Raw genomic sequence first — 113,946 nt, 5'->3', positions numbered from 1 at the left:
ATCCGGTACGATGGATCCCAAAACAACATCAGGAGATAGGGAACCAGTCGGGGAAAACCGTGAATTTATGTTATGGAGGGGCAAAACCCGTTGTGGACATATAAAATTGCGTTGTGGAGGGGGGATTTCCCATTGTGAGACTGAAAATTTCCGCTGTGGCGGGTCATTTTTCGTTGTGGACACAAAAAATCGGATTGTGGCGGGTGAAAATTCGTTGGGAAGGGTAAAAAGCCCCCGTGGAGGGTCAATTTCTACAGGGTGTTTAAAATCAATGATTTACAAATTGCTAAGCATAGTATCTTTTCAATTTACTTTCGTCTTTCCAGAACACATACTGCCCATATTCGCGAATAATCCGGGCTTTTTCGGCCAGCAGGGTATAAGCCTTGTCGCGCAATACTTTAACTTCGTTGCCTTCGCCGGCAGCACCGTTTGACGCAGCCAGTAATTCCGACATACTGTGCGATAGAGCACGTGATTGGGTAAGTTTTTCCAAATCGAAATTTATGGCTGTAAGCGGTTCGGGGTATTTCTCGCCCAAAACAGCCAGTTCAATCAGGTCCTGTACCATGTCAGCATTACTTCTGCCTTCGCGGATGCGCATTACTTTCTTTTTTACATCGCCGAGATTGCGGTAAGCAAAAGAAAAAGCATGCAGGAGTTCATCACGGAATTCAAAGGCCTCGGGCGATTGCTCTTTCCATTGGTTTTGAGCTTCCTCACGAGCCCGGAAAATACTCATCCAGTTGGCCTGGCAATAACGCAGTGCACCACTCAGTGGCGTTAATTCGTCAATCAGTGTTACATCCAGGCCGGCAGCAGTCAAGGCATCGCGGTCTTCGTTGGCATCAACAGCCAGGGTTTCGGTACTTGCCACAAAATCATCGATGGGGAGATTTGGCAGCTTAACATCTTTTGCCGGAATGTTTTCAATGGTCTCTTCCCATTGTTCAAAATCGTCAGAGTAAGACATAATTTTGTAATTTTACGTTGTTAGTAATGTGCCCTTTAAAGGGCGTTGTTTATCACTGCCGGCAGGCTCCGTTAAAGCTTGCCGGTTTTTTTAATTCTTCAGGGATAACTGCAATTTTTTTTGACAGCTATTTTTGTTGTTCAGGGTAACTTCCATTATTCGGGGGTAGCCAGCCCAAATCAATTAATATTCAAGTTAGTAATTGTTCTTTAAAAGAAAAAATGACATGAATATCTGTTTTTTTTCTTTTTGGTGATTTTGAATGCTGGAAATTAATTTGCCGACATCAACTAAAAAGTGAGCTGATTGACTTGTTCTGCCCTTTTGGGCTTGGGCTTCAGTAAATTTGGGCGGGTGCAGTGGGCTGTAAAATGATTTTATGTCTATGCGTTGTATTGCAGGTTCTACCTGAAAGAATCCTGGGAAAACAGATTTGTCAGCGTGCACAGCACCCGACAGCGTCCAACTATAAAAGCACAATCATTTTTTATTAACGAGCTGGTTGTTAAGAATGGTATTAAAGACTTGGTCTCTGAAGTTTTTTTAAAGTATAGATATTATATGTTTCCTCGGGAGCATCTTGCAGTGTCACAATGTATTCACCGGGGCATCCTTACTGTTGAAAAAATGCCAAAGGTTCCTTTTCAAAATACCTTGACGGGCGGAACTGTTTTCTTGATGAACGGTAGCTTTTGCAAAGCGGGTTTGAAATTTTTGAGACACTTTCCTCTGCCAGAAAACGATCAGTCTCTTCCCGACGATTCCCGAACAATCAGTTCGGTGGGCATTACTATGGTTTGGCTGCTGGTGTGCTGCTCTTTTTGTTTGATGTGATTAATGAGTAGCTCCGCTGCTTTTTTTCCCATTTCAAACCCGGGTTGCCGGATGGTGCTGATGGACGGCGTCACCAATTCCGAAAAGGGCTCGTTGCTAAAACCAACGATTGAAATGTTGTCGGGCACTTTAATGCCGTGTTCCCGCAGGTAAATAATTACGCTGAGTGCTGTGGTGTCGTTGGCACAGAAAATGGCGTCGGGTTTTTCTTCGTTTAGTAAGAGCTTTTTTATGGCATTGGTGCCGTCTTCGCGTGTAAGACTGTTGTGAATGAGCATGTTTTCGTCAATCGGAAGCCCTGCTTTATTCATTGCATCTTTATATCCGGAAAGACGATCTTTGTAGATTTTAACATTTAGCGGGCCGCCAATGTGGGCAATTTTTGTAGCCCCGTGTTCTATCAGGTGCTCGGTGGCAATAAACCCGCCCCGGTAATCGTCAACAACAATTTTGTCGGCATCAATTTCCTCTACCACACGGTCGAAAAAAACCAGAGGAATTTTTTTATCTGAAAAAAGTTTGAGATGATTGAATGTCTGTGTTTGCATACCGATGGATACGATTAGCCCGTCTACCCGGTTCGAGAAAAGGGTTTGTATAATTTTTTCTTCCTTCTCAAAATTGTCGTTTGTTTGCGAAATAGTAACCGCAAAACCGCTGCTGTATGCCACTTCCTCAATCCCGCTGATAACTGATGAGAAAAAGTGCCGGTTAATGAGTGGCAAAACCACCCCGATCATGTTCGTTCTTTTGGTTCTGAAACTGGCTGCAAGCGTATTGGGGCGATAGCCCATTTCCTTTGCTGTTTTTTCAATCAGTTTGCGTGTTGGTTCACTTATTATCGGGTTGTTGTTCAGTGCCCGCGAAACCGTCGATGCTGCAATGTTTAGCTTCCGTGCAATATCGTGAATCGTCGTCTCGCCCTGTTTCTTCATCTGCGTTAAAATTTCCGTAAAACTAATAAAAATATTTATATTTGCAATCGATTGCATTTTAATTTTATTAAACGTACATTTGTGGAAAAATTAAAAATAAACAACATGAAACTTCACAATTTGTTATTTGTTTTAATTGCCTTATTCGCAACTTCATGTGCGGGAGAAAAAGGTAAGAAAGCTGAGTTCCCCCAAATAAAACAAGAGTTGAGTGATCAGTTGAAAGTATTGGTTAAGGCAATACCAGATGACAAAGTTCCACGTTCCTACCCGGACAAGGATGGCGGCTATTGGTGGGCCACCATAAAGGACTGGACATGTGGTTTCCCGGCCGGCTCGTTTTGGTATATGTACGAGATGACCGGCGATGAGTACTGGAAAGGGGTTGCCCTTGACAATACGTTGAAGCTCGATGGTGTTCAATTTCGCACAACAACTCACGATCTTGGGTTCATGGTTTTTTGCAGTTACGGAAATGCTTACCGTTTAACAGGAAATGAAGCATACAAAGACGTAATTATACAAGGTTCGGAGTCATTACTGACCCGGTTTAATCCGACCATCGGTTGCATCCGTTCGTGGGATCACGGTAAATGGGAATTCCCGGTTATTGTAGATAACATGATGAACCTGGAAATGCTTTTCTGGGCGTCGAAAGTAACCGGCGATCCAAAGTACAAAGATGTAGCTGTTTCTCATGCCGATGTAACGTTGAAAAATCATTTTCGGGATGACTGGAGTTCATACCACGTTGTAAGTTACGATACGATTACCGGACAGCCGGTTGAAAAACATACGCACCAGGGATTGAATCACGAATCGGCCTGGGGGCGCGGACAAGCCTGGGGATTTTACGGCTACACCATGTGTTATCGCGAAACAGGTGACGAAAAATACCTGGAAGCTGCAGAAAACATTGGCGCTTTTATTCTGAAGAATTTGCCCGAAGACAAGGTTTCTTATTGGGATTATAACGACCCTGCCATTCCCAATGCTTACCGCGATGCTTCTGCTGCTGCAATCATAGCGTCTGCGTTGTTTGAGCTGAGTCAATACTCTTCAAAAGGCGAAATGTATTTGGATGTAGCCAATAAAATTGTGGAAACCCTCAGCTCTAAAGAGTACCGGGCCAACGACGGGTCAAACGGAGGATTTATATTGAAACACAGCGTTGGCCACAAACCTAAAGAAAGCGAGGTTGACGTGGCTATTAATTATGCTGATTATTATTATCTGGAGTCTTTAAAAAGGCAACAGGAGTTGATAAAATAAAATAGATATGGCAACAATTTATGAAGAAAGGTATGCGTACCATCCTGATGATTTCAAATCGTACGATACCACAAGAATCAGAAAAGAGTTTTTAATTGAGAAAGTAATGGAGCCGGGCAATGTCCGGTTGGTTTACTCGGCAATTGAGCGTTTTATTACAGGTGGCGCAGTGCCGGTAGATAAACCGCTGAAACTGGAAACTATCGATCCGCTTAAAGCAGAATATTTCTGCTATCGCCGCGAGGTTGGAGTAATTAACGTTGGCGGAGCCGGTGCAATTGTAGTAGACGGAACAGAATACAAAATGAATTGTAAAGATGCTCTCTATATCGGAAAGGGCAGCAAAGAGGTGGTATTCAGTTCTGAAGACCCTGAAAAACCGGCACATTTTTACATCAATTCAGCGCCGGCTCACAAAGAGTTTCCCGTAAAACATGTTACGCTGGCCGATGCCAACGTGCTGCACATGGGTTCGCTGGAGTCTTCTAACGAAAGAAACATCAATCAGTTGTTGATTAACACGGTTGTGGAAACTTGTCAGTTGCAAATGGGTATGACCGAATTGATGCCCGGAAGTGTATGGAACACCATGCCGCCGCACCAGCACAACCGCAGAAATGAAGTGTATTTCTATTTTAATCTGCCCGAAGATCAGGCAGTGTGCCACATTATGGGTCAGCCCGACGAAACCCGTCACATTTGGATGCACAACGAACAAGCGGTTATTTCGCCCAACTGGTCAATCCACTCGGCTGCCGGAACCAGCAACTACATTTTTATCTGGGGAATGGCAGGTGAAAACCTCGACTATACCGACATGGACCATATTAAAACAACCGATTTACGTTAATTTAAAAAAGTTATGATACAGGATTTATTTGATTTAACCGGAAAAGTAGCTCTTATTACCGGTGGAACACACGGTATTGGAATGGCTATCGGGAAAGTACTCGGACAAGCCGGTGCCAAAATTTGTGTGAACGACATTTCTCAGGAAAAACTGGAAAGTTGTAAAAAAGAATATGCAGATGCAGGAGTTGATGTTTATACATTAACGTTTAATGTTACCGATGAAGCTGATGTAGATCGCGGAATCAGCCAGATTGAAAAGGAAGTTGGAACAATTGATATTCTGGTGAATAATGCCGGAATTATCAAACGTATTCCGATTCTCGATATGGCAGTGTCCGACTACAAACAGGTAATTGATGTGGATTTGGTAGCGCCTCTTATCGTTTCAAAACGCGTTGCGCCAAAAATGATTGAAAAACGCTCGGGTAAAATCATTAACATGTGTTCAATGATGAGTGTTTACGGCCGTAACTCGGTTTCTGCCTATGCCTCTGCAAAAGGCGGTTTGAAACTGCTTACCGCAAACATGACCTGCGAATGGGCAAAATACAATATCCAGATAAACGGAATTGGCCCCGGTTATATCGCAACGGCACAAACTGCACCTATCCGCGAAGGCGGGCACCCGTTCAACGATTTGGTAATGACCCGCACGCCGGCAGGCCGTTGGGGCGAACCAAAAGATGTTGGTAACGCAGCGCTCTTTTTGGCATCCAAAGCCAGTGACTTTGTAAACGGCCATGTGCTTTATGTGGATGGCGGTATTTTAGCGAACTTTGGTTATGTAAAAGGAGAAAACGATTTACCTGAATAATTATGAAAGCCAGGCTTTTTATCGCTTTTATTCTGGTTGGCCTGCTGTCCTCTTGTGGAAAGCAGGCTGGCCTGTCGTTTCAGAATCCGCAGAATGTGGAACGGCCCGACGAAGTTGTGGTGTTAACAAAAGCCGAACTGGTGCAGAAAACCGGTTTAGCCGAAGGACAATTTCCGTTGTTTAAAAATGCCGACAACTCGCTGGTGCCATTTCAACTGGACGATATGAACAACGACGGCAACTGGGATGAAGTGGCTTTGTTGCTGGATTTTGCCCCGGGTGAAACAAAAAAGATTACGGTTGAGTTTTCCGACGGAACCGATTACCCGCCTGTGTTTGAAAAACGCACAAACCTGCGCCTCGGCATCAAACAGGAAGACGGTTCTTACAAAGAGGTGGACAGTTACCGTGCGCTGCCTTGTTCCGATGGGTTTAAGGTGATTGCACAGGGCGAAAGTGTAAACTGGGAGAACGACAAAATCGGCTTCCGTAACTACTTCGATTGCCGCAATGTGAAAGACCTTTTTGGAAAGCGAATGCCCAAAATGATAATCGATAAAATTCACACCCCGGAAATGGGCAGCTACCACGATTTGGCCGACTGGGGAATGGATGTGTTGCACTGCGGTAGCTCGCTCGGCTCGGGAGGAATTGCGCTGCTGAAAAACGATTCGTTGTACAGATTGGGTTCAACCGATGTTTACGAGTACCAGAAACTTACAGAAGGCCCGGTGCGATCGGTTTTTGAGCTGCGTTACAAAGGCTGGGAAGTAGATGGCGATATGCTGGAAGCAGTGGAAAAGATTTCTATCTATCCCGGAAAATATTGGTTTGAGTCGGATGTAACCGTAACCGGTTGCCCGGCAGGCTCGCAAATTGTAACCGGAATTGTAACCAGCCATCTAAAAAGGGAACCGTTTGATTTTCAAACAGGCAGTTTCCAGTGTGTCGGTACTCACGATGTTCAGTCGCTTAACAACGACGAACTGGGCATGGCTGTGATTGTTCCGCTTGCCGAAGCCGGAAAAATAGGCCGGACCACCGACATCAACTTTTTCAAGCTGGGCTACGAAACCGTTCCTGAAAAAGGATTCAGCAACATTATTTCCGAGACCTGTTACATTGGACAGAAATGTGCCAGCGGGCAACCCGCAAAACACTATTTCTTTTCGGTTTGGGGACTCGACAAAGACCAGTGGAAAACCGAAGAAGGGTTTAAAAAATATATAGCTGAAGAAGCTGAAAAGTTATCAGATAGCATTTCATTTTTGTAGTAGAGGTTTAAAGAATTGTGCAATAATTGGTATCTTGGGTGGAATAAACCGAAACCCATGAATCCAGTTATTGCCTTTTTTTTATTGCTGTTTGCCATCTCTTCCTGCACCCCAAATCAAAACTCCCGCACATTCGAAAGTAACGACAAAATTGACCGTTTTGCGTTGGTCTCAAGGCATCATGTCAAAGTAACTGATTTCGATTCGCTGGCCTCGCTGTCGGTTGGTAACGGCGGTTTTGCATTTACCGTAGATGTCACCGGATTACAAACTTTTCCCGAAGTTTACGAAAACGGAATTTGCCTCGGCACCATGTCAGACTGGGGCTGGCACAGTTTTCCAAACGAAGAAAATTTCCGTTTAGACGAAATTTTTCAGTATTTTGAAGTGGAAGGACGGAAAGTTCCTTATGCAGTGCAGTGGAACAAGCCGGGCAGGAGTCGCGATGCGGCGAACTATTTCAGGCAAAACCCGCATCGGTTGCATTTGGGAAACATTGGTTTCGAATTGTTAACAGAAGACGGACATCTGCTCAGACCCGAAGACATTTCGGGAATTGAACAAAGCCTCAATCTTTGGGAGGGCACTGTTTACAGCTTTTTTGAGACGGAAAATGGGAGCACGAAAGTTCAGACCGTTTGCCATCCGTCGCGCGATTTAATCGGGGCAGAGATTCATTCTCAGTTAATTGAAAAAGGGTTGCTGGGAATTGCTCTTCGTTTTCCGTATCCGACAGGCAATCACACCGACGGCGCTGCTGACTGGCGAAATATTCAAAAGCACCAATCAAAAATTATTTCAAAAAATGAGAATAGTGCAGTTTTTCAACACACTATTGATACTACAACCTATTTTGTGCAGTGGTGTTGGGAGGGGAACGCAACGGTTGTTCAAAAAGAGCCGCACTATTTTGTTCTTCAACCGGGCGGAAGTTCAGAGCATTTTTCGTTTGTGGCTGAATTTCTTCCGAATGACGAATTGGGTAACCCGATGGACTTTTTGCAGGTAAAAAAGAGTTCTGCCGCTCATTGGAAAACATTCTGGGAGTCGGGCGGTGCGGTTGATTTTTCTGAAACAGCCGATCCGCGTGCAAAGGAACTGGAACGTCGTGTGGTGCTTTCACAATATCTTACCCGTATTCAGTGCGCCGGCCAACTGCCTCCCCAGGAAACCGGGTTGACGTTTAACAGTTGGTATGGTAAATTCCATCTCGAAATGCATTGGTGGCACGGTGTTCACTGGGCGTTGTGGAACCGGCCGGAGTTGCTGGAGAAAAGCCTTGGGTATTATTCTGATATTTTTGAAAAGGCGAAAACCAAAGCCGGCACTCAGGGGTACAAAGGCGTCCGGTGGCCAAAAATGACCGACCCTGATGGAAATGACAGCCCTTCTGGTGTGGGTGAATTTCTGATTTGGCAGCAGCCGCACATCATCTATTTTGCTGAATTGGTGTGCCGTGAAAAAGTAAACCATGAGACGCTTGAGAAATACGCACCGCTGGTTTTTGAAACGGCCGAATTTATGGCTGATTTTGCCCGCTGGGACGCTGCGAATAACCGGTATATTTTGGGGCCGCCATTAATTCCTGCGCAGGAAAGCCTTGAAAAGGAGAAAACGTTCAACCCTCCGTTTGAGATTGCTTATTGGCACTGGGGGTTATCGGTTGCACAAAAATGGCGGCAGCGGATGGGACTGGAAAAAGATGAAAAGTGGCAAAAGGTAATTGATGACTTGCCATCGTTTGCTCAAAAAAACGGGTTGTACCTTGCCGCAGAAAGCGCTCCCGATTCATACGAAAATGAGCATTACTATTCCGACCATCCCATGGTTCTTGGGGCGTTTGGACTGCTTCCTGAAACCATGCCGGCAGACAGGCAGGTTATGGAGAATACGTTCGATTATATTGCTGAAAACTGGAACTGGCCCCGCACCTGGGGTTGGGATTACCCGATGGCCGCAATTTGTGCAACCCGGCTGGGAAAACCGGAACAGGCTGTTGAACTGTTGTTGAAAGATGTTCAGAAAAATACGTATTTGGCCAACGGACATAATTTCCAGGACGACCGGTTGCGTATTTATCTTCCCGGAAACGGAGGTCTGTTGTGGGCTGTGGCGGCAATGTGTACCGGATTTGAAGGAAACGAAAGCAATAACCCGGGTTTCCCGGAAAACTGGAAGGTGAAATGGGAAAATATTTCTCCTCCGTTTTAGCGAAAAAAAGTAGAACCGCAGGCTTGTTAGTTTTGTTCCTTTCGGATGTCAAACGCCATGAGCGTGTTCCCGTGGCGCTGGTACAAAATGCCGTTTTTAATAACCGGATGCGAAAAATGTTCCTTGGTTCCCTTAGTAATTTTGAATGAACTTTGTTGCCGCAGCTTGCCGTTGTTACAGCTGATTAGTGACAACTCGCCGCGCCAGTTGTAGTAATACAACATATTTTCAGCAGCAATAACAGCTCCCGTTCCCGTTTTTAGCGAATCAATTGCTTCGCCGGTTTGCGCATCAAAACTTTTCAGATCTTTTTTGCGTGTTCCGCAACCGTAAATAAAGTTGTCCAGTTTCACAAAACCGCTCATGTAGGTATCCAAATCGGGGGCGCGCCAAATCTCGGTTATTTGTGTCCCGTCTTCCGAAAGTTGAAGTTTTACCCCTCGGTTGCCGTCGCCAACCGCGTAATATACAAACCCATTTTCGAAAATGACATTGTTGCTGTGCGTGTCGCCAGTGCCGGGTTCCCTTTTTTCTTCGGGCGTGTTGTCTTGCAGGTGAGTCCAGAGCAGTTCGCCTGTTTCGGTATCTATTCCCATCAGATGATAGGCCGAAAATGTTACAAAAAGTTTTCGTGTTGGCAGTTCAACGAGGTTCCCCGGATTGTATGCCATTCGTTCGCCTAAACCTTTGCACGACCAAATCAGCTCTCCGTTAAAACGGTTCAACGCAACCACGTTGTGTTCCGTTCCGCCCGGCGTACAGAATATTTTGTCGCCCGAAACTACCGGCGCTTCGGAGAACCCATGCATGGGGAGAACTCCGCCAAAGTCATTTATATAATCTCTTGTCCATACTATTTCTCCGGTTTTTCGTTTTATGCAGGCCAAAATTCCCATGCCGGTTCCGGCGTAAATTAAATCGTCAACCACTGTTGGAGCCGAGCGCGAACCCGGATAATGCTTTGCCCATTCTGCGCCGTATTGTTTTGTCCATAGCAGGTTCCCTTTCAGATTAAAGCAATACATCCAGGCCATGCTGTCTTTCTCTCCGGTAATAAATAGTTCCGATTCTGTTACTGTGGGCGAGCCGTATCCGTTACCGATGCTGTCAGCAACCCATATTTCTTTCGGACCGGATTCCGGCCATTTTGAAAGCAGGTTGTTTTCGTTGAATACTCCGGTGCGGTTTTCTCCCCGCCACTGATATGTTTTCGGTTCAGGTTTGTTGCACGAAACGATTACCAGAATGGCAAAAAAATAAAAAAGCTGTTTCATACTTCTTTCAGGTTTATTTTTTAATAAGGCTGAAAGGAGGCGGAATTATTACAGCAAGTACAAAAAAAGAAGGGTAACGTTATTCGTTTAGCGCGAAATAGCTATAAACATCGGCGTAGCTTTTTACCTCCATCAGGTCGGCTCTCATTTTTGCCGCTCCCGGAAAGCTGTTCAGGTAGATTTTATAAAAACGTTTCAAGATGTTGAAGTTTTTTATTCCTCCCCAGGTTTGTTCAAACAAACGGGTGTGCTGCAAAAGCTTCTGGATGCGTTCTTCCTGTGTTATTTCCAATTTGTCGGGACTGAAAAACCAGGGATTCTGAAAAATGCCACGGCCAATCATCACCCCGTCAACGCCGGTTTGTTCCACCTTTTTTAATCCGTCGGCATAAGAAAAAACGTCTCCGTTTCCGTGAATCGGAATGTCCGGATTAGCGTGGTCTCTTACTTTCACTGCATTTGCAATTTCGTCCCAGTTGGCACTGCCGTCCGACTGCATTTTTTGGGTGCGTCCGTGCAGAATGATTGCTGCAGGTTCTGCCTCCAGTAATTGGGAAATCCAGTCTTCGGTTTGATGCTGTTTTATCCCGGTGCGTGTCTTTACGCTCACCGGCAGTTGGGTGGCTTCCTTTGTGGCCAGAATGATCTCTTTGGCCAGCTCCGGTTCGCCAATCAATGCACTGCACGAACCTGTTTTAACTACCTTTTTTACCGGGCATCCCATGTTGATGTCCAGTCCGTCAAAATCGTATTCTTCTGAAATGTGTCGTGCAATATTGCTATAAATCTCCGGGTTTCGTCCCCAGATTTGTGCAACCAGTTTTATCCCTTTTTCTTTGAGGAGCGCCCGCTCGGAGTCATTTACAATAAGCCGTTCCGAAACCCGTTGCCGTCCCCGGGGATGGTTCATCCCTTCCACTGAAGTAAATTCGGTGAAAACCACGTGGAGTTTGCCCGGTGCTGACATTCCCGTAACAATTTCGCGAAATACCGTGTCGGTAACATCTTCCATGGGAGCCAGCGAAAAGCCGGGTTGTTTTATATGTTTCCAGAAGTTTTCCATAAATCGTGTTAAAGCAATTTTCAAACAGCAAATAAACCCAATTTAAATCTTTTACGCCCCGCTGTTTCTATTTTAGATAAGAATTGCAGTGAAATATTTATTTGGGTTCTCAGGGTTGGTGGGGCAGTGTATTCTGCTGAAGTTGCTCTTCGCGCACCAAAGCCAGGCTTTTTCGGTATTTTCGGCTGTTTCCGAAAATGTGCCGGTGCTCTGCAGTCGCCGTTCCGGCTTTTTCGTGGGCACATTCGGGAGTGCAGCATCCGTCGTATTTGGCTTTGCACTCTTCGCACTGGATAAACAGTAAATGACAACTGTTGTTGGCGCAGTTGGTGTGCGTATCGCAGGGTTTGCCGCATTGGTGGCAGTGCGAAATAATTTGCCCGTTTACACTTTCGCCCAGGCGGTCGTCAAACACGAAATTTTTTCCGATAAACTTCGAATCGAGCTTGGCCGATTTTATCTGCCTGGCATATTCCAGAACCCCGCCATGCAACTGATTAACGTCGTTAAATCCATGGTGTTTTAAATAAGCGCTGGCTTTTTCGCAACGAATGCCGCCGGTACAATAAAGCAGAATTTTTTTATTTTTTTCATTCTGAAGCAGATCGGTTACAATCTCCAGTTCTTCGCGAAACGTGTCGGCCTGCGGGCAAACAGCGCCTTCAAAATGGCCAATTTCACTTTCGTAGAAGTTGCGCATATCCACAACAACCGTGTTCTCTTTTCCTACGTGGTTATGAAATTCCTCTCCCGATAAATGTCTTCCCACATTTGTGACATCGTAGGCGCCGTCGTCCAGCCCGTCGGCGACCAACTTGGGACGCACTTTTATGGTGAGTTTGTAAAACGATTTTCCATCGTCTTCAATGGCGTATTTGATGGGAATTTCTTTTAGTATTTGGTAGTTATCCAGAGTTTTTAGAAACGATTCAAAAAGATGCTCGGGAACACTCATTTGTGCATTGATGCCTTCGCGTGCAACGTAAATCCGCCCGAAACAGTTTAGGGCAAACCAGTCGCGGTAAATGCTATCTCTAAATTCCTGAGGGTTGTCCAGGTAATGGTATTTGTAAAAAGAGATGGTTTTTCTGCGAAAGGTCTCTTCCGCTAATTTCTGTTTCAGTTCTTCCCTGTTTATTTTGTTGTGTAATTGCATTGATGTATTTCATGAAAATTGCGCCGCAAAAATAGGTAAACTGAAAATAAAGACAAAATAGTATTTTGTGTTTGCATAAAAAAAGCACAGCGTTATGCACTGTGCTTTTGTGATGAGAATATTTTTCTAAAGATTCAGCATGACTTCATTGGAACAACCCGATTCGTCGGTTTCGCAAATAGCAAAAGAGACTGCTCCGCGTGATTTCCCGAAACTTATTGTTTCTGAACCGTCGTTTGCAACAACAGAATAGGTTGCTCCATCTACCTTAATAGTGATTTCGCTTCCTTCTGCTCCGTTCCAGGAGAGGTCAACAAATTTTTCTCCCTTTACTTTTCTTAGCGTTGCAGACAGCGTAATGCTTCCTCCCGGACTTTCGGCAACCGTAACTGTTTGTTGTTTTGTATTTGTTGTGTTGTCGTCGTCGGTAACCGTAAGTGCAACCTGGTAGCTGCCCGGCAGGGAATAGGTGTGTGTCGGATTTTTATCAGTTGAATAATTTCCGTCTCCAAAATTCCAGCTCCAGGAGCTTATTGTACCGTCCGAATCACTACTTGCATCGGTAAATGTTACCGTCAGGTTATTGGCTTGGAAAGTAAAGTTTGCCGTTGGCGCTTTATTTTCCGGAGGCGTGACTGTTCCGCTGTAAACTAATATCGGGTCGGCACTTCCATCAGGATCTCCGTTGACGTAACCGTCGGTTTTTGTTTGGCCAAGCAACAGTAACCCTGCCATGTGTGGGGCTGCCATTGATGTGCCGCTCATGGTTGTGTATCCGCCCCTTCTGTAACACGAATAAATGCTGACTCCCGGTTGGCAGTAATCTACCGGAGGATTACTGTAGTTGGAAAAATAGGCAAAGTTGTCGTTGCTATCCATTGCCGAAATCGTGTAAATATTCTGGTGGTTTGCGCTTGCCGGAGATTTTGTATTGGCATCAGTTCCCTCATTGCCTGCTGCCAGCGAAAACTTGATCCCTGCTTGCGCTGCTGCTATTACCGCATCATTAAGCGCTTTATCGTAACTGCCGCCCAGGCTCATGTTGGCAACATCTCCCGCAGAGCCGTTTGCCGCCACATAGTCAATTCCTCCAATAATCCACGAGTAGTATCCGTCTCCACGCCGGTCGAGAACTTTTACCGCTACTACCGTTGCGCCGGCAGCTACTCCAATTACACCAATATCGTTGTTTTTTGCTGCAATTGTTCCCGCAACGTGTGAGCCGTGGCCATTGTCATCGTCTGCCGAAGATGTTTTTGATACGAACGTTTTGCTTCGCTCTGTGTCAACATTTAAATCCGGGTGATCCAGATCGATTCCCGTGTCAATTACCCATGCAGTTTTTCCGGTTCCGTCTGCGCCGCCGTTAACCCTGGTTATTCCCCACGGAATGGATTGAGTTGCACTTATCGAAACATCGGCATCTCCGGGTTTTGCCATCGGATGAACCAACGTTACTATTTTGTCTTCTTTAATGGCAAGAACAGAAGGATCTTTTTCCAGCTTCTTGAGTTGTCCCGGAGGAATTTTTGCTGCAAATCCTTTTACAGCCGTGCCGTAAACCAACTCAATTTCCCCGTCGGTTACTCCTGCGCGTTTCATTACTTTTTCGGCTGCTTTTTGAGCTGCCTGCTGCCGCTTTTCATATCCTTTCAGAGAAGAAAGCTCCATGTTCAGTTCAGCGTCATTCAGAAACACAACATAACTTGTTTTGGCATTTTGAGCCGATTTAAGCGTAACTTCTTCCGCGATTTGTTCTTCTACCAGAGCTTCATCGCAGGCATAGAAAAGAAAGGGAATTAATGCAAGTGTGAAGAGTTTTAGAAATGTTTTCATCCTGTAAAATTTTGATTTGATTACCTTTAGCAATGTAATTTCCGAATATTTTTAAGGAAAACAAAATGTGTTTAGCCTTTTCTGATACTTTACTCTGAAATGTTAATGTTCAATTTATGAGCTCAATACAAAATAAATTCTACTCGTCTGTATCGAAGTATTACTCCGAAATTTTTCCTTTTAATCCGCTTCAACTTCAATTTGTGAAGTCGGCGGTTGGAGAGCTGGCAGAAAAACGAATTCTTGATATCGGCTGCGCAACCGGCGAACTGGCTTCGCAATTGGCAACAGCAGGAGCAAATGTAACCGGTATTGATCTGAATGAAGATTTGCTTAGGCAGGCTGTTCTGAATAAGAAGTATTCGGGAGCAAAATTTCAAAAGGGAAATATGATAAACCTGAAGGATGATTTTGAGAACTGTGTTTTTGATGCAGTGCTTTGTTTTGGGAATACACTGGTTCACCTCCCGTCAGAAGAGGCTGTGCTTAAAATGCTGAGGGGAGTTTGTGCTGTTTTGAGGCCGGGAGGAAAGTTTCTGTTGCAGATTCTGAACTACGATTATATTCTTGCCGGGCAGGTTTCAGAATTGCCTGTAGTTGAGTCTGAAAAGATCAGGTTTTTGCGCAGGTACGTTTTTGACGGGAGCAGTTCACTGGTTCGCTTTCAGACTGAGCTTCAGCTAAAAAAGGAGAAACAGTTAATTTCTAATGAAGTGCCGCTTTATGCGTTAAAAAGCGCCGAGTTATTCAACCTGATGAAAGACGCCGGGTTTGGCGAAATTCAGTTGTTCTCCAATTTTCAAGAGGAAGCATTTGGAGGAAAGCATTTGCCATTGGTTGCAAAAGCTGTGAAAAACACTATCCCCTGAAATCGCTCGGACTTTTCCCCGTTTTTTGTTTAAAAACCCGGCTAAAATAGTGGATGGATTCAAACCCCAATTCGTAACTGATTTCTTTTACCGAAAGGTCGGTGCTCAGCAACAACTCTTTTGCCCGTATGATTTTTAGCTGAAGGCAATATTGCCGCGGCGACAGGCCTGTGTAGTTTTTAAACATCCGGCGAAACCACGAGTATCCGACGTTGTTTTCTGCGGCAAACTTTTCGATGTCGAAGTTTCTGCCCACTTCACTGCGCATTCTGAAGCGGGCTTCTTCAATAATTCGGGCAATAGGTTTTCCCGAGAATTCTTTTTGCTTGTCAAACGCCACGAGATACCCCAGCAGTTTTATAATTAGCCCGGAAGCAATGTGTTGAAACCCGGGTTGTTCAGCTTCAATCAGATCGAAGATTTTTAGAAAAGTATCCAGTATTTCTTCGCGCTCACCTAGCTGTATTACGGGATGCTCCGGAGAAAACAGCCGGTGCTTCATAAAATTTTCAATCGCTTTTCCTTTAAAACCTATATAGTTTTCGGTCCAGCCCGACTGGAAATTTGGCTTGTAACGGTGCCACATTCCCGGTGAAATAACCATAAGGCTCCCCGCTTTTACCGGAAAAGTTCCGGTTTTGTTTTCGAATATTCCTTCCCCTTCGGTAATGTAGTTGAGTTGGTACTCCTGCAATTTTCGTCCCTGTTCCCATGTGAAATAGTAGCCCGACGGATGCTCAATGGGTGGATACTCCTCCTGGGGCGGGATGTTTAACGAGCCTGCTGTTTTTAAATAAATGCCCCAGTTTATATCTTCAGCAGCCGTGGTCAGGTATCTGAAAAACTTTTTCATTGGTTTGTGTCAAAAAATGCAAATAGCAGAGCATTTTGTGTATTGGAGAATTCTCCTAACTGCTATAATTTTACCTCAAAGATATAAATTAATATTACTGCTCTAAATCAAATCTAAAGGAACAAAAAATGCAAGTTATTTTAGGGATTCTTTACCATTCTATCGGGGGCTTTGCGTCCGGGAGTTTTTATATGCCCTACAATTGGGTGAAAAAGTGGCGATGGGAGATTTACTGGATTACCGGCGGAATTTTCTCGTGGCTGATTGTACCATACCTGGCTGTTCGGTTAACTATTCCCGGTTACCAGGAAATTTTGTCGGTTTCCACAGGCAGTGTTTTAAGAACAACTTATATAATGGGATTGCTTTGGGGTGTGGGAGGCCTTACTTACGGGCTGGCAATTCGGTACCTCGGAATGTCGCTTGGCAACTCTGTTTTGCTTGGTATTACATCGGTAGTTGGTTCGCTGGGGTTGCCTATTATTCGTAATATACCCGGGGTCAACCAGTACATTCCGGAAGGAATTTCTTTTACAGACCTGCTTGGCAGCACCGGAGGATTGCTGGTGTTGTTTGGCGTGCTGATTTGTGTAGTCGGAATTATTTTGTGCGGCCGAGCCGGCTTGCAAAAGGATAAAGATTTAGGTGGGGCGAAAGACGGCGTTAATACTGAGTTCAGCTTGTCGAAAGGATTGATTATTGCGATTGTGTCTGGCGTGTTAAGTGCATTCTTTAGCTTTGGTATTGATGCAGGTAAACCAATGGCCGAAATTGCCAATAACAATTGGCTGGCGATGAATCCCGGTGGCTCGGGCAATTACATCTTTCAGAACAATATTACCTTTTTTGTTATCCTTTGGGGAGGTTTAACAACCAATGTGCTGTGGACCGGGTATCTGATTTTGAAAAATCGTACTTATGGCGATTTTACAGATAAATCTACGCCGTTAACCCGCAATTACCTGTTCTGCATTTTGGCCGGAACAATGTGGTTTATGCAATTTTTCTTTTACGGCATGGGCGAAACCAAAATTGGCAATGGTGCAAGCTCGTGGATTTTGCACATGTCAACTATAATCCTGACTTCTAATTTATGGGGATTTTACCGCAGAGAATGGAAAGGCGTTTCCAAAAAAACGTATTTCACTATTCTGATGGGGATTTTTGCTATTCTGCTGGCAGTTATCGTTGTTGGGGCTGCCAAATGGTTGTATCCTGAACTTAATGCACTTGGATAATGGAACGCGTAGCTTTTAAAATGCACCTGAATCAGGGGCAAAAAGAAGAGTATAAAAAACGGCACGACCAAATATGGCCAGAGCTGAAGAAACTTTTAAAAGAGTCCGGAGTAAGCGAGTACTCCATTTTTCTGGACGAAGAGACAAACACCCTTTTCGCTTTTCAGAAAGTGAGCGGGGAAGGAGGATCGCAGGATTTGGGGCAGACCGAAATTGTTAAAAAATGGTGGAAGTTTATGTCGGATATTATGAAAACGAACCCCGACAATTCACCGGTGACGATTCCTTTGGAAGAATTGTTTTTTATGGAGTAGTGAAGCATTTTAAACTAAAACAATAAAAATATGAAACGGATAGTTCAATGGACGAAGCTTTTGGCTGCGGTATTTATTATGAGCAGCATGGGTGTTTCCGCCGCAGAAATTACCCGGGTAACAGAACTGGTTTGTGAATACCATACCAATCCGATTGGTATTGATGTACAAAAACCGCGACTGAGTTGGAAAATACTTTCCGAAAACGAAAATGTGTCGCAGGCTGCATACGAAATCAGGGTGGCTGATTCGCCATCTAATTTGAACAGAAAAAATAAATTGATTTGGAGTTCAGGAAAAGTGAACAGCAGCCAGTCGGTCAATGTGGAATATGAGGGGCCTGAACAGGGGGCAATGCAACGTGTATATTGGCAGGTGCGCATTTGGGACAACCAGAATAAAGCCACAAAATGGAGCGAACCTGCCTACTGGGAAACGGGAATGCTTTCCCCGGAACAATGGTCGGCCTCGTGGATTATGATGGCAGAAGAGAAACAGGCAGAGGGCTCAAAGCCATGCCAGTATTTGCGAAAAGAATTTTCGGCAGCAAAAAAAGTGAAATCAGCGAGAATTTACGCTTCTGCATTGGGATTGTACGAATTGTACCTGAACGGAGAAAAGGTTGGCGATGAGTTATTCACTCCGGGCTGGACCAGTTATGGAAAGCGGATTCAGTATCAAACTTACGACGTTACGTCCATGTTAAAATCCCAAAACTCTTTGGGCGCTATTTTAGGCGACGGCTGGTACCGGGGAAATATTGGGTTCCGGAATCAGCACAGTTATTACGGCAATGATGTGGCTCTGATTGCACAGCTTCATATAACTTATTCTGACGGAACCGCAGAGACAATTGGTACAGATGAAAGTTGGAAGGCGACAACCGGGGCGCTGGTTTTTTCTGATATATACAATGGCGAAACTTACGATGCCCGACTGGAAATGCCGGGGTGGGCAACCACAGCATTTGATGATTCCGGCTGGGGAAAAGTTGAAACACTAAATCATCCGAAAAATACGCTAATTGCCCCGCAGGGTGTCCCGGTAAAAGCAGTTGAAGAAATCTCACCCGTCGAAATAATCACCACACCCAAAGGCGAAGTTGTTTTTGATATGGGCCAGAATATGGTTGGCTGGGTACGAATGAAAGTAAAAGGGGAAAGAGGAAAGGCTGTTACGCTTAAATTCGCCGAGGTGCTCGATAAGGACGGCAATTTTTACATCGAAAACCTTCGCGCCGCCAAAGCAACAGACGTTTATATTTTGAAAGGAGATGGTGAGGAAATTTATGAGCCTCGGTTTACTTTTCATGGTTTCAGATACCTAAAAGTTGAAAACTTCCCGGGTACGCCTGAGTTGGATGATATTACCGGAGTTGTTATTTATTCAGACATGGAGCCAACCGGAACATTTGTCTGCTCCGAGCCGCTCATTAATCAGCTTCAGCATAATATTCAGTGGGGACAAAAAGGCAACTTTTTAGATGTGCCAACCGATTGCCCGCAGCGCGATGAACGGCTTGGCTGGACAGGCGACGCTCAGGTGTTTTGTGCGACTGCAGCTTTCAACTTTGATGTTGCTGCGTTTTACACAAAGTGGATGAAAGATGTTGCCGCCGATCAGGGGGCTGACGGAAAGGTTCCGCATGTTATTCCGGATGTATTGAATGGCGCCGGTGGGTCAACGGCCTGGGCTGATGCCGCAGTAATTGTGCCGTGGCAAACTTACCTGGCATACGGAGACGAGCGGATTTTGCAAGTGCAGTATCCGAGTATGAAAGCCTGGGTGGAGTATATGAAAAGCAGGGCAGGGGATGATTACCTTTGGATTGGTGACACGCATTACGGCGACTGGCTTGCTTTTGCAACTACCCGTTCTGATTATCCGGGTGCAACTACCGAAAAAGATCTTATTGCAACCGCATATTATGCATATTCCAGTAGGCTTCTTTCTGAAATTGCCCTGGTTTTGGGGAAAACTGAAGATGCTGAAAAATATGCAACCCTTTCAGATTTGGTAAAGAAAGCTTTTGTCAACGAATTTGTGGCTCCTTCCGGGCGATTGGTTTCGCATACGCAAACAGCCTATTCGCTTGCTTTGGCGTTTGAACTTCTTCCTGAAAAATTAGTCCCCAAAGCGGCAGAATACCTTGCCGGAGATGTCCGTAAATTCAAACACCTAACTACCGGTTTTGTGGGAACTCCGCTGCTGTGCAAAACGCTTTCGGATAATGGTTACGAAGATTTGGCGTTTATGCTGCTGAACCGCAAAGAATATCCATCGTGGTTGTACCCGGTTACGCAAGGGGCAACCACCATTTGGGAACGCTGGGACGGGCAGAAACCCGACGGGTCATTTCAAAATGCCGGGATGAACAGTTTTAACCACTATGCTTACGGCGCAATTGGCGAGTGGCTGTATAATTATGTAGCCGGAATTCAGATTGACGAAAAAGAACCGGGGTACAAACATTTCTTCCTCGCTCCGCATCCCGGGGGCGGGCTGACCAATGCTAAAGCAACTTATAAATCGATGTACGGTGAAATTGAATCGGGCTGGAAAATTGAAGGGGAACAGATGATTTATGATGTGAGGATTCCTGCAAATACAACTGCAACTGTTAAACTCCCTTCAGCTTCAATGAGTAAAGTTGTGTTGAATTCTGCGCCGTTAAAAAGTGATTCTGATAATAACGCAAAACAAAATGAAGAGGGCGTGACGTTGAAACTGGGTTCAGGAAAATACCGGTTTAGTTACCCGCTATAACACAAATTGAAACAAGAATATTATGGATAGAACACAAATTGAAAAAGCGTATCAACTGGCGAAAGAGCAGTATGCTGCAATTGGAGTGGAAGCAGAGAAAGCCATTGATAAAATGAAAGAAGTTGTAATTAGTTTGCATTGCTGGCAAACCGATGATGTGGGAGGTTTTGAAAAACCGGATGCAGCATTGTCCGGCGGAGGGATTCAGACAACCGGTAATTATCCCGGTAAAGCCAAAACCATTGGGCAAATGCGTGCCGACCTTGAAAAGGTGATGCACTTGTTGCCGGGGAAACAACGCCTGAATCTGCATGCTATTTACGGCGAATTTGGCGGAAAACTGGTTGATCGCGACGAAATTGGAGTTGAGCATTTTCAGGGATGGATTGACTGGGCTAAAAATCTGGGAATCGGCCTTGATTTTAACGGAACCTATTTTTCGCACCCGAAAGCTGACAGTGGTTTTACGCTTTCTTCAAAAGACGAAGGAATCAGAAAATTTTGGGTGGAACACATGAAACGTTGCCGGGAAATTGGTGCAGAAATGGGAAAACAGTTGGGAACTCCATGTGTGCACAATACCTGGATTCCGGACGGTTCTAAAGATGTGCCGGTTGACAGAAACGGTTACCGCGCACTTTTGAAAAAGTCGCTCGACGAGGGATACGAAAATGAGTTTTCAAAAGAGTATTTGAAAGATGCCGTGGAGAGCAAGCTTTTTGGAATCGGAGCCGAGTCGATGACCGTGGGTTCGCACGATTTTTACCTGGGGTACGCCATCAAAAATAATAAGCTGATTTGTTTGGATAACGGGCATTTTCATCCCACAGAGCAGGTGGGCGATAAGATTTCGTCGTGCCTTCAGTTTACAGATGAAGTTCTACTTCATGTTACGCGTCCGGTACGTTGGGACTCTGACCACGTGGTTACCCTCAACGAAGAAGTGCAGCTTATTGCATCCGAGATTGTCCGTAACAATTTTTTTGGCCGTGTAAATACCGGGCTCGATTTTTTCGATGCTTCAATTAACCGGATAGGTGCTTACGTAGTTGGTACACGTGCTGCACAAAAAGCTTTTCTTATTGCTCTGCTGGAGCCGACTGCTCAGTTGGTTAAAATGGAGGAAGAAGGACGTTATTTCGAACGGCTGGCTATGCTCGAAGAATTGAAAACCAAACCGTTTGGTGCTATTTGGGATTATTACTGCCTGTTAAACGATGTTCCGGCAGGCGAAGATTACATTTCAGAAATACTGACTTACGAAAAAGATGTGTTGAGTAAAAGATAGAATGAAGCTAAATTTAAGTGTAAGTTACTAATAGATAGTATTTGTGTGAAGACGGATGGCCTTTGGGCTGTCCGTTTTTTTTTATATCGGAACAATTTTTTTTCCGTGGAGTTCTTTCGCTCCGGTCAGTTGCTTTATTTCTTCCAGGTTTTTGTGGGTGACTTTCCCTGCCACCAAAATAATCAGATCTTCTCCGGCCACCTCCATCATTTTTCGAATAACAGCCGCACCTTCTCTGGCAGTAGCTTTTCCTCCCGATGTGAGAATCCGTTTAATTCCTTTTATGCTTTTTAATGATCGGACTCCTTCCGGGGGATTTTTCAATACGTCGATGGCTTTGTGAAAAGTGACCGGAAGTGGGCGGGCATATTCGGCCAGTAACTGCGTGTTGGGAATGTCTATTTCATTGTTGGCAGTTAGCAGTCCGAAAACAACTCCGGCAGCGCCCGATTTTTTGGCCAGATCAATATCGTTTTTCATTTGATCAATTTCATTTTCCGAATAAATAAAGTTACCCGGACGGGGACGAACCATCGCCATTACGGGGATTTTCAGAACTGAACAGGCTTGCTTCAAAAGTTCTGCCGGTGGCGTCAGTCCCCCGGTTGACAAGTCTGCACAGAGCTCAATTCGGCCGGCTCCGTTTTTTTCGGCCAGCAATGCTTCCTGTAGCGTTTCAACACAAGCTTCTTTTATCATGGCTGTTTCGTTATTTGAAAATTCTTTTTCATGCAAAAAAACAAATCGTAGTTAACCGGCGCAGCATCGTTTATTTATCGTGTTCGTAATTGATTCCGGCTTTCGTACAATACGACTCAAACTGATGGAGAATCTCTTCCCATTGTTTTTGTTTGAACATACAAACCACCTTGCGCTCTTTATCATACACTAAAGTATATTTAAAACCAAGTTGATTTATGGTTTTAATCTGCACTCCCGAAATATACGTTACAATTTTGTCTTCGTGTTTATATTTTTCGGTGAACTGAATAATTTCGGTCAAGAAGTTGAATGTCTCGGTTGCACTTCCTTTGAAGTATTCGGTTTCGTATGCTCCGTTAACCCAGTCGTCAAAGTAAAGTTGGTAACCCCACAACGAAAAATATTGGGAGCCAGTTTCGAAGTCAGCATCCAAAGGCTTCCAATACGATAAATATGTTTCCGTTCGTTTATCGGAGAATACCGTTTCAAGCTTGAAAGTCTGCGAGAACAGGTTTAACGAGAGCGTGGAAATAACTGCAATTAAAAGGAACTTTTTCATTTGTTTTGAGTTTATTGTCGACAGCGGGTAATGGTTTTTATCATAAGAAATTTTATAAAAATATTCAGGCGCAATCTTTATGCCAGAACACGAAAGTAACATTTCGTTTGAGGGCAAAATTAGTTTATTAATCAGTGGTTGCTTAAACGGTTGGTAAATGTTGTCGGGGCGGATTTTGGAGAGCGTCACTGTCAACCGTTACGTTTTATTTTGATAAAAGCCTAAACGTTAAAAACCCTATGAAATCTACAAAATGTTAAAGCTAGGTATTGTTTTTTTTTAATAATTCAAGCCAAACGCCCAAAGTGGAATCACATTGAGATAACCATATTCTATATCGTCTTTTACAACAAATGATTTACCGTCTCTGTCAATTTGGTTCTGTTGCTTATTTTTTCCTCCAATTTCAAACGTATAATCATCAATTACAAAATCTGCTTTTTTTGAAGATATTACTTCATTCTTTACTCGCATTTGATTGAAAAAGAATGTTTCTCTCAAATTCCCAATATCTGATTTCTCTCCAACCAAGTTGTAATTGATATTTGTATTGTCTAAATACACCTTGTCAACTTTTCCCAATCCTCTAATTCCGCTGGTCTCATTCCGTAACTGTCCAATTAGGCCTGCTTTTTCCATATATGAAAAATAATCATCTAAGGAATTTCTACTTACATTAATTACTCCTGATATTTTTGAAAAATTGGGTTTGAAAGGTACGCTTTCTGCAATTATTGCAAGCAATCGTTTAAGTTTTCGACTTGTCCCCACATTTAGATTTGCATATTGCGGAATATCTGATTCTAATGTTTGAACGATAATTTGTCCTAAACGTAGATCCATTTCATTTTCGATTCCAAATGGATAATATCCACGTTTCAAATATTCATTAAACAGAGGTAATGGATGACGGATATCGTTAAGTTTTACATCGTTATTTATGATTTGTTCTAAAGAGTAAATTTCCGTATCGTAATTATGAAATAATTTTAAATATTCGCGAAAAGATAGTCCTTGTAATTTGTATATGATTGCTCGTCGGCTTAGGTCTGCAGAGCCTTTTAGAATGTCAAGTACAGAAGAACCCGTAAATACAGTTTTTAATGTAGGAAATGAGTCGTAAATGTTTTTTAGTTCTCGTGACCAGTTAGTGTATTTGTGAATTTCATCAATAAATAAATATTCTCCGGCATTTTTGTAGAATTCATCCGCTAAATCAATCAATTTTTTTTCTCCAAAATACATATCATCAGCAGATACATATAAGGCTTTTTTGCTATCTAATTTCTCTTTTATATGCTGAAGAATCATTGTGGTTTTTCCAACTCCACGTGCACCTATAATACCAATCATCCGGCTTTCCCACGAAACGTTGTCATATAAATATCGCTTAAAATTTGTTGTCGTATTTTGTAAAAGAGTTTCAAATTTCTGATATAATATTCTCATAATTTTCTAAACTATTTTTCACAAAGATACAAAATGCACAACGTATTTAGCAATTATTACTTAAAGATGCTCATTGAAAAGTGCAATATGCGTTTGTCGCTTGGCGTAAACAGAGGAGTATCGAAGTTAAAACCTCGAGATGTTTGACCTTCGTTAAAAGGTATTTTTAGGTTTGGGGCATTACAATTATTTTTAATTCATAGTTTTGTATTCAAATAAATACATGAATTTAGAAAAGTCAAAATATAACCTGGTTACAATTTTGGGGCCCACCGCTACCGGAAAGACCGGACTGGCAGCACATTTGGCCGCAGAAATAGAAGGCGAAGTTATTTCTGCAGATTCGCGTCAGGTTTACCGGGGAATGGACATTGGTACCGGAAAAGATTATGTCGACTATTTTGTGGATGGCGTTGAAATACCGTCTTATCTGGTCGATATTGAGGATCCGGGAAATCATTATAATGTGTATCGGTTTCAGGAAGATTTTATCGAGGTTTTTAACACGATTCGTTCTAAAGGAAAATTCCCGGTGCTGTGCGGAGGAAGCGGCTTGTATCTTGAAGCCGTACTTAAAGATTATAAACTTATTCATGTTCCGCCCAATAAAGAATTGCGGAAAAAGCTGGAAGGGAAAACACTGCAGGAGCTTACCGAAATTCTTCAGCAAATGAAACCGAATTTGCATAATAAAACAGACGTTGAAACCGACCGTCGTGCCATTCGTGCCATCGAAATAGAAATGTATTCCCGCGAAAATCCGGATTTGGAAACGTCAATGCCCAAAATAAACAGCCTGAATATCGGGGTGAAGTTTGACCGGGAAACCCGTCGTAGCCGGATTACGAAAAGGCTGAAACAGAGGCTTGAACAAGGGATGCTGGATGAGGTGCAAAAACTGCTGGATTTGGGATTAACGCCAGAACAATTGATTTATTATGGGCTGGAGTACAAGTATCTTACACTTCATTTAATTGGCGAACTTTCCTACGAGGAGATGTTCAGACAGCTGGAAATTGCCATCCACCAATTTGCCAAACGGCAGATGACCTGGTTTCGGGGCATGGAAAAACGCGGAACAAAAATTTACTGGGTTGACGGGCATCTGCCCATGCCACAAAAAATCGAAAAAATTCAACAGTTGCTCTCCGAGTAATTCAGAATGCGCGAAAAATCACTTTTGTTTTTTTTCTTTTGAATTGGGGCAAATAGCGTCTTTTTTTGAAAAAACAGTGAAAAGTTTTCGCCCAGGGATAACATAAATTTAAATTCGAAAGATGAATTTTCATAAATTGTATTCATGAAGTTAAAATGTGTTTATTTCGCACGGCAAAAATGGATGGTTTATGGAAAACTCCGGATTGAATTCTGGGAAAGAGTTAGGTAAAATACTGTTGGAAGTAGGAGCATTGTTAATGACTTCTGGTGCTAATTCAATGCGAATACGCGTTACAGTATTGCGTATTGCCAATGCATACGGTTACACTGCCGACCTGCTGATTACCCACCGCGCTTTAATGTTGTCGCTTTCTGCCGAAGGAAATGATTATTTCCACAGCAGCTTAAAACGTACCTTGGCGCACGGGTCTAATTTTAGGATGGTTAGCGGCATTAGCCGAATGAGCTGGCGGATTGTGGAAGAAGACTGGAGCTACCAGCAAATTTGGGATGAAATAGAACGGTTGAAAGCACTGCCACATTATCCGCGGATAGTGGTGCTCTCTACTGTTGCGCTTGCCGGGGCCTCTTTTTGCAGGCTTGCCGGAGGTGGTGCCGTTGAAATGCTGGTGGTTTTTGTTGCCACGTTTATTGGCCTTTTTGTTAAGCAGGAGGCAGCCAAACGAAAATTTAACGGTTACTTGTGTGTTTTCGTGGCGTCGTTTGTTGCATGTCTCATCGCCGGTGCATTTGTGAAATACCACGTTGGGAGCAACCCCGAATTTGCACTTGCTACATGTGTTTTGTATCTGATTCCGGGAATTCCGTTGATTAATTCTTTGTCTGATTTGCTAAACGGCAACATAATGAATGGTATTGTGCGGGGAACAAATGGCTTAATTATATCTTTTGCCATTGCATTTGGAATGTTGTGTTCAATTTTAATTTATAACATTTAATGGATTATTCGGTATTTTTTGAAAACTGGATTTGGCTGGGGTTTGCATCTGTTGGTTTTGCAATACTTTTTAATGTGCCGGTTCGCACGGTGTGGGTCATATTTTTGCTTGGCGCGCTTGGCGGAACATTAAAACTGATTACCATGCAACTGGGCGGCGGAATAATAATAGGTTCATTTTTTGGCGCAATGCTCGTTGGTTTTTTGAGTATTTATGCAGCACATTTTCGTCATGCTCCACCATTTGTATTTGCAATACCTTCAGTAATTCCGATGGTTCCAGGTGCTTTTGCGTACCGAATGATGCTCGGCCTTATTCGGCTTACGAATGATTCCACGCCAACAGTTTATACGCAATTACTCGACGATACAGTCAGAAACGGGTTAAAAGCGTTTTTCGTGTTAATGGTTCTGGCTCTCGGTGTGTCGGCTCCAATGTTGTTAACCAGGCGCGAATCGGCAAAACAAATAAGGGTGCCGAAAAAAGTAGGACGACTGGTGAAAAAAGTTGCACTGAAAACTCACTCGGCAAAGAACTGATTCGTCAGGCCGGGCGTTTTTCTCGAAAATAATCACTTTCTTTTCTTCCAAACTAACCGAACACGGATGAGGTCTGCTCCGTCGCTTTCGCGCACAACGCTGCACATGTAGTGGTTTTCATCAAGCACTTGTTTTTTTACCGCCAGCCTGTCTGCGGGCATGCCTTCTTTTAAAAAGTTCACCTCAAATTCAATCAGCTCATTTGCCTGATGAAAATCAAAGCTGAAACTGTCGATAATTCGTTCGATGTAACGGCCGCTGTTAAAGTGCTGGTTAATGTCAATCTCGTTGAAACGCACCGGGGTAAATTCCAGCTTATCGTTGCTTTTCGGAGTAGAAACTTTCCCGGCGTTGTTTCCGAACACACTTTCTTCGTATTTGGGAAAGTTTGTAAAATCATTCAATCTTACAATTCTTTTGGATTTGGCATCCAGTACCAGCCAGCTGCTGGTGGCCTGTATAATATTGGCACCCTGCTTGTCAACGAAATTGAAATCGCGGTAGCCAAAAAATCCGTCGGTGCCGCGCGACCATGTTTCCAAGGCAAAATCTTCGCCCCAAACCGGCCGGCGATCTATTTTTACAAGTAACTTAGAAAGCACCCAAAACTGCTCGTCCTGTTTCAGGTTGTCATATCCAAATCCCAGTTTTGCCGCGTGTTCCCATGCAATATCCTGCATCTGGTAAAACATAAACGATGTGGAAAGTTTTCCAAAACGGTTAATGAAATAGGAACGCGTTGATAAATGATTGATGTGTTTCATTTTTTATTTGAACAAAGGTTAAAGAACAGAATGGCGAACCGGTAAATAAAGTCATAATTCCCGGGGCTTTAAACTTCTTCTTAAACTTTTTTGCAAAAGTATTGTTCGGTTTTGAAAAACCAGTGAATTTGACCAATTTTGCACAAAAATATAGAATATGGGTGGTATAATTATTAAGAACCCGGAACAGATAGAGGGGATTAGGAAGAGCTCCAAACTGGCAGCTCAGACGCTCGATTACGCAGCGCAATTTGTTAAAGAAGGTGTTAATACAGAGTTTATTGATGATAAAATAGAGGAATTCATTCGTGAACACAATGCTATTCCGGCAACCAAAGGTTACAATGGCTACCCGAAATCAAGTTGTATTTCGCTCAATGAAGTGGTTTGTCATGGCATTCCGTCAGCAAATACTATATTGAAAAATGGCGATATTCTGAATATCGATATTACTACTATTCTCGATGGATATTATGGCGACACATCGCGCATGTTTACTGTTGGTGAAATTACCCCGGACGCAGGTGAGCTAATTGAAGTAACCCGTCATTGTTTAGATTTGGGTATTCAGCAGGTAAAACCGGGAAATTACTTTGGAAATATTGGTTTTGTGATTAGTCGTTATGCGAAAGCAAAAGGTTTTGGCGTGGTTTGGGAATTTTGTGGACACGGCGTGGGACTGGAGTTTCACGAAGAACCGCAGGTTGACCATACATCGCGCAGGAACAGAGGTCCGAAAATGAAGCCCGGTATGATTTTTACCATCGAACCGATGATTAACGAAGGCAGGTCATCCACTTCAATTGATAAAAAAGATGGCTGGACTGCACGCACCATCGATAATAAATTGTCGGCACAGTTTGAACACACTATTTTGGTTACCCCAACCGGGTACGAAGTTCTGACTGATATTCATAACGAGTATTAAGCAACCTGAAAAAGTTTTCTGAGACAGGAAAACGGACTTGATGTTCGATATTGTATTGGGATTTTTGAAGATGATTGCAGTAAAAAACAACACAAAATAAGTTCGTATAAAAAAGAAAAAGCCGGCAGTTAACCGGCTTTTTTGTTTCTGTTTTCCTTTGTTTTCGTGGCTGTTATTTTATGTTCCAGCGGCGGTAATCTAACATCCAGTATTCTACTTTCAGTTTAGGGTCATTGTCTGTCATTAGAATCATGGTTCTTCTGCCAAACGGAGTTCTCTGACCGGAAACTTCCGTGGTGGTTGCTTTTGTTGCATTGGATTCGAACAAATTTTCGTTCAGCATCCAGCTTTCCAGATTCAGCGCTTCTTCTGCTTCTGTTTCGAGGTACGCGAAGTTCCCGAAATAGTTCAAATCTTTCATCCAGGCTTCGAGCCCAAGCGGAGCATCTGTTGATTCAGCCAGATGGTAGTCCATAAAGAAATTGTCGACATTCAGCATCCATGTTTCGGTGTTCAGTTCAGCCTCTTTTTCTTCGGTCAGGTAGTTTGCAAATGCAGCTATTTCAGCATCCGACGTTGTATAAGCAGCTTCATTTAATTTGTTGTTGCCGGCATTTGCCCGGTAAACATCGAGAGTTAAAAATGTTACAACCAATGCTGCAATAATTGTCAGTGTACCCATTCCTGTTTTTTGTAATTTGTTGTTCATTGTTTTCATGACTTAGTCTCCTTTTTTTATTAATTTTTTTAATTGTTTCTGTCTTTGTTTTTCAATTTTCACTTTTAAGACGCCTGAGTTTTTATTTCGTTACAAAATTTATAGAACTTTTTTTTGTCATGTACTTTTCAAAACCCTGTTGTTTGTTATGCAAATATATAAATAAAAAATAATACCATGCAATACATAGTACTAAATATTTTCTATTATTTTTTGAAGAATTGATTTAATCAGTTGATTTATAGTGTGTTGTTGATTTGATTTTTTTTGTGAAAAAAATGGGTTGTTTAACGGAGAAGAGTATTATTTGGCATTTTGAGGCGTATTTGAGAAAAATATCACGAAGTAAAATGAGGAAAAAAATGTTTTTTCGAATGTGTTGTGTACGATTTTTACCGGACGAAGTACTCCGGTTCAGAAAAAAATCACGGTTAAAGCTGAGGATGTTTAATTTCTGTTTAGGCTGAATATTGTTCCATCTCTTCTTGTAACACGTCTCGAATTTGCAAAAAGTTTTCTTCCAGGCGGCTCATATTCTCAATGAAGAAATTGAATATATCGGGCCATTGCTTTTGCCTGTACATATTTACGTGTGGTAAAATATTGTATATCCGGCAAACCTGCTGTCCGCTGTCTTCCCGTTCATGAAAAAACTCCCAAAGCAGGCCGTCTGAAAAGCCGTCTTCGAGAATTACTTTGCAGTTCTGTAAAACTTCGAAGGCTTTCAGACGCTTGTCTTCGCTACGCTGACTCAATTCCAGAATAACTTTTGCATCATTACGGTCGGCCTCAAAACGCAGTGCAACTCCCTGTATTTTGGTGCGGTGGAGCATCCACTTTTTCTGACGCTGCCTGAGCAAAGGGTGTATTTCGCAGCGTTTGCCAAATTGTGTCCAAAACTGCAATCTTATTTTTTTCGCTTCTTCTTTTGAATACATTTTCCGGTTTTTCCCACCATGCAGGATTAAAAAGCAATATTAATTTTTACTTTTGAAAATACGAAGAAAACTAAATGGTATGAAAACAGCAAAGTATTGGATCGAAAAACTTGGGTTGGAAAAGCATCCGGAGGGTGGATGGTATCATGAGATTTATTTGTCGGACGATGTTGTTCCGCAAACGGGCTTGCCAGCTAATTTTCGTGGAGAACGGAGCTTTGCCACGTCCATTTATTACCTGCTCGAAGGCGATTGTTTTTCAGCATTTCACCGGATAAAATCTGATGAAATTTGGCATTATTACGCAGGTAATTCTGCAATAGAAATTATTTCGCTTGAACGCGGAAAATTGAAAAAGTATCTGGTTGGAAATGACCCGGAAAGCGGGCAGACATTTCAGGTAATTGTTCCAAAAAATACATGGTTCGCTGCCCGCCTGCTTAACCCGGGCGGTTATGCCCTTGCGGGGTGCACTGTTTCTCCCGGTTTTCATTTCGAAGATTTTGAACTGGCAGATGGCCGGTTGCTGAAAGAATTTCCCGATTTTGCTGAAGAAATAATACCATTAATCAGATAATTGCGTTTTATTCGAGACAGAATGTTGTTGATGCTACAACAGAATAAAAAAGACTAAAGACCAAACAATTGTGTAACCATGAACAGACTCTTTTTTTTTATTGCGTTTTTCTTTCTGTTTTTTGAAACCTACGCCCAGTTAGTTGAAGTACAAGCCAATTATAACGGGGTTGGCGATGTGGATTTTGTTGCCTACAATAATACGCCGGCACCGCTTTTTTTGAATATCGATTTTGCCGATTTGGAGAATACCACATTTAACGAACCGCTGCCATACATTAAGCTGCTGGAACCAGGTTTCAACAGCCTGTTTACTTTGCAGCGTTACCCTGATGCTGAGGCGCCCAGGTTTAATTACCAGATAAAAACATTCAAATCAAACCCCATGTCGCTGGCTGATCTCGACTTCCCTTATTTGATCCCTTTTGCTCGGGGAAGCGAAGTGGCTATTTTTGATGTGAAAAATCTGACCGGCTTTTGGGGATCGGGGTTGCCTGAGTCGTGGAACGCCACCGGCTTTTATGCAAAACCAGGCGATCCGGTTTTTGCCAGTCGCACCGGCACTGTTGTTGAAGTGGTGGGAGCAAAGCGTTCGGGCGATCCGCAAACATGGTATCATACCTGGAAAAATGCCGTAACACTTTTGCAGCCGGACGGCACTCTGATTTGCTATCATAACGTGGTTGATAACGACAAAAAGCTAAAGGTTGGCGAGAAAGTTTTTGCCGGGCAACAGTTGGGAGCAGTGGCTGCAGGGAGCACAGAACTAGTCGTTTTAATTTTTCAGCACAGCCTGAATTCTGCCGATATTCGGTTTATTATTCCCCAATTTTTAACAGGAGAAAAGGATGCCGGGCTCTTGCTCGCCTCCCAAAAATACAAAGTGTTTCATCCTGATGAAGTAAGAGGATTGGAAATGAGCAACCGCGAAAAACGCCGATACCTGAAGTAGTTTCGTTGGAAAACAAATCTGTAATTTTTTGCAAAAAAAGACATCGTCCGGTTTGTTAGCAAACGAACGATGTCTAAAAAAAGTCGTTGTTTAAATTTTCAAACAGGAAGTTCTGTCAAAGTTCTTCTCCGTAACTCCAACCATTCCGCACCGGTTCCTTAATGTAGCGGTCTAAATCTTCTCTATTTGTTACTTTCATGTTTTTTGCATCGTATTCAATGCGCGTATTGAAACGTTGCGCCAGCACCCCGATGAGTGACATTTCGGTGAGTTCGGTGGCATAATCGAAGTTGGAGCCTGGCAGCGGGCCGTTTCCTTTTACTGCATCCAGAAATTCTTGTTGCGGGCCGCCTTCAATGCGCGGAATGGTAGCCTCGGGCATTTCATTGGCAACCCAGTTTTCCCATTCGGCTTTCGGCATCATAAGCTGGGCGTTGTTTGGCCTTCCGCCGGTAATAATATTTTGCTTTTCGCCAACCATTATCATTCCGGAGCCCGGCAGTTCGTCCAGCTTCCATTCGGGCCTGTTTTTCGGCTTTAACCCGCCTTCGTGCCAGGTGAGGGTAACCGGAGGCCTGTTTCCTCTTTTCGGGAATTCAAATTGAATAATTGACTGGTCGGGAAGAAAGCCTTCGGGCGCTCCCGAGCTAAACAGTGTTTCCGTGGCCAGTGGCATTCCCAGCTCCAAAGACCAGAACGGAGCATCGAGCGTGTGGCATGCCCAGTCGCCCAGTTCTGCGTTGCCAAAGTCGTAAAACCCGCGCCACGATTTGGGATGATAAACATGATTGTACGAGCGTTCGGCTGCAGGGCCCAGCCATAAATTCCAGTCAAACCCTTCGGGGATTGGTTCTTCTGCCGGGGGGAACTGCGCCGGTTTGGTAAAGTATTTTCCTTCGCCAAACTCCGGGCCGTTAAACCATGCAATTACCTCTTTTACTTCCCCGATAATTCCTGCGTCAACCCACTCTTTTACGCGGCGGATGCCGTCGGTGGCATGTCCCTGGTTGCCCATTTGTGTGATTACATTGTAATGGTGTGCTGCTTTTTTGAGGGTGCGCAACTGCCATACATTGTGTGCCAGCGGTTTTTCCACATACACGTGTTTGCCCAGTTGCATTGCGGCCATGGTGGCGGCAAAATGGGTGTGGTCGGGCGTGGAAACAAGCACTGCATCAATTTGTCCGGCCATTTCATCAAACATTTTGCGGAAGTCTTTGAACCGACGCGCATTGGGAAAGGTGTTAAAACCTTTGGCTGCGCGGTTTTCGTCCACGTCGCACAAAGCCACAATGTTTTCTTCGGGGCAGGCACCCCAATTGGTTTCTCCCCGCCCGCCAACGCCAATTACAGCAATGTTGAGCTTTTTTGACGGAGAACAACTAATGAGGTTGGGAATAAACGCAGCACCAGCAGTAATCGCAGATGCCGTCTTCAGAAAATTTCTTCTTGAAAATGGAATCATTACTTAAAATTTAGTTGGTATTAGAATTCTACAAAAATAAAATTCTAATCATAAAATGAATTCTGTTTCTGATTTAATTTTCTGTTTTCCAGGCAGAAATTCCCTTGAATGCGTTCCCGTTTCGGTCGAACAGACTGCGTCCCAAATAGGGGATTCCGGAGCCGGGTATTTCCAGCCCGTCGGGTTTCCAGTAATAAACAGAGGTTACTTTTGGATAGTTCTGAAGACGCGTATTTAAAGCTTTCAGAAAATCGTACTGTCCTTGTTCGGTTGGCGGGAAGGGTTGCACATCGAGAACATCTTTTGATGGCTCGGGATACCAGCCGTTGGCAAAATAGGCTGTTTCTACTATTGATATTTCCTGCGTGTATTTGTTGGAAAGAAATTGGAGGTTTTTCTCCAGGTCTTCAAACGTACCGTGCCACCACGGGTAGTAGCTCAACCCGATGACATCAAAATTTACTCCGCGCTGTAGCATATTGCTGTAGAAATTGTCGGACTCAACCAGGTTGCCACCTGTTGCAGCATGAATAACTATTGGAATGTCAGCTCCGCCGTGTACATCCTTCACTCCCCTGATGCCGGCTTTCAACAAAGTGGTTAATTCGTCCCAGCGGGCATTCCCGCTGTTGTCCCAAAGTTTTCCGTGCGGCCACAGCATCCCGTTGTTAATTTCGTTTCCAATTTGCACCATTTCCGGGAAAACCCCGGCTGATTTCATGGCGGTCATCACATTTTTAGTGTATTGATAAACACTGTCGGTGAGCACTGCAAAATCCAAATTCTTCCACGCAGCCGGAGTAAATTGTTTCCCGGGGTCGGTCCAGGTGTCGGAATAGTGAAAATCCAGAAATATTTTGAATCCGTACTGACTGGCTTTTTGTGCCAGCGAAATGGTGTATTTCAGGTTGTTGCAAACCGGCCCTTCCATGTCGGGTGTATGAAAAATGCGTAGCCGGCACCACGAGTATCCATTGTCTTTAAACAGCCGAAACCCTTCAATTGCCTTTCCGTTCGATTTGTATTGCCCTCCCAAATCTTCATTTTTTTTCATGATGGAGAAATCGCCACCGTAAACAAGCTGGTCTTCAGTAGGAAGGTCGTTGCTGTTTTCCTGCGCTTTGTTGCAGGAAATGGCGCTAAGCAAAACTGCAATGGTCAGAAGTATTAGTTTCATCTTTCAATAATTATATGATTTTAAATGCGGTTCAGATATTTTCAATTGTTGTTAAAATATTTCTGCGTCCATGGGCACTGCACTACACATTGAAAGCAGGTGGTACAGGAAAAAACGTCGATTATTTTTTCTCGCGCAATTCCATATTCCCAAAGGTTGCCTTTTATAGCGCCTGTTTTGCAAACTTTCCGGCAAATGGTGCAATCCCCGCAGCGCGAATCCATGGGTTCTTCTCGTTTCGATTTGAGTGGAGCATTTGTTAAAACTGAACACATACTGATTGCGCTTCCGTATTTTGGGGTTACCAAAAGGTTGTGTTTCCCAATCCATCCTATCCCGGCATGCATTGCAATTGTTTTGTGCGGTAGCGGAGTTTTTCGATGTTCTTTGTTGAAATACCCGGTTTTTATAATGTTGTTTTCCGATTGCGAATAAGCTTCAAATTTATTTTCAACAAGGAATTCTTCAATGCGATTTGCAATTCCGTCTGTCTTCATTTCAGTCAGGTAAAACTCATCGTTTTCTATCGTTTTACTGCTTTTCATTTGTTCTACATAGTCGGGCGTTCCGGCAACTTTCCGGAGGTATGTTTTTGAAAGAGCAATCCCAAACAGAATCGCTGTCGGATATCCTTTGTTTTGTTCGCCGGACAAATGCGATATATCTACAAAATGTATGAAGTCAGCACCTTGGTTTTTTATTTCAACCAGCAGCTCTTCCTGAAAATGGGTTGTTGTCATATCGGTTGTTTTTTTACAATACGCAATATGCATCGTCTGCAACAGGGAAGATAGCTATTTTTTATAAATTATTCTGTCACCCTCGACTGCTGCAAACTGGGCTGTTTTTATTTTTTTATCGATAGCGGCTCTTCAGTACATAGTATGTACGGCAGTGTTTTAATCACATTCCGTTTTTCTTGGCTAATTAGCATGGTTCGCTTTAATGTAGCAGCTTTGAAGCATGAGGTTGTGCTTTCGAAACTGGCATAAATTCAATTAAAGTTGTAATTTCGAAGCTAAAATATCTTGCAGAATAGTGGGATTTTGCGATGAACACGTAGATATGATATTAACAATAAATTGAATAAATAGTCAAAATTATGAAGATCAGATTTGCTTTTTTAGTTTTATTAATTGCCGGTTTTTGCCTTCAAAGCAATAGCCAGCCTCGAAAAGAACTGGTTCAGGTTATTGTCACCCCCAATCACGCCGACTGGACCTACGAAAAAGGCGAAAGGGCAGAATTTCAGATTACAGTGCTTCGAAATAATGTTCCGTTAGAAGGCATTGATGTGAAATACACCATCAACCCTGAAAAAATGGATGCATGGGAAGAAGGAACGGTAACATTGAAAAAAGGAGTCGCCTCGGTAAAAGCCAAACGGTTTAAAGACGCCGGGTTCCTGAGATGTCACGCTTCGGTTGAGGTGGATGGGAAAAGTTATTACTCATACGCCACTGCCGGTTTTTCACCCGACGATATTCAGCCCTCCACAACTCTTCCTTCCGATTTTGAAACCTTTTGGGAAAATGCCAAAGCTGATTTGGCAAAAGTACCGGTTAAACCGGTTTTAACATTGATGCCCGAACGCTGCACCGACAAAGTGGATGTTTATCACGTGAGCATCAATAATATAAAAGGGAAAATTTACGGAATTTTGTGCAAGCCAAAAGCCGAAGGAAAATACCCGGCAATATTGCATGTTCCGGGAGCCGGAATCAGGCCGTATTTTGGCGATACATGGAATGCCGAAAAAGGAGTTATTACTTTCCAGATTGGTATTCACGGGATTCCCGTAAATCTAGACAAAGGCGTGTACGACGATTTGCGTTGGGGGGCGCTGGACGGTTACTGGGTTACCAACATGGATGATAAAGATAATTACTACTTTAAACGTGTTTACCTCGGATGTGTGCGCGCCGTAGATTTTATAGAAACACTCGATTGTTTCAACGGTGAAGATATTGCAGTTACCGGAGGCAGCCAGGGAGGAGCGCTTTCTATTATTACTGCCGGGCTCGATGATCGTATTGATTACCTGGGCGCTTTGTATCCTGCGCTTTCCGATTTAACCGGGTATTTGCATGGCCGCGCAGGCGGTTGGCCACACATGTTTCGCGATGCATTTACCAACAAACCTGAAAAGGTGGAAACTTCGAAATATTACGATGTAGTCAATTTTGCCCGCTTTGTGAAAGTTCCGGGATGGTACAGTTGGGGATACAACGACAATGTTTGTCCGCCTACCTCGATGCACGCGGCCTACAACGTAATTACGGCACCCAAAGAGTTGCATGTTTTTCAGGAAACTCAGCACTGGGCTTTTCCCGAGCAGCATGAGCAGAAAGATAAGTGGCTGGTAGAACAATTACTTAAATAAGACATAAATATCAATGAAACATCAAACCGCGGCAGGCCTTTTTCTGATTCTGTTTTCCTTTGGACTAAACGCACAGGTAACCATGAAAAAAGAGGAGGGGGGCTTTCTTTTCCTTGAAAAAGGAGAGAAAATTCTTTTCTATCAGACGGCAATGAAAGATTATCAGGGGGACTATCAGCGTTGCAATTACATTCATCCGCTGTGGGGAGTTGACGGCGCTGTTTTAACCGAAGATTTTCCGGTTGACCACCTGCACCACCGTGGCATTTTCTGGGCGTGGCACCAGGTGTGGATCGACGGGCAAAGAATTGGCGATCCCTGGGAGATTAAGGATTTTGAACAGAAAGTGTCTGACGTGGAATTCAGGATGCAAAAAGATGGCATCGGTGTGTTTAAAGCCGAGGTTGACTGGCTGTCAGATAAATGGGTGAAAGATGAGCGGAAGGTGCCTTATGTTACTGAAAGCACAACGGTTACAATTCATCCGAAAAAAGACAATTACCGTCGGATTGATTTTCAAATCAGCTTGTTGGCAAGGGAGAAAAAGCTTTCTATTGGAGGCTCTGAAGACGCAAAAGGATACAGCGGCTTTTCGGTGCGGATGGTGTTGCCGGAAGATGTTCAATTTACAGGCGAAAAAGGAAAGGTTGAGCCGAAGACTAATGCTGTTGAGTCGCCCGGTTACGTTAATGTTTCGGGAAGCATGGGGAAGAACGGCAAGCGTTCGGGAATTGTGATGGTCGATAATCCTTCTAATCCCGGATATCCGCAGCCCTGGATTTTGCGGCCGAAAAACAGCATGCAAAATGCGGCGTTTCCCGGTAACGGAACCGTCCCTGTTTTAACTTCGGTACCGCTGGTGCTAAACTATTCGCTGCTGGTTTATTCCGGAAAAATGAACGACCGGAAAATTAAAAAAGCAATGGAAAAATAGAAGTCTGAAGATATTTTATCGGGCTAAAAAAAGGCTTCAGCATTTTTTTGTTGAAGCCTTTTTTCTGTTATTGCGGAGGCAATGCTTGTTTGCCGGTTCCCCATTTTTTGTTGGGTTTCGGACCCATTTCAAATTCGAGTACTCCGCCGTTTACAATTTCTTCGTGCGATATCCAGGTTCGGTCAAACGGCTGTCCGTTCAAACTTGCTTTCTGAATGTAAATATTGTCGTCTGAATTGTTCCGCGCAATTACTGTAAACGTGGAGCCTTTCTGCGTTTTTAGCGTCGTCTTCTCAAACAAAGGGCTGCCAATCATATAAACCGGATTTCCGGGAGTTACCGGGTAAATACCCATGGCACTCAGTACATACCACGATGAGAGTGAGCCCATATCTTCGTTTCCGCAAAGGCCGCCCGGGCCGGGCCGGTACAGTTGGGTTGTAACCTGCCTTGCACGGTATTGCGTTTTCCATGGCTGCCCGGCGTAATTGTAAAGGTAAGCAACATGGTGCGACGGCTGGTTGCCATGAACGTATTGTCCGATGGTTCCTACTACTCCTACATATTTTGGTGACGAAATCAGCGGGCTCATTTCAAAAAAAGTGTCCAGCTTTTCGGTGAATTTTTTCGAGCCTCCAAATAAATTTATCAATCCGGGAATATCGTGTTGAACAGACCAGACATATTGCCATGCATTTGATTCGGTGTAGTGGCGGTTGGGGCGCCGGCCAACCAGCAGCGGGTCAAAATATTTGTAATACGAATGGTCTCCTTCTTTTACAATTTCCTGCTCCCGGCCGTTCAGCGCTTCCAGCCACGAGCCGTCTGCCATTCTTGGCCGCATAAACAAAGTTCCTTTATCCCAAACATTCGCGTAGTTATTTGCCCTTTGCATGAGGAGGTTGTAATCATTTTTTTTGCTCAAATCTTTTGCCATTTGAGCAATGCACCAATCATCGTACGAAAATTCCAGCGTTTTGGGCACTGATTCCGCAACCCGGTCTGCCGGAATGTAGCCCAGTTCGTTAGTGTATTTTAAGCCTGAACGGGCAGCATCAATCGAAACCGGAGGCTTTGGAAACTCAAGCGCTTTGGCTCGCATTACATTGTAAATGTAGTCCACATCATAATCGCGAAACCCTTTTTGGTACGCATCTGTAATAACCGGAACGAGGTGGTCGCCAACCATTCCTTCGCCAAAAACATTTTGAAAATGCTGCCCTGGGAGCCAACCGTATTGCCGGGTTTTGGCCACAATTGATTTGATGAAATCGTTCACGTGTTCAGGAGCAATCAGCGTTAGCAACGGGTGTTGCGAGCGGTAAGTGTCCCAGCACGAAAAGGAACCATAAAAATCAAACCCTTTCGCAACTTGTATCTTTCCGTCGGCGCCAAAATATTTTCCGTCTACGTCCTGCGAAATGTACTGGGCAAGCAACGAGCGGTAAACAGAGGTGTAAAAGATTTCTTTCTTTTCTTCAGGCGCGCCTTCAACCTGTATTTTCGACAACTCTTTTTCCCAGATTTTCTGAGCATCGGTTTTTACCTGCTCAAAGTTCCAGTGATTCAATTCAGCTTCCATGTTTTTCCGGGCGCCTTCGATACTGACGTACGAAATGGCAACTTTTACCAGAACCTGTTCCTGCTCAGCAGTGTGGTAGGTTACAAACGCACCTATGTTTTTCCCGGCTTCCGCGTTTTTATATGCGAAAACTGCGGCGCCCGATTCGGGTGTGGAATAGTCTGTGTCAAATGTGCCGTAATATAAAAAAGGCTTGCTGAACTCTGCCACAAAAAATATTGTCCCGGGGCCATCGATTTTTTCACCTTCAATTCGGTGGTTGTTGATAATTCGTACTTCGGCCTTGTCGTTTGTATCTTTTTCCCCAATTTGGTGCCCCAAATCCAAAATGATTTTTGCATTTTTAGCTTCGGGAAATGTGTAGCGGTGAAAAGCGACGCGCGGTGTTGTTGTAAGTTCTGCTTCAATATTGTAATCTTCCAGAAAAACAGAGTAGTACCCCGGCGAAGCAGACTCGCGGGAATGGCTGAACCGTGACCGGTAACCTTCGTCCGGATTTTTGTCGGAGCCCGGTATCACCTGCAGTTTATTTCCAACAACCGGCATGAGCAAAATATCTCCGCCGTCCACCATCCCAACGCCGCTCCAGTGGGTGTGGCTGAAACCAATTATGGAATTTGCCTGCCAGATGTAGCCTGCACAGTGTGTCCATCCTTCGGTTCCTGTGTCCGGACTCACATGAACCATTGAGTATGGAAGTGAAGCACCCGGGTAGGTGTGTCCGAAAAAGTCTGTTCCTAAAAATGGATTTACATAGTCCACAGGATTTAGGGACTGGGCCGTCAAAAAGGTTGTAAAACCTTTGAAGACCATTAAGAGCATGAAAAAAGAGAATGGCCTTAGTTGTTTCATTGTTTTATAGATTAACCGGTTTGAATATTAAGAATATTAACCTCAAAGATAAAAATAGAACTGAAAAAATAATCGAAAGGTCAATTTACCATTTGTATTGAATAAAAAACTAGAAGTTTTTTTGTGGGTGAACCTCTTTTTTTGTTTAGTAAAGAAGTTGAATGTTAAAATTTAATCACGCCAACTATGAACGGGTCAGAAAAAGAAGAAAGATATGCTGTAGGCATTGACTTGGAGGGATTGCTTGTGAGGTTTGCCCTGGTATCGGAAAAGGGCAATGTGCTATACAGCGGCAAGTTGTCGCTTGGAAGAAATGTCCCGCGTGAAGTTACCCTGAGTGTTTTACACACTGCCATTCATACAACATTAAAAAGAGCAAAAGAGCTGGGTAAAACGGTTTTGGGAATTGGAATTGGTACTCCCGGAATTGTTTACAACGGAGTTGTTTTGGGAGGAGCAGATAATATTAACGGATGGAAAAATATTTTTCTTCACAGCATTTTTTCCAAAGCATTCAATCTACCTGTTTTTGTTGATAACGATGCCAATGTGATGGGGTTTGGAGAAGTGGCTTATGGTGCAGCCCGCGGAAACAGCGACGTGGTTTTTCTTTTGGTTGGTACGGGCATTGGCGGGGCTGTGGTAATAGATGGGAAATTATTTAGCGGTTTCAGAAACCGGGGTGCCGAGCTTGGGCACATCACCATTAATTACAAAGGAGTTGATTGTAATTGTGGCGGCCGTGGTTGCCTGGAAGCTTATGCTTCTACGGAGGCACTTATTCGCCAGTATATACAAAAAACCGGGAGAAAAGATGCCGGAATAGACGGACATTACATCGTTCAGAAATATCACGAAAGAGAGACAGCCGCTGTTCAGTGTATACACGAGCATACACGTTACTTGGGGCACGGAGTGGCTTCAATGATAAATATTTTTGCCCCGGAGAAAGTGGTAATAGGTGGCGGAATTTCAGATGCCGGCAGTTTCTATATCGATTTAATAGAACAGGCAGCGTTTGAATATGCCATGCCCGATTGTACTCCTAACACAGAAGTAGTAGCCGCCGGGTTAGGCAACCAGGCCGGATGTCTGGGAGCAGCCTCGCTGGTTTTTAAAGGATAAAAAAAACGAGTTCCATCGAAGTGAGCTTGCGAATTCTATCGAATACCTTTGAGATAGACGATAGAATGAGATAAATACATTTGAAAACGTACAATTTTAATGAGATGAAAAAGGTTGGTTTTGTTTTCTTGTTTTTAATTATTGGCTTTTTATGGAGTTGCCGGCCTTTTCAAACGGCAGAAAATGAGAGTGCTGATTTTGAGTTGTTGAAATACAATAATCCCGGATTGGTGGTTGATTTGGGAGTAGGGTTGTGGGGATGGCCGCTACCCATGGACTACGACAACGACGGCGACATGGATCTGGTAGTTTCTTGTCCGGACACTCCGTTTAACGGTACTTACTTCTTCGAAAATACTTTGGGAAAAGGGGAGAAAATGCCCGTGTTTGCGCCGCCAATAAAAATTGAAAAAGGCGATAAAAATATTCAGGTTTCCTATGTTAACGGCGCGCCGATAGTTACCGGGCGTGGCGTGGAATACAAGGATTTTCTGAAGAAAGGGTTGAGTGAGCCTGTAGAGTTATTTCCCATAAAACAAATTGAAAGTGAATTCAAAAAGATACGTTTCAGTCAGTGGAAGTATGTGGATTATGATGGCGACGGCGATCAGGATTTGATTGCAGGCATAAGCGACTGGGGCGATTACGGCTGGGACAACGCCTTTGATGAGCAGGGAAACTGGACCAACGGGCCGTTGCACGGTTATGTTTTTTTTATTGAAAACGTTGATGGAGAATATGTAAGTAAAGGCAAAATTGAGGCTGGAGGTAAGCCCATTGATGTCTATGGAGCTCCATCTCCAAACTTGATGGATTTTGACAACGACGGTGATTTGGATATCATATGCGGGGAGTTTATTGATAAGCTGACCTGGTTTGAGAATATTGGAAGCAGAGAGGAGCCTGTTTACGCCGAAGGAAGATTTTTGGAAAACGAAGACGGAATTATAAAGATGGATCTTCAGATGATTGTGCCCACTGCAGTCGATTGGGATGGCGACGGAGACTTTGATTTGATAGTAGGAGATGAAGACGGAAGAGTTGCGTTTATTGAAAACACCGGAGAAGTGAAAAACAGTATGCCGGTATTCGCATCGCCTCGTTACTTTCAGCAACAGGCTGATTTGGTAAAGTTTGGTGCATTGGCTACTCCTTTTGCTGTGGACTGGGATAACGATGGCGATCTGGATTTGATAACCGGGAACTCGGCCGGATATATTGGGTTTATCGAAAATCTGGATGGCGGTAATCCTCCTAAATGGAACAAGCCTGTTTATCTGAAAGCGGGAGGGGAACCCATTCGAATTCTGGCCGGAGAAAATGGCTCCATTCAGGGGCCGGCAGAAGCCAAATGGGGATACACTACTTTGTCGGTTGCCGACTGGGATGGCGACGGGCTGCAAGATATTATTGCCAACTCCATATTTGGGAAAATTGTATGGTACAAAAATGTTGGAACCAAAACAGAACCGGTGCTGGAAAATGCCCGGTTTGTAACGGCAGAGTTGGGCGAAAATCCGCCAAAGCCTGCATGGAACTGGTGGAATCCCGAACCAAATCAGTTGGTTACTCAATGGCGGACTACACCGTATGCCATCGACTGGAACAATGATGGGCTCACCGATTTGATTATGCTTGATACCGAAGGTTACCTGAGCTTTTATGAACGATATATGGAAAACGGCATCCGAAAGTTAATGCCGGGGAAACGAATTTTTTACGGAGAAAACGGGTCGGTATTCGATGGCGGAAATAATGTTAAAGATGAATCATCCGGGCTACTGAGGCTAAATAACAGGGAAGCAGGCGGAAGTGGCCGCCGGAAACTGTGCTTTACTGATTGGGATGGTGACGGCGATTTCGATTTGATTGTTAACAGCAGGAATGCCTCGCTTTTTGAAAATGTAAAAACCGAAAACGGGAAAGTGCATTTCAATCATCGGGGAACTTTGTCTGACAAGAAAATTGCAGGGCACACCACTTCACCAACCATTGTTGACTGGGGAAACAGCAAGTTGCCCGAACTACTGATTGGCGCAGAAGACGGAAATTTCTACTACTTATCGCAAGATTAAAATATGCGCCGGACGGAGAGTGTTTGTCCGGCTTTCCCATAACCGATAGCCAGATTTTCTAATTTAACCTTAAAAATATGACTAAAAGTAATGAGATTTCGCGATGGATGTTTGTGCTTTTGCCTGCGCTGGCCATGATGTTGGGGTGGGGGTTGCGCGGCCACATTGGCGGTGGTCCGTTTGGCGCCATGATTCCCGGCGCTATGGTAGCCCTGTGTATTTGTTTGCTGTTGAAACTTCCGGCAGCAATTACCTCAATAATTGTGGTTTTTGGCGTTTTTGGAATTGGAATTGGCGGAGAAATGACCTACGGACAAACGCTCGGCTTTTTACGACATGCTGACACTGTCTGGTGGGGAACCGCCGGCACAACGCTAAAAGGGGCAGTGTGGGGACTGCTTGGTGGCGCTGTGTTTTCTTTGGGATTTTTGTATCGGCGTGTTCCAAAAAAGACCATAATTTACGGGCTGCTGCTTATGCTGGTGGGTTTTGTCCTCGGGTTTAAGCTGATAAACGATCCGAAAATCCTGTATTTCTCCGGTCCGGAGAAACCGCGAGCCGAATCGTGGGCGGCGTTGTTGTTTGGCGCAATTGCCCTCATCGTTTATTTAAAGTATAAAATTAAATCGGCTGATTTTAAACTGGTTTCCCGTTTTGCATTTTATGGAATGATTGGCGGTGGGCTTGGGTTTGGCCTTGGCGGTTTCTGGATGGTTTTGGGAAGTAATTTGCCTGATACGATTTACAAAGATTGGTGGAAAGCCATGGAGTTTACTTTCGGATTATTGTTGGGCGCTTCGCTGGGGCTGGCGGCCTGGAAGAGCAGAAAAGCTATTCATGCTAATTTAAAAAATGAAGACGTGCAAGAAACTGCTCCTTTATCTGTGGTTACAGAGTTGGGACTTTTGTTTTTTGTGGCTCTATTGGTTTTCTGGCTTATTCCAAACTTACTGGAGCCTTTTGTTGACGGGGCAGTAGGCAACGACGGGTTTCTGCTCTCCCTGCTGCGAACAATTGCGCGAATTGCTGTAAACTACGCTTTTTACGGAATTTTGTTTGTTCTTGTAATAATGCGCTACCCGAAGGTTGCCTGGCAGATTGGTATAACACTTACTTTTTGTCATGCTGCCATCGACCTGGTTCGCGATTTTTATCCCGGACTAAATCCGTGGGATCCGTTTACAATGCATTTCTTTTGGGTGTTTCTGATGACCTCTATTGTGGCGTTGCTCACAGTCTATTTTAGCCGAAAGCAGAACAGTATAAGAAATCTCTTTTTGCTGCTGATTTGGTCGTGTATCGGCATTTCGCTGTTGCGTTTGGCGCTTCTTTCCGGAAGTTTGTCGATTTCCGGAATGAATTTTTGCGAGGTCATCTGCCGCAGGTTTTTTGTTGATCTGTTTTTTATTGTTAATGCAGTTGTGGTTACTTCAATAATTCTGAAAAAAGAAATTAAATGATGAGTTGTCTTCGTTGCTTTTTATTGTTCTCTTTTTTTTTGTTGCAGGCCGGTTTAGTTCTGGCACAGGTAAATGCTCCGTCTCCAGTCCCCGATAGGGTTATTCTGAATCTTACAGAAGAGCCGTCAACATCTGCTGCGGTAACATGGCGAACTGATACAACAGTGAACTCGGCTATTGTTGAATTGCAGAAAGCGGGGCCGATTGTTGACAATAAAGCCAGCGTGGTTTTTCCGGCAGAAACCGTTACCCGAAATTATTCGTGGTATGGAGAGGCTGAGGTTGTTTCCAATCATCACTCTTGTAGGTTAACCGGGCTGGAACCGGGACAAAAATATATTTACCGGGTTGGTACAGACAAGAGTTGGAGTGAGTGGTTTCAGTTTCAAACGCCTTCTGAAGATGCGTCCCGGTTTTCGTTTCTTTATTTTGGCGACCCGCAAACTGATTTGAAATCACGGTGGGCGAGGGTAATCAGGCAGGCTTTTATGCATAGTCCCGATTGTGCATTTATGTTGTATGCAGGAGACCTTATAAATCGTGCAGGAAGAGATTCTGAATGGCACGAATGGTTTTTGGCCGGTTCGTTCATCTACGGAACGGTGCCTCAGTTGATGACTCCTGGAAATCACGATTACAACGACCTTATTCTCGATCCTCACTGGAACGCACAGTTTACATTGCCGACAAACGGGCCGAAGGGATTGGAGGGGACATGCTATGCGGCCAACTATAAAAATTTGAAGATCATCTCTTTTGATTCTGCAGCAGATTCGGAACTGGAAAATGAAGACGGGTACGCGCTGCAGGCGCAGAAAGCATGGCTCGATTCCGTATTGCAGACCAACACAAAAGAGTGGGTAATTGTAACCACGCATCTGCCGTTTTATTCCCCAAAGGAGAGCCGAGATAACAAATTACTTCGCAAGCATTTTCAACCTATTCTTGAAAAACATAAAGTGGATTTGGTGCTAACCGGGCACGATCATTCTTATGGCAGAGGAAGAACTACCGATAGTCCGGGTAACGGACACGAAGTGATGTACGTGGTATCAGTAAGCGGCCCGAAAATGTACGAAGCCGGAGACAAAGCGTGGATGGAGTATTCCGGCGCATTTAAACAATTGTACCAGGTAATAACTATCGACGGAAACGAGCTCGGTTTTCAGTCGTTTACTGCCGACGGTGACCTTTTTGATGAATTTAAATTGAAAAAAAATGAATAGATCGCAATGGATCGGTGTTTTAATAGTAGGCATGTCTCTCGGTACTGCCTGGGCAGTAAGAGGTCAGTTTGGACATGAACAGGGCGCTGCGTGGGCAGGCGGTATTGGTGCGTTGGCATTGGTGTTGATGTCGCAGCGTACCGACTGGTACCGGAAATTGTTTCCCATAGCGATGGTGTCTGCCATTGGATGGGGCGTTACCGGAATGATAAGTTACGGCCGTGTTGTGGGTTTTGGGCGAAGTAACGATTTTCCAAATGTGTTTTACGGATTGCTCATGTTGTTTGTAATTGGCGGTTTATTTGGATTGTTGGGAGGCGGGCTTACCGGTTTGTGCCTGGAATCGTCGGAAAAGAAGAAAGTGAAGTGGGCAAGCCTGATGGCCGAAGTTGTTGCAGGAGGTTTGATTTCCTACGGATTTCTGGTTCAGCAAATAGGCGTTTTAATGACACCGCCCCGTTCCGAAGCCTGGGCTTTTTGCCTCGGCGGAGGTTTGGCCATGTTGTGGTACATGGCTCGCAACGGGTTCAACTCGTCGTTACGGGTAGCACTGTTTACTGCTTTCGGCGCTGGTTTTGGGTTCGCCTTCGGCAACTTTTTGCAAACAGTTGGAACGGTGTTGCAGATACAGTTTAACATGTGGAATGTGATGGAATACAGTATCGGATTTTTTGGCGGAACAGCCATGGCTTATACTGTTCTTACTTCGGAGTGGCCCAAAACAGAGCAGCCTCCAAAGCGCTGGGAAAACCAATCTGCATTATTTTTTCTTGTGGCATTTATCCCGTTAATTGTTTTCCGGGAATCAATACAATATTCCCATTTGGTGAATCGCTTTGGAGATATTCAGAATGTTGAACATCTGGCAAATCTTTCCAGTTGGATTGCTGCTTTTGTGTTGGTTGTTGGCATTTTTTCTGCCTGGTTTTTTTTCGTTCGCAAAGCATATTCAGGTGAAAAAAATCGGGCTAAATATTTATTCGCAGGGTATCTCGCAGTTTATATTTTCATGAGTTATGTGGTGACCGGAGTTTCTGCAGGTCAGTTTCATTTGAACCATCACTTATATGTGGTTAATTTTATTGTAATTTTTCTGTTACTAAGCAAAGTTGATATGTCTGTTGCAGAAATTAAGGTGCATGCAATGCATTATGGAAAATACAGACTATTGTTTTTGTCAATTTTGCTTTTTATTGCTCTGCTGGCTTTGGTATCCATTTCTATTCACGACGAGCTGGCCGGCGCGCAGCAACGGTTTCCTGTCTGAATTTTATGAGAAAACGGGGATTTTTCTTTTGTCTGCTAACTTTATCTGTTGAACTGCCAAAAAAGAATTAATAATGAAAAGCTTGTTGCCGGTAAGTTTGTTTTTGCTTTTTTGTTTATCCGGGTTTTCGCAGACCCCGGGCAATACAGATTTTTATGAGGGCGTTACTCGTATTCTCGAAAATATCTCGGAGCCTGTTTTTGAAGAGCGCATTTTTGAAGTAAAAGAAGCAGATTTGAACGAAGGAAACTGGAATGATTTCATCAACAAGAAAATAAAAACCTGCTCTGAAAAAGGCGGTGGAAAGGTGGTGCTAAACAGCGGAATATACTTTTGCGAAGGCCCGGTGGTTTTACTTAGTAATGTGAATTTGCATCTGAAAGACGGAGCTCGTTTGCTTTTTAGTCAAAATTCCAAAGATTACTTACCGGTGGTGTTGGTGCGGTGGGAAGGAACCGAAGCCTGGAATTATTCTCCGTTTATTTATGCGAAAGATGCTAAGAATATTGCTATTACGGGCAATGGAGTGATTGACGGTAATGGACTTGCTGAAAACAGTTTCAGAAGTTGGCGGAGCCGGCAGAAACCCGCTCAGAATAAATTGCGGGAAATGGGCCGCAACGGGGCGCCGGTAAATGAGCGGATTTTTGGTGCAGGGAGTTTCTTGCGTCCGCAGCTCATCCATTTCATCAATTGTAAAAATATTTTGCTGGAGGGAGTTACCGTAACAAACGGTTCTTTCTGGCTTATTCAGCCCACGTATTGCAGCAATGTAACCATTCGTGGTGTTCGGGTGGAAAGCAAGTTCATTAATAACGATGGGGTGGACATTGATTCTTCTACGGATGTTTTAATTGAAGATTGCCATTTCAACACCGGAGATGATTTTGTGGCTGTTAAGTCGGGTCGCGATCAGGACGGCTGGCGGGTTAACAGCCCAAGCAAAAATATTGTGGTTCGCAACAGCTCTTCCGACGGCTGCCTCCATGGTATCTCTTTTGGCAGTGAAATTTCAGGCGGAATTGAGAATGTGTACGCCTCGAATCTCTCGTTTAAAAAGGTGCGCAAATATGCCCTTCAATTTAAATCGAATAAAGACCGGGGCGGATACATAAAAAGTGTTTTTGTTAACGGAATTCAGATAGACAGCACCCAAACCGGAATCAGTTTTACCAATCAGTATCACAGTTACAGCGGAGGCAATTATCCGTCGTCGTTTGAAAATATTCGCATCGAAAATCTGATTTGCAACGTTGCTGCCGAAAAAGCAGTTAGCCTAGTTGGCCTGCCCGAAAAGCCCATCCGAAAAGTGGTCTTCGAAAATATTAAAATTAAAACAGCGGGGGAAAAATCCTTGGTTACAAATGTTGTTGATTTGGAGTGGAATAATATTGAAATAGGAGGTGATAATTCATCCGAAAAAACGAACTGAAAAATTAAAACAGAAACCCGATAACTCATGATTAAAAATCCAATCAGAAATGCACTGCTTCTGGCCTTTTTTGTGTCCAGCTTTTGTGCATTGGGCCAAAATAAAAATGCACTGAAATTTGACAGCTCCGGCGAATTTAAAATTGCCCAGTTTACAGACACTCACATAAACATGGACAAAAACTCCAACTTGGATGTCTATGAAATTGTTCGGGGGGTGTTGAAAAAAGAACAACCCGATTTCGTTATTCTTACCGGTGATATTGTTACCCAGGCAAACCCTGTGAAAGGTTACGATCTTTTTGCTGAGCTATTTAGTGAGTTTGAAATTCCGTGGGCAGTGGTTTTTGGGAATCATGACTCCCAGCATGATTTTTCGCGTGAAAGTCTTGCCGGTTATTTGAAAGAACTCCCTTTCTGTTTGAATGACGATGTGGGCGGAATTGCCGGAAATTCAAACTTTATTTTGCCGGTTTACGGCCAAAGCAGTCAGGTATCAGCGCTGCTGTATTGTTTTGATTCTCATTCGCGAAGCACGTTGCAGCCTGTGGTTGACGGATATGGCTGGTTCGACTATTCGCAGATTATGTGGTACCGCGATAAAAGTGCGGAATATTCCCGGGTTAATAATGGGAAACCGGTTCCTGCGCTTGCGTTTTTTCATATTCCTCTGCCCGAATACACTGCGGCATGGAACAATAAATCGGTTGCGCCTGTGGGAGTAAAAAACGAAGACGAATGCAGTCCGGATATTAATACCGGCATGTTTGCCGCCATGCTCGAATGTGGCGATGTTATGGGCACTTTTGTCGGGCACGATCATATAAATGATTATATCGGAGTTCATTACAATATTGCTTTGGCGTATGGCCGGGTTAGCAAAGTAATGAAAGGAGCAGACGATCCGCTGGCCGGAGGGCGCATTATCGTTTTAAAAGAAGGCCGGCGCGAATTTGATACCTGGATTCGAAACATGAAAGGAACAACGGAGCTTCAGTGCAACTGGCCAGAGACGTTTTTCCCGAAAGAACAATAATTTTAATCCAATAATAAACCATTTACAATGAAACGAGCATGTAATTATGTTTCACAAACATGTATAATCAAGACCATGCGAGTTCCATCGAATACATTTGAAAATTTATAAATTTAGTGAGATGAAACAAAAAACCAACTGGAACAAACTACTTCCCGTACTCCTGTCATTTGTTGTGATGGGGTTTGTAGATATAATCGGGGTTGCAACCGGCTATATTAAACAAGATTTTGAACTGACCAATTTTGCAGCACAGTTTTTACCGATGATGGTTCTGCTTTGGTTCTTCGTCCTCTCGGTTCCTGCCGGAATACTGCAGGATAAACTGGGTAAACGAAATATGCTGAACGCAGGGATGATTATTCAGGCGGTTGGGCTTGGATTGCCGTTTGTTCACTATTCATTTGCAATGATGTTTGCTTCGTTTTTGTTATTGGGAGTTGGCAATACGCTCATTCAGGTTTCTTCCAATCCGTTACTTCAGGATGTTTCGCCCGAAGAAAAACTGCCCAGCTTTTTGAGTGCCGGCCAGTTTATAAAAGCAATAATTTCGTTTGCCGGCCCGCTACTTGCTACTTTTTTAGCCATTCGTTTCGATAATTGGAAACTGGTACTGGCGGTTTACGGAGTGATATCTGTGTTGGCTGCAGCATGGCTTGCTGCCACACCTATTGCTGAATCAAAATCTACGCAATCGCGGGCTTCTTTTAAATCGTGTTTCGGGCTTTTAAAAAATCGTTTTGTGGCGATAATGGCCTTGTCAATTTTTATGATAGTAGGGGCTGAAGTCGCCATAAACACCAATATTGCTGATATTCTGATTGCCAGATTCGATTTGACCCTTGAAAAAGCAGCCATCGGAATTAGCGTGTTTTTTGCAGGAGAAACTGTTGCCCGTCTAACCGGAGCTATAGTTCTGAATTGGATAAAGCCCCGTCCTTTCCTTTTGTTGATTGCACTGGTTGCGCTTGTAGGAATTGCCGGTGTGTTGCTGGCTCCCGCCTACCTGGTTGCGTTTGTTTTTATTTTTGTTGCCGGACTTGGTGCAGGGAGCATGTTCCCGGTTATTTTTTCTCTTGCGCTGGAGAAAATGTCTGAGCGCTCTAACGAAATATCCGGATTGCTGATTATGGCCGTTTCAGGCGGAGCCGTGATCCCTCCGATTGTAGGGCTGGTTAGTACATTTGTTTCACCGGTTGCCAGTGTGTTTGTAATCGGCTTTTGCATGCTTTATATCCTTTGGGTTTCGCTGTATGTAAAAAGGAAATAGAAAACTGTTTTGTTGGTTCGTCGACACTGTTATGTCTGAAAATGTTGACAGGTTTGATTTGTGTGCAGACGTAGTTGCTGGCAACTCTAAATATGATGGTTTTTGCTACTTCTCAAGAGTAAAACTGATTTCGTTGAAATGAGGTTCGCCAGGATTGTGATAAAAAGAAAAGGGCAGCTCAACAGCTGCCCTTTATTAATGTTAACCCCCAAACACACAAGCAATACAGGACGTATTGCATCACAAATATAATATTAAAATATTTTTTAGCAAATTTTTGAACGAAAATTGGAAAAAATATTTTCGGTTTTTTTTCGACGGGGAAATGATTGATTGAAATGAAGTTAAGAAATTACGTACTTACTTATTTGTTTTATAATCTTCGACCAATCCCTCGAAAAGCCAGTTTGCAAGGGCCTGCCGGTTGCTTGGTATAATAAACCGTTGTTGATCCCGGCGATGGTTAATATTTCCCAGTTCGATATAAACTGCAACGGGATAGGTGTTTTTTACAACATACAAATTTCTTGTTGAAACGGTGCCGCTATATCCTCTGCCCGGTTGGTGCTGATCATATTTTTGCTGAAAGGTATTTTTTAGAATGTGCGCAGCTTTTTCTCCTGTTTTACTTCGTTTATCGTGGTAAAAGAAAACATCAATATTCTCTCCGTGGCTTCGTGAATCGACATGGATGGCAACCATTCGCTGAAAGCTTCCGCGATGTTTTTTGTACAGGTCGTTAACCGCATCGGTTCGCTGTCGTAGTCTGCGGATTTGGTTCAACGGAATTTTTTGGTTGGGGTAGCAAACTTCATCTTTGTCCGGTCTCAGGTAACTTTCGTCGCGAATCCCGTCGTTTTTGTCACGTGTAATCATATAAACAGTTGCGCCGTGCTGAATTAAATTTCGGGCCAGTCTGAGCGTAACATCGTAGGCATATTCATCTTCGCAAAGCTGCCAGTCTCCATATTTTGCAACTGCTCCCGGGTCTGGGCCGCCGTGCCCGGCAACCAGATGGAAAACAGCACCTTTTAACTGCTCGTCAATAATTTCAACTTCAGCATATTTCTTTCCGAAAATTTCGATATTGCGGGTTGGACCCTTGGGTTTAGTTAAAGGCTTTGACGCTTTTAGCGTGCCTTCTGCCTTCCTTCCCGGAAGTTTGTATTTCCTTCCGGCAAAGAGCGAGTTGTCCGGGCCCAGCCGTTCTTTGTTCAGCTCAATAAATGCCTCCATGTATTCCGTTGCAGGCAGCCCGTTGCGGGTAAGTAACCGATAAATTCCATCCCCTTTTTGGGCAACAACTTCTGTAGGCTGTGCCAGTAGAGAAAATGAATTGACAGTGCCTGCCAAAAAAAATGTTAAAAAAATGACGGTATATTTTTTTATATGTAGATTTGGCTCGAACATATTTGTTCTTTTTACCTGTTTCATCTGATGAATAACAAACTTTAGGCTAAAATAACAGTTACTTTTAAATATATGTTTTTCTAATGCAACGATCTTTCAGCTACATAGTGTTAATAACTTGGTTTCTTCTGGCTTGGAGTTGTAAAACACAGTACGTTACAACTTCGTTAAAAAAAAGTAACCATGAAGTTGTAAATGCGGCTGTTCCGCTCGATAGTCAGCTTGTTTCGATTTATCTCCCGTATAAAAGCGTGCTGGAAAAGGACATGTCGCGGGTTATTTCCGTTTCAGAACAAGAAATGGTGAAAGACAGGCCGGAAAGCAGTCTTACCAATTTCCTGGCAGATATGATGTTGAAGGAAGGAGCGGAAATTGCTGCCGGTTTGAATAAAGACATCCGTCCTGATATTTCCTTTCTCAACTATGGTGGAATCAGAACTTTTTTGCCCCGGGGAGAAATTACTGTTCACAATATATTTGAGCTGATGCCTTTCGAAAATGAAGTTGTTTTTATTCAGCTTTCGGGAGAGCAGGTGCAGGAGTTTTTGAATTATGTTGCTGAAAACGGAGGAAACAGTGTGGGTGGAATTCGGTTTAAAATTTCTGAAAACAAAGCTGCCAATGTTGAAATTGGAGGAAAGCCGCTAAGCGAAAAAGAACTTTACTGGTTAGTAACGAACGACTACGTTGCTGCTGGTGGCGACGGGTTTGACGTTTTTACGCGCCGAAAAGAGTTTGTTGCTGGGAACGTGAAAATTCGCGATGTGATTATTGCCCATTTGGAGAAAGAGCTTGATAATGGCCGGCAGATTTCTGCAAAACCAGACGGGAGGATTGTTTATGAATAGAAGACTTTTTTTGAAAAATATAGGCGCAGGAACAGCAGGTTTCGCTCTCGGGGCAACGCCTCTTTACTCTTTTGCAAAAGACGATTTTGTTACCATCACCATTTTGCATACCAACGACCTGCATTCGCACATCGAACCTTTTGAGGGAACGAATCCTCGTTACGTAGGAAAAGGTGGAATAGCCCGTATTTCCGGAATGGCCAAAAAAATCAGGCAGGAAAACCCGAACACACTGTTGCTGGATGCCGGTGATATGTTTCAGGGAACACCTTACTTTAATTATTTCAAAGGGGAACTGATGCTGAAGGTAATGTCGGCTGCCGGATATGATGCCGGCACTATTGGAAACCATGAGTTCGATAACGGATTGAAAGGTTTGCTGGAGCCTTTGCCTAATGCAAAATTTCCGGTTATTAATTCAAATTACGATTTTTCAGATACGATTCTTGCCGGTAAGTTTCCGCGCTGGAAGATATTCCGTAAATCGGGAATTAAAATCGGGGTTTACGGGTTGGGCGTTGAGCTCGACGGACTTGTTTTGCAGGGAAACTACGGGAACACGGTTTATCGCGACCCGCTACCTGTTGCCCGGGAAATGGAAAGCTTTCTGAAAAATGAAAAAAAATGTGATTTGGTAATTTGCTTGTCGCATCTTGGGTTAAAGTACCGCGAGAAAAGAGTAAGCGACATGGTAATTGCCAGCGAAACTTTTTTAACTGATTTGATAGTCGGCGGGCATACTCACACATTTTTGGAAGAACCGCTCACGTTGAAAAACAAAAACGGAAATCCGGTAATTGTCAATCAGGCCTGGTGGGGTGGTTTAATGATGGGGCACATTGATTTTGTTTTTGAAAGGGCCGGCAAAATACAGAAAAACGCATTTGCTCAAAATATATACTGATATGTCACGATTAACCCGCGATGTTTTATCCATTTCAACAGGAGTTTTGTTAAGCCTTGCCTGGCTGGGTTTTCCCGGATGGGTGCTTTTCTTTGCTTTTTTTCCGCTCTTGTTGCTCGAAAATTTTTTTGTGTCAAGAAAAACAGAGTTTCGGGGTGTCTCGTTCTGGGGGCATGCTTTTCTGGCTTTTTTGATTTGGAACATTATTTCCACGTGGTGGATTTCCTATGCAACAGTAGCCGGCGCATTAATGGCAATTGTTGCAAATTCTTTATTAATGTCGCTGGTTTGGTGGCTCGGGCACGCTGCCCGAAGGAACTTTAGGGCAAATTTAGGATTTTTGGCACTTGCCGTTTTTTGGATATCTTTTGAATACTTCCATTTTCATTGGGATATTGAATGGCCGTGGCTAAATCTGGGAAACGGGCTGGCGAACAACGTGAAAATGATTCAGTGGTATGAATATACCGGAGTGCTGGGAGGAACAGTCTGGATTTTAGCTGTAAATATTGTGCTGTTTAATGTTTATCTGAACATTCGGAATAGCGCCGGCGCGCGTGTAGTTCTTTATTCAGGCGGAGGACTTCTTTTTCTGCTGCTTTTTCCGTGGCTTTTTTCGCGGTCTATGTACAACTCCTATGTGGAGGACGAAAATCCGCTGAATGTGCTGGTGGTTCAGCCAAATATTGATCCCTACAATGAAGCGTACGATGCGCAGGCCGAAAACAAAAAGCTGAACGTGTTTACGAGACTTGCCGATTCGAAAATAACTGAAAATACAGATTTGGTAATTGGTCCGGAAACCGTTTTTGAGCGCTACCCCGATTGGAACGTTGACAATCTGGAATATAACTATCAATTTAGGCAACTGACCGACTGGATGAGCAAACATCATAATGTTGAGATGCTTTTCGGCGCATCAACGTGTAAAGTGTATCGCGATGAAGAAAGTGCTTCTTCTACTGCCCGAAAATCAAATGAAGTATATTACGATGTATACAACTCTGCGGTTTTTGTAAACGAAAACGGAGAGGGAAGTACCTATCACAAATCCATTCTTGTGCCCGGCGTTGAAAAAATGCCTTTCAGGAAATACATGGGCTTTTTAAAGGATCTGGTGATTGACCTTGGAGGGACAACCGGCAGTCTCGGCCGCCAGGATGAGCCATCAAATTTTACCCTGAAGAACCAGGAGCAGGTTGCTCCGGTGATTTGCTACGAGTCGGTTTTTGGCGAGTACCTGACTCGTTTTGTAAGCAAAGGAGCCGGGCTTGTTGTGGTAATCACCAACGACGGATGGTGGAGAAATACCCCTGGTTATAAACAGCATTTGTCGTACAGCCGGCTCAGGGCAATAGAAACACGCAGAAGTGTGGCGCGCTCAGCCAATACAGGTATTTCGTGCTTTGTAAACCAACGAGGAGATATATTACAGGCGACAAATTGGTGGGAAGAAGCCGCCATCGCACAAACCGTAAATCTGAACGATAAAATTACTTTTTATGTAAAACATGGTGATTTTATTGCCAGGGTTGCCATGTTTATGGCCGTGCTTATCCTGCTTTTTCTGATTGTGAAAAGGTTCATCAAAGAATAAAAAAAATCCGCACCAACCCCGTTTGTGTAAAACCCCTGATTAACAGGATTTGAGCGCCTAGTTGTTCAAACGTCCACTGGTCTTTCGACTCATTCCGGAGAATCCGGAACTACAAGGCCTGTTTTCGCAACTGTTGAGCTAACTCGGTTTAATAAGTTCTGTTGAGTTTACCAACTGTTGAATCGATGCGGATAGTATCTTTTTTCTTTCAATGAACTCGTTTTGTACAGTTCAAATGTAAGTGGAAAGGTTGTCAAATGCAAATTTTTTCCGCAGTTTAGACTCGATCAAAAAATAAAATGCTGTGAATGAAAGAATTATTGACTTTTATGCTGAGCGTTTTTACATCGTTCTGAATGCTAAATGTTTAATAGCATTTTGAGCCGTTTTTATTCTGAATCTCAGGGGTGTAATTGATTCCGCTCCTGTCCTGTTAATTATCGATTTTTATAAAGAACCAGAGAGTCTTAGCGCGAAGTTTCTGGGCTGGTGAATCCGGTTTTTCAATTTCCGGTTGTTATTTAACCGGGGTGTTTTGATGTGAATTTCGTGTCAAAATTATTATTTTTGGCTCGTGGATGATTGAGCGATAACATTTTAGGCGGAGTTGTTCAGTTGTTCGTTCTGGAATAGAAATTTAAGTTAAACCCGGGAAATGAACAGAATACTCGTAGAATTTGCACATCCGGCCATTCAAAAGTCGCGCATAAACAGACGGTTGATTCAAGCTGTAAAAGAGCTGGAAAATGTAACATTGAATGATTTGTACGAAAAGTACCCCGACTTTTTTATCGACGTAAAAAAAGAGCAGCAACTACTTTTGGAACATGATATTATTGTTTGGCACCATCCGTTTTATTGGTACAGCGCACCGGCGTTGCTCAAAGAGTGGATGGACCTTGTTCTGGTGCATGGTTGGGCTTACGGCGAACACGGTAGAATGTTGGAAGGGAAAACCGTTCTTTCGGTAATTTCTACCGGCGGGCGCCTCGAAGTTTATAGTAAAGAGGGACGAAACCGTTTTTCTATTCAGGAATTTTTGGTGCCTTTTAAACAGTCTGCCAATTTATGCCGGATGGAGTATTTGCCACCGTTTGTGGTTCATGGGGCGCACACCATCAGCGATAACGAGATTTCTGAGTATGCAGAAAACTATAAAAAGGCGCTGACCATGTTGCGAAGCGATGCGGTTGACCGCGACAGGTTGATGAAGGCTGCTTATTTTAACGATCTAATAGAATAATATGTACAATCAGGATTTTTTCTTTCAGGCGTTAATTTATCTTTTGGCGGCTGTGGTTTCGGTTCCGCTGGCCAAAAAACTGGGGCTTGTTTCTGTGCTTGGGTATTTGGCAGCCGGGATTATTATCGGGCCGTTTGTGCTTGGGTTAGTGGGGCGGGAGGCCACAGATGTGATGCACTTTGCGGAGTTTGGCGTTGTGCTGATGCTGTTTGTTATCGGGCTTGAGCTGGAACCGGCGTTGCTTTGGAAAATGCGAAAATCTATTTTCGGGCTGGGCGGATTACAGGTTTTACTCACTTCGGTGGTTATCGGAGCAGTGGCACTTGCTTTTGGCTTTCGCCTGAATCGTGCAGTCGGAATCGGTCTGATTCTGGCGCTTTCATCTACTGCAATTGTTTTGCAAACACTAACCGAAAAAGGGCTTATCAGAAACACTGCCGGGAAATCGGCATTTGCGGTCCTTCTTTTTCAGGATATTATGGTTGTTCCAATTCTCGCAATCATTCCTGTACTGGCGGCTTTCAACGCGCCCGGAAATCTGGATAATACTCAGTTGGATAAGCTGACGGGAGTAGCTGCATTGCCCGGGTGGGCTCAGCTTCTGGTCATTATTGCGGCAATCGCCGGTATTATATTTTTGGGGCGGTTTGTCTCCAAACACATTTTTCGGTTTATTGCCGAAACCAACTTGCACGAAGTTTTTACGGCCATGGCGCTGTTGCTGGTTATCGGAATCGCCCTGGCTATGGATGCCATTGGTCTGTCTCCGGCACTTGGAACTTTTATTGCCGGGGTGGTACTGGCCGACAGCGAATACCGGCACGAGCTGGAGGCCACAATCGACCCGTTTAAAGGGCTGCTTTTGGGGCTGTTTTTTATTTCGGTTGGCGCAAGTATAAATTTCATGCTGTTTATTGAGGATCCACTTCGGATAATTGGTTACGTTTTGTTGCTGGTATTGCTGAAATTTCTGGTGTTGCTAGCATTGGGCAGATTTTTCAGACTGAAAAAAGGGTATGAATTTCTGTTCGCATTTTTGCTTGCGCAGTCCAGTGAGTTTGCTTTTGTTTTGATTTCATTTTCTAGACAGAGCCAGCTTTTTGAAGAAAAAACGGGGGGGCTTCTATTGCTGGTTGTGACACTCTCCATGGCTTTGTCGCCTCTTCTTTTATTGTTTAACGACAAGGCCGTGAGCCCGATTCTGGCCCGGTGGCAAAATAAAATTGAATTTGATGAGGTGGAAGCTCAGGAAAAGCCGATAATCCTGGCCGGGTTTGGTAGGTTTGGCCTGGTTGTAGGGCGCCTGCTGCTGGCAAACGGCTTTAAAATTACCATTATTGATAGCAATCCGTCTAATATTGAGGTATTGAGAAAGTTTGGATTCAAACTGTATTACGGCGATGTAACCCGTCCGCAGGTGCTCGAAAATGCCGGAATTGCCAACGCCCGGTTACTGATTTTAAGTATGGCCGAATATGAGAATGCCCTGGAAGTTGCCCGGTATGTCAGAAAAAAATATCCCGAAGTAGAAATTTTGGCGCGTGCCAAAGATATTTTTCATGCATTTGAATTTGTTAAACTGAACGTAAAAACGGTTCAGCGGGAAATGTTTAACTCAGGCCTCGAAATGGGGACAAAAGCGCTTGAATATCTGGGGTTCTCCCGATACGAAGCTTACCGCTCGGCACGTATGTTTAAACATCACGAAGAAGAGGTGTTTATGGAATTGTACGAACACTGGCTTGAAGATCATTCTCAGTTTGTTCAGGAGACACGCCGGTTTTCGGAGCAACTTTCTGAAACACTGGAGGCAGAGAAGAAAGTATCCATTTACGAAACAGATTGCGCTTGGGATGTGGAATCCATAAGAGAAGAGGCCGCCGCAACCCTAAAGTCAAAATAGCCGTATTAAATTAGACTATTTCTAAATTGGTGGAATATCAATAAAAGAAGATTTTTGGCATGTCTGCATTTAAATAAATATCTAAATTTGCAACCTGTAAATAGCAAAATGTTGTGGTTGATACCGTGATTAGACATAAGGGGTTTGTTAAAAGGGTTACAGGTACATCCTTGATTGTTAGTATTGTAAATAAGTCGGCCTGCTCTTCTTGTCATGCAAACGGAGCTTGTAGTGTGGCAGACTTTCAGGAGAAGGAAATAGAAATTCCTTATGTCGGGGAAAAACATGTTCCCGGGCAGGTAGTGACTATTTTATTTCGGGAATCAGCGGGCTTTAAAGCATTGTTTTACGGCTATATTTTCCCATTTCTGCTTGTAATGCTTACCTTAATTTTGGTTTCTGTTACCACAAAAAATGAAGCGCTGGCAGGGTTGTCTGCCCTGGGAATTCTGGCACCATATTATATAACATTATATTTTTTTCGACAACATTTAAAAAAAGTATTCAAATTCGAACTGGAAGAAATTAATTAACAATGAGTGTTACAGTTATATATACAATTGCCACGCTGAGTATCATCGGGACTTCTGCGGCGGTTATCCTTTTTTTCGTTGCCCGGAAATTCAAAGTTTATGAAGATCCGCGCATCGACGAAGTAGAAGGAAGTTTGCCCGGTGCCAATTGCGGTGGATGTGGGTATGCCGGTTGCCGCGCTTTTGCTGAAGCTTGTGTAAAGGCTGCCGATTTAAATGATCTGAACTGTCCGGTTGGCGGGAACGACACCATGGGCAGTGTGGCCGGAATTTTGGGGCTTGAAGCGGTAAAAAAGGAAGCGCGGGTTGCGTTTATCCGTTGTAACGGAACATGCGATCATCGCCCGAAAACAAACATTTTTGATGGAGCCGATACCTGTGCAATAGCTGCATCGGTTTACAGTGGGGAAACCGACTGCCAGTGGGGATGTTTGGGATACGGAGACTGCTTTACCGCTTGTGAGTTTGATGCAATTGAGTTGCGCGCAGACCTTGGCGTTCCTAAAATTATTGACGATAAATGCGTGGCCTGCGGCGCTTGCGTTGATGCGTGTCCGAAAAATCTGATTGAATTACGGAAGAAATTTCCGAAAGATAGAAAAGTGGTTGTTGCCTGCCGAAATCAGGACAAAGGCGGAGTGGCAAGGAAAGCTTGCAGCACGGCCTGCATTGGTTGCGGTAAGTGTGAGAAAGAATGTAAGTTCGACGCCATTACCATAGAAAACAACCTGGCATTTATCGATTCAGACAAATGTAAATTGTGCCGCAAGTGCGTTTCGGTTTGTCCGACAAATGCCATTACCGAAGAAAATTTTCCTCCCCGGAAAATTAAAGAAGAAAAGAAAGAAGAGTGTAGTACTGCAAAATAAATCGGAATGTTAAAAACGTTCAAAAAAGGAGGCGTTCATCCGCCAGAAAATAAGCTATCGGCAGGTAAATCCATCGAGGTTTTGCCACTTCCTGCCTCGGTTTTTATCCCGGTTGCCCAGCACATTGGTGCACCGGCCACTCCGGTTGTTGGCCGTGGCGACGTGGTAAAAGTAGGTCAGATAATTGCCAAAAGCAGCAGTTTCGTCTCTACTAATATTCATTCTTCTGTTTCTGGTAAAGTGAAGAAGGTCGACTTTCAGGCCGACAGCTCCGGGTACCCGAAACAGGGAATTTTGATTGATGTGGACGGCGATGAGTGGATTGAAGATATTGATCGTTCAGAAGATCTGAAAAAAGATTTTGACCTGAGCGGAGAAGAGATTGTAAAAAAGATTCAGGATGCCGGGATTGTCGGACTCGGTGGAGCTACTTTTCCAACGCATGTAAAACTTGTTCCGCCTAAAGGAATGAAGGCCGATATTCTGTTGATAAACGGCGTGGAATGCGAACCCTACCTGACATCAGACCACCGTTTGATGCTGGAAAAAACCGATGAAATACTGGTTGGAATACAACTTCTGATGAAGGCTCTTTCAGTTGATAAAGCCGTAATCGGAATTGAAAACAATAAGCCTGACGCAATTCAACGGCTCACAGAAAAAACAAAAGAGTATAACGGAGTCAGCGTTGCTCCCCTGAAAGTAAAATATCCGCAGGGCGGCGAAAAACAGCTAATTAAAGCGGTTACCGGACGCGAAGTTCCTTCAGGGGCTCTTCCTATTGCTGTTGGTGCGGTAGTCAGTAATGTTGGAACTGCATTTGCCGTTTACGAAGCCATTCAGAAAAACAAACCACTGTTTGAACGTGTGGTTACAGTTACCGGAAAAGCGTTGGCTAATCCGTCGAATTTTCGGGTGAGGATTGGAACAGCAACATCTGCATTAGTGGATGCTGCGGGTGGCCTGCCCGAAGATTCAGGAAAAGTTATTAGCGGCGGCCCAATGATGGGAAGGGCGATTGCATCGCTTGATGTTCCGGTTACAAAGGGTACTTCCGGTATCCTTTTAATGGAGAAGAACGAGTCCACACGCGAAGAAATGAATACCTGTATCCGTTGTTCGCGATGCGTTTCTGCTTGTCCGATGGGACTGGAACCATTCCTGTTGATGACCCTTTCGGAAAAACAGATTTTCGACCGGGCAGAAGATGACAAAATTATGGATTGTATAGAGTGTGGCTCATGCAGTTACACGTGTCCTGCCAACCGGCCTTTGCTCGATTATATCCGGTTTGGAAAAGGGAAAGTAGGACAAATAATTCGTTCACGAAAAAAATAATCAAAACTGATAATGAGTAATTTACTAACAGTTTCACCATCGCCACACGTCCATACCGACGATTCTACCCGAAAAATAATGTACCGGGTGGTTTACGCCATGATTCCGGCGCTTATATGGTCAGTGTTTGTTTTTGGGCTGGATGCACTGCGCGTTACACTGATTGCAGTTGCTGCTTGTCTTGCCTTTGAGTACCTGATTCAAAAATACCTGATGAAGGTTACTCCGTCGGTTTCTGACGGCTCTGCATTAATAACAGGTATTCTTCTGGCATTTAACGTTCCGTCGGGTATCCCGTGGTGGATAATTGTAATAGGTTCGCTTGCCGCCATGGGAATTGGCAAGCTTTCGTTTGGAGGACTGGGAAACAACATTTTTAACCCGGCACTTGTGGGAAGGGTTTTCATGCTGATTTCGTTTCCTGCACAAATGACTTCCTGGCCATCAATCAGGTCGGCCGGTGTGGATTCGCTGACCTCAGCAACTCCACTTGGAGTTATTAAAGAAGGTTTGTCAAACGGTCTTTCTGTTTCTGAAATTTCAAAAAGTTTGCCTTCTCAGGTTGATATGATGCTTGGTAGCATGGGCGGTTCACTTGGTGAAGTGTCTGCGCTGCTTCTGATTATTGGCGGATTGTATATGTTATACAAGAAGGTAATTACATGGCATATTCCGGTTGCAGTGCTGGCAAGCGTTGGTATTATTGCAACTGCTTTCTGGCTGGTTGATCCGCAGAGCTACGTAAGCCCGGGGTACCATTTGTTTTCGGGTGGTTTAATGCTCGGCGCTATTTTTATGGCTACCGACATGGTAACCTCGCCGATGAACCCAAAGGGACAAATCATTTATGGTGTTGGAATAGGAGTAATAACAATTAGTATCCGAATGTTTGGTTCATATCCTGAAGGCATTTCATTCGCGATTTTAATAATGAATGCGTTTACGCCACTTATAAACACCTATGTTAAACCGAAACGATTTGGAGGGAAGTAAAAATGGCAAAACGCGAATCGACATTTATTAATATGGTTTTAACCCTTTTTGTGGTAACGTTTATTGCGGCGGCTGCGTTGGGGTTTGTGTATGATTTTACAAAAGATGCCATTGAAGTGGCAAAAATGAAGGCTCAGAGCGAAGCTATAAAAAAAGTGCTCCCGGAATTTGACGAATTGGGAGATGTCTGCAAAGTTGCAGTCGCTTCCGCTTCAGACAGCGTGGAGGTTTTTCCTGCCTACAAAGGCGACAAGCTGGTTGGTGTGGCGGTAAAAACTTATACAAATAAAGGGTTTAGCGGTTTTATCTCTATTATGGCCGGAATTGATACTTCCGGAAAGCTTTTCGGGTACGAAGTTCTCGAACATTCCGAAACGCCGGGGCTGGGCTCTAAAATGGCTGACTGGTTTCGTAATTCGGAAAAACCCGGACAGAATGTAATCGGCAAAAGCCCCGAATCTTCAAAATTTGAAGTATCCAAAGATGGTGGAGACATCGACGCCATAACCGCTTCAACAATTACTTCACGCGCATTTTTGGATGCGATGGTGAGAGCATTTGAAGCATACGATGTAGAAAGTGAACAACTGAAGATTAAAAATACAAGCTTATGAATCAGTGGAAGAATTTTTCAAAAGGATTTTTAAAAGAAAACCCGGTATTTGTGTTGCTGCTGGGAATGTGCCCCACACTGGGGGTAACTTCTTCTGCAATAAACGGGTTGGGAATGGGACTGGCAACAACCTTTGTTTTGTTAATGTCTAACATGGTAATTTCATTGGTAAAAAATCAGATTCCCGATAAAGTGCGTATCCCAAGTTTTATTGTGATTATTGCTGCTTTTGTAACCGTGGTTCAGCTTGTAATGCAGGCTTACGTGCCTTCGTTATATAAAAGCCTGGGGTTATTTATTCCTCTTATTGTGGTAAACTGCATTGTGTTAGGCCGTGCCGAAGCATTTGCGTCTAAAAACAACGTGGTTTCTTCTGCTTTCGACGGGCTGGGCATTGGCCTGGGATTTACATTTGCCCTGGTATTGCTTGGCGGAATCAGAGAAGTGCTGGGCAGCGGCAAGCTTTTCAATATCACCATTTATTCTGAAAATTATGTAACCCTGTTGTTTGTGCTGGCTCCCGGTGCATTTATTGTTTTGGGTTATTTAATTGCCATTATCAATCGCATTAAAAAGAACTAGGAGGGTAGAGTATGAACTATTTGGTAATTGTAATCGGAGCAATACTTGTAAACAACATCGTTTTAATGCAGTTCCTTGGAATCTGCCCTTTTCTGGGGGTTTCCAAACGACTTTCTACTGCAATTGGAATGGCGGGTGCCGTAGCTTTTGTTATGGTGCTGGCAACGATAGTAACTTATTTGGTACAAACATACGTTCTCGACGCATTTGGACTGGCCTTTTTGCAAACCATTGCATTTATTCTGATTATCGCGTCGCTGGTGCAGCTTGTGGAAATTATTCTGAAAAAAGTTAGTCCGGCGCTGTATCAGGCGTTGGGGATTTTTCTGCCGCTTATTACAACCAACTGTGCTATTTTGGGGGTTGCAATTCTGACCATCCAAAAAGATTTTAACCTGTTGGAAGGTGTGGTTTTTGCCGTTTCAAATGCCATCGGTTTTGGCTTGGCATTGCTGCTCTTTGCCGGTATTCGCGAACATCTCGATTTGCAAAATATTCCAAAAGGGCTAAAAGGAACTCCAATTGCGTTGATTACCGCAGGTATTCTGGCAATGGCTTTTATGGGTTTCTCCGGGTTGGTTTAGAAAGCTCCTGTCTTCGAAATAGCGCTCCCTTTTTGCATTCATAATAAATGCAATGCCGTTTGGATTTTGCTTTTTTTATTGCCAATTTTATACGGAAAATTTGAAAAGCAAAAGGATGAAACAACTAGTGGTTTTTGTTTTTGTGACTTTTTTGGGGTTGGCAAATGCAACAGCGCAGTTTATTTTGCATTCTGATTTTTATGAAGTAAAACAGGCTGTTGAGCTTTTAGACTTTAACCGAAGACATTCGGGTACCAATAAGGCATCTCTAGCTGAGAGAGACATTAAAGGTTCTCCTTTCATGAATGATGAGTTTATTGAAGGCTCCATTTACACAACATCGAAAACTCAGTTTGCCGGAGTTCCTTTGCGCTACAATATTTATAACGACCAGATTGAATTCAAAGTAGGCGAAAATCCTGCTCAGGCACTGGCTACTCCCGAGATTGTCGAGAAGATTGAATTTGGGGATTATTTGCTGGAGTATGCTCCTTTTTTGAGCGCAAAAAAAATAGCTCGCGGATTTTTCGTGGTGTTGGAAAAAGGTACGGTTACGTTGTATGCACGGCCGAGAGTTGCATTTGAACAGGCCAAAAAGCCGGAAGCCTACCAGGATGCAGTTCCTGCCCGTTTTTTAAAACGGCCCGATGATTATTACATCAGGGTAGGGAAGGAATCAGCAGTACTTATTGCAAATAAGAAGGGTCTGGAAGACATTTTTCCGGAGCATAAAAAAGAGGTTTCCAACTTTATAAAAAAGCACAAAGTGAAAGTGAATAAGCCTGAAACATTAAAAGAGTTGGTGCAGTTTTATAATTCGCTTTGAAGTTTTTCCACAAGAACACATTTTTTCTAAACAGTAATTTTGGGTTAACAATAACATACAAACTGACAGCGCTATGAAGTATCCGTATTTAATGTTTTGTATCCTGTTTTTTCCGATTCTCTCTTATGGACAAAAAGAATATATTTTGTTTGACAGCACGGCCACTGTAGGTATAAAACTGATAGATAACGGAGAACAGAAAAATTCAATGTTCTGTCAGGTGAAGAAACGCGACAGTATTATTACGTACTCTCCCTATGATTTGCAAGAATATGGATTTAACAAAGGCCCGGTTTACGTTTCCAGGGATATTCAAAAAGCAGGCTCTTCAAAAAAAGTTTTTCTTGAATGTTTGCAAAGGGGAAAGACAACTTTGTATTATTATAAAGGCGATAATATTCAAACTTTTTTCATCGAAAATGATAATGCACAGTTGGTTGAGCTTCCTAAGCGCAATTCGCAAAATGTCGACTATTCCAAACAATTATTGAACATTACAAAAGATTGCTCTAATGTTGCGGATGCATGTGAACTGTCACGCTACTCAAAAAAATCGTTGTCGAAGCTGATAGAAAGATATAATAATTGTGAGTTGAAGCCTTTCCCGCATTTCAGATACGGAGTCATAGCCGGCTATGAGTTTTCTCGTGTGATTTTTTCCAATGATGAAAATCTGATCGAGTTTTTTAGCTATTTAGACTATTTTGATAATACTCGCGATGGCAGTTTTTCGTCAGGGATATTTATCGATAATCCGATTCTTGCATCCGACTTTTCTTTACATGTTGAATTGCTGTTCGCTAAACACAGATATTCGTACAGCCATTCATCCGAGAACAATAATTTTAATTTGGTTTCCAATAATACTAAAATAAATGTTCCGGTTCTTGTCAGGTATTCTTATCCGTCAAATACTATTCGTCCGTTCATAAACACGGGGCTAAGTGGTTCATATTTAATAAAAAGAGAAACGTCGTTGTATGAGCCTGCTATCGAGTCAAATATAAGCGCAAACAAAACTAGTCTGAATTCATTAATCGACCAGTATATGCTTGGGTATGTGTTTGGTGCAGGTCTGGAATATAAACTCAATTTTAGGAATTCACTTTTTTTTGAGTTGAGATACGTTCATCAATATGGATTATCCAATCCTGGATCAGCACAACTTGTTGGTTTAAATCTATTAACAGGAATAAGCTTCTAAATACAAAAAGCAGTAAAACAATTGTTTTATTGTTAATTGCTTAATCATTCTGCTATAAGTTGCTGTAACGCAAAAAATAGTTTATCTCGATGCAACATTTAATTTTCCCGGTCGTCATTAAAACAGAACCGAAACAAATTGGAGAAACAGTATCAAAATATCCATCAGAAACTGATTGATTTGTGCAGGGAAGGAAACCAGAAAGCACAGTTTCAGTTGTACAAGTTGTACTACAGATCGATGTACAGTGTTAGTTTGCGGATTGTGAATGATGATGCTGAAGCCGAAGATGTTATGCAGGAAGCATTTCTGAAGGCGTTCAAAAAAATGGACACTTACAAAGGAGAAGTGAGTTTTGGTGCATGGCTGAAAAAAATTGTGGTGAATAGTTCTTTGGATCATTTGAAAAAAAAGAGGGCACAACTGGTTGAAATGGATGAGTCTGTAAACGCGCTTCCCGAAGAAAATGAAGCGCCGGGAGAAGTAGACGTGGCGCAGATACAAAAAGCTATTAGAAGTTTGCCCGATGGTTACCGAACAGTGCTCAGTCTTTATTTGATTGAAGGGTACGATCACGATGAAATTAGCCAGATACTGGGGGTTAGTAATTCAGCGTCGCGCACGCAGTATTCGAGAGCCAAAAATAAATTGAGGGAATTGTTGAAAGAGAAAAAAATATTTTTATACAACTGACAATGAGTGAGAAAGATTATATAGAAGAATTGATTTTGAATAACATGGAGGAATTGAACCAGAATGAGCCTCCTGCCGGTCATTTTGAACGGTTTCAAAATAAGCTGGAAGAAGCAAATCAGAAAAAGAAAGCTTTTCCTTTTAAATGGATTTGGAAAGCTGCTGCTGCCGCCGTTTTTGCTTTTCTGGTAATAAATCAGGCCGTTATATGGTTTGCACCGGAAAGCGGAGGCGAACATGGTGAGTCTGCATCAACAGGAATGACGCTGGCTTCGGTCTCTCCGGAATACGAAGAGGTGGAATTTTATTACACATCTGCAATTAGTGGCGGGCTGAATCAATGGGAAAGACTCGTTGCCGAAGGATTGATTTCGGAGGAAGAACAGCAGATGATGAATGGCGAGTTAGAAGAGTTTGAAGAGGTTTTTAAGAAACTGCAGGCAGATCTTTCTGCCAATCCCGAAGACGGCAGGGTTATTAACGCCATGATTGAATATTACCAGACTAAGCTTAGTTTAATAAATATGATTGTAGAGAAGTTGGAAGAAGTGAAACAAAAAACCAATACAGATTATGAAGCAGAAAGTTAAATTTTTTGCCTGCCTGTTTTTTCTTGTTGTTTGGGCTTCGGGGATGGAAGCTGTTGCAGCAAAAAAGGCAAAAGAATATCACGAATCGTGGCCTTCAAACAGTGTGACCACGTTGGAAATCAGCAATAAATTTGGAGATGTAAATGTCGCATACAAAGGTGGTAGCAATGTTACGGTTGACGTAATTATTACTGTTGAGTCTTCCAATGAGCGGAAGATAGACGATTTGCTGGAGCAGATTAGCGTTAGTTTCAGTAAAACCGGAAATACTGTTACTGCGGAGACTCATTTTAGCCGGGGATTCAGTACACGGTTGCAGTTCAGTGTCGATTACAAGGTAAATATTCCTCCGGACAAAAACCTGAACATCACTAACAAGTATGGAAATGCTTTTGTTAATGAGTTGAATGCCAGTGGAAGCTTCGATATTAGTTACGGTAACTTTGATGCAAATCAGTTGAAAGCGCCTGCCGATGGTTTGGTCGAATTGGAGCTTGCTTACGGAAAAGGAGGCGTTGAATCTGCCAATAACCTTTTGGTGGAAGTACAGTATTCAACCATCAATTTTGGAAATTTGGGCGAACTGGACTTGGATTCAAAGTATTCGATAATCAATATTGACAAGGCGGGTTCGGTAATTGCCGATTCGAAGTACGATACCTTTAATTTCGGGCTGGTGGGTGCGCTTTCGTCAACCACTAAATATACACGGATTAAGGTTCGTGAATTATCGCAAAAACTGATAGTTGACGCCGGCTACGGCGGAATTAAAGTTGATAAGGTGGATGAGAACTTCGAGTCGGTGCAAATAACAAACAGTTACGGGCAAATATCGCTCGGGCTCGGAAATGCCAACTATTTGCTCGACGCCAGTTGCGATTACTGCGGAATTTCATACCCTGAATCCAACTTCTCTGGCAATCGCATTAGCGAAAGACAGATGCGCAAAGTAAACGGAAAAGTAGGAAGCGGAACCGGCGGTACCGTGTTTGTTAAAAGCCGTTACGGACAAATTAATCTCGATTAAAAAAGACTGCCCGGCACAGAAAGCCTTTATGTATTCAGCGCATAAAGGCTTTTTTTTTGCATTGAGAAAAGTTGCGTTGTTAATATTAACAAATAGTTGCTTCTTTAAAATGTTAATAAATAGCGGGTCTGCCGGGGTATTTGATTTGAACAGAATGTTTTGAACCCGGGTCGGAGTCTTTGCCGGAATTCAACTTCAGGGGAAGGTGCCTGTTTTGGATGAAATTTCTTTAACTTTAAGCAAAAATCAAATATTCACTTTTAAACTGAATTATTATGGCTTTTGAATTACCCAAATTACCTTACGAAAAAAATGCGCTGGAACCTTTTATCAGCGAAAAAACCATCGAATTCCACTATGGAAAACACCATCAGGCTTATGTGAACAACCTGAATAACCTGATTCCCGGAACCGAATTTGAAAATGCCTCGCTCGAAGAAATCGTAGAAAAAGCAGAAGGCGGAATTTTTAACAACGGAGCACAGGTTTGGAATCATACGTTTTATTTCTACCAGTTTAGTCCAGCAGGATGCCACGAACCAAAAGAAGATCTGAAAGCTGCCATCGAAGCAAAATGGGGATCTGTTGATGCTTTTAAAGAAGCATTTTCGAAAGCAGCTGCTACTTTGTTTGGCTCAGGATGGGCTTGGTTGGTAAAAACCGCAGCCGGAGACTTGGAAATTGTGCAAACAGGGAATGCCGGAAATCCGTTGCGCGACGGGGAAAAACCGCTGCTTACCTGCGATGTTTGGGAACATGCTTACTACCTCGACAAGCAAAATGCACGGCCAAAGTACATCGAAGACTTCTGGAAAATAGTTGACTGGAAAGTGATTTCAGAACGATTTGCAGGCTAGAATAACTTTGAAGTAGTTTTATTCGCATTCAAAACTAAAGAAAAATGAGTGTAGAAAAAGTATTGGAAACTATGAAAAATGCCGGAAAACCATTGAAAGCCGGCGAAATTGCTGAAGCTTCAGGCCTCGATAAAAAGGAAGTTGATAAAGCAATGAAAGTTTTGAAAGAGGAAGGAACTATTGTTTCTCCCAAACGGTGTTTCTGGGAGCCGAAGTAACGCGTCGTGCGTTACATTATCTGCCTAAAATACCAACAAAAGGGTTAAAAGGAGGGAAGTATGAAAGTGCTTCCCTTCTTTTTTCCCTCCATGTTAACTCTGAATTAACGGCTAAAAACCGTCTCTTTTTGTCTGCAAAAAAGGTATCTGTTTGATAGTGATTGTTTTGGAAAAATAATTATTAATTAATTTTGAATTAATAAAAAAAAATACAAACTTGCACCCATCTAATAACAATTATTATTTAAAATTTACCTAATTGGACTTATTTCTTAAAGATATTGGGGACGTTAGTAATGAAAGTCGACAATACGTTCAGAAAAGAAAGATTGTCTCACTTTTAAACAAATCGGACGCCCCGCTAACCATTCCGGAAGTATGCCAAAAAGTAAGGCTCAGCGTTCCTACCGGAACCCGGCTCATCAACGAACTCATCGACGATAAAATAATAGTAGAATGCGGCAAGCGTGAAACCGAAAACGGCCGTCGCCCATCACTTTATCAAGTAGATACAAGTTACGCCTATTCTGTAGGGGTTGTTGTGGTTTTAAAGGGGCTTTCCCTCTCTATTTTTAATTTGGGCATGGAGGAAGTTTTTTCTGCGGAAAATGAAGACTTTGTTCTTGAAAATACCGAAGAATGCCTGACTGAAGTTACTGCGTTTATTCAACAGTCAATTGAAGAATCGGGGATAGCAGAAAAAAACATTTTGGGAATGGGCATGGGAATAACCGGACGGGTGAACTCAAAAGCAGGGCTTTCATACAATTATTTCAATTTTCTCGACGGGTCTTTAACCGGCTATTTAATGACCCGGTTTTCGTTTCCGGTATATATAGATAACGATACACATTTACTGGGGTTGGCCGAACAGGTTTTCGGAAGAGCCAAAAATGAGAAAAATGCATTTGTGGTTAACCTGAGCCACGGTTTGGGGATGGCAATGATTACCAATGGCGAAATAGTGTTGGGAGACGACGGTTTTGCCGGAGAATTTGGGCACATGCAAATTGTCGATTCTCAAAGGTTGTGCTTCTGTGGAAAACGGGGTTGCCTGGGTACCGAAGTTTCGGGCCATGCACTGGAAGAAATTTTTAAGGAACAGATTGAAGCTGGCGAAACTTCGTTGCTGGCTGCAAAGGCAACCCGGAAGGTAAACTTTAAAATGATACTTGATGCTGCTCAGGAAGGAGATGTCCTTTCTATTTCCCTTGCTCACAATTTGGGTTTCAGGCTTGGCAAAGCATTAGGCAACATTCTAAATCTGTTAAATCCGCATGTGATAATTATTGGGGGAAAATTTGCTCAGGCAAAGGAAATTCTTTTCGATTCAATTAAATCGGGAATGATGCATTCTGCGCTTTCGTTGCCGCTTCGGTCGTGCGAGCTGAAATTTAGTTCTGTTGGAAAAGAAGCCGCAATTAAAGGAGCAGGAGCGCTGACATTAAAAAAAATGAATCTTATATAAAGTGTTGAAATGGATTTGCTTTCCGTTTTTAATATGACTTTCAGCTAATACAATAGAAATGAGCAAAAACAACAGAAGTATTAATATGGGCTATGTCGCATTTATCTCATTTGTGGCGGCATTGGGCGGATTGTTGTTCGGGTACGACACGGCTGTGATATCAGGAACGGTTTCGCAGGTAACAGAACAGTTTGGCCTTAATACAATGCAGGGCGGCTGGTACGTGGGGTGCGCGCTGGTTGGTTCAATCGTTGGTGTAATGTTTGCCGGACGGTTGAGCGATCACCTGGGACGAAAACTTACCATGATTCTTTCGGCGGTACTTTTTACTTCGTCGGCAATTGGCTGTGCTTTTTCGGCAAGCCTGGATCAGCTGGTGTTGTGGCGTATCGTTGGAGGTGCCGGAATAGGAGTTGTTTCGGTTGTGTGCCCGCTGTACATATCGGAAGTATCGCCTGCCTCGCACCGAGGACGGTTGGTTTCGTTGTACCAACTTGCCATTACCGGCGGTTTTTTGGTGGCGTATTTGATTAACTTTTTTCTGTTGAATCTGTCAACCGACATTTCATCGTCAAATGTAACGGTGCAGAAAATTTTTGGAGCAGAACCCTGGCGCGGAATGCTGGGCGCAGAAACGCTGCCTGCTTTGCTCTTTTTTGTGGTAACTTTTCTGATACCCGAAAGCCCGCGTTGGCTGTTGGTTAAAGCAAAGGAAAATCAGGCTACCTCCATTTTATCGAAGATATTTATTACCAAAGAAGATGTTCTGCATCAGATAGCAGAAACAAAACGCATTCTTCAGATGCAAACAGGCACTAAATCAGACTGGAAGGTGCTTATGCAGCCCGGCTTTCGCAAAGCAGTGATTATCGGGAGTGCAATTGCAGTGCTGGGGCAGTTTATGGGAGTTAACGCCGTTCTTTATTACGGGCCGTCAATTTTCGAAAGCAGCGGTTTGTCGAGCGGAGATTCGCTTTTTTACCAATCGTTAATTGGTACCGTAAATATGCTGACAACAGTACTCGCATTATTGATTATTGACAAAGTGGGGCGTAAAATGCTCGTTTATGTGGGCGTTAGCGGAATGATTGTTTCGCTGAGCCTAATCGGTTTTTACTTTGTATTTGCCGATGCGCTGGGATTATCAAGCGTATTCCTGCTGGTGTTTTTTCTTGCTTACATTTTCTTCTGTGCAGCATCAATCAGCGCTGTAATTTTTGTTTTTCTCTCAGAAATGTACCCGACCCGAATCAGGGGGTTTGCCATGTCAATAGCAACACTGTCGTTGTGGATTGGAACCTTTCTGATAGGCCAGCTTACTCCGTGGATGTTGGAAAATCTTACTCCGGCAGGAACATTCTTCCTGTTTGCGGTAATGTGTTTCCCATACATGTTTATCGTGTGGCGGTTAATGCCTGAAACCACGGGAAAATCACTCGAAGAAATTGAATTGTTTTGGCTCAAAGACGATAATAAGTAAAGTAATTGAAAGATAGGAGATATGAATTTAAACAACTTAAGCGTGATGTAAAAAGATTTTTGGGCGGTTGTAAAACTACTGACCAGAAGTATTGTAAAACCAAACATTTTGGGATTCTTTTTCCCGCCGGGTACATCGGATGATAGGAGAGGTGTTTATCCGGTTTGCAGGGAAAAAAGTGAAATATGTATTTGGGTACCGAACGCGGCTCTTTCCTGTGCTTAAATACATCCAAAGTGTTTAAGAAATTAAAACTAGTTTTTAGGAAGAGCCCGCAATCATTCAACACATAATTAACAAACAAGGAAAAATCTATTGAAATGAGACACCTTCAAAAAACATTCATTTTGTCGGTTTTATTGGCCTCCCTTACGTTAAGCCTGGCTGCCTGTTCTCATAAAAATGAACAGAATACTGACGATGAAGAGCTGATTTTTAAAGACGAACCGGTTGATCGCGAATTGAAGTATTACAATGCAGTGCCGCACGACATGGTACTGATATACGACGGCGGTGCACATCGGAATGTTCAGTGGAACAAAGAGCATTTTGCTCCTTATATTTCTGCGGAAAGTGACGGACGGGAACAATGGTTATTCGACGGATTTCTATTTCTGGAAATTAAAGACGGACAGGGACGTGGATTTGCTTCGGGGTACGAAAAACTGGCCGCGCGAAAAGTAGAGTGGAAAAATCTGCTCGAAAATTATTTTGCCAAAGGAAACGGAATTAACGCACTGAATGAACAATTAGCCGAAGTAAGAAACAGTGGCCGGATATCTGGAAATTACGAGAAGAGGAAAATAGTACTGACTGTTCCCGAGCCCATTCCAAACCAAACAGACTGGGGGCAACTGGACGGCCGCTCTCTACGTTTTTCCAACAGACAAGATCGTCTGGATGCCTGCAAATGGTACATCGATTACGCCGAGGAGCTTTTCCGCAAAGCCAATTTCGAAAATGTAGAATTGATAGGATTTTACTGGCTCGCCGAGGAAGCTACCAACAGCAGAACCCTCGCAAGCGATGTGGCCGATTACCTGTACGAAAAAGAGTACGACTTTTATTGGATTCCTTATTTTAATTCTGATGGTTATTCCGAATGGAAGAATCTGGGATTCAATGTACCATATTACCAACCCAATTATTTCTTCAGCGAAAATACGCCCTACTCCCGTTTGCAGGAAGCCTGCGACAGAGCTAAAAAATTTCATATGAACATGGAAGTAGAGTTTGACGACAGGGCGTTAAAAGGGAATAAAAACTGGGGATACCGGTTGAAAGATTACCTGGATGTGTACGAAAAAAACGGGGTTTACGATTCGCTGAAAGTTGCCTACTACCAGGGAGGAGATTCCTTCTACAAATTGTCGAAATCTGAAAACGACGAAGACTCGGCACTGTATCGCCGCCTCACCAAACTTATTATTCAAAGAGGGCAGAACGCTAATTAACCGGAGTAAACGCACCAACCCTTTATTCCTTTAAAGATTTGCTAAAATTCAAAAGCTTATCCTTTTGTGCAACCGTTGATTGTTGGGGTATCCAATCAAAAAATGCACAAAGCCGGGGGGAGGTGCCGGCACTCGCTTAACTAAATAATTAATCAGAAGATTAACAACATGAAAAGAACCAAAAAGATTATTGAAAGCACACCCGTGTTTCAGTCACTGGTTTTCGATGCGCAGGCATGGAGGCACTGTGACAGCTCCTCTGAAAAAGGAGAAGCAAACGCGGTTTGTTTTTTATGGGACCAGTTTCTGTTGAAAAACGGACGCGGGCCATAACAAAACAAAGAACGTTCTCCCCGGATTTTTCATCCGATGATTTTTCTTCCAGACAATTATATGAAAGTATGAAACACAAGAAAATTTAAATTTTTTTAAACTTAAAAAAAGATCAATGAACAGTAACAAACGACCTTTTATTTTGAAAAACAGTTTTATACGAGGTCTGTTTTTCTCTCTATTCTTTGTCGGGGCAATCGCCTCGTATGCACAGGTAAACGTAAAAGGAAGAGTGGTTGACGAAACCGGTGAAACACTCATTGGCGTGAATGTCCTGGTTAAGGGCACTACTTATGGGTCAATCACCGATGCAAACGGAGAATTTACTCTTTCTGCTCCGTCTTCAAACAGTACTCTGGTTTTTTCTTATGTGGGCTATTTAACACAGGAAATTGCTATGGATGGCAGAACTTACCTGAATGTTACAATGGACCAGGATACCGAAGAGCTTGGTGAAGTAATTGTAGTAGGTTACGGAACCCAGAAAAAAGTGAGTGTTACAGGATCAGTAGCACAAATTAACAGCAAAGAGTTGTTGCAGGCTCCTTCCGGAGACATCTCTTCTTTGCTGGCCGGTAAATTACCCGGTCTTACTTCCCTGCAAAGTTCCGGTCAACCGGGAGCTGACGGAGCATCCATTCGTGTGCGTGGGGTTTCTACTATGGGTAAAAGTGGTGTAACACTTATTGTTGATGGTGTACAAAGAAGCTTCTCTCAGTTGGATCCCAACGACATCGACAAAATTTCTATTTTGAAAGATGCTTCCGCTGCTGCTGTTTACGGTGTGCAGGGTGCCGGCGGTGTAATTTTGGTGACTACCAAACGAGGAACACTGCAAAAACCAAAAATCACCTACACCGGAAAAGTTTCTTACAACCAGAATACCTTTTTCCCGGAATTTCTTGATGGTCCCGATTTTATAAAATGGTACAACAAAGCGCTTGATATGGACGGCAAAGAACCGTTGTTTACCGAGAGCCTTTACCAGAAAGCATTAAACGGCGACCCCGAAGGAAAAATTCAGAACACCAACTGGTTCGACGAAATTATGAAACCGGGTTCTTTCTCAACACACCACAATATTAATGTGAACGGAGGGAACGAATCAGTGAAATACTTCTTGTCGGCAGGTTATTTAGCTCAGGACGGGATTGTTGATAATTTCGATTTTAAACGTTATAATGTTCGTTCCAATGTTGATGTAAATCTGAATCACGGATTTAAACTGGAACTGGATTTAGCTGCCCGTCAGGAAGACCGCAGAGCCGGATATTTTGGAGTGGGAAATCAGGATTGGAACAACCCTATTACACTGGCTACAAAAGTTTTCCCGTTTTTGCCCACCACTTACGACGGATTGCCGGTTGTTGGTAACTTTATTAAAACCAGCACATACAATCCTGTTGTATACAATAACGTAGGGTACAACAATTCTATACACAATGTTTTGCAGTCTTCTGCAAAAGTTGCGTGGGAACTGCCCTGGGTAAAAGGGCTGGAACTGGGTGTGAAAATGAGTTACGATAAAGACTACACCACACGCAGGGCATGGGCTTCTCCCGAAAAAGTGAACAGTTACGACATTGCCACAAATACCTATTCTGAAGTGGTGACAAATCTTTCTGTAACAAACGATAACGTTGCTGCTTTTACCAATGCAATGAGCCAGTTCTACAGAAGAACATTGCAGCCGTCTATTAACTATCAGAACACTTTTGGTAAACACGATATTTCCGGCTTGTTTTTGTTTGAAGAGGCAGTTCAGGAAGGCGAAGATCTTGGTGCTGTTGCAGTAGATTATGATGTTACTACGCTTCACGAACTGGATATGGGGAACGATATTAAAGACAATAACGGCCGTCCGAATGTGTGGGGTAACAGCAGCATATTCAGGCGCGCAGGTTTTGTTGGAAGGATTAACTACGGTTTCGACAATAAATATTTAGTTGAACTGGCAGCCCGCTACGATGGTTCTTCCCGTTTTGCCCCGAAAAACCGTTGGGGTTTCTTCCCTGCAGCATCAGTTGGTTGGAGAATTTCCGAAGAATCATTCTTTAGCGATTTAAAAGGAACAATCGAAAACCTGAAACTGCGTGCATCTGCCGGTGTGCTTGGTAACGACCTGAATGTTGGCCAGTTTGCATACCTGAATATGATGAGAAAAAATCCACCTACAATTTACATTGGCGACAAAGAATACATTTCTGTATATACTGCCGGCGAAGTAAACCGCGACATCACCTGGGAAAAAACAACCACTTACAACGTGGGTTTCGAAATGATGTTTAACCGTGGAATTTTCGGAATTGAGTTCGACTACTTCTACAAACACACCCGCGACATTTTAATTAGCGGCGGTAGCCTTTACCCAATGTCACTGGGAGGCAACTACCCGGGAACAGTTAACGGTGGTGAAGTAGGCAATAAAGGGTTCGAACTTGTGTTGACTCACAACAATAAAATCGGACAGTTCGACTACTATGTAAAAGGCAATATGGGATGGTCTCGCAACCAGATTCTGAAAATGAATGAAAGCCCGAATACTCCTGAATACCAAAAACGCACCGGAAGGAAACTTGGCGAAAAAATGGGATTTATTGCCGAAGGCCTTTATGAAAATGAAGAGCAGATTATGAATACTCCCACATTGAGCCACCTTCAGAAAATTTCTCAGATTCGTCCCGGAGACATCATTTACAAAGACCTGAACGGAGATGGAAAAATTGAAAAGGCTCAGGATTACACTTACCTTGGTAACAGTAGTTTCCCTGAGTTAATGTACGGGTTGAACCTGGGCGGTTCGTGGAAGAATTTCGATGCTTCGGTATTTTTCCAGGGAGCAGCAATTCGTGATATGTTCCTGAGCGGGGTTTACGGAAATGGTCACGTAGATGCAACTATCTACACTCGTCCGTTCCACGGAAACGGGAACTCACCCCGATTCCTGATTGAAGACAGTTGGACTCCGGAAAATAAAGACGCAGAATTTGCACGTCTTACCACAGTAGCTGCCGAAGTTGGTAACTGCAACGGTTGGGCTTCATCATGGTGGATGCGCAACGCCGGCTACCTCAGGTTAAAAAATGCACAGGTGGGTTATACCATCAATAGTGCATACTTAAAAGGTGCAGGTATCGATGGTGTTCGGTTGAGTTTCACAGGATCTAATCTTCTTACATGGTCGGGGTTGAATAAATACGGAATCGACCCGGAAGCTCCTGAAATTAGCAACGGATATTATCCGCAGCAACGTACATATGAGTTCGGTGTAAGTGTAACATTTTAAAAAGGAACAACAATGAAATTAAGTAAAAACAAGTATCAGATACTCATTCTGTTTTCTTTCCTTCTGTTAGGCGCTTGTAGTGACGAGTATCTCAATCCGGAACCGCGCACGCAGTATACGGAGGCAGAGATTTGGAAGAATAAGGAGAATACCTATTTATACATCAATGGTTTTTATAAACCTATTTACGAATACGGCCCGTATGGGAAAAAATATGCAGGGGTTGCGTTGAATGATGGTTTTAGCGACATCGTAAAATACAACCAACACGTGATGGGAGCCAATGGCGGGGATGTAAACAAAACAATTCTCAATCCGATTATTAGCCCCAGTGGCGTTGTTCTTTCAGATTATCAATACGAATACAACAGAATTCGCCGAATCAACGAATTTCTTTATGGGTTGGACAACTATGTAACTTACGCTGATGAAGACAGGATTTTGATGGAAGCACAGGCTCGCTTTTTTAGAGGATTTCTGCATTTCATGCTGGTTAGAAGCCACGGAGGAGTAATCATCAGAGATTATATCGATGGCCCTAAAGAAGCATACAAAGCCAGAAGTTCTGAAAGCGATTGCTACGATTTCATTTCAAAAGAGTTGGATTTTGCCGCAAAAAATCTTCCCTGGGAATGGGATGCAGCAAGCCTGGGCCGTTTAACAAAAGGCGGTGTTTACGGGTATAAATCCAGAGTAATGCTTTATGCCGAAAGATGGCAGGATGCCATTGATGCAGCCGAAAAAGTAATTGAAAAAGAAGGCAGCTTGTACGAACTGGAATCTGATTACGATAAAATTTTCAAAACATTAGACAGCAAAGAAGGTGTTCTGTCGTATCGTTTTGGAGGTACTTTAGGACATTCGTTCCACCAGTTGTATTGCCCGAAAGGCGATAAAAGCGAAGGCGTGATTGGTATTGCCGGGCCTACTCTCGAAATGGTAGATTCTTACCGCATGGCCGATGGCAGTAAATTCGACTGGAGTAATCCCGAACATGCCGCAAATCCGTATGCAAACCGGGAACCCCGTTTTTACGCTTCTGTTCTTTATAACGGCGCTCCGTGGAAAGGACGCACAATTGAAACATTTGTTGGTGGAAAAGACGGCTTCGAACAATATGGTGCACAGCAAAGTTCTGGCGGTACCACTACCGGTTATTACATTCGTAAAATGCTTGATGAAGGTGCTTCCTTTGACAAGGTGAGCGACCAGACCTGGTACGAAGTACGGTACGCCGAAGTGCTGCTGAACCACGCCGAAGCACTTAACGAACTGGGACGAGGAAGCGAAGCTATTGTTTCGTTGAATAAAGTTCGTGCAAGGGCTAAATTGCCTGCTGTTACTGTTACCGACAAAGAAGCATTGCGTGATATCATTAGAGAAGAACGTAAAGTTGAATTGGCTTTTGAAGGACAGCGTTACTGGGATTTACGCCGTTGGAAACTGGCAACAAGCGTACTTAACGGAGTTAGAATGCACGGTACTAAAATCACCAAAGAAGGCGATACATTCGTATACGAAACTGTTGAGTGTGACGACAAAGACCGCGTGTTTAAAGAAAGCTACTATAAACTTCCGGTTCCTCAAAACGAGATAGATAATAACCCTTTGTGCAAGCAAACACCACTTTGGTAAAAAAGAACAAGTATGAAACGAGTATGATAAACGTGTCTGCGAGTTTCATATGATACTTTTTAAATAAACAATTTAATCAAATGAAAAAGAATATTTATTTAGCATTATCGTTGTGTGTATTCGGCTTAGCACTTTTGCTAACAGGATGCGGGGAGCCCGAAGAGCTGGTTCCCACAGCGGGAAATAAACTGACTGCACTTAGTTTTTTAACCTCAGACCTGGTTGATACAAAAATTACTGTTGAGGAATCAGAAACTGAAGGTGTTATTAAAATTGATGCCGACGTAAACGGGCTGAAAACTACCGATATGACAAAAATTAGCGTGTCGGCCAGTATCCCGAATAACGCGCGGGTAGAACCTGCTTTTGTAGGCCCGGTGGACCTTTCACAACCTTATAATTTTGATGTGATTGGTTCAGATGGCGCAAAACAGTCTTATGTTATTGAGGCTCGTTTGAGCGTTGTTTATCAACATCGTACACTCTGGAAAAGAACAGCCACCGAGCTGGGCTTTAACAACCATAATAACGGCGCAGTTGGTTTCAGCGGCGATTATGTAGTGGTGCACGACAGGGGCGGATTCTTTTACGCCAACATTTCTGACGGAGAAAGAGTTGGAGATATTTCCATGGAAGGCATCGACTGGAGCACCCTGAATAGAACAGTGCCGTTGCACATGGCCACCGATGATGCAGGTAATATCGCATCCTGTAACTTTGGCGTAGCTGAAGGCGACGAAATCCACATGTTTTGGTGGGAAGGCGTAACAGGCGAACCTCAGTTGCTTTTCAAATATGTTCTAGATATTCCCGGGGCACAAGTCGGAAGGAAAATTTATGTAAGGGGCGACATGACAGACCATGCTTTCCTTTACCTGGCAATTTCTAACAACAACATCTTCCTGCAATGGGAAATCAAAGACGGAAAAGTAGTGTCCGACGCACCCAGAAGAGTTAATTATACGCTCGACTACACAATGGGGGTACAAGCCAAAATTGTTCCCATCGAAGTTGCTGAAAACAGTAACTACTTTTTGGCCCGCTACGAAAATGGTGTTGGTAAAGTTGCAATCACATTAATGGACGGAACTACCAATACTCCAATTTATGAGTCTGAGCACCATATTCAGGATGTTTACCACCAGTGGCTTGGCGGAGGACATGCTTTTGATTATGCTCAGATGGATGGTGCCTACTACATGTTTATGATCGAGCAAAATGGATACAACTGGATGAGAGAAATTTTCGATGTAAGAAAAGTAATGCTCAGACCAGACAAAATCTCTTCGATTATGGAGCTTATTAAATACAGACCGTGGAACGGCTGGCTCGACTTTCCGTTGGATCCCAATTATCTGAGCAACGGAAACGGTACCGGAGAAGTAAAAGTTAGAGTTAGTGAAGACGGGAAATCTGCACTTGTTGCATTTTTGTGCACAAACGGCGGAGTAGAGCTGTGGGAAATCTACTAATGCCTGTTTTCTGAAATAGTGAAAGCTAAGAGGGGAGTCACATTTGTGGCTACCCTCTTGTTTTCTTACATTTTTAAATCGATTTGTTTTTGTTATGAATATTAAGCTCTGTTTTTTGTCGCTTTGCCTGCTGGTGTTAGCTGCCTGCTCCGGGTTAAATAGCAATACTCTGGACGACGACGAAGTGCAATGGAAAGAACCACCTGTTGAATTACCAACCATTCCCGTAAATGAGAAGCCCAGAATTTTGTGGATTGATGCGTCGGCTAATTTTGAATACCTGGCCAATAAAAAAGAAAATGTCAGGGAGTGCCTCGTTAAAGCAAAATATGCGGGTTTTACCGAAGTTGTTGTTGACGTGAGGCCTACCTGCGGCGATGTGCTTTATCGGAGCAATATTGTGGAACAAATTAAAACGCTGAAATATATCGACAGGACAGTTACCTGGGATTACCTTGGTACATTTATCGAAGAGGCGCACAACCTCGGTTTAAAAGTAAATGCCAACATGAATGCGATGAGCGGTGGAAATATTCGCGACGGCGGGGTGCTTTACCGCGACGAAGAAAAACGCTCTTGGGCAACGCAGCTTTATTATCCGTCCGGGATTGTTTCAGCAATGGACGACGGAAAATCGCACGCCAAATTTTTTAACCCGGTAAACCCCGAGGTGCAGAATTACATTTTATCGATTATAAAAGAACTGGCTCAAAACTATCCCGGCCTCGACGGTATTGTGTTGGACAGGGCACGGTTCAATTCCATAGAAAGCGATTTTTCGCAACTGACAAAAAGTGAGTTTGAAAAGTATATTGGGAAAACAATTGAATCTTATCCATATTCTATTTTTACCTGGAATATGGATAAGGTTGTTCCCGGAAAATACTACAAACAGTGGCTGGAGTTCAGGGCGAAAACTATTTATGATTTTTTTAGCAATGCTCGAAATACCATAAAGGAAGTTAATCCGGAGATAAAATTTGGTACATACACCGGCTCGTGGTACTCTTCGTATTACAACGAAGGAGTAAACTGGGCCAGCAATAAATACGATGCCTCGCGTTACTATTCATGGGCTACTCCCGATTATAAAAACTATGGTTATGCCTCGCTTCTGGATTTATACATGACCGGCGCCTACGGGCAAACATTATATGGCGCCGAAAACGAGTGGACTGTGGAGGGTGCCATTCTGAATGCAAAAAAAGTAACCATGGGCGATGTAAATGTTTGCGGAAGTTTGTACGGATTAAATTATGAGAACCATCCCGAAAATGCTGAAGAAGCCGTTTATATTACCCTGACAACGGGCGACGGGCTGATGTTTTTCGATATGGTTTATTTAATGATGTACGACCAGTGGGGGGCTGTAAAACGCGGCATCGACCGTGCTCTAAAAAGCGATTCGAAATAAACGACAAATACTGCCAGACTAAAAACGAACGGAAAATAGATGTTGAAAAGGTTAAAAGTATTTAGAATTTTATAATTTGTATTGATATGAAAATAGAACAAACAAGAAGGCATTTTGTAAAAACTTTAGGCACAGCAGCAGTAGGGTTGAGTGCTTTTCCGGCCTTGTCGGCAGAAATTAGAAAATCAAAAAAGATAAAACCCATTGAAGGTTCGTGGTTCGAATTTCAGCATCACAGCCTGGCCGAAGGAAAGTATTGGAATCCCACGCTGGCCGGTTTTACAGCAGCGCAGTGGGATCAGAAAGTAAAAGAAATTGCAAAGTCGGGCATGCGTTATTTAGTGTTGTTGAACAACGCAATCCGCGACAAAACGTATTATCCGTCAGCATTTTTACCCAAACACCAGATGGGGTGCGAAGATCCGTTGGAAGCAGTGTTGTCTGCAGCCGATAAATACGGAATCAGGTTTTTCATTAGCAACGGCTTTTTTGGTGAATGGACCAAGCCCGCATTCCTCATGCAAGATAAAGAGGTTGAGAAAATAAGGCTTCGGGCGATGAATGAAATAGCCGAAAAGTATGCGCACCACAAAAGTTTTTACGGTTGGTATTATCCCAACGAAACGGGTATTCAGGGGCATTACGACGATTTCTTCATCAACTATGTAAATACTTCTACCGACGAAGCGCTGAAACTCACCCCAAAAGCCAAAACACTTATTGCTCCTTACGGAACCCGAAATGTGCAGGCCGACGAAAAATACGTGCGGCAACTGGAACAGCTGAACGTGGATTTTATTGCATATCAGGATGAAATTGGCGTAGAAAAAACGCAGGTGGAAGAGAGCGCCGGGTTTTTTGAAAGTTTGTACAACCTGCACAAAAAAGCTGCAAAAGCAAAAATTTGGGCTGATGTGGAGGTTTTCCGATTTGAAGGCAAGGTGTACCAAAGTGCACTGTCGCCTGCTCCGGCCGAGCGGGTTATAAAACAACTGGAAGCCGTGTCTCCGTACGTCGAAAAAATATTGATTTACCAGTATTTTGGTATGTTGAACGCTCCCGGATCCAAAGTGTATGCCGGGCATTCTGGTTCTACTGAACTTTACCGGGCGCTGAAAAAGAACCGTTTTCTGAAGTAACTGAATGAACCTGTTCGAATCAGCCGCTTTTAGTGTTTTCAGACTTTTAATGTTTAAGCAGATGAGAGGATCATATTTGTTTCTGATTGGCATAGTTGCAGTTTTGTCGGCTTGCAGTAACGTTGCAACACAATTCGACAAAGAGGTAGATGTTTTGGTGATTGGCGGAGGTGCAAGCGGAACCATGGCCGGCATTCAGTCGGCACGGCTGGGCGCATCTACTCAAATAGTGGAAGAAGGCCCCTGGTTGGGCGGAATGCTTACTTCTGCCGGAGTGAGTGCCATCGACGGAAACCACAGGCTGCACTCCGGGCTTTGGGCAGAGTTTCGCCAGAATTTGTACGACTACTACGGCGGGGCAGATTCTTTGAGTACCGGCTGGGTAAGCAAAGTTTTATTTGAACCGTCGGTTGGCGCAGAAATATTGCTTAAAATGGCACAGGCCGAGGAAAAGCTCACGGTGCAATTCAATACGAAGCTTTTAAAAATTAACCAGATTGACGGCGGATGGCTGGCAACGTTTTCTTCTGATAAAGGAGATACTGTTTACATAAAAACAGCAGTGGTAATCGACGGCACCGAGTTGGGAGAAGTGGCAAAAATGGTTGGCATTCCGTACGATGTGGGAATGGATGCACGGTCGGTTACCGGAGAGGAAATTGCTCCGGAACAAGCCAACAATATTGTGCAGGATCTCACTTATGTTGTAGTGTTGGAAGATTTTGGCAAGGGGGCTGATAAAACAATTTCCCGGCCGGAAAACTACGATCCCACGCCGTTTTATTGTACCTGCCAAGGACGATGCGATACGAGTGTTTTCAAACGCACGCTTTGGGATTGCGGTTACATGATGGAGTACGGGCGGCTGCCAAACAACAAGTTTATGATTAACTGGCCCATTAGCGGAAACGACTATTATGCCAACATAATCGACATGTCGGCAGAAGAGCGGGACAGTACCCTCGAAAAGGCAAAGTGGTTTACCCGCTGCTATGTTTATTACCTGCAAAATGAGCTGGGCTTCAAAAACCTCGGAATTGCCAGAAACGAGTTTCCCACCGACGATGGTTTTCCGATGATTCCGTACCACCGCGAGTCGCGACGTATAAAAGGAAAGGTTCGTTTTACGCTTAACGATTTGGCGCGTCCTTTCTCTCAGAAAACAGCACTTTATCGTACCGGAATTGCTGTTGGCGATTATCCTGTGGATCATCATCACGGGGCTTACCCCGATCAGTCAAAAATTCCGGATATCCATTTTCATCCGGTGCCGTCATTCGCTTTGCCGTTGGGAACGCTAATTCCTGCCGCTGTAAAAAACTTTATTGTGGCTGAAAAATCCATTTCGGTAACCAATATCGTAAACGGGACTACCCGCCTGCAACCGGTATGTATGCTCATCGGGCAGGCATCCGGAGTGTTGGCCGCACTGGCTGTGGAATTGGGTGTTTCGCCGGATGAAGTGCCGGTGCGTAAAGTGCAGAAACACCTGCTCGAAGCGGGTGCTTATCTGCAACCTTATTCCGACGTAACTCCTGAAAACAGCTACTGGGAAGCGGTGCAGTGCATCGGCTCAACCGGTATTATTAAGGGCGAAGGGAAAAATAAGGGGTGGGCAAATCTTACCCTTTTTCATCCCGATTCGGTAATGACTGCTCCGGCATTGCTGGAAGGTGTTCGAGAATTGGTGCCCGGGTTTGATTTTTCATTCGAAACAAATGTTGTGACGGTTGAAGAAGCCGGAAGAGTGGCCGCTGAATTGAGTCGTGCCATTGGTTCAGATCCAAGCAGGCAGGTAAACGCCATTGACAAAATATGGGAAGAATATGCGTTTGGTGAATACGTTCCGTCCGCTGCAGTTACACGCTGTCAAATGGCTGTGCTTTTGCATGAACTGGCAGCTCCGTTCGAAACCTTGCAGGTAGATCTTCAGGGACAGTTTATTACAGAAACGGAATAGTTCTCTGGGTACTAATCAGAATAAAAAAGAATTACCCCAAAAGCCATTTCCATTGGATAACGCTTTTGGGGTAATTTCTTTTAATCTTGTTGGATGGTCTGGTTGATGTTGCCAAGTATTTTTTTTAACCCTTTTTCTTCCACAATCCTTCCATCTCTTCCAGAGTTTTGCCTTTGGTTTCAGGAACCATTTTCCACACAAAGATGAGGGAGAGGACACTCATCAGTCCGTAAAATCCGTAGGTTAATCCGCCACTAAATTCCATCATTGCCGGGTAGGTAGATGAAATAAAGTAGTTGGCTGCCCACTGTGCTGCAACAGCAACGGCAACAGCTTTTCCCCTGATTTTATTGGGGAATATTTCGGAAATAAGCACCCAGGTTATCGGTCCCCACGACATCATAAACGACGCGGTGTAAATAATAATGAACACCAATGTTCCCATTCCTATTATTTCCATGAACGCAAGTCCGGAAATGGCGAACATTCCCAGCGCCATGCCGGCAGAACCGATTATGAGCAACGGCTTGCGCCCCCATTTGTCGACAGTAAAAATGGCTACCACAGTAAAAATTACATTTACCAGTCCCATTATTACAGTCTGCATTAGCGAAGCATCTTTGGCTGCTCCCATGCTTTCGAAAATGCGCGGCGCATAATACAACGCCACATTAATTCCCACAAATTGTTGAAAAATGGAAAGCAGAATGCCAATGATAATCACTTTTTTTCCGAAGGAATAAAGCTTTGGCGATTTATGGTGCTGAACACTGTTTTTAATTTCGCGCAAAATTTGTTTGGCAGCTTCGGCGCCGTTAATGCGCGTCAGAATTCGCAGAGCCTCGTCTTCCCTGTTTGTTAAAGAGAGGTAACGCGGCGTTTCGGGTACGAAGAAAAGCAGTATTCCAAACAGTCCGGCAGGGATGGTTTCCGAAAGGAACATTCGTCTCCAGCCGATGTTGTTGATCCATTCCAGCGGTTGGCCGTTGGCAATTCCCCAGTTCACGAAGTAAACCACCAGCATTCCGAAAATAATGGCGAACTGGTTGAGCGAAACCAGCTGTCCCCGGATTTTGGCCGGAGCAATTTCCCCGATATACATGGGGCAGACCGCTGAAGCCAGTCCAACGCCGATGCCGCCGATAATCCGGTAGAAGTTAAACATGAGCAGCAGCCCGATTGTGGGGTTGCCTTTCTGAAAAAACAGAAATTCGGGGTAGCTGGACCCCAGTGCTGAAATGAAAAATAACGATGCTGCAAGCAACAACGTTTTTTTTCTTCCCAGTTTCGATGCGAAAATACCTGAAAGAAGTCCCCCGATAATGCAGCCGATAAGCGCGCTGGAAGTTGTAATTCCGTGCACCAGAGTACTCAGTCCCTGGCTATCTATGAGGTACGACTGTATGGATTTTTCTGCTCCGGATATCACCGCCGTGTCGTATCCGAAGAGTAACCCGCCAAGCGTGGCAACAACCGTAACTGCAATAACGTATAAGTTGTTATTTTTTTTCATTGGTTAATGAAATTTTCCCTTTGGATGAGAAAGGGAAGTGAAAAATATCCCGGCCTCACTTTTTCGAGACCGGGCTTTATTTGAAAAATGAAGTTAAGTGCAAATTGTTTTTAAATGTACCAGTTTATCAGCTGTTCCAGAAGTTCCTGCTTCCCGCTGATTTGTTTTGGTTCTCCAGTTTCTTTGGCAATTTCGCGCAAATCTTCCAGAGAAAGTTTTCCTGTTTCGAAATCGGCGCCTTTGCCACCGTCGAACGATGCATAACGGTTTTTACGCATTTTTAGGTAATCCGATTCGCTCAGGATTTTGTCTGCAACCAGCAACGCCTTGGCAAAAATGTCCATTCCCGAAACGTGGGCAATAAAAATGTCTTCCAGGTCGGTAGAGTTTCTGCGTGTTTTTGCATCGAAGTTAATGCCTCCGTTTGTGAAGCCTCCGGCCTGCAGAATTTCCAGCATGGCTTCGGTTACTTCGTAAATGTTGGTAGGAAATTCGTCGGTGTCCCATCCGTTTTGGTAGTCGCCTTTGTTGGCATCGATTGATCCCAGTAATCCGGCATCGGCAGCCATGCGCAGGTCGTGGGCAAAAGTATGCCCGGCCAGTGTGGCATGGTTCACTTCAATATTCAGTTTGAAATCTTTATCCAGCCCAAAATGGCGAAGAAATCCGATAACTGTTTGTGCATCGTAATCGTACTGGTGCTTTGTCGGCTCCATCGGCTTGGGTTCAATCAGAAATGTTCCTTTGAAACCCTGTTTGCGGGCGTAGTCGCGCGCCATTGAAAGAAGACGGGCCAGGTGTTCGATTTCACGTTTGGTGTCGGTGTTGTGCAGGGTCATGTAGCCTTCGCGGCCACCCCAAAAAACGTAGTTGGAACCACCCAGCGCAATGGTAGCATCAATGGCATTTTTTATTTGTACTGCCATGTTGGTAATCACATTGAAATCAGGATTGGTGGCAGCGCCGTTCATGTAACGCGGATTGGAAAAAACATTTGCGGTACCCCAAAGCAGTTTTACCCCGGAGGCTTCCTGCTTTTGTTTGGCTATTTCTACCATTTTCCCCAGGCGTTGTTCAATTTCAAACACCGAACCGTCGCCGGCTACGTCAGTGTCGTGAAAACAGTAGTACGGAATGTTCATTTTTGTAATGAATTCAAACGCGGCATCCATGCGTTCTTTGGCAGCATCCATTTTATCGGTTGCGCCGTCCCACGGGAAAATCTGGGTTCCGGGGCCAAACGGGTCTTCGCCTGTTCCACAGAACGTGTGCCAGTAGGCTGCAGCAAAACGCAGGTGTTCTTTCATTGTTTTTCCGGCAACCACTTTGTTTTCGTCGTACCATTTAAAAGCCAGCGGGCTTCTTGAATCAGGGCCTTCGTATTTTACCTGACCAAGGCCTTTGAAATACTCTTTGTTTCCAATTAATACTTCCATTTTAATTTATTTTTGAGTTATAGATTATTCAATCGCTTTTTTTAGCTCCTTTTTCCAGTTGTTGTAGGCATGCAGGTAGTCTTGTTGTTTCGAAACATCGGGCTCTACTGTTTCCAGTTTGATGAGGTTGGCAAAGGCTTCTTTAGCCGATGCGTAGTATCCCGAACCGATTCCTGCACCACGCGCTGCTCCTATCGAACCGTCGGTGTTGTACAACTCGATGGTTGCTCCGGTAATTCCGGCCAGTGTTTCGCGGAATAGCGGACTGAGGAACATGTTGGCTTTTCCTGCTCTGATTATTTTCGCGTCAATTCCGGTATTCTTCATAATATCCATCCCGTATTTAAACGAAAATACGATGCCTTCCTGTGCAGCCCTCAGCAGGTGTTCTTTTTGGTGAATATTGAAGGCGATTCCGCTCATTGTTGAACCGACATTCCGGTTGTTTAGCACGCGCTCTGCTCCATTGCCAAACGGCAGGATGGTAATTCCCTTTGAGCCGATTGGTGCGCTTGCTGCCAGTTGGTTCATCTGGTCGTAGGAAATATTTTCGCCAACCATCCGCTTCATCCAGGCATTCAGAATGCCGGTTCCGTTAATGCAAAGCAGTACCCCCAGCCTGGGATTTTCGGCAGAATAGTTTACGTGCGCAAATGTATTTACACGCGATTGCGGATCGTATTTTATTTCGTCGCTTACCCCGTAAACTACTCCCGAAGTGCCGGCCGTCGCTGCAATTTCTCCCGGATTGAGAACGTTTAAAGAGAGTGCGTTATTGGGCTGATCGCCGGCGCGGTAACTTACTTTGGTGCGAGTGGAAAGCCCGAGTTCAGCAGCTACCTGCGGCCGTATTTGTCCCTGCACAGCAAAAGTGGGAACGATTTCAGGCACAATGTCCGGCGAGAAACCGTAGTTCTCAAACAGCATTTCAGCAAGGCTGTTTTTCTGAAAATCCCACATAATTCCTTCCGAAAGGCCGCTAACCGTTGTTTGTGGTTCGCCGGTCAGTTTCATGGCAATGTAATCTCCCGGAAGCATTATTTTATATACTTTATCAAAAAGAGCAGGCTCGTTTTCTTTAACCCATTTTAGTTTCGATGCGGTAAAATTCCCGGGCGAATTGAGCAGGCTGGAAAGGCAGTGCTCGTGTCCCAGCGCGTCGAAAGCTTTGGTGCCAATTTCGGCAGCCCGGCTGTCGCACCAAATAATAGACGGACGAATAACTTCGAGGTTTTTGTCTACCATTACCAATCCGTGCATCTGGTACGAAATGCCAATGGATTCAATGCTTTCAGGTTTTACTTCCGATTCTGTCAGAACATCTTTTAACGCCAGCTTCAGGTTTTTCCACCACAATTCAGGCTCCTGTTCTGCCCATCCGGCACGATGCGCTGTTATCTGCATCTCCTGTTTGGGATGAAACGAAGAAGCGAGACAGTTGCCGGTTTCTCCGTTAATCAATGAAACTTTTACAGATGAACTTCCAATGTCGAATCCAAGTAGGTGCATGATATTTAATATTTTATGAAACCAATAAAAATCGAACTGTTCTGTTCTGGTATGCTCTCAAAAGTAAGAGCAAATTTCGATGTTTCAAAGCACCTGAAAATGTTTTACAACATGTTGTCGTCGGCGGCAGGATTCTGCACAACCAAAGCCTGGTATTTTGTTATAATGATGAGCGTAGTTTGAGGGTAGTGGGAACTTCAAAATTTATAAAACTTCCGGTGGTTACAAATTCGGCCGCTTTTTGTCCCATCAGTTCAAAGTCGGTTGAAATTACGGAGATTCCGTTTTTAACGTATTTTTTCATGGGCGTTTCGTTGTAAGAAATTACACCCACTTCCCGTCCGGGTTCGTACCCTTTTTCGGCACACTGATCCAGCAACCCCGCAAGCGTGCGGTCGCTTACCAGAAAGTAGAGCGCTCCTTTTTTTATTCGAAACTGGTCTTCTTCAAAAATAACCGAATGTTTTATGCTGAAATCTTCGCAAAACTTTCTGAAATAAACGATAGAATCTTTCGAATGGTAAGTAAATTCCGGATAGTAGAAAATAAATTCGTTGTATTGCCTGATTTTTTCGAGGTTAGATTTGAGGCAGTTGTAAACGGGTTTGCCAAAATCCTGGTATACCACAGACTGATTTTCTTTTGAATGAATTTTCCAGTCGATAATTAGCAACTGATCTGCCGGTATTTTTTGAAGGATTTCCGGGATTTTTACATGGTCGAAACTCATAATTACATATTTGCTGTATTTGCCCAGGCTTTCCAGTACAATCTTCTCAAACATGTTGATGTTGTAATGGTGAAAATGCAAATCAACACCGATGTTTTTGGGCAGATGTTTCAAAAATGAACCGTAGAGAACCTCTTTGTACGCCTTAAACGTGTCGAGAAAAAGGAAAACTTTAGTGATTTTTTTCGTTACAAAGTAGCCGCGGTTGGGGACCGACTCCACAATTCCTCTCTTTTTTAGTTCGGCATAAGCTTTAAAAACCGTGTCGCGCGAAAGGTTCGACTCTTTCATTATTTGATTTACAGACGGCAACATTTCTCCTGCTTTCAGTTGATCCCGGCTGATTGCATCTAAAATGGCATCAACCAGTTGCTGAAATTTTAACGCGTTTGAATTGTCGTCAATAGTAAATTTTATGTCGGTCATAATTAATCGATTGGCAGAACAGTTGCTGTTCTGTTCTGTTCTACAAAACTAAAAATTAAAATGATTGTGAAAAACAATAGCGGCAGCAATGTTGCGTTAATAGAAAAGGATAAGGGAAAAGTTACGTTTCAGAGTGGTTAAGTTTGGTCAGCATTACTTCTTATTGTTGTAACTTGTTCCTTATCCTTTTTTGTTGCTTAAAATTAGCAGATATTTTCCGGAATAGAAAATCAATTTCTAACTTTCGCAAAATAAAAAGCCACGACAAATGATACGTGATCTGATAATGAAAAACCGGAGTTACCGGAGGTTTGATAACTCGGTTAAAATTGAAAATTCCCAAATAGAAAAATGGATTGAGCTTGCCCGTTTTTCGGCAAGTGGCAGAAACATGCAGCCGTTAAAGTATGTGATTTGCACCGACGAAAACGTAACCCGGAAAATTTTTCCTTTTTTGGGGTGGGCCGGTTACCTGAAAAGCTGGAGAGGCCCTGCTGAAAATGAGCAGCCGGTGGCATACGTTGCTGTGTTGCTGGATAAATCGTTGGCCGAAAATTACTACTGCGATGACGGCATTGCTCTCCAGAGTATTTTGCTGGGCGCCGTAGAAGACGGTTTTGGCGGTTGTATTATCGGCTCGGTAAATAAAGGCAAAGTGGCTAAAGTGCTGCAGCTGCCCGAAAATCTCGACATCCTTTATGTTATAGCGCTTGGGAAGCCGTCTGAAACCGTGGTTTTAGAAGATGCAGAAACAGGAAAAATAGAATATTGGCGCGACGAAAATGAGGTTCACCATGTGCCCAAACGTCCGCTGAGCGAATTGATTTTTAAGTCGATTTAAAAAAACAAGGGGATTGCAGAAACCATCGTGGCAATCCCCTTTTTTGTCTAACCTTAAAATTAACCCCTTATGAAAAGTGCTTTTATGATGTGCGACGCCATTTTTGGGTTTTCTTTTAATCGCCGGGTAGAGTAGTTGAACCATTGCTCCCCGAACGGAACATAAACCCGCATTTTATGGCCGCGGTCAATAATCGATTGCCTCAATTCGGGCGTTACTCCGTAAAGCATCTGAAATTCGAACATGCTTTCGGGCACCTGGTATTGTTCAATAAGCCGATACGCATTTTCCACCAGGTATTGGTCGTGCGTGGCAATTCCCACATACATTTTATTTTTGAACATAAATTCCAGATCTTCCAGAAAATGCTCCCGTATTTGGTCGTGCCTTTTGTATGCAACCTTTTCCGGTTCAATATAAATACCTTTGCACAGCCTGAAATTCAGTGGCGCTTCGTCGGTATTCACTTCTTTTAAATCCATTAAATCGGAAAGAGTACGTCGCAGATAAGCCTGAACTACCAGTCCTACATTTTTGGGAAATTCGTCCTGCAGTTTTTTGAAAAGCTTGATTTCTGAATCCACGCACTGCGAGTCTTCCATGTCGATGCGCACAAAACAGTTCTTCTGCACCGCAAAAGAAACCACTTCGCGAATATACCGGTAGCATGCATCTTCGTCAATCAATAACCCAAACATGGTGGGTTTTAACGAAAAACTCCCGGTTACTTTTTCGGCAGTAAATTTTTCAATAATATTGATGTACTGATCTTTATTGCTGACAGCTTCTTCGAGTGTTTCAATAAACTCGCCAAGCAAATCAATGGTTACTTCAATGTTTTGCTGGTTTAACAGTTTCGATGCCAGCAATCCTTCTTCGATGGTTTCGCCGGCAATGTATCGCCTCGAAAAAACCCAAACCAACTTTTTGGGCATAAACGGCAGCATATCTGCAATGAGTCTGTTCAACATTTTAATTTTCCGGTTTCAGATGTTTACTTATTCTTTTTGTAAAAGTAAATCCGGTCCGAGCTTTTTACTATGATGTTTATCAGTGGTAACTTATGATTTTGTGCAGCTTTTTTTGAAAAAGAATGATTTTAAAAATTATGAGGCCGCCCTCGTTTGAAATTAAAAGAGTAAGCGCCGATTTGTTTATGCTTTGGTTTTTGGCGTTGCAGGCGGATTTTGCCGGGTTTGTGTAAAGGAAATAAAGATTCCGCGGCAGCATTTGGCAATTCTCCGGGGAAATGAACAGGATTGTGCGGGTTTGTTTTTTCGTCTTTAAAAATTATAAATCGGGTAGTACGAAAAAAGTGATATTTTACCCTTTTCCTTTATGTTGAAAGAATTATCTTTGCCCACTTGAAGACCAAATTAAATTTTTATAATAAAATGAAAGGATCATCATCAATTGTTTCTGTTGTAGCTTTAATAGCTGTTGCAATTTTGTATGTTTTGCATTTTACACAAAACAACGAACCGGGGGAAAAGTCGACTGAAAAAGAAGCTGTTGCCGGCGTTGGAAGTTCGTTTAAAATTGCTTATGTAAAAGCAGATTCAGTAATTCTGAACTATGAAATGGCACAGGATCTGCACGATGAGTTTTCTAAAAAACAGGAAGCTTATAACAGTGAGTTTGGAACAAAGCGTCAAACGTTTGAACGCGAAGCCGCAGCATTTCAGGAAAAGTTGCAACGTGGTGGATTCCTAACAGAACAGCGTGCAATACAGGAACGTGACAGATTGGTGGGCAAAGAACAGGAAATTATGAAGCTTGACCAGGAATTGTCAGGGAAACTTGCCGAAGTACAGTCTGCAAACAATAAACAAATTCTGGACAGTTTGCTGAACTACCTGCAGGAATACAACAAAGATAAAAAGTACGATTACATTTTTAACGGTGCTGAAATTCTGGTTGGAGACGAAGCTCATAATATAACCGGCGAAGTGTTGAAAGCGTTAAACGAACGCTACACGCAGAGTTCTGCAAAATAATTCGTCGTTTTTAACGATATATGATCCGGGGGAAACTCCGGATTTTTTGTTTGTATAGCGCTCATTAAAAAAGGGAAATCCATGTTTGCCGATAAATACCTGACAAAAGGTGCAGTGCCGGTTTTGATTACTGAAGCGCCGGATGAAAATCTGGGTATTTCGGTTGTTATTCCCTGTTACAGGGAGCCGGACGTTTTGCAGACATTGAACGCGCTGTATTCTTGCGATTTGCCGGAAAGCAGTACCGAAGTTATTATTCTGATTAACCATTCGGAAGTGGCGTCAGAAGAGACTAAAATTCAAAACAGAAATACCAAACAGGAGCTTGACCGTTGGATTTCCGGCCATCAGAAAAAAGGGTTGATGTTTTTTGCGGTTGGCCCGGTAGAGTTGCGAAAGAAATGGGCAGGTGCCGGCCTGGCGCGGAAAAAGGGGATGGATGAGGCAATACGCCGTTTTAATTTGTCGGACCGGTCTGGTGGAATTATTGTTTCGCTTGACGCAGATACGCTGGTGGAGCAAAACTACCTGACAGAAATAGAAAGGTTTTTTAGCGAGAATCCTTTGCATGTAGGAGCTACCATTGCTTTTTCTCATCAAACCGAAGGGGTTGAAAACAGACACCTGGAGGGGATTCTTTTTTACGAAAAATACATGGCCTATTACAAAATGGCTTTGGAGTTTACGGGTTATCCATGGCCCATGTTTACGGTGGGGTCGGCTTTTGCCGTAACTGCCGGGGCTTACGTGAAACGCGGAGGAATGAACCGGAGGCAGGCAGGCGAAGATTTTTACTTCCTGCAAAACCTCGCGCAATTTGGCCGGGTGGGTGAAATTGCCGGAACAACTGTTCATCCGTCTGCGCGGTTGTCAGACCGGGTGCCTTTCGGAACAGGTCCGGTTTTGCAGAAATGGATGAGTGGTCAGGAAGATCTTACCAAAACTTATAACTTTGAAGCGTTTGCCGATTTGAAACTGTTTTTTGACCGAAAAGATCGACTTTTTAGAATTTCAGAAAAGGAGTTTGGTACATTCAAAAAAGAATTGCCGGATGCTGTAAATGCGTTTATTACTGACGATGATTTTTTTGCCGATGTTTCTGATTTGAATGCCAATTGCTCGGAAATTTCGACTTTCAGAAAAAGGTTTTTTCAAAAGTTTAATGCGTTCAAAATATTGAAGTATCTCAATTTTTCGCACGGAGAATTTTATCAGAAAGCAGATCTCGAAACACAATATTTATTGCTCACTAAAAATTTTAAAAAATAGACATTATGAAACCCAAACAAACTTATTTTATTTTATTAGTGCTGTTGATTGCATTAACCGGAGCCTGCCAGTATAAGACCGACGAAATAGCCGGAAAGCTCGAATTTACTGACTCAATTTCTGCATACGGGAATAGCTGGGTTGTGGAGAATGCAGCTAAAAATCAGCAGGTAATTCAACAGACCGGAATTGTAAACTGGAGTGAAAAATCGGTAAAAATCAGAACGTATTTCCGGGTTGAGCAAACCGGTAGTCTGAATGTGGGTATTAACGGCAAAACAAAAACCGGTAATTCTCTGCTAAAAGTTACTTGTGGCAACCAATCCAAAGAAGTTCTTGTAGAAAACACCGCTGCTGAAACTGTTGATGTCGGCGTTTTTGAAATAGAAGAACCAGGCTACCATTGGATCGAATTTGAAGGGCTGGAAAAGCAGGGAGACGTTTTTGCAGATATTGAAACTGTTTTGATTGGTGGTGAGGCTGTTGTCGGGAAAGTCTATTTTGTAAAAGATGATTTTTACTGGGGGCACCGCGGGCCGTCAGTTCACCTGAATTACCACGTGCCCGAATCTGCCGGAGATGTGCAGTTTTTTTATTCGGAAATAGTGGTTCCCGACGGGAAAGATGCGATCGGTTCGTATTACATGGCCAACGGTTTTGGACAAGGATATTTTGGGATGCAGGTAAATTCGTCCACCGAGCGCAGGGTGTTGTTCTCTGTGTGGAGCCCTTTTCAAACCGATAACCCCAACGATATTCCCGAAGAAGACCGAATTGTGCTTCTGAAAAAAGGAGACGGCGTACATGCCGGAGAATTTGGAAATGAAGGTTCCGGCGGGCAAAGTTATCTGCGGTACAATTGGAAAGCCGGAACCAATTACCGGTTTTTACTGAAAGGCGAACCTTCCGGCAATAATTCAACCGATTTTACAGGGTGGTTTTTCGCTCCCGAAGAAGGTGAATGGAAGTTGGTTGCGAGTTTCAGGCGCCCAAAAACAAACACGCGGCTAACACGTTTGCACTCTTTTCTTGAAAACTTTTTGACTGATACGGGCGACCAGACACGAATGGCTTATTATTCAAACCAGTGGGTTTGCAACACATCCGGCGAGTGGACTGAGTTGACCAAAGTGAAGTTTACTGCTGACGCCACTGCCCGCAAAGACTCGCGGCTCGATTATGCCGGAGGAGCTGAGAACAGTAAGTTCTTTCTGAAGAACTGTGGCTTTTTCAGTGACAGAACACCCTTCGATTCTTTTTTTGAACGGGAAAAAACAGAAACTCCGCCGCAAATTAATTTGGAAGATTTGCCCTGATTTTAGCTTTTCTTTTATCGCAAATATGAATATGGGGTGTTGTCTGTATTAGCTTGAATCAGAATGTGCTTTTAATACACCTTTTTATTTTATCATATATGACAAGAAAATTGAAAACCCCTGATTGTGAAGTTTTGTGTTCTTTATTTCCATCCCATATTCATTGTAAAACTTTAAATCGTTGTTAAGTACAGAGATAAATCCTCTGTTGTATCTAAAACTAATGTCCAGATTATTAAGTAGATTATAAGATAGTCCAAGATTAGCGCCTAAGTCAAACTTCCTGTCAATAACAGCTCTGATAGATTCGGGGTTGTCGTCATGAATAAATTTTTTTGTGAGCCTAATTGAGCTTTCGGGACCGATAAGTATCGAAAATTTACTAAATGGTGAATAATTTAGAAGAATCGGAACCGTAGCATAATTGATATTTATTTTTGAATCTGGTGTGCTGTTGTAACTTTCAGAGGCACCTCTGTCCGCTAATCCGGGTTCTATTCTTACCCCTAATTTTTCGCTAAATCCATATTCAATAATTGAATTGATCTGAAACCCGGGTTTGTAATTAAATTGGTCTATAATCGATCGGTTGCTGGAGAGATTAGTATAGTTTAATCCCACTCCAATTCCATATTTAATACTCTGCGAAAAGCATTGATGAATTATGAATGTCAGAATAATAAAACTGAAAAACTTTTTCATGTGTTTTTTTTATTGTGGTTTACTATGATTTTTGTTTTGGGGGCTTCTGCCCCTTATTATATTTCGTCTATCTACATACTGTTTCCAGAGCAACAGTCAATTGTTCTGCGGGAACCTCAACACAAAAGGCAGTTTCAATTTGTTCAACACGAATAATAAACCGGTCTTTCCCGCGCACGCTCACCAGTTCGCCCTGAACACCAATGAGCGGACCGCAGAGTATTTCGACCTTTTTGCCGGGCTGAAACGATTCGCGGGAAACTTCCACCTGGAAATCGTTTTGGGCGGTGATTCGTCTTAGTACGTCTATCTGGCACTGGGGTATTTTTGCCGGCTTCCCTTCAAATGTAATGAAGCAAACAACATTGTCGGTTTGCAGTACTTTGTCGTTTTCTTTTCGGTTGATGTGTACAAAACAGTAGCTCGAAATAAGCGGCATTTCCACCCATTTCTTGCGGTCTTTCCACTGGCGCAGTTTTTTTTGCAGCGGCAAAAAGCACTCAATATTTTTTTGAGTCAGGTTTGTAAATACCTTTTTTTCAGCGCGCGACCGGGTATAGACAACATGCCATTCTTTTTGGTTTACAGGGTTGTTCATCGTTTATAAATTCACCGGTAAGGGATAATATTTATGAGGTGTCAAATGTATAAATTCATTTTCAATTATTTAAACGAAAACGAGACTTTACGAGTTGAGCTTCAGGTGTTGCTTCAATCGCATAAAATGTAATTATCGCGCCTCGGATTAACCAATAAAACCGGAAGACTGCCTGCTTTTTTTATTATTTTTTTTTCGGGAAGACCCAGCAACCAGTCGAGTGGTGTAATTACAGAGCTGCCTAGTATTACAAGCATGTCTGCATTGTTGGACAAGGCAAAATCGAGGGCTTCAAAACTGTTTTGCAAGCTGGATTTTTGCCCTTTAAAAATTTTGTGGTTGATGTTAAATTTCAGAAACAGTTTTTTTGTAAGCAGTATATTTTTCCCGATTTGTTTTTTTGATTCTTTCAGCCTGTCGTTTGCAGCAATTGCAATTATTTCAGACCGGTTAAAACGTCCGAACCACGAGCACCAAAGCGAGCTGTCACTGTTTTCTTTTCGAATATCAACCGGCAAAACAATGTTTTTAAACGACGACAACGGCGCTTCGGGATATACAAAAATAAAGGGCACCGGGCTTTCGGTTACCGCTTTCGAATATGTTTTAAACAGGCCTGAGTCGGCAACAAACAGAATGGCTTCGTGTTCGTCGGCCAGCGTGTCGGGTACATATTTTAGTGGTTCGGTAAGCAGCAGCAAAGAGGTTTTTAACCCCGGGATTTCCCGGTTTAGCGGCACCAAATATTCATTTAATTTTTTCTTCGCCATTTCGCTTTTTTTTGCCTCCTTTTTATTTAGTCGATAAACCAGGCAAAGCTCTTTCTTAAAAACAGAAGCCAACTTCACTCCGTTTAAAATGAGGTTTTTATCTTTTTCGGAAAGGGTTGTGAAAACGATAATCTTCTGTTCTTTCTTTTCGTCCATGTCAGAAATTTGTTAAAAGTAGATATTTCGTGTAAAGAAAGGAAAACCTTCATTGAAAAAAGTCAGGGATAGATGCGTTCAAAATGGTTACTTTTATGCACAAAAAATAAGGCATGATAAACGAGAAGCTGTTAACGCCGAAGAGTATTGCTGTTGTTGGCGCATCGAACAATACCATGAAACCGGGAGGGAAAATTATTAAGAATCTGGTTGGAAACGGGTTTCAGGGGGAAATTTATGCAGTGAATCCTCACGAAACCAAAGTGCAGGGCATTCCTTCGTTTGCATCAGCAGAAGAGTTGCCATCGGTAGATTTGGCGGTGTTGGCCATTCCGGCGCGGCTTTGTTTTAATATTGTTAAAACGCTCGTTGAGCAAAATGATACCAAGGCATTTATTATTGTGTCTGCCGGTTTTGGCGAAGCTGGCGAAGAAGGGAAGAAGCTTGAACGGCAAATTGTGGATTTGGTTGATCGTAACGATGCCTGTTTAATTGGCCCCAATTGCATTGGCGTTATGACTCCTTCGCATGCCAGCGTTTTTACCACGCCAATTCCTCCGCTTACTTCCGACGGATGCGATTTTATATCCGGTTCCGGCGCTACTGCCGTTTTTATTATGGAATCGGGTATTCCAAAAGGACTGCGGTTTGCAAATGTTTTCTCGGTGGGTAACAGCGCTCAAAACGGAGTGGAAGATGTGCTGGCTTATCTCGACGAAACTTATGTTCCGGGAGTGAGCCCCAGAGTAAAATTGCTGTACATTGAAAATATCGACAACCCGGATAAATTGCTTTTTCACGCCTCTTCGCTTATTCGCAAAGGATGTAGAATTGCTGCGATTAAAGCCGGAAGTTCAACTGCCGGGAGCAGGGCTGCTTCGTCTCATACCGGAGCGCTTACCAGTTCCGATGCGGCGGTGGAAGCGCTTTTTCGTAAAGCTGGAATTGTGCGTTGTTACGGACGGGAAGAGCTGACTACCGTGGCCTGTGTGTTTATGTGTAAAGAGTTGAAAGGGAAAAAACTGGCAATTATTACGCACGCCGGCGGCCCTGGTGTGATGTTGACCGACGCGTTGGAAAATGGTGGTTTGAAAATTCCACAAATTCCGGATTCGCCGGCTAGACAAACGTTAAAAGAGAAGCTTTTCCCGGGCTCTTCAGTTGAAAATCCCATCGATTTTCTGGCAACCGGAACTGCTGAACAGCTTGGCGAAATTGTAGATGCCTGCGAAAATGATTTCGATGTTGACGGTATGGCCGTGATTTTTGGCAGCCCCGGGCTTTTTCCTATCCGGGATGTGTACGAAGTGCTCGACCAAAAAATGAAAAGCTGTAAAAAACCGGTTTATCCCATTTTGCCTTCTATTATTAATGTAAAAGAAGATGTTGCCTATTTTTTGTCGCACGGAAATGTGAATTTTCCCGACGAAGTGCTTCTCGGAAAGGCTTTAACCAAAGTAATACATACGCCACCGCCTGCTCCGTCTGAACTGTTTTTGGAAGGAATTGATGTGGATGCAATTCGTAAAATCGTAGAAAATGCAGAAGACGGATACCAGTCGCCCGAAATCATTCATCAGCTATTTGATGCGGCCGGTATTCCCAGGGTGCAGGAAATTGTGGCCAAAACTGAAACCGAAGCTGTGCTGGCAGCCACGAAAATTGGCTTTCCGGTGGTGATGAAAGTTGTCGGCCCTGTGCATAAAACCGATGTGGGAGGTGTGGTTTTAAACGTTCGAAATGTAGCGCAGGTACAAAAAGAGTTTCATCATTTGAACCGGATAGAAGGAGTGCAAGGCGTGCTGATTGCACAAATGGCTTCGGGAATTGAACTGTTTTTGGGAGCAACCTATGAGCAGAATTTCGGGCATGTGGTACTTTGCGGCATGGGAGGTATTTATGTAGAGGTGTTAAAAGATGTGGCCTCGGGACTGGCGCCGCTCTCAATAAACGAAGCGCAATCGATGCTTCGTCAACTCAGATCATATAAATTATTGAAAGGTTACCGCAAACAGGAGGGAGTAAACATTTCGTTGTTCGAGGAAATAATTGTGCGATTGTCGAGTTTGCTGCGGCATGCAACCGAAATTAAGGAGCTTGATATTAATCCGCTGTTGGGGAATGAAAAAGAAATTCTTGCGGTGGATGCCCGGATTCGTATCAAAAAATAAATCCCGGGCAATTTGTAACTACCCGGGACTTACTTACTGAATAATTCTTCGTCTATTTTGTCAGCAGCGCTTCCATTTTTTGGATGTGTTGGCGGAATTTGTCTTCGTTAAAGCCCACCGATGAAATGGCAATTTTTCCTTCCTTGTCAATAATAAAATTGCGCGGGATATTTTGCCTGGCAAACTGGTCGAAAATTTTGCGTTTTGCATCGGGGTAAAACGGCAGGTTAAAGTTTTTGTCTGCCTTAAACTTGGCAAGTTCTTCTTTGCTGTGTTCGCGCCCGAAAACCAGTAACTCAAAATCATCACGGGTTCCGAATTTTTCGTAAACATCTTTTTGCAGGTGAGGAAGTTCTTTCCGGCACGGGCCGCACCACGTGGCAAAAAAAGTAATCCATACTACTTTGCCTTTCAGTTCAGACAGTTTGTGCCGGGTGCCATCGCTGGTTTCATAAGTAAAATCAGGTGCCATCTGGCCTTCTTTTGCCAACGTGAACTGATCTTGTGCAAAAAGCTGAGCCGTTCCGAACAGTACCGAAAAAATGAGAAGTGGAAATTTTGTTTTCATTATTGAATTTGTGGCTTTCAGAATTGTGAATTCAGAAATTCTGTAACGGCAATTTCAATGCGCTGTTGAATTTTCGCTGTATTTGATTTTTCAAATTTGTCTCCGGTAATGTTCTCAAACAGCTCGATGTAGCGTTCGGAAACCGAGTCTACAAATTCTTCCGACATTTCGGGAATTACCTGTCCTTCTTTTCCCTGAAATCCATTTTCGATAAGCCACTGGCGCACAAATTCCTTCGAAAGCTGTTTCTGTTTTTCTCCGGCAGCCAGTCTTTCTTTGTACCCTTCAGCATAAAAATAGCGGGAAGAGTCGGGCGTGTGTATTTCGTCAATGAGGTAAATTTTTCCGTCTTTTTTTCCGAATTCGTATTTGGTGTCTACAAGAATCAACCCCATTTTATCAGCAATTTCGGTTCCGCGCTGAAATAGTTTCCGGGTGTAATCTTCCAGCATTTCGTATTCGGCCTTGTCCACAATTCCCTGTGCGATAATTTCCTCGCGCGAAATGTCTTCATCGTGCCCTTCGTCGGCTTTGGTTGTTGGGGTAATTATCGGTTGGTCAAATTTTTGGTTTTCAACCATTCCTTCCGGCAGTGGCACTCCGCAAAGCGAGCGTTTGCCGTCGCGGTACTCCCTCCAGGCGTGGCCGGTTAAGTAGCCGCGAATAACCATTTCCACTTTGTAAGGTTCGCACATGTGGCCAACGGTAACGTTCGGGTCGGGCGAAGCAATTTTCCAGTTGGGGACAATGTCTGCCGTTGCATCCAGAAATTTTTCTGCAATTTGGTTCAGTACCTGTCCTTTAAAAGGAATGCCTTTGGGAAGTACAACGTCAAATGCCGAAATGCGGTCGGAAACCACCATAACCAGCAATTCGTCGTTGATGTTGTATACATCGCGTACTTTACCGTGATAAACGCTTCTTTGTCCCGGAAAGTTGAAATCTGTTTTTGTTAGTGCGTTACTCATTGTTTGTTATTTTTAGTTGAATTTTTCTATCTGTTATTTTTATGATTGTTGTCTTCACTTTTTTTGTCTGCCTGTTCTTCGTAATATTTAGAGTAGGCATCTACAATTTCCCGAACCAGTCGGTGGCGCACAATGTCTTTTGTGTTGAACTGAACAATGGAAATGGATTCAATGTTTCGGAGCAGTTTCATTGCGAAAATTAGTCCCGAATTGCTTCGCTTAGGCAGGTCAATCTGCGTAACGTCGCCGGTGATAATAAATTTTGCATTCAGCCCCATTCTTGTCAGGAACATTTTCAACTGGTTAATTGTGGTGTTCTGTGCTTCGTCGAGAATTACAAAAGCATTGCTCAGTGTGCGACCCCGCATAAATGCCAGCGGAGCAATCTCAATAACGCCGTCTTTCATAAACTCCTCCAGTTTGCGTGGCGGAATCATGTCCTGAAGGGCATCGTACAGTGGTTGCAGGTACGGGTCAATTTTTTCCTTCAGGTCGCCGGGCAAGAACCCCAGGTTTTCTCCGGCTTCCACTGCCGGGCGGCTCAAAATAATTTTTTTAATTTCCCTGTTTTTTAGTGCCCGAACAGCCAGAGCAATTGCTGTATATGTTTTTCCAGTTCCTGCCGGGCCAACGGCAAAAATCAGGTCGTTTTTTACTGATTCTTCAAGTAGCACGCGTTGATTGGGTGTTCGTGCCCTTACCGGTTTTCCGTTGTTACCAAAAACAATAATATCTTTTTCTGCCGTGCCGTTTTCCTCCAATGCCGGAGTTCCCGTAGCCAGAATTTGCAGAATGATGTCTTCGGTTAAAACATTAAACTGGTAATAGTGATCCAGTAGTAAACTGAATTTCTTTTCGAAATTTTTTAACTCTTTTTCGTCTCCTCTGATGTGGAGCGAGTTGCCGCGGGCTGTAATTATTATCTTAGGGAAAAACGATTTAATGAGGTCTATTTTTTTGTTGTTGATCCCAAAAAACTCCAATGGGTCAATCCCTTCCAAATGAATTTGATTCTCCAACAATTTACTTTTTTAGTTCTTATATATCTGCTCAAAATTACAAAATAAATCCAATTTTAATTGTGGAGAATTAAACTCCTCTAAAGAGGTGAAAGTTTTGCAGAATGGTTAATTTCGTTGAAATTTATTTAGGAATGGAACGAAAAATCAAAGCATTCAAAGAGTTGCTCGAAATAATGGACGAACTGCGGGAAAAGTGTCCGTGGGACAGAAAGCAAACGCTGGAGTCGTTAAGAAAGAACACAATAGAAGAAACGTACGAACTGGCAGAAGCAATTCTGAATAACGATTTGCAGGATATAAAAAAAGAACTGGGCGATTTAATGTTGCACATTGTTTTTTACGCAAAAATCGGTTCCGAAACCGGTTCGTTTGATATGGGAGATGTGCTCGAAGGAATCAATAAAAAACTGATTTATCGTCATCCGCATGTTTTTGGCGAAGTGGAAGTGGACGGCTCAGCCCGAAAAGTTGAGGAAAATTGGGAGGCGCTGAAATTAAAAGAAAAAGGCGGCAATAAAAGGGTGCTGGAAGGTGTTCCTACAGCGCTTCCGGCTTTGGTGAAAGCCAGTCGTATTCAGGAAAAAGCCAGTGGCGTTGGGTTCGACTGGGAATTTCGCGAACAGGTTTGGGAAAAAGTGAAGGAAGAGATTGGCGAGTTGAGCAGAGAAATTGAGAAGAATGACAACGATAAAATGGAAGCTGAATTTGGCGACCTGTTTTTTGCCATGGTAAACGCCGCCCGTTTGTATGGAATTGACCCCGAAGCAGCGTTGGAACGCACCAATCTGAAGTTTATTAAACGTTTCAATTATCTCGAAAGCAAAACCCTTTTAAAGGGTAAAAGTCTTCATGATATGACCCTTGCCGAAATGGATGAGATTTGGGACGAAGCAAAAACCAAAGAGTAGCAATTTGTTTGTTTCCTCTCAGAAGAAACGAAAGGCAGAATTGCTTTTGAATTGTTCTATTAGTCATCAGAAAACACGAGTGTCTGCCCGGATTTTGCCCCCGCAAAAATCAGTTAAAGGCAGGCGTTCTGTTTCTTTCAGAAAAATTTACAATTATATAAACATGGAATGAGCGTGACTGAGCGTTTTGTAGCACGCACTGCCTGTTTTGCTTATTTTGTTAATTGGAGTCTGCGCTCAAAACAAAGTAGCATTGTAATATTTTTGTTCGTGTTTGAGTATAACGGCAGTCTGGTTGAGCACAAAATAAATTAGGTTAGCCTAATCGCACGTTTTAACCCAAGTGGGGCACAGCATGCGGAAGCTTCAGTTGATATGCTGTTTTGAATCAGAATATCACGCGCTTTTTGGCATAAAAAGAAAAGGCGTCGGGTGCGGTATTTGGCTTTGGTGCTATTGTCGGAAGGTTACAATAATGGAGTTGTCCGGTTGTTTTGTAAGACGATCATTTCCCAGAATAGTAAGGGCAACTGGATATCAGGACAGAGCAGTTTTAGAAGGTTCTTTTTTTGTAAAGAGAGTTTATCATTAAACATTCTGAAAACTACGGGGCCGAATGAATTGTATTTTTCTACGTTTCATTATCTTTGCACCGCTTAAAAAATAAGAAACAGAATGATAAAAATTACACTTCCTGATAACAGTGTGAAAGAGTTTTCCGGGCCGGTAACCGGGATGGAAATTGCACAGTCCATCTCTCCCCGGCTGGCAAAAGATGTTTTGTCGGTTTCGGTTAATGGTGAAATATGGGATTTAACCCGTAAAATAACTGATGATGCTACGGTGAAACTTCACACGTGGAACGACAGAGAAGGAAAAGAAGCATTCTGGCACTCTTCGGCTCACCTTATGGCCGAAGCCATCGAATATTTTTATCCGGGAACTAAATTCGGAATCGGACCAACTGTAGATGTTGGTTTTTATTATGATATTGCCCTGCCCGACAACCAGCAGCTTACCGAAAAGGATTTGCAGAAGATTGAAAAGAAAATGCTGGAACTGGCTCGTCAGAAAAATGACATCGTGCGTCAGGAAATTTCCAAGAAAGACGCGATGGAAATGTTTACCAAAAAGCATGACGAGTTGAAGCAGGAGTTGATTGGGGAGTTGGAAGATGGCACAATTACTCTGTATAATCAGGGAAATTTTACCGATTTGTGCCGCGGACCGCACCTTCCGAATACAGGCTACATAAAAGCAATTAAGCTGACTTCAATTGCCGGCGCTTACTGGCGTGGAAACGAAAAAAATCAGATGTTGACCCGTGTATATGGCGTCACCTTTCCGAAGCAAAAAATGCTGGAAGAATATCTGGTAATGCTGGAAGAAGCAAAAAAACGCGACCACCGTAAATTGGGCAAGGAAATGGAACTCTTTGCATTTTCTGATGCAGTGGGGCAGGGGCTTCCGCTTTGGTTGCCTAAAGGTACACAATTGCGCATGCAGCTTGAAGATTTTCTGAAGAAGGTACAGCGTATGTACGGGTACGACCAGGTAATTACTCCGCACATCGGAGACGTTAAGTTGTACAAAACATCCGGCCACTACCAAAAGTACGGGAAAGATTCATTTCAGCCAATTACTACTCCTGCTGAAGGAGAAGAGTATATGCTGAAACCCATGAACTGCCCGCACCATTGCGAAATATACAAAGTAAAACCACACTCCTATAAAGACCTGCCTATCAGAATGGCTGAGTTTGGAACCGTTTACCGCTACGAACAAAGTGGTGAATTGCACGGACTAACCCGTGTGCGTGGATTTACTCAGGACGATGCACATATTTTCTGTCGCCCTGACCAATTGAAAGACGAGTTTAAAAAGGTAATCGATATTATATTTATCATATTCAAGGCGCTGAGTTTCGATAATTATACTGCACAGATTTCACTGCGCGACCCGAAAAATCCGGACAAGTACATTGGTACTGCCGAAAATTGGGATAAGGCAGAAAGGGCTATTATTGAAGCTTGCGAAGAAAAAGGGCTGAATACTATCACCGAAACAGGTGAGGCTGCTTTTTATGGTCCAAAGCTCGATTTTATGATAAAAGATGCTTTGGGAAGGAGTTGGCAGCTTGGAACTATTCAGGTAGATTATAATCTTCCGGAGCGATTTGAATTGGAATATATTGGTGCCGACGACAAACGCCACCGCCCGGTAATGATTCACCGCGCGCCGTTTGGTTCAATGGAACGCTTTGTGGCAGTGCTGATTGAACACACTGCAGGGAAGTTCCCGCTTTGGCTTACACCCGACCAGGCAGTTGTTTTGCCTATCAGCGAAAAATATAATGAATATGCGGAAAAAGTTTCAAATCTGCTAAATAATTCCGATATTCGCACCCTGGTTGACGACCGTAACGAGAAGATTGGTAGAAAGATACGTGATAATGAATTGAAAAGAATACCTTATTTGCTTATTGTAGGCGAAAAGGAAGAAGAATCAGAAACCGTTTCTGTTAGGCGTCAGGGAGAAGGAGATTTAGGGGTGAAACAAGTTGGCGAATTTGCCGATTTAGTTGCCGCCGAAGTTAGAGAGCAATTATCTGGATTGTATAACTAACCAAATAATAGGAGGACTTAACAATAGCTATTAAAAGAAGAGGAGGCCAGCATCCTTTCAGAAGAAAAGAGACAGGGCCGCAGCACAGAATTAACAGGCACATTACAGCGCCTCAGATACGTTTAGTCGGAGATAATATTGAGAACCCGGGAGTTTTTGCTTTGCGGGATGCCTTAAGATTGTCCGAAGAAAAGGAATTGGATTTGGTGGAGATTTCGCCAAAGGCAGATCCGCCGGTTTGTAAAATTATCGACTACTCAAAGTTTCTTTATCAGCAAAAAAAGAAACAGAAAGAGATGAAAGCCAAAGCGGTGAAAGTAGTTGTTAAAGAAATTCGCTTTGGCCCGCAGACCGACGAACACGATTTCGAGTTTAAATTAAGGCACGCCGAAAAGTTTCTGAAAGACGGAGCTAAGGTTAAAGCCTATGTGTTTTTTAAAGGAAGGTCGATTTTGTTTAAAGAGCAGGGTGAGATACTGTTGCTCAGATTGGCCACCGAACTCGAAGAATTGGGAACCGTGGAACAAATGCCCAAGCTCGAAGGAAAACGAATGATAATGATGATTTCACCTAAGAAGAAATAATACAGTTCTTTGATAACATTTTAACAAAGTAGGATTATGCCAAAGATGAAAACGAATTCCGGCGCCAAAAAACGTTTCAGGCTTACCGGATCAGGTAAAATTAAAAGGAAACATGCCTACAAAAGCCACATTTTGACTAAAAAAAGTACAAAACGTAAACGTAACCTCACTTATTGGACAACTATTGATAAAACCAATGAGAGTAACGTTAAGCTTTTGTTGAACATGAAGTAAAATCCTTTTAATTAGGTAAAAAAAGTAATTAACCAGGTTATTGTGCTTTGAAGTATTTCTTTTAGATTACGAAGAAAACGCCGGTAACCAAAAAAGTAAAAAGTATGCCAAGAAGTGTAAATCATGCAGCATCACGTGCCCGGAGGAAAAAAATTCTGAACAGGACGAAAGGTTATTTCGGAGCGCGTAAAAATGTTTGGACAGTCGCAAAAAATACGTGGGAAAAAGGGCAACAGTATGCCTATCGCGACAGGAAAGCCAAGAAAAGAACATTCCGTGCTTTGTGGATTCAGCGTATTAACGCTGCTGCCCGTATCGAAGGGTTGTCTTATTCACAATTTATGGGATTGTTAAAGAAAAACGATATTGAAATAAACAGGAAGGTATTGGCCGATTTGGCTATGAACCAGCCTGAGGCGTTCAAAGCAATCGTTGAGAAAGTAAAATAGACTGACTGTATTTATTTTAGGTGAAATAGAAATTAGCCCGGAAAGTTCTTCCGGGTTTTTTTGTGCCTCAAATTTTCCTCGGTAACCCGGCTTCAAACATCATATTAGCTCCAGTTTGATTACTCTTCATTCATCGCTTTGTATTTGATGAGGGCGTATGTTGCAAAAGATGCAAGCCAGTGCGCTCCTGCGTATTCTCCCGAATCCATTTTTTCGTAACTGTAATTAAAATGGAGTACCCCGAGTTCTGTCATTTCGTTGTTTGTCAACGAATTTCCTATTTCGAAGAGGCACCATGCCCGGCTAAAGTTCAGCCCGTCGAGATGTGCCAGTTTGCCGTCGCTGCGGTCGGTTACAACTGCCGGAGTAAGAAATTTGGCGGGATTCTTTTCGAACCCGGGAAGGAACTTCTTTAACCATTTTTTGAATTCATCTTTCGGCAATATTTTTTGCATCAGAGCAGCCTCCTGTAAACACGGAGAAAGAAAATCGAATCCACCGGGTTCCCATGTAAGAGGGCAATTGCAGTCTTCCATAAAATACTCACGGGCTTTGGTTCCGATTTGCTGTGCCAGAGCGGGGTCATATTTCTTTGCGTAATCATAGGCAAACGACATTCCGAACGCAATGTTGTTGTGTTCTCCTACCCGGATTGGATAAATCAGTTTCTCCAGAAAATCATTAAACTTTTGTGAAACCAGTGTTGTCAATGGTTGCAGATTTTTTTGCAGTTCAATTGCTTCCGGAGAACCCCAGTCGCGCAGTGCTTCATCTAGTTTTAGCAGCCACGCCCATCCGTATGTTCGTTCAAAATTTTTGTTGTGTTCATCGTCAAAGTACTCTACTTCCTTCCGAATATTTTCGCTGGTTATGTTCTTTTTGAGTTTTGCCAGAATTTCGTTTCGGTATTCAAAATCAGGAAAAGTGTTGAGAATGGTTACCAGCGTCCAGTGCCCGTGAACTGATGAGTGCCAGTCGAAACAACCATAAAAAGCAGGATGAAGTTCGCGAGGAGGAGCCAGGTAACTGTCGTTGCCAAGCACCTGCCCCAACTTATTCGGATATTCCTGGTCAATGCAATCGTAGGCAAAGTGATAAAGGTAATTGGCTTTTTCTTTATCGAATTCAAGTCCACTGTTTTTTTGATATTGAGCCTGTGTGCTGAAGCAAAATACCATCAGGAATAGAAAGATGCTTGTTTTCATCTGTATAAAATTTTTTGATTTCTGAATGTTCAAAAAATTTGAAGACATTCAGGAACTCACATAAGTTTTAATCATTCCTGTTTGTGAATTTTGAATGACGAAAATTCATGTTCGCTTCATAAATGTTTATTTTCAGAAAAATACAATAATAATCAGGATTTTTGGATCCGGGACGAGTAAAAAAGAATGTAGCTTAAATAGTATTAGTTTCTGGAATTGGTGTCGAGAGGAACAGAGAAGCTGAATGTACTGCCTTTTTCTTCGATGCTTGTGAACCACAGTTTTCCTCCGTTTTTCTCGGCAAGTTCGTTGCTGAGGGTTAGCCCGAGTCCCGACCCTTTTTCGTTCTGGGTTCCTTCAGAATGATAAAAACCTTTTAGTACAGACTGCTGAACCTTTTCCGGGATTCCAACCCCGTCGTCAATTACCGAAATGATGGCAAAGTTTTCCTGCTCTTTCGTTTTTATCAATATGTTTCCATTCTTCCTGGTGAACTTTATTGCATTTTTCAGGAGATTTCTAACAACGGTTTCCAGGAGTATTTTGTCGGCCAGAACTATGGTTTTCTTGTGGGGCTCAAAAGTTACTGCAATGGATTTTTCCAGCGCAAAGTGCGAAAAAAGCGAAATGGTTTCTTCTATGGTTTTATTTAAAGAGAGTGAAACGGGAGTGCTCTCCAGTTTTCCGAGATTTGATTTTGCCCAGACCAGCAAGTTCTCGAGCATGTTAAAAGAGCCTGCAATTATTGGTTTGTATTGATTCAGTAATTCCCTGTAGTCGAACCCGTGGTCTTCCTCAACCAAAATATCAACCATACTGTTTAGAGTGCCCACCGGGCCTCTCAAATCGTGGGAAACAATGGAGAAAATTTTGTCTTTTGCGTGGTTTGCCTCCTGAAGTTCTTTTTTCTTCTTTCTCAGTTTCAAAAAGAAAAAGGAGATTGCAAAAAACGCCATAAGTATTAACAAAACTGCTGCGTACATAAAATGCAGCGACCGTTGCTTCAAAAGGTTTTCGCTTTTCAAGCGTGAGTTTTCATGTTCTTTTAGCTGGTTTTCGTAGGCCAGCTCCATGATGTCGTATTGTACGGCAATTTTTTCTTTGTAGATCTCGTCTTTTATTTCAGTGGCCTTTTGCAACATTTCCAGCGAGCGGCCGGTATTCCCGTTTTGTTTGTATAACGTTGAGAGTTGAGTCAATACATTTTGCATAATGTCTTTGTACTGCCCGTTTGTTGCAATTTCAAGGCATTTAAGTGAGTTGTCCAAAGCATCAGACATTGCTTCGCGGGCAATATCATTTTTCGATAATTGGAACCAGGCAGATGCTTCCCGGTGTTTGTTTGCTGAACGTTGGCTAAGTTCAATTGCTTCGTGCAGCGATTTTTCTGCCTTTTGAAATTCTTTATCCAGCGTATAGCACTCACCGATTCTGGTTTTGCTTAAACAAACGCCGTTTATATCGTTGGCAGAGGCGTAGCCATTCATGGCTTTGTTAAGGGTTTCGAGCGCAATTTTAGTTTCTCCTTTGTTCAAATGAAGAGTTCCGAGATTCAGGTAAGTGTATGCAATTCCAACTTTGCTGGATGATTCGGGAATCATCCCTTCGGCCTTCCTGAAATATTTGAGTGCGTTTATGTCGTCTTCCCAGTCGTGGTAAACTAATCCGATGTTATTCAGAAGAAGAATTTTTAGTCCCGGGCTTTGCCCTGTTTTTTCGTTTAAATAAAGTGCTTCAAAAAACAGCTCAAGCGCCTTTTCGTAACTTGCCAGTCCCCATAGAATTGCACCTTTTGTATTGTAGGTGATCGACAGGTAATATGTGTCGTTCAATTCAGTATACAAATTTATGGCTTTTTGTATGTGGGTGAGACCTTCGGCATACAATCCTTTGCTCCAATACGAGAGCGCGAGAATTCGTTGCGCGTGGGCAATATCGATTTTTTCTGCCTGGCTGTCGAACAGTGCAAGTGCTCTGGTCAGGTAATGCAATGAACTGTCTGTTTTTCCTATTCGGTAAAACGATGTCCCCTGCTCGAAACAGATTTTCCCGCTGGTAATCGAATCTTGGATATCCACGAGCTGTTGCGATTGTTTGAGTGTAACTAACGCATCTTCGTATTCCTTTTTTTCGTTTAAAGCTTTTCCCTTTAAAAGGAGTGAGGCCACAACACCTTTGCTGTAATTTTTTGTTCGGGCAATTTTTTCTGATTTTTCGGCATAAAACAGTGCCGAATCAGGAGAAGAGTTGATGAATTTTTCTCCTGTTTCTATAATACGGCTAACCTGAGTTTGGGTCTTATTATCCGTTATTCCGTGTTGGGACGCAGCTTGCAGGTTAACTACAATCAGCAGTATTAGCAAATAAGCAAGTTTCATGAATAAGTTTAACCCCGTAAATGTAACTGAAATTGTTTGTTCGAAAAAACTTTTGGTATAAAAGCGTGTGAAGAAGAAAAGTAATAAATTAAAATTCAGATTAGACTTCTCTCTTTTTCCACGTCCCTTTTTTGAAAAGAAATAAGGCGAGTACAGTGAGTAATGTTTCCGACAGAACAATCGCGATGCACGCACCAACCAATCCTTTGCCAAGGAAAATGGCCAGAAAATAGGCAAGCGGAATTTCAACTATCCAAAAACATAACAGGTTTATTTTTGTGGGGGTGAATGTATCTCCGCTACCGTTAAATCCCTGGATAAGCACCATGCCAAGTGCGTAGAAGAGAAAACCGAAACTGATGATGCGTAGTGACAATACTCCGTTTGTCAGAACTTCGGGTTCCTGAATGAAAAAACGGATGAAAAATTCAGGGAAAAGCACCAGGATGATTCCGATAATACTCATGAAAGCGATGTTTATGTATCCCGTTATCCACACTGCTTTTTCTGCTCGTTCCGGATGTTTTGCCCCCAAATTTTGCCCAACCAGCGTAGCAGCAGCATTGCTGACACCCCATGCCGGCAGCAGGGAAAAGAGAATTATCCGAAGCGCAATGGTGTATCCCGCCAATACTTCAGGGCCGCCAACTGCAATTATGCGTACCAAAAAAATCCAGCTCGACGTAGCAATCAGGTTTTGCAGAATTCCGCCTCCTGAAATTCGAAGCAACTCTTTCATAACTTCCAATTTCAGTTTTATATTTTGCCAATACAGTTTTATTCTGAAATTACCCCTGAAAAGTAGGTAGAACTGATACGCAACAGCCAGCCCCCGTCCAATACCTGTGGCAATGGCGGCGCCCGCTAATCCCAGTTCCGGAAAAGGGCCAATTCCAAAAATAAGCAGCGGATCCAGGATAAGATTGATGAGGTTGGCAACCCAGACTACCCGCATCGAAATGGCTGCATCCCCTGCGCTTCGAAAAACTGCGTTGATAATAAACAGAAGCATCACCACGCTGCTGCTGCCAAACATGATTGCCGGATACAAGGCTCCTTTTTCGGCCATCGTTTCTGTTCCTCCCATTAGTACCAGAAACTCTTTGGCGAAAATCACGCCGGGCACTCCCAGCAGCAACGAAACAAACACCCCAATCAGAATTGCCTGGAAAGCAACTTCGCCCGCTTTTTTCTTGCGCTTTTCTCCAATGCGGCGGGCAACAAGAGCTGTGGTAGCCATGGCAAGTCCTGAGCTAATTGCATAAACAATGGTCATAACCGATTCGGTAATACCAACCGTTGCAACAGCATCGGCTCCCAATCTGGAAACAAAATATATATCAACTACGGCAAAGACCGATTCCATAACCATTTCGAGAACCATTGGAACGGCGAGAATAAAAATTGCATGGCCCAGCTTTGCCTTTGTGAAATCGCGTTCGGTGCCCGAGATGGCTTCTTTGACGTCTTTCCACACCATCTGTATCCGCTTGTTGCGAAAATAGGATGAAGCGACATTTCCTTTTTTACTACCGGGCATTTTGCTGAAAAGTTAAATCCGAATAAGTTTTGAAAATCAGCTCTGTTGTATTTTTTCAGAGAATTAGTAATTCTGCAGGTTTATTGCCCCGCGAAAATTATTTCAACAAAGATATTGATAAATTTCTTCGGTATTTGACAGTAACGACTGAAACAAATTAAATTAGAAAACCGCTGAACCCTGCACGTTGTTTTACGTTACTGATTTTGAA

At 43.2% G+C, this 113,946-nt stretch carries 98 protein-coding genes; 66 read left to right on the top strand and 32 right to left on the bottom strand.

Annotated elements, in window-relative coordinates:
- Positions 1-286: 286 nt before the first annotated feature.
- On the bottom strand, positions 287-973 hold the full coding sequence (locus BUB08_RS10970; RefSeq protein WP_073001640.1) for a hypothetical protein: 687 nt from the start codon (positions 971-973) through the stop codon (positions 287-289).
- A 743-nt stretch (positions 974-1,716) separates the two neighbouring features.
- A complete protein-coding gene (locus BUB08_RS10960; protein ID WP_073001737.1) occupies positions 1,717-2,742 on the bottom strand; it encodes a LacI family DNA-binding transcriptional regulator in 1,026 nt (341 codons plus the stop codon).
- Positions 2,743-2,847: 105 nt separating this feature from the next.
- On the opposite strand from BUB08_RS10960, the gene BUB08_RS10955 reads away from it, so the two are divergent.
- The 5 genes from BUB08_RS10955 to BUB08_RS10935 are packed head-to-tail and all read left to right on the top strand — an operon-like array spanning position 2,848 to position 9,165.
- Positions 2,848-4,014, top strand: a complete 1,167-nt coding sequence (locus tag BUB08_RS10955) for a glycoside hydrolase family 88 protein (protein WP_073001735.1) — start codon at positions 2,848-2,850, stop codon at positions 4,012-4,014.
- 7 nt (positions 4,015-4,021) lie between these two features.
- Positions 4,022-4,864, top strand: a complete 843-nt coding sequence (kduI, locus tag BUB08_RS10950) for a 5-dehydro-4-deoxy-D-glucuronate isomerase (RefSeq protein ID WP_073001637.1) — start codon at positions 4,022-4,024, stop codon at positions 4,862-4,864.
- Between the two features lie 12 nt (positions 4,865-4,876).
- Positions 4,877-5,680 carry a gluconate 5-dehydrogenase gene (locus tag BUB08_RS10945; protein WP_073001636.1) on the top strand — a complete coding sequence of 268 codons (804 nt, stop codon included), beginning with the start codon at positions 4,877-4,879 and terminating at the stop codon, positions 5,678-5,680.
- A gap of 2 nt (positions 5,681-5,682) precedes the next feature.
- Positions 5,683-6,954 (top strand): DUF4861 domain-containing protein, encoded by a 1,272-nt coding sequence (locus BUB08_RS10940; protein WP_073001634.1) that lies wholly within the window; start codon positions 5,683-5,685, stop codon positions 6,952-6,954.
- 57 nt (positions 6,955-7,011) lie between these two features.
- On the top strand, positions 7,012-9,165 hold the full coding sequence (locus BUB08_RS10935) for a hypothetical protein (protein WP_073001632.1): 2,154 nt from the start codon (positions 7,012-7,014) through the stop codon (positions 9,163-9,165).
- A gap of 26 nt (positions 9,166-9,191) precedes the next feature.
- Here BUB08_RS10935 and BUB08_RS10930 read toward each other — a convergent pair whose 3' ends face one another.
- The 4 genes from BUB08_RS10930 to BUB08_RS10915 form a co-directional block, all read right to left on the bottom strand.
- Entirely contained in the window at positions 9,192-10,439 is a 1,248-nt protein-coding gene (locus BUB08_RS10930; RefSeq protein ID WP_073001631.1) for an outer membrane protein assembly factor BamB family protein, read from the bottom strand.
- 79 nt (positions 10,440-10,518) lie between these two features.
- Positions 10,519-11,502 carry a tRNA dihydrouridine synthase gene (locus tag BUB08_RS10925; protein WP_073001629.1) on the bottom strand — a complete coding sequence of 328 codons (984 nt, stop codon included), beginning with the start codon at positions 11,500-11,502 and terminating at the stop codon, positions 10,519-10,521.
- Between the two features lie 109 nt (positions 11,503-11,611).
- Positions 11,612-12,658, bottom strand: a complete 1,047-nt coding sequence (gene trhO / locus BUB08_RS10920) for an oxygen-dependent tRNA uridine(34) hydroxylase TrhO (RefSeq protein WP_073001628.1) — start codon at positions 12,656-12,658, stop codon at positions 11,612-11,614.
- A gap of 126 nt (positions 12,659-12,784) precedes the next feature.
- Entirely contained in the window at positions 12,785-14,494 is a 1,710-nt protein-coding gene (locus BUB08_RS10915) for a S8 family serine peptidase (protein WP_073001627.1), read from the bottom strand.
- Positions 14,495-14,610: 116 nt separating this feature from the next.
- On the opposite strand from BUB08_RS10915, the gene BUB08_RS10910 reads away from it, so the two are divergent.
- Positions 14,611-15,363 carry a class I SAM-dependent methyltransferase gene (locus BUB08_RS10910; RefSeq protein WP_073001625.1) on the top strand — a complete coding sequence of 251 codons (753 nt, stop codon included), beginning with the start codon at positions 14,611-14,613 and terminating at the stop codon, positions 15,361-15,363.
- Here the strand turns inward: BUB08_RS10910 and BUB08_RS10905 are convergent.
- On the bottom strand, positions 15,353-16,216 hold the full coding sequence (locus BUB08_RS10905) for an AraC family transcriptional regulator (protein ID WP_073001623.1): 864 nt from the start codon (positions 16,214-16,216) through the stop codon (positions 15,353-15,355). The genes BUB08_RS10910 and BUB08_RS10905 overlap by 11 nt on opposite strands.
- Positions 16,217-16,344: 128 nt before the next feature.
- Here BUB08_RS10905 and BUB08_RS10900 point away from each other — a divergent pair, with 128 nt between their 5' ends.
- From BUB08_RS10900 to BUB08_RS10885, 4 genes are read left to right on the top strand one after another with little or no spacing between them, the layout of a single operon-like run.
- Positions 16,345-17,454, top strand: coding sequence for an L-rhamnose/proton symporter RhaT (locus tag BUB08_RS10900; RefSeq protein WP_073001621.1), 1,110 nt, complete (start codon positions 16,345-16,347; stop codon positions 17,452-17,454).
- Positions 17,454-17,768: an L-rhamnose mutarotase gene (rhaM, locus tag BUB08_RS10895; protein WP_073001619.1), complete on the top strand. Its 315-nt coding sequence runs from the start codon at positions 17,454-17,456 to the stop codon at positions 17,766-17,768. The genes BUB08_RS10900 and rhaM overlap by 1 nt, the downstream gene beginning before the upstream one ends.
- A gap of 30 nt (positions 17,769-17,798) precedes the next feature.
- A complete protein-coding gene (locus BUB08_RS10890; RefSeq protein WP_073001617.1) occupies positions 17,799-20,534 on the top strand; it encodes a glycoside hydrolase family 78 protein in 2,736 nt (911 codons plus the stop codon).
- A 22-nt stretch (positions 20,535-20,556) separates the two neighbouring features.
- A complete protein-coding gene (locus BUB08_RS10885; protein ID WP_073001615.1) occupies positions 20,557-21,822 on the top strand; it encodes an L-rhamnose isomerase in 1,266 nt (421 codons plus the stop codon).
- Positions 21,823-21,903: 81 nt separating this feature from the next.
- Here BUB08_RS10885 and BUB08_RS10880 read toward each other — a convergent pair whose 3' ends face one another.
- From BUB08_RS10880 to BUB08_RS10870, 3 genes are all read right to left on the bottom strand, one after another.
- A complete protein-coding gene (locus tag BUB08_RS10880) occupies positions 21,904-22,521 on the bottom strand; it encodes a copper homeostasis protein CutC (RefSeq protein WP_073001733.1) in 618 nt (205 codons plus the stop codon).
- A 70-nt stretch (positions 22,522-22,591) separates the two neighbouring features.
- Complete coding sequence (locus BUB08_RS10875; protein WP_139249672.1) at positions 22,592-23,083, bottom strand: hypothetical protein; 492 nt, start codon at positions 23,081-23,083, stop codon at positions 22,592-22,594.
- Positions 23,084-23,362: 279 nt separating this feature from the next.
- Positions 23,363-24,532, bottom strand: a complete 1,170-nt coding sequence (locus tag BUB08_RS10870) for an ATP-binding protein (RefSeq protein ID WP_073001612.1) — start codon at positions 24,530-24,532, stop codon at positions 23,363-23,365.
- A gap of 223 nt (positions 24,533-24,755) precedes the next feature.
- Here BUB08_RS10870 and miaA point away from each other — a divergent pair, with 223 nt between their 5' ends.
- The 3 genes from miaA (at position 24,756) to BUB08_RS10855 (ending at position 27,188) form a co-directional block, all read left to right on the top strand.
- Positions 24,756-25,688: a tRNA (adenosine(37)-N6)-dimethylallyltransferase MiaA gene (miaA, locus tag BUB08_RS10865; RefSeq protein WP_073001610.1), complete on the top strand. Its 933-nt coding sequence runs from the start codon at positions 24,756-24,758 to the stop codon at positions 25,686-25,688.
- Between the two features lie 190 nt (positions 25,689-25,878).
- On the top strand, positions 25,879-26,649 hold the full coding sequence (locus BUB08_RS10860; protein WP_073001731.1) for a threonine/serine exporter family protein: 771 nt from the start codon (positions 25,879-25,881) through the stop codon (positions 26,647-26,649).
- On the top strand, positions 26,649-27,188 hold the full coding sequence (locus tag BUB08_RS10855) for a threonine/serine exporter family protein (protein WP_073001609.1): 540 nt from the start codon (positions 26,649-26,651) through the stop codon (positions 27,186-27,188). The genes BUB08_RS10860 and BUB08_RS10855 overlap by 1 nt, the downstream gene beginning before the upstream one ends.
- Positions 27,189-27,220: 32 nt before the next feature.
- On the opposite strand, the gene BUB08_RS10850 is transcribed toward BUB08_RS10855, so the two are convergent.
- Entirely contained in the window at positions 27,221-27,952 is a 732-nt protein-coding gene (locus BUB08_RS10850) for an acyl-[acyl-carrier-protein] thioesterase (RefSeq protein WP_073001608.1), read from the bottom strand.
- 157 nt (positions 27,953-28,109) lie between these two features.
- Here BUB08_RS10850 and map point away from each other — a divergent pair, with 157 nt between their 5' ends.
- Positions 28,110-28,880, top strand: coding sequence for a type I methionyl aminopeptidase (gene map / locus BUB08_RS10845; RefSeq protein WP_073001606.1), 771 nt, complete (start codon positions 28,110-28,112; stop codon positions 28,878-28,880).
- A gap of 172 nt (positions 28,881-29,052) precedes the next feature.
- Here the strand turns inward: map and BUB08_RS10840 are convergent, their stop codons facing one another.
- Together BUB08_RS10840 and BUB08_RS10835 are read right to left on the bottom strand one after the other, a co-directional pair.
- The gene (locus BUB08_RS10840; RefSeq protein ID WP_139249671.1) at positions 29,053-29,589 is read right to left on the bottom strand and encodes a hypothetical protein; all 537 of its coding nucleotides are present in this window, start codon (positions 29,587-29,589) and stop codon (positions 29,053-29,055) included.
- A gap of 467 nt (positions 29,590-30,056) precedes the next feature.
- Positions 30,057-30,536 carry a DUF4268 domain-containing protein gene (locus tag BUB08_RS10835; protein WP_073001602.1) on the bottom strand — a complete coding sequence of 160 codons (480 nt, stop codon included), beginning with the start codon at positions 30,534-30,536 and terminating at the stop codon, positions 30,057-30,059.
- Between the two features lie 79 nt (positions 30,537-30,615).
- On the opposite strand from BUB08_RS10835, the gene BUB08_RS10830 reads away from it, so the two are divergent.
- Positions 30,616-31,113 carry a cupin domain-containing protein gene (locus BUB08_RS10830; protein WP_073001600.1) on the top strand — a complete coding sequence of 166 codons (498 nt, stop codon included), beginning with the start codon at positions 30,616-30,618 and terminating at the stop codon, positions 31,111-31,113.
- Positions 31,114-31,191: 78 nt separating this feature from the next.
- Entirely contained in the window at positions 31,192-32,064 is an 873-nt protein-coding gene (locus tag BUB08_RS10825; protein ID WP_073001597.1) for a M23 family metallopeptidase, read from the top strand.
- 115 nt (positions 32,065-32,179) lie between these two features.
- Here the strand turns inward: BUB08_RS10825 and BUB08_RS10820 are convergent, their stop codons facing one another.
- From BUB08_RS10820 to BUB08_RS10810, 3 genes are all read right to left on the bottom strand, one after another.
- Positions 32,180-33,529, bottom strand: coding sequence for a Gfo/Idh/MocA family oxidoreductase (locus BUB08_RS10820; RefSeq protein WP_073001595.1), 1,350 nt, complete (start codon positions 33,527-33,529; stop codon positions 32,180-32,182).
- Between the two features lie 73 nt (positions 33,530-33,602).
- Positions 33,603-34,706: a glycoside hydrolase family 53 protein gene (locus tag BUB08_RS10815; protein ID WP_073001593.1), complete on the bottom strand. Its 1,104-nt coding sequence runs from the start codon at positions 34,704-34,706 to the stop codon at positions 33,603-33,605.
- 41 nt (positions 34,707-34,747) lie between these two features.
- The gene (locus tag BUB08_RS10810) at positions 34,748-35,446 is read right to left on the bottom strand and encodes a 4Fe-4S dicluster domain-containing protein (protein WP_073001729.1); all 699 of its coding nucleotides are present in this window, start codon (positions 35,444-35,446) and stop codon (positions 34,748-34,750) included.
- A 362-nt stretch (positions 35,447-35,808) separates the two neighbouring features.
- On the opposite strand from BUB08_RS10810, the gene BUB08_RS10805 reads away from it, so the two are divergent.
- Together BUB08_RS10805 and BUB08_RS10800 are read left to right on the top strand one after the other, a co-directional pair.
- Positions 35,809-37,089 (top strand): acetylxylan esterase, encoded by a 1,281-nt coding sequence (locus BUB08_RS10805; protein WP_073001591.1) that lies wholly within the window; start codon positions 35,809-35,811, stop codon positions 37,087-37,089.
- Positions 37,090-37,102: 13 nt separating this feature from the next.
- On the top strand, positions 37,103-38,023 hold the full coding sequence (locus BUB08_RS10800; protein WP_073001589.1) for a DUF6807 family protein: 921 nt from the start codon (positions 37,103-37,105) through the stop codon (positions 38,021-38,023).
- A gap of 67 nt (positions 38,024-38,090) precedes the next feature.
- On the opposite strand, the gene BUB08_RS10795 is transcribed toward BUB08_RS10800, so the two are convergent.
- Complete coding sequence (locus BUB08_RS10795; RefSeq protein WP_073001587.1) at positions 38,091-40,457, bottom strand: GH92 family glycosyl hydrolase; 2,367 nt, start codon at positions 40,455-40,457, stop codon at positions 38,091-38,093.
- 186 nt (positions 40,458-40,643) lie between these two features.
- Between BUB08_RS10795 and BUB08_RS10790 the strand changes: the two genes are divergently transcribed.
- The 8 genes from BUB08_RS10790 to BUB08_RS10755 all read left to right on the top strand — a co-directional run bounded on the left by BUB08_RS10790 (position 40,644) and on the right by BUB08_RS10755 (position 51,347).
- Positions 40,644-41,582 carry an ROK family protein gene (locus tag BUB08_RS10790; RefSeq protein ID WP_073001585.1) on the top strand — a complete coding sequence of 313 codons (939 nt, stop codon included), beginning with the start codon at positions 40,644-40,646 and terminating at the stop codon, positions 41,580-41,582.
- 104 nt (positions 41,583-41,686) lie between these two features.
- Entirely contained in the window at positions 41,687-43,657 is a 1,971-nt protein-coding gene (locus BUB08_RS10785; RefSeq protein WP_083570703.1) for an FG-GAP repeat domain-containing protein, read from the top strand.
- A gap of 77 nt (positions 43,658-43,734) precedes the next feature.
- Positions 43,735-45,117: a hypothetical protein gene (locus BUB08_RS10780; RefSeq protein ID WP_073001583.1), complete on the top strand. Its 1,383-nt coding sequence runs from the start codon at positions 43,735-43,737 to the stop codon at positions 45,115-45,117.
- Positions 45,114-46,343: a purple acid phosphatase family protein gene (locus BUB08_RS10775; protein ID WP_083570702.1), complete on the top strand. Its 1,230-nt coding sequence runs from the start codon at positions 45,114-45,116 to the stop codon at positions 46,341-46,343. The genes BUB08_RS10780 and BUB08_RS10775 overlap by 4 nt, the downstream gene beginning before the upstream one ends.
- On the top strand, positions 46,336-47,610 hold the full coding sequence (locus BUB08_RS10770; RefSeq protein WP_073001579.1) for a hypothetical protein: 1,275 nt from the start codon (positions 46,336-46,338) through the stop codon (positions 47,608-47,610). The genes BUB08_RS10775 and BUB08_RS10770 overlap by 8 nt, the downstream gene beginning before the upstream one ends.
- 73 nt (positions 47,611-47,683) lie before the next feature.
- Positions 47,684-49,042 (top strand): glycoside hydrolase family 28 protein, encoded by a 1,359-nt coding sequence (locus BUB08_RS10765; protein WP_073001577.1) that lies wholly within the window; start codon positions 47,684-47,686, stop codon positions 49,040-49,042.
- Positions 49,043-49,069: 27 nt separating this feature from the next.
- Positions 49,070-50,077 (top strand): metallophosphoesterase family protein, encoded by a 1,008-nt coding sequence (locus BUB08_RS10760; RefSeq protein WP_073001575.1) that lies wholly within the window; start codon positions 49,070-49,072, stop codon positions 50,075-50,077.
- Positions 50,078-50,198: 121 nt separating this feature from the next.
- A complete protein-coding gene (locus tag BUB08_RS10755) occupies positions 50,199-51,347 on the top strand; it encodes an MFS transporter (protein WP_073001573.1) in 1,149 nt (382 codons plus the stop codon).
- Positions 51,348-51,707: 360 nt separating this feature from the next.
- Here BUB08_RS10755 and BUB08_RS10750 read toward each other — a convergent pair whose 3' ends face one another.
- Positions 51,708-52,700 carry an N-acetylmuramoyl-L-alanine amidase family protein gene (locus BUB08_RS10750; RefSeq protein WP_217651594.1) on the bottom strand — a complete coding sequence of 331 codons (993 nt, stop codon included), beginning with the start codon at positions 52,698-52,700 and terminating at the stop codon, positions 51,708-51,710.
- A 140-nt stretch (positions 52,701-52,840) separates the two neighbouring features.
- Between BUB08_RS10750 and BUB08_RS10745 the strand changes: the two genes are divergently transcribed.
- The 29 genes from BUB08_RS10745 to BUB08_RS10610 all read left to right on the top strand — a co-directional run bounded on the left by BUB08_RS10745 (position 52,841) and on the right by BUB08_RS10610 (position 85,820).
- A complete protein-coding gene (locus tag BUB08_RS10745; protein ID WP_083570701.1) occupies positions 52,841-53,605 on the top strand; it encodes a 5'-nucleotidase C-terminal domain-containing protein in 765 nt (254 codons plus the stop codon).
- Positions 53,556-54,509, top strand: coding sequence for a bifunctional metallophosphatase/5'-nucleotidase (locus BUB08_RS10740; RefSeq protein ID WP_245820193.1), 954 nt, complete (start codon positions 53,556-53,558; stop codon positions 54,507-54,509). The genes BUB08_RS10745 and BUB08_RS10740 overlap by 50 nt, the downstream gene beginning before the upstream one ends.
- 1 nt (position 54,510) lies before the next feature.
- Complete coding sequence (gene lnt, locus BUB08_RS10735) at positions 54,511-56,106, top strand: apolipoprotein N-acyltransferase (RefSeq protein WP_073001569.1); 1,596 nt, start codon at positions 54,511-54,513, stop codon at positions 56,104-56,106.
- Between the two features lie 655 nt (positions 56,107-56,761).
- Positions 56,762-57,349 (top strand): glutathione-regulated potassium-efflux system oxidoreductase KefF, encoded by a 588-nt coding sequence (kefF, locus tag BUB08_RS10730; protein ID WP_073001567.1) that lies wholly within the window; start codon positions 56,762-56,764, stop codon positions 57,347-57,349.
- A 1-nt stretch (position 57,350) separates the two neighbouring features.
- The gene (locus tag BUB08_RS10725) at positions 57,351-59,252 is read left to right on the top strand and encodes a monovalent cation:proton antiporter-2 (CPA2) family protein (protein WP_073001565.1); all 1,902 of its coding nucleotides are present in this window, start codon (positions 57,351-57,353) and stop codon (positions 59,250-59,252) included.
- Positions 59,253-59,377: 125 nt separating this feature from the next.
- Positions 59,378-59,785: a SoxR reducing system RseC family protein gene (locus tag BUB08_RS10720; RefSeq protein ID WP_175549991.1), complete on the top strand. Its 408-nt coding sequence runs from the start codon at positions 59,378-59,380 to the stop codon at positions 59,783-59,785.
- A 2-nt stretch (positions 59,786-59,787) separates the two neighbouring features.
- A complete protein-coding gene (locus tag BUB08_RS10715) occupies positions 59,788-60,654 on the top strand; it encodes an RnfABCDGE type electron transport complex subunit B (protein ID WP_073001562.1) in 867 nt (288 codons plus the stop codon).
- 6 nt (positions 60,655-60,660) lie between these two features.
- Positions 60,661-61,992 carry an electron transport complex subunit RsxC gene (gene rsxC / locus BUB08_RS10710; protein WP_073001560.1) on the top strand — a complete coding sequence of 444 codons (1,332 nt, stop codon included), beginning with the start codon at positions 60,661-60,663 and terminating at the stop codon, positions 61,990-61,992.
- 12 nt (positions 61,993-62,004) lie between these two features.
- Entirely contained in the window at positions 62,005-62,985 is a 981-nt protein-coding gene (locus BUB08_RS10705; protein ID WP_073001558.1) for an RnfABCDGE type electron transport complex subunit D, read from the top strand.
- Positions 62,986-62,987: 2 nt separating this feature from the next.
- Positions 62,988-63,599 (top strand): RnfABCDGE type electron transport complex subunit G, encoded by a 612-nt coding sequence (locus BUB08_RS10700; protein WP_073001557.1) that lies wholly within the window; start codon positions 62,988-62,990, stop codon positions 63,597-63,599.
- Positions 63,596-64,180: an electron transport complex subunit RsxE gene (gene rsxE / locus BUB08_RS10695; protein WP_073001555.1), complete on the top strand. Its 585-nt coding sequence runs from the start codon at positions 63,596-63,598 to the stop codon at positions 64,178-64,180. The genes BUB08_RS10700 and rsxE overlap by 4 nt, the downstream gene beginning before the upstream one ends.
- An 11-nt stretch (positions 64,181-64,191) precedes the next feature.
- A complete protein-coding gene (rsxA, locus tag BUB08_RS10690) occupies positions 64,192-64,764 on the top strand; it encodes an electron transport complex subunit RsxA (protein WP_073001553.1) in 573 nt (190 codons plus the stop codon).
- A 115-nt stretch (positions 64,765-64,879) separates the two neighbouring features.
- Positions 64,880-65,590, top strand: coding sequence for a hypothetical protein (locus BUB08_RS10685; protein ID WP_139249669.1), 711 nt, complete (start codon positions 64,880-64,882; stop codon positions 65,588-65,590).
- Between the two features lie 73 nt (positions 65,591-65,663).
- Complete coding sequence (locus BUB08_RS10680; RefSeq protein ID WP_073001549.1) at positions 65,664-66,794, top strand: porin family protein; 1,131 nt, start codon at positions 65,664-65,666, stop codon at positions 66,792-66,794.
- Positions 66,795-66,932: 138 nt separating this feature from the next.
- Positions 66,933-67,487, top strand: a complete 555-nt coding sequence (locus tag BUB08_RS10675; protein ID WP_073001547.1) for an RNA polymerase sigma factor — start codon at positions 66,933-66,935, stop codon at positions 67,485-67,487.
- Between the two features lie 2 nt (positions 67,488-67,489).
- The gene (locus BUB08_RS10670; protein ID WP_073001545.1) at positions 67,490-68,077 is read left to right on the top strand and encodes a hypothetical protein; all 588 of its coding nucleotides are present in this window, start codon (positions 67,490-67,492) and stop codon (positions 68,075-68,077) included.
- On the top strand, positions 68,061-69,104 hold the full coding sequence (locus tag BUB08_RS10665) for a hypothetical protein (protein WP_073001543.1): 1,044 nt from the start codon (positions 68,061-68,063) through the stop codon (positions 69,102-69,104). Before BUB08_RS10670 ends, BUB08_RS10665 begins: the two co-directional genes overlap by 17 nt.
- 275 nt (positions 69,105-69,379) lie before the next feature.
- On the top strand, positions 69,380-69,961 hold the full coding sequence (locus BUB08_RS10660) for a superoxide dismutase (protein ID WP_073001541.1): 582 nt from the start codon (positions 69,380-69,382) through the stop codon (positions 69,959-69,961).
- Between the two features lie 44 nt (positions 69,962-70,005).
- Positions 70,006-70,179 (top strand): helix-turn-helix domain-containing protein, encoded by a 174-nt coding sequence (locus BUB08_RS10655; protein WP_073001539.1) that lies wholly within the window; start codon positions 70,006-70,008, stop codon positions 70,177-70,179.
- A 259-nt stretch (positions 70,180-70,438) separates the two neighbouring features.
- Entirely contained in the window at positions 70,439-71,647 is a 1,209-nt protein-coding gene (locus BUB08_RS10650; protein WP_073001538.1) for an ROK family protein, read from the top strand.
- Positions 71,648-71,705: 58 nt separating this feature from the next.
- Positions 71,706-73,127, top strand: coding sequence for a sugar porter family MFS transporter (locus BUB08_RS10645; protein WP_073001535.1), 1,422 nt, complete (start codon positions 71,706-71,708; stop codon positions 73,125-73,127).
- Positions 73,128-73,447: 320 nt separating this feature from the next.
- On the top strand, positions 73,448-74,581 hold the full coding sequence (locus BUB08_RS10640; RefSeq protein WP_083570700.1) for a DUF4855 domain-containing protein: 1,134 nt from the start codon (positions 73,448-73,450) through the stop codon (positions 74,579-74,581).
- Between the two features lie 168 nt (positions 74,582-74,749).
- Entirely contained in the window at positions 74,750-74,914 is a 165-nt protein-coding gene (locus tag BUB08_RS20350; RefSeq protein WP_175549990.1) for a hypothetical protein, read from the top strand.
- Between the two features lie 115 nt (positions 74,915-75,029).
- Positions 75,030-78,200, top strand: coding sequence for a SusC/RagA family TonB-linked outer membrane protein (locus BUB08_RS10635; protein ID WP_073001532.1), 3,171 nt, complete (start codon positions 75,030-75,032; stop codon positions 78,198-78,200).
- Between the two features lie 12 nt (positions 78,201-78,212).
- A complete protein-coding gene (locus tag BUB08_RS10630; RefSeq protein WP_073001527.1) occupies positions 78,213-79,835 on the top strand; it encodes a RagB/SusD family nutrient uptake outer membrane protein in 1,623 nt (540 codons plus the stop codon).
- An 80-nt stretch (positions 79,836-79,915) separates the two neighbouring features.
- The gene (locus BUB08_RS10625) at positions 79,916-81,307 is read left to right on the top strand and encodes a DUF5018 domain-containing protein (RefSeq protein WP_073001524.1); all 1,392 of its coding nucleotides are present in this window, start codon (positions 79,916-79,918) and stop codon (positions 81,305-81,307) included.
- Between the two features lie 94 nt (positions 81,308-81,401).
- Positions 81,402-82,721 carry an alpha amylase family protein gene (locus BUB08_RS10620; RefSeq protein WP_073001520.1) on the top strand — a complete coding sequence of 440 codons (1,320 nt, stop codon included), beginning with the start codon at positions 81,402-81,404 and terminating at the stop codon, positions 82,719-82,721.
- A gap of 86 nt (positions 82,722-82,807) precedes the next feature.
- A complete protein-coding gene (locus BUB08_RS10615) occupies positions 82,808-83,860 on the top strand; it encodes a DUF4434 domain-containing protein (protein ID WP_073001516.1) in 1,053 nt (350 codons plus the stop codon).
- Between the two features lie 61 nt (positions 83,861-83,921).
- Complete coding sequence (locus BUB08_RS10610) at positions 83,922-85,820, top strand: FAD-dependent oxidoreductase (RefSeq protein WP_073001718.1); 1,899 nt, start codon at positions 83,922-83,924, stop codon at positions 85,818-85,820.
- A 124-nt stretch (positions 85,821-85,944) separates the two neighbouring features.
- Here BUB08_RS10610 and xylE read toward each other — a convergent pair whose 3' ends face one another.
- From xylE to BUB08_RS10595, 3 genes are all read right to left on the bottom strand, one after another.
- Positions 85,945-87,333 carry a D-xylose transporter XylE gene (gene xylE / locus BUB08_RS10605; RefSeq protein ID WP_073001512.1) on the bottom strand — a complete coding sequence of 463 codons (1,389 nt, stop codon included), beginning with the start codon at positions 87,331-87,333 and terminating at the stop codon, positions 85,945-85,947.
- A 110-nt stretch (positions 87,334-87,443) separates the two neighbouring features.
- Positions 87,444-88,769 (bottom strand): xylose isomerase, encoded by a 1,326-nt coding sequence (xylA, locus tag BUB08_RS10600; RefSeq protein WP_073001509.1) that lies wholly within the window; start codon positions 88,767-88,769, stop codon positions 87,444-87,446.
- A gap of 24 nt (positions 88,770-88,793) precedes the next feature.
- Positions 88,794-90,278 (bottom strand): xylulokinase, encoded by a 1,485-nt coding sequence (locus BUB08_RS10595; RefSeq protein ID WP_073001506.1) that lies wholly within the window; start codon positions 90,276-90,278, stop codon positions 88,794-88,796.
- Between the two features lie 15 nt (positions 90,279-90,293).
- Between BUB08_RS10595 and BUB08_RS20520 the strand changes: the two genes are divergently transcribed.
- The gene (locus BUB08_RS20520; protein ID WP_217651593.1) at positions 90,294-90,461 is read left to right on the top strand and encodes a hypothetical protein; all 168 of its coding nucleotides are present in this window, start codon (positions 90,294-90,296) and stop codon (positions 90,459-90,461) included.
- Here the strand turns inward: BUB08_RS20520 and BUB08_RS10590 are convergent.
- Entirely contained in the window at positions 90,439-91,434 is a 996-nt protein-coding gene (locus BUB08_RS10590) for a GntR family transcriptional regulator (protein WP_073001503.1), read from the bottom strand. The two genes, BUB08_RS20520 and BUB08_RS10590, sit on opposite strands and share 23 nt — an antisense overlap.
- Positions 91,435-91,702: 268 nt before the next feature.
- Between BUB08_RS10590 and BUB08_RS10585 the strand changes: the two genes are divergently transcribed.
- A complete protein-coding gene (locus BUB08_RS10585; protein ID WP_073001501.1) occupies positions 91,703-92,275 on the top strand; it encodes a nitroreductase family protein in 573 nt (190 codons plus the stop codon).
- A 59-nt stretch (positions 92,276-92,334) separates the two neighbouring features.
- Here the strand turns inward: BUB08_RS10585 and BUB08_RS10580 are convergent, their stop codons facing one another.
- Entirely contained in the window at positions 92,335-93,246 is a 912-nt protein-coding gene (locus BUB08_RS10580; protein ID WP_073001500.1) for a proline dehydrogenase family protein, read from the bottom strand.
- Between the two features lie 423 nt (positions 93,247-93,669).
- Here BUB08_RS10580 and BUB08_RS10570 point away from each other — a divergent pair, with 423 nt between their 5' ends.
- The 3 genes from BUB08_RS10570 (at position 93,670) to BUB08_RS10560 (ending at position 96,857) form a co-directional block, all read left to right on the top strand.
- Positions 93,670-94,272: an OmpH/Skp family outer membrane protein gene (locus BUB08_RS10570; protein ID WP_073001497.1), complete on the top strand. Its 603-nt coding sequence runs from the start codon at positions 93,670-93,672 to the stop codon at positions 94,270-94,272.
- Positions 94,273-94,353: 81 nt separating this feature from the next.
- On the top strand, positions 94,354-95,541 hold the full coding sequence (locus BUB08_RS10565) for a glycosyltransferase family 2 protein (RefSeq protein WP_073001495.1): 1,188 nt from the start codon (positions 94,354-94,356) through the stop codon (positions 95,539-95,541).
- A 5-nt stretch (positions 95,542-95,546) separates the two neighbouring features.
- Entirely contained in the window at positions 95,547-96,857 is a 1,311-nt protein-coding gene (locus tag BUB08_RS10560) for a DUF3472 domain-containing protein (RefSeq protein WP_083570699.1), read from the top strand.
- Between the two features lie 84 nt (positions 96,858-96,941).
- On the opposite strand, the gene BUB08_RS10555 is transcribed toward BUB08_RS10560, so the two are convergent.
- The 3 genes from BUB08_RS10555 to BUB08_RS10545 all read right to left on the bottom strand — a co-directional run bounded on the left by BUB08_RS10555 (position 96,942) and on the right by BUB08_RS10545 (position 99,083).
- Positions 96,942-97,559, bottom strand: coding sequence for a porin family protein (locus tag BUB08_RS10555; RefSeq protein WP_073001492.1), 618 nt, complete (start codon positions 97,557-97,559; stop codon positions 96,942-96,944).
- A 67-nt stretch (positions 97,560-97,626) separates the two neighbouring features.
- Positions 97,627-98,157: a UpxY family transcription antiterminator gene (locus BUB08_RS10550; protein WP_073001490.1), complete on the bottom strand. Its 531-nt coding sequence runs from the start codon at positions 98,155-98,157 to the stop codon at positions 97,627-97,629.
- A gap of 113 nt (positions 98,158-98,270) precedes the next feature.
- A complete protein-coding gene (locus BUB08_RS10545; protein WP_073001488.1) occupies positions 98,271-99,083 on the bottom strand; it encodes a hypothetical protein in 813 nt (270 codons plus the stop codon).
- 113 nt (positions 99,084-99,196) lie between these two features.
- On the opposite strand from BUB08_RS10545, the gene BUB08_RS10540 reads away from it, so the two are divergent.
- Positions 99,197-101,254 carry an acetate--CoA ligase family protein gene (locus BUB08_RS10540; protein ID WP_073001486.1) on the top strand — a complete coding sequence of 686 codons (2,058 nt, stop codon included), beginning with the start codon at positions 99,197-99,199 and terminating at the stop codon, positions 101,252-101,254.
- Positions 101,255-101,306: 52 nt separating this feature from the next.
- On the opposite strand, the gene BUB08_RS10535 is transcribed toward BUB08_RS10540, so the two are convergent.
- The 3 genes from BUB08_RS10535 to BUB08_RS10525 are packed head-to-tail and all read right to left on the bottom strand — an operon-like array spanning position 101,307 to position 103,809.
- The gene (locus tag BUB08_RS10535) at positions 101,307-101,822 is read right to left on the bottom strand and encodes a TlpA family protein disulfide reductase (protein WP_073001484.1); all 516 of its coding nucleotides are present in this window, start codon (positions 101,820-101,822) and stop codon (positions 101,307-101,309) included.
- Between the two features lie 17 nt (positions 101,823-101,839).
- Positions 101,840-102,790: a phosphoribosylaminoimidazolesuccinocarboxamide synthase gene (locus tag BUB08_RS10530; RefSeq protein ID WP_073001482.1), complete on the bottom strand. Its 951-nt coding sequence runs from the start codon at positions 102,788-102,790 to the stop codon at positions 101,840-101,842.
- A 26-nt stretch (positions 102,791-102,816) separates the two neighbouring features.
- Positions 102,817-103,809 (bottom strand): PhoH family protein, encoded by a 993-nt coding sequence (locus BUB08_RS10525; protein ID WP_245820192.1) that lies wholly within the window; start codon positions 103,807-103,809, stop codon positions 102,817-102,819.
- Between the two features lie 134 nt (positions 103,810-103,943).
- On the opposite strand from BUB08_RS10525, the gene mazG reads away from it, so the two are divergent.
- The 5 genes from mazG to rplT all read left to right on the top strand — a co-directional run bounded on the left by mazG (position 103,944) and on the right by rplT (position 108,612).
- Positions 103,944-104,720 carry a nucleoside triphosphate pyrophosphohydrolase gene (gene mazG, locus BUB08_RS10520; protein WP_073001716.1) on the top strand — a complete coding sequence of 259 codons (777 nt, stop codon included), beginning with the start codon at positions 103,944-103,946 and terminating at the stop codon, positions 104,718-104,720.
- Positions 104,721-105,395: 675 nt separating this feature from the next.
- Positions 105,396-107,345: a threonine--tRNA ligase gene (gene thrS / locus BUB08_RS10515; protein WP_073001478.1), complete on the top strand. Its 1,950-nt coding sequence runs from the start codon at positions 105,396-105,398 to the stop codon at positions 107,343-107,345.
- Between the two features lie 23 nt (positions 107,346-107,368).
- A complete protein-coding gene (gene infC, locus BUB08_RS10510) occupies positions 107,369-107,929 on the top strand; it encodes a translation initiation factor IF-3 (protein ID WP_317041214.1) in 561 nt (186 codons plus the stop codon).
- Between the two features lie 36 nt (positions 107,930-107,965).
- Positions 107,966-108,163 (top strand): 50S ribosomal protein L35, encoded by a 198-nt coding sequence (rpmI, locus tag BUB08_RS10505; protein WP_073001474.1) that lies wholly within the window; start codon positions 107,966-107,968, stop codon positions 108,161-108,163.
- A gap of 104 nt (positions 108,164-108,267) precedes the next feature.
- Positions 108,268-108,612 (top strand): 50S ribosomal protein L20, encoded by a 345-nt coding sequence (gene rplT, locus BUB08_RS10500; protein WP_073001472.1) that lies wholly within the window; start codon positions 108,268-108,270, stop codon positions 108,610-108,612.
- Positions 108,613-108,731: 119 nt separating this feature from the next.
- Here rplT and BUB08_RS10495 read toward each other — a convergent pair whose 3' ends face one another.
- The 3 genes from BUB08_RS10495 to BUB08_RS10485 all read right to left on the bottom strand — a co-directional run bounded on the left by BUB08_RS10495 (position 108,732) and on the right by BUB08_RS10485 (position 113,735).
- Positions 108,732-109,817, bottom strand: a complete 1,086-nt coding sequence (locus tag BUB08_RS10495) for a DUF2891 domain-containing protein (protein WP_073001470.1) — start codon at positions 109,815-109,817, stop codon at positions 108,732-108,734.
- Positions 109,818-110,020: 203 nt separating this feature from the next.
- Positions 110,021-112,195, bottom strand: coding sequence for a tetratricopeptide repeat protein (locus BUB08_RS10490; protein WP_073001469.1), 2,175 nt, complete (start codon positions 112,193-112,195; stop codon positions 110,021-110,023).
- 100 nt (positions 112,196-112,295) lie between these two features.
- Positions 112,296-113,735, bottom strand: a complete 1,440-nt coding sequence (locus BUB08_RS10485) for an MATE family efflux transporter (RefSeq protein WP_083570698.1) — start codon at positions 113,733-113,735, stop codon at positions 112,296-112,298.
- Positions 113,736-113,946 lie beyond the last annotated feature (211 nt).

The sequence above is a fragment of the Mariniphaga anaerophila genome (assembly GCF_900129025.1).
In the GTDB taxonomy this organism is placed as follows: Bacteria; Bacteroidota; Bacteroidia; order Bacteroidales; family Prolixibacteraceae; genus Mariniphaga; species Mariniphaga anaerophila.
The sequence above is the reverse complement of the archived record's forward strand: the minus strand, read 5'-3'. Positions and strand labels throughout refer to the sequence as shown.

Coding starts and splice junctions, on each gene's coding strand:
- BUB08_RS10910 (WP_073001625.1), top strand. CDS start 14,611: ATGAGCTCAATACAAAATAAATTCTACTCGTCTGTATCGAAGTATTAC.
- BUB08_RS10900 (WP_073001621.1), top strand. CDS start 16,345: ATGCAAGTTATTTTAGGGATTCTTTACCATTCTATCGGGGGCTTTGCG.
- BUB08_RS10940 (WP_073001634.1), top strand. CDS start 5,683: ATGAAAGCCAGGCTTTTTATCGCTTTTATTCTGGTTGGCCTGCTGTCC.
- BUB08_RS10825 (WP_073001597.1), top strand. CDS start 31,192: ATGAACAGACTCTTTTTTTTTATTGCGTTTTTCTTTCTGTTTTTTGAA.
- BUB08_RS10800 (WP_073001589.1), top strand. CDS start 37,103: ATGAAACATCAAACCGCGGCAGGCCTTTTTCTGATTCTGTTTTCCTTT.
- BUB08_RS10875 (WP_139249672.1), bottom strand. CDS start 23,083: ATGAAAAAGTTCCTTTTAATTGCAGTTATTTCCACGCTCTCGTTAAAC.
- BUB08_RS10645 (WP_073001535.1), top strand. CDS start 71,706: ATGAGCAAAAACAACAGAAGTATTAATATGGGCTATGTCGCATTTATC.
- BUB08_RS10805 (WP_073001591.1), top strand. CDS start 35,809: ATGAAGATCAGATTTGCTTTTTTAGTTTTATTAATTGCCGGTTTTTGC.
- BUB08_RS10530 (WP_073001482.1), bottom strand. CDS start 102,790: ATGAGTAACGCACTAACAAAAACAGATTTCAACTTTCCGGGACAAAGA.
- BUB08_RS10970 (WP_073001640.1), bottom strand. CDS start 973: ATGTCTTACTCTGACGATTTTGAACAATGGGAAGAGACCATTGAAAAC.
- BUB08_RS10755 (WP_073001573.1), top strand. CDS start 50,199: ATGAAACAAAAAACCAACTGGAACAAACTACTTCCCGTACTCCTGTCA.
- BUB08_RS10795 (WP_073001587.1), bottom strand. CDS start 40,457: ATGAAACAACTAAGGCCATTCTCTTTTTTCATGCTCTTAATGGTCTTC.
- BUB08_RS10905 (WP_073001623.1), bottom strand. CDS start 16,216: ATGAAAAAGTTTTTCAGATACCTGACCACGGCTGCTGAAGATATAAAC.
- rhaM (WP_073001619.1), top strand. CDS start 17,454: ATGGAACGCGTAGCTTTTAAAATGCACCTGAATCAGGGGCAAAAAGAA.
- BUB08_RS10495 (WP_073001470.1), bottom strand. CDS start 109,817: ATGAAAACAAGCATCTTTCTATTCCTGATGGTATTTTGCTTCAGCACA.
- kefF (WP_073001567.1), top strand. CDS start 56,762: ATGAACAGAATACTCGTAGAATTTGCACATCCGGCCATTCAAAAGTCG.
- BUB08_RS20520 (WP_217651593.1), top strand. CDS start 90,294: ATGAAACCAATAAAAATCGAACTGTTCTGTTCTGGTATGCTCTCAAAA.
- BUB08_RS10870 (WP_073001612.1), bottom strand. CDS start 24,532: ATGAGAATATTATATCAGAAATTTGAAACTCTTTTACAAAATACGACA.
- BUB08_RS10545 (WP_073001488.1), bottom strand. CDS start 99,083: ATGGACGAAAAGAAAGAACAGAAGATTATCGTTTTCACAACCCTTTCC.
- BUB08_RS10615 (WP_073001516.1), top strand. CDS start 82,808: ATGAAAATAGAACAAACAAGAAGGCATTTTGTAAAAACTTTAGGCACA.
- BUB08_RS10625 (WP_073001524.1), top strand. CDS start 79,916: ATGAAAAAGAATATTTATTTAGCATTATCGTTGTGTGTATTCGGCTTA.
- rsxC (WP_073001560.1), top strand. CDS start 60,661: ATGTTAAAAACGTTCAAAAAAGGAGGCGTTCATCCGCCAGAAAATAAG.
- BUB08_RS10715 (WP_073001562.1), top strand. CDS start 59,788: ATGAGTGTTACAGTTATATATACAATTGCCACGCTGAGTATCATCGGG.
- BUB08_RS10850 (WP_073001608.1), bottom strand. CDS start 27,952: ATGAAACACATCAATCATTTATCAACGCGTTCCTATTTCATTAACCGT.
- BUB08_RS10835 (WP_073001602.1), bottom strand. CDS start 30,536: ATGTATTCAAAAGAAGAAGCGAAAAAAATAAGATTGCAGTTTTGGACA.
- rpmI (WP_073001474.1), top strand. CDS start 107,966: ATGCCAAAGATGAAAACGAATTCCGGCGCCAAAAAACGTTTCAGGCTT.
- BUB08_RS10740 (WP_245820193.1), top strand. CDS start 53,556: ATGGCCGGCAGATTTCTGCAAAACCAGACGGGAGGATTGTTTATGAAT.
- BUB08_RS10655 (WP_073001539.1), top strand. CDS start 70,006: ATGAGTGTAGAAAAAGTATTGGAAACTATGAAAAATGCCGGAAAACCA.
- BUB08_RS10830 (WP_073001600.1), top strand. CDS start 30,616: ATGAAAACAGCAAAGTATTGGATCGAAAAACTTGGGTTGGAAAAGCAT.
- BUB08_RS10855 (WP_073001609.1), top strand. CDS start 26,649: ATGGATTATTCGGTATTTTTTGAAAACTGGATTTGGCTGGGGTTTGCA.
- BUB08_RS10540 (WP_073001486.1), top strand. CDS start 99,197: ATGATAAACGAGAAGCTGTTAACGCCGAAGAGTATTGCTGTTGTTGGC.
- BUB08_RS10955 (WP_073001735.1), top strand. CDS start 2,848: ATGAAACTTCACAATTTGTTATTTGTTTTAATTGCCTTATTCGCAACT.
- BUB08_RS10680 (WP_073001549.1), top strand. CDS start 65,664: ATGAAGTATCCGTATTTAATGTTTTGTATCCTGTTTTTTCCGATTCTC.
- BUB08_RS10670 (WP_073001545.1), top strand. CDS start 67,490: ATGAGTGAGAAAGATTATATAGAAGAATTGATTTTGAATAACATGGAG.
- BUB08_RS10860 (WP_073001731.1), top strand. CDS start 25,879: ATGGAAAACTCCGGATTGAATTCTGGGAAAGAGTTAGGTAAAATACTG.
- BUB08_RS10485 (WP_083570698.1), bottom strand. CDS start 113,735: ATGCCCGGTAGTAAAAAAGGAAATGTCGCTTCATCCTATTTTCGCAAC.
- kduI (WP_073001637.1), top strand. CDS start 4,022: ATGGCAACAATTTATGAAGAAAGGTATGCGTACCATCCTGATGATTTC.
- BUB08_RS10815 (WP_073001593.1), bottom strand. CDS start 34,706: ATGAAACTAATACTTCTGACCATTGCAGTTTTGCTTAGCGCCATTTCC.
- BUB08_RS10960 (WP_073001737.1), bottom strand. CDS start 2,742: ATGAAGAAACAGGGCGAGACGACGATTCACGATATTGCACGGAAGCTA.
- BUB08_RS10560 (WP_083570699.1), top strand. CDS start 95,547: ATGAAACCCAAACAAACTTATTTTATTTTATTAGTGCTGTTGATTGCA.
- xylE (WP_073001512.1), bottom strand. CDS start 87,333: ATGAAAAAAAATAACAACTTATACGTTATTGCAGTTACGGTTGTTGCC.
- map (WP_073001606.1), top strand. CDS start 28,110: ATGGGTGGTATAATTATTAAGAACCCGGAACAGATAGAGGGGATTAGG.
- rsxA (WP_073001553.1), top strand. CDS start 64,192: ATGAACTATTTGGTAATTGTAATCGGAGCAATACTTGTAAACAACATC.
- thrS (WP_073001478.1), top strand. CDS start 105,396: ATGATAAAAATTACACTTCCTGATAACAGTGTGAAAGAGTTTTCCGGG.
- rplT (WP_073001472.1), top strand. CDS start 108,268: ATGCCAAGAAGTGTAAATCATGCAGCATCACGTGCCCGGAGGAAAAAA.
- BUB08_RS10770 (WP_073001579.1), top strand. CDS start 46,336: ATGAATAGATCGCAATGGATCGGTGTTTTAATAGTAGGCATGTCTCTC.
- BUB08_RS10685 (WP_139249669.1), top strand. CDS start 64,880: ATGAAACAACTAGTGGTTTTTGTTTTTGTGACTTTTTTGGGGTTGGCA.
- BUB08_RS10570 (WP_073001497.1), top strand. CDS start 93,670: ATGAAAGGATCATCATCAATTGTTTCTGTTGTAGCTTTAATAGCTGTT.
- rsxE (WP_073001555.1), top strand. CDS start 63,596: ATGAATCAGTGGAAGAATTTTTCAAAAGGATTTTTAAAAGAAAACCCG.
- lnt (WP_073001569.1), top strand. CDS start 54,511: ATGTCACGATTAACCCGCGATGTTTTATCCATTTCAACAGGAGTTTTG.
- BUB08_RS10915 (WP_073001627.1), bottom strand. CDS start 14,494: ATGAAAACATTTCTAAAACTCTTCACACTTGCATTAATTCCCTTTCTT.
- BUB08_RS10785 (WP_083570703.1), top strand. CDS start 41,687: ATGAAAAAGGTTGGTTTTGTTTTCTTGTTTTTAATTATTGGCTTTTTA.
- BUB08_RS10595 (WP_073001506.1), bottom strand. CDS start 90,278: ATGCACCTACTTGGATTCGACATTGGAAGTTCATCTGTAAAAGTTTCA.
- BUB08_RS10890 (WP_073001617.1), top strand. CDS start 17,799: ATGAAACGGATAGTTCAATGGACGAAGCTTTTGGCTGCGGTATTTATT.
- BUB08_RS10660 (WP_073001541.1), top strand. CDS start 69,380: ATGGCTTTTGAATTACCCAAATTACCTTACGAAAAAAATGCGCTGGAA.
- BUB08_RS10585 (WP_073001501.1), top strand. CDS start 91,703: ATGATACGTGATCTGATAATGAAAAACCGGAGTTACCGGAGGTTTGAT.
- BUB08_RS10840 (WP_139249671.1), bottom strand. CDS start 29,589: ATGAACAACAAATTACAAAAAACAGGAATGGGTACACTGACAATTATT.
- BUB08_RS10765 (WP_073001577.1), top strand. CDS start 47,684: ATGAAAAGCTTGTTGCCGGTAAGTTTGTTTTTGCTTTTTTGTTTATCC.
- BUB08_RS10535 (WP_073001484.1), bottom strand. CDS start 101,822: ATGAAAACAAAATTTCCACTTCTCATTTTTTCGGTACTGTTCGGAACG.
- BUB08_RS10925 (WP_073001629.1), bottom strand. CDS start 11,502: ATGGAAAACTTCTGGAAACATATAAAACAACCCGGCTTTTCGCTGGCT.
- BUB08_RS10790 (WP_073001585.1), top strand. CDS start 40,644: ATGAACGGGTCAGAAAAAGAAGAAAGATATGCTGTAGGCATTGACTTG.
- BUB08_RS10745 (WP_083570701.1), top strand. CDS start 52,841: ATGCAACGATCTTTCAGCTACATAGTGTTAATAACTTGGTTTCTTCTG.
- BUB08_RS10945 (WP_073001636.1), top strand. CDS start 4,877: ATGATACAGGATTTATTTGATTTAACCGGAAAAGTAGCTCTTATTACC.
- BUB08_RS10780 (WP_073001583.1), top strand. CDS start 43,735: ATGACTAAAAGTAATGAGATTTCGCGATGGATGTTTGTGCTTTTGCCT.
- BUB08_RS10820 (WP_073001595.1), bottom strand. CDS start 33,529: ATGATTCCATTTTCAAGAAGAAATTTTCTGAAGACGGCATCTGCGATT.
- BUB08_RS10590 (WP_073001503.1), bottom strand. CDS start 91,434: ATGACCGACATAAAATTTACTATTGACGACAATTCAAACGCGTTAAAA.
- BUB08_RS10810 (WP_073001729.1), bottom strand. CDS start 35,446: ATGACAACAACCCATTTTCAGGAAGAGCTGCTGGTTGAAATAAAAAAC.
- BUB08_RS10705 (WP_073001558.1), top strand. CDS start 62,005: ATGAGTAATTTACTAACAGTTTCACCATCGCCACACGTCCATACCGAC.
- BUB08_RS10700 (WP_073001557.1), top strand. CDS start 62,988: ATGGCAAAACGCGAATCGACATTTATTAATATGGTTTTAACCCTTTTT.
- BUB08_RS10620 (WP_073001520.1), top strand. CDS start 81,402: ATGAATATTAAGCTCTGTTTTTTGTCGCTTTGCCTGCTGGTGTTAGCT.
- mazG (WP_073001716.1), top strand. CDS start 103,944: ATGGAACGAAAAATCAAAGCATTCAAAGAGTTGCTCGAAATAATGGAC.
- BUB08_RS10775 (WP_083570702.1), top strand. CDS start 45,114: ATGATGAGTTGTCTTCGTTGCTTTTTATTGTTCTCTTTTTTTTTGTTG.
- BUB08_RS10555 (WP_073001492.1), bottom strand. CDS start 97,559: ATGAAAAAGTTTTTCAGTTTTATTATTCTGACATTCATAATTCATCAA.
- xylA (WP_073001509.1), bottom strand. CDS start 88,769: ATGGAAGTATTAATTGGAAACAAAGAGTATTTCAAAGGCCTTGGTCAG.
- trhO (WP_073001628.1), bottom strand. CDS start 12,658: ATGCAATTACACAACAAAATAAACAGGGAAGAACTGAAACAGAAATTA.
- BUB08_RS10580 (WP_073001500.1), bottom strand. CDS start 93,246: ATGTTGAACAGACTCATTGCAGATATGCTGCCGTTTATGCCCAAAAAG.
- BUB08_RS10880 (WP_073001733.1), bottom strand. CDS start 22,521: ATGATAAAAGAAGCTTGTGTTGAAACGCTACAGGAAGCATTGCTGGCC.
- BUB08_RS10885 (WP_073001615.1), top strand. CDS start 20,557: ATGGATAGAACACAAATTGAAAAAGCGTATCAACTGGCGAAAGAGCAG.
- BUB08_RS10665 (WP_073001543.1), top strand. CDS start 68,061: ATGAAGCAGAAAGTTAAATTTTTTGCCTGCCTGTTTTTTCTTGTTGTT.
- BUB08_RS10490 (WP_073001469.1), bottom strand. CDS start 112,195: ATGAAACTTGCTTATTTGCTAATACTGCTGATTGTAGTTAACCTGCAA.
- BUB08_RS10635 (WP_073001532.1), top strand. CDS start 75,030: ATGAACAGTAACAAACGACCTTTTATTTTGAAAAACAGTTTTATACGA.
- BUB08_RS10725 (WP_073001565.1), top strand. CDS start 57,351: ATGTACAATCAGGATTTTTTCTTTCAGGCGTTAATTTATCTTTTGGCG.
- BUB08_RS10935 (WP_073001632.1), top strand. CDS start 7,012: ATGAATCCAGTTATTGCCTTTTTTTTATTGCTGTTTGCCATCTCTTCC.
- BUB08_RS10565 (WP_073001495.1), top strand. CDS start 94,354: ATGTTTGCCGATAAATACCTGACAAAAGGTGCAGTGCCGGTTTTGATT.
- BUB08_RS10930 (WP_073001631.1), bottom strand. CDS start 10,439: ATGAAACAGCTTTTTTATTTTTTTGCCATTCTGGTAATCGTTTCGTGC.
- BUB08_RS10550 (WP_073001490.1), bottom strand. CDS start 98,157: ATGAACAACCCTGTAAACCAAAAAGAATGGCATGTTGTCTATACCCGG.
- BUB08_RS10760 (WP_073001575.1), top strand. CDS start 49,070: ATGATTAAAAATCCAATCAGAAATGCACTGCTTCTGGCCTTTTTTGTG.
- BUB08_RS10610 (WP_073001718.1), top strand. CDS start 83,922: ATGAGAGGATCATATTTGTTTCTGATTGGCATAGTTGCAGTTTTGTCG.
- BUB08_RS10640 (WP_083570700.1), top strand. CDS start 73,448: ATGAGACACCTTCAAAAAACATTCATTTTGTCGGTTTTATTGGCCTCC.
- BUB08_RS10630 (WP_073001527.1), top strand. CDS start 78,213: ATGAAATTAAGTAAAAACAAGTATCAGATACTCATTCTGTTTTCTTTC.
- miaA (WP_073001610.1), top strand. CDS start 24,756: ATGAATTTAGAAAAGTCAAAATATAACCTGGTTACAATTTTGGGGCCC.
- BUB08_RS20350 (WP_175549990.1), top strand. CDS start 74,750: ATGAAAAGAACCAAAAAGATTATTGAAAGCACACCCGTGTTTCAGTCA.